We start from the raw sequence: 111,266 nt of genomic DNA, 5'->3' as shown, positions 1-111,266 counted from the left end.
GACTGCTCGCGGCTCCACTGCGAGCCCTCCTTGGCCCACTGCGGGATGTCGGTCTCGGGCGCGCTGCGGCGCTTGTCCTCGGCTTCGGGGGCCGGCGTCTCCGCGGCGTCCCACTGCGGGCGCTCGGTGCGCGGCAGGGTTTCGGACACGTCGGACGACCAATTCGGACGGTCGTCACGCGCGGCCGGCTGCTCCTCCGGCTCCTCGGCCTCCTGTGCCGACTTCTTCTGTGCCGGCTCCTCCGCGTCGTCGGCCTGAGCCGGGGGCTCGGTGCGCGGCTGGGTGTCGGTCGGCCCGGAGTCCTTGGTCTCCTTGACCGGCTCTCGGGCGCTCTCGTCCTCCGCGGCGGGCCTGTCCTGCAGCGGATCCACCCGGACCGTGTCATCGGGCCCGGGCCAGTCGGACGCGGGCGGCCAGGTGCTCTCCTCGGTCTTGCCGGCCGGCTCTGCCGGGGTGAACGGCAGCGCGTACGTGTCGGTGTCGTCCGGCCGCGGCAGCGGCTTGAGCGGCGCGAGGAACGGATCGTCCACGCTCGGCGCGGCGCTCGCCCGCGGCTCGTCGGCCGTGAACCTGGCCGGCCACTCGCCCGAGTCGCTCGCCGGGCGCTCCTCGGTCGTCGCCGGGCCGCCGTACGCGGAGTCGACCGCCGCCCTGAACAGCGGCTGCGGAGGCGTCTCGTGCTGCTGCGGCACGAGCGACCAGGGGTCTTGGGGGTACGGCGACGCGACCGGCTCGTCGACCGGAGCGGCCGGCGCGCTCACGGAGACGGGAGCCTCTTCCGTCTCTTTGATCGCGTCAAGCCAGGCGAGCTGTTCCTCGAGAGATTCTTCTCGATCGTGTCTTGCCACCGTGTTCCCCCTCGGGTGGGTCTAAAGGGGCAGCAAATACATTGCAGGGTAACGCCACCCGCTCGGTCGCAGCCCGGCAACCCACAACTTCTTTGCCCGGCTACCGTGGTTCGCATGCGAGCCATTGAGATCGTCGAGCCGGGCGGACCAGAGGTGCTGGAGTGGCGCGAGGCGCCGGATCCCACCGTCGGGCGCGGAGACGTGCTGATCGATGTGACGGCGTCGGCGGTCAACCGCGCCGACGTGCTGCAGCGACAGGGATTCTACGACCCGCCGCCGGGGTCGTCGCCGTACCCGGGGCTCGAGGTCTCGGGCGTGGTGGCCGAGGTCGGGGCGGACGTCGAGCAGTTCAAGCCGGGTGACGAGGTGTGCGCGCTGCTCACCGGCGGCGGTTACGCCGAGCGCGTAGCCGCTCCCTGGCAGCAGGTCATGCCGGTGCCCTCCCAGGTGTCGCTGCGCGAGGCCGCCGGGCTGCCCGAGGTGGCCTGCACGGTCTGGTCCAACGTGTTCATGGTCGGGCGGCTGCGCAGGGGCGAGACGCTGCTCCTCCACGGCGGGGCCAGCGGCATCGGCACGTTCGCGATCCAGCTCGCCAAGGCGCTCGGCAGCCACGTCGTCACCACCGTCGGCTCGGCCGAGAAGGCCGACCGGGCCAGGGAGCTGGGCGCCGACGAGGTGATCAACTACCGCGAGGAGGACTTCGCCGACAAGGTGCGGGCCGACGTCATCCTCGACATCATGGGCGCGAAATACCTGGACAAGAACGTCCGTTCCCTCAAGACGGGCGGCCGGCTGGTGGTCATCGGCATGCAGGGCGGCACCAAGGCCGAGCTCAACCTGGGCATGCTGCTGGCCAAGCGCGCCTCGGTGCACGCCACGACGCTGCGCTCGCGGCCCGTCGACGAGAAGGGCGCCATCGTGCGCAGCGTGGTCGACAACGTGTGGCCCCTGGTCGGAGCGGGTGCCGTACGCCCGGTCGTGTACGCCGAGGTGCCCATGGCCGACGCCGCCGAAGCTCACCGAATGTTGGATTCGGGGGAGCACGTCGGCAAGATCCTGCTAGTACGGTGAGTGTTATGAATGCTGAGGACAACAACACCCCCCACGTCGTGGTGGTGGGCCCCGATTTCCAAGGTCAGGGCGATAGTGGCGAGGACGACCGCTCGGTCACCAACCTGGTCGAGCAGCCCGCCAAGGTGATGCGTATCGGCAGCATGATCCGTCAGCTCCTCGAGGAGGTGCGCGCGGCTCCCCTCGACGAGGCCAGCCGCAAGCGGCTGAAGGAGATCCACGAGTCCTCCATCAAGGAGCTCGAGGACGGTCTCGCGCCCGAGCTGGTCGATGAGCTGGAGCGGCTCTCGCTTCCGTTCACCGACGACAACGGCACTCCGCCGAGTGACGCCGAGCTGCGCATCGCGCACGCCCAGCTGGTCGGCTGGCTCGAAGGCTTGTTCCACGGCATCCAGACCACGCTGTTCGCGCAGCAGATGGCCGCCCGCGCCCAGTTGGAGCAGATGCGCAGGGCGCTGCCCGGGGTACCGCAGGGTGACGAGGCGCAGCGGCCGCACGGCGGTTCGGGCCCCTACCTGTAGGCCCTTCTCAGGGCCCGCAGGGCTCCGCCGTCAGGCGTAGAGCTTCTCGATCACCTGCGCGACACCGTCGTCGTCGTTGGTCGCGGTCACGTGATCGACCGCCGCCAGCACGCGAGGGTGCGCGTTGGCGACCGCGTACGACGTGCCTGCCCAGCTCAGCATGGGCAGGTCGTTCGGCATGTCGCCGAAGGCCACGGTCTGCGATGGCTTGATCTCCAGCTGCTCCGCGAGCGCCGCCAGGGCGGTGGCCTTCGTCACGCCCTGGGCGCTCATCTCGATCAGCCCTCTGCTGCTGGAGTGGGTGGTGGTCACGAGATGGCCGACCAGTTCGTCCACGGCCGCGTGGAGCTCGTCGGCGTTCATGCGGGGATGCAGGGCGAGCAACTTGGCGCATGGACGGGAAGTGACCGATTCCACACGCGCTGCTCCGAGTGCCCGGTCCAACCCGCCGAGCCGGAAATCTGACTCATGCGCAAAACCGGCTTCATACTCGACCGAAAATACGAGTTCGGGCACGTTCGCTCTTAGCTGAGCGACGACTTCCTCGAGCACCTCGATGCCGATGAGGTGAGATTCCACTATCCGTTCGGTATGGAGATCGTAGATCAGCGCACCGTTCGCGCAGATGGCCAGGCCACGGTGACGTACCGCACTGGCCACCCCGCCCATCCACCGGGGCGGACGCCCGGTCACGAAGGCCAGGACCGCCCCCGATTCCTCGACTTTGCCGAAGGCGGCGACCGTGCGGGGAGACACGGTTCCGTCCGTACGCAACGCGGTGCCGTCGAGGTCGGTGGCCACTAGACGCGGTGCGGGAAGGCTGCGCATAACAGGTTCCAGTTTGCCCGGTGATGCCGCCTGACAGAAATCTTCGTTGGGAGGGGAACACCAACGCTCCAGAATGGTGTTAGATGTGATGGCGTTGTATTAGCTGATCCCGTAGTGAAAACCAGCATGACTTTGTCTGAGCCACCCCGGGTGCTTGCTGTACGACACACCGGGACCCACGAGGTGTGGGTCCCATAGATTCACATCCTGAGGGAGAGCTTTTATGGCTCAGGGAACCGTCAAGTGGTTCAACGCCGAGAAGGGCTTCGGCTTCATCGCCCCGGACGGCGGTGCGCCGGACGTGTTCGTGCACTTCTCCGAGATCGTCGGCAACGGCTACCGCAGCCTTGAAGACGGCCAGCGGGTCGAGTTCGAGATCACGCAGGGCCAGAAGGGGCCGCAGGCCTCTCAGGTCCGAGCCATCTGACCTGTAGCAGCGAGACAGACCGGAGTTCGCTTCCAGCGGGCTCCGGTCTTTTGCTTGCGTCGGGCCTGATGTCAGGTTGGTCACGGGTGTGACTCGACTCACATGACCTTTGAACCGCCCCGTCCCCGCAGCGGTCAACCTGGGTATGAGGTACGCGTGGCTGTGCCACCCCGTGACAGTTGCCGGGGTGCTCGTGCTCTTGGTCAACGACCACCTGCTCAAACCGGCCTTTCCCGGGGTCGTGACGGGCAAGCTCAGCGACGTGGCCGGCCTGCTCGTGGCCCCCGCCCTCGTCGCCCTCCTCCTGACGCGCCCCGCAGCAGCCCTCACGAAACGGCTGCTGAACGGCCTCGACCGACGCCGCCCTGAGCGGCTGCGGCGCTTCGAGCGGCGACTCCCTGAGCGGCTGCGGCGCTTCCTGCGGCGACTCCCCGAGCGGCTGCGGCGCTTCCTGCGGCGACTCCCTGGAGGAGCCCGGTCCTCCAGGAGCGGAGGCTCTGATCGGCGCCCCTCCCACCTCTCCGGAAGCGGCCACCGCCCCTTCTCGGCTGGGCCGCTGCGCCGGCTTTCCCGCTTCGTGCGGTCCGGAGGGCCGTGGGCGGGGAGTGACGGGGTGGCGGTCGTGGTGACCGGGGTGCTCTTCGCGGCCGTGAAAACGACGGAGACGGGCGCTGAGGCGGCCTCCCATGCCTGGACCTTCCTCGCGGGCCCGTCGCGCGTCCTGGCCGATCCCACGGACCTCCTGGCGCTGCCGGCCCTCGCCCTCGCCTGGTGGGTACGCGCTCACAGCCTCCGCCGCCCGCCCGCCGCCCGCTGGCGGTTCGCGGTGACGATGCCTCTGGCCGTGCTCGCGGTGACCGCGACCTCGGCGGCCCCGCCCACCCCGTACGTCGGCTCCGTCACGGTGGACGACCAGGACCGCATCGCCGTCCACACCTGGCCGCACACCGTGTGGACCTCGGAGGACGGCGGCCGCACGTGGTCGGAGAGCACCGCGGACAAGGAGAGGAAGGGCCAGACCGCCCAGTGCGTGCCGAAGCAGGCCACCCGGTGTTACCGCGTGACGGAGGACCGCAAGGGCGTCGAGCAGTCGGACGACGGCGGCAGCACCTGGCGGCCGGCCTGGCGCCTGTCGTCGGACGACGTCGAGCGCCTCAGCAGGCGCTACGACGACCCCTCCGGCTTCCCCACCACCTTGGCCGTGCAGGCCAGGCCCGGCGGCCACATCGTGGTCGTCGCCGGCGGTCCCGACTCGGTCGTGATCCGCGACGTCTCAGGGACGTGGCGTCGCGTCTCCCTGCCCGAGGAGGCCCCTGAGGTCCCGCTGCGCGGCGAACTCGTCTGGGCCTGGGCCCTGGCCGCGTGCGCGCTGTTCGGCTTCATGGGGGCGGGTCTGCGCCGCTACGGGCGTACGTATCTGGGCATCGCCGCCGTCACCTGCGCCGGGTTCGCGGCGGCGCTCACACCCTGGTTCGACCACGCGTCGATGCCGGCGAACCAGGAGGTCTCGCTGCTCATGGGCACGGGCGGACTCTTGGCGGTCGTGCTGGGCGCCCCGGTCTGCCTGGGGCTGGCGGTCGCAGGACGGCCGCGAAAGGTGCCCGTCCTGACCGGCGTGCTCGGGGCTCCGCTGGTCTACGCCGCCGTCTCGCTGCCCTTCAGAGCCTGGGCCGACGGCTCCCTGGCGTCGTACCAGATGGCCGTCGCCCTGGCCGTGCTCCTGACGGCGGCCGTGCTGGCCGTGGGCGCCCTGCTGGTCAGGCGCGACGCCCGCGCCGAGGAGCAGGGCTCCTCGGCCGGGCTCTGACGCCCCAGCGGGGGTTACTTCGGGGGCTCCAGCACGTCGAGCCCCACGTAAGGACGCAGCGCCGCGGGAACCACCACAGAGCCGTCGGCCTGCTGGTGGTTCTCCAGGATGGCCACGATCCAGCGGGTCGTGGCCAGCGTGCCGTTGAGCGTGGCCAGGTGCTGCGGCTTGCCGTCCTTGTCGCGGTAGCGGACGGCGAGCCTGCGGGCCTGGAACTCGGTGCAGTTGGACGTCGAGGTCAGCTCGCGGTAGCGGCCCTGGGTCGGGATCCAGGCCTCGCAGTCGAACTTCCTGGCCGCCGACATGCCGAGGTCGCCGGCCGCCGTGTCGATGATCCGGTAGGGGACCTCGATCTTGGCCAGCATCTCCTTCTCCCAGGCGAGCAGCCGAAGGTGCTCCTCGTGGGCGTCTTCGGGCCGTACGTACGAGAACATCTCGACCTTGTCGAACTGGTGCACCCGGATGATGCCCCTGGTGTCCTTGCCGTACGAGCCCGCCTCGCGGCGGAAGCACGACGACCAGCCCGCGTAGCGCAGCGGCAGCTCGTCGCCGCCGATGATCTCCTGGGCGTGGTAGCCGGCCAGCGCCACCTCGGAGGTGCCGACGAGATAAAGGTCGTCCTCGGGCAGCCGGTAGATCTCCTTGTCGTGGGCCACGTGGAAGCCCGTGCCCTGCATGGTCTCGGGCTTGACGAGCACCGGCGTGATCATCGGCGTGAACCCGGCCTCGATCGCCTGCTGCATCGCCATGTTGAGCAGGCCGAGCTGCAGCCGCGCCCCGACGCCCTTGAGGAAGAAGAACCTGGCGCCCGACACCTTGGCGCCGCGCTCCATGTCGATCGCGTCGAGCGCCTCGCCCAGGGCCAGGTGGTCCTTCGGCTCGAAGTCGAACTGCCGGGGCTCGCCGTGCCTCTCGAGCACGACGTAGTCGTCCTCGCCGCCGGCCGGGGCGCCCTCCTCGACGATGTTGGGCACCGTCTGGAGCACGCCGTCGAGCTCGGCGCCCAGCTTTTCCGCCTCGGCCTCGGCGGCCTTGACCTGGCTCGCGAGGTCTTTGGCCCGCTGGAGCAGCGCGGCCTTCTCCTCGCCCTGCGCCTTGGAGACCGACTTGCCCATGCTCTTCTGCTCTGCGCGCAGCGACTCGAACGAGGTCAGCGCGGATCGGCGGCGCTCGTCGAGGTCGAGCAGCGTGTCGACGACCGAGTCGTCCTCACCGCGGGCACGCTGCGACGCCCGTAGCCGGTCGGGGTCCTCACGAAGGGTACGCAGGTCAATCACAAGGAAAGGCTACCGGCGTACGGACCCCGGCTGCCCCTCGTTATCCCCGACACCCGGAAAACCCGCCGGCGACCTGCACCGCACCCCGCCGGCGGGCCGCACGGCCCCGCCAGGTCAGATCTCGCCCGCGCGCACCTTGGCCAGCCACTCGGCGGCCTCGGCGAAGTCGGAGTCGGAGGTGCCGCGCTTGATCTGCGGCACCTGCCCGTCGGCGCGCGGGTAGCTGCCGAGGAAGCGCACCTCGCCGCAGATGCGGTGCAGGCCGGCGATGGCGTCGCCCACCCGCGCGTCGGCGATGTGGCCCTCGAAGTCGAAGTGGAAGAAGTAGCGGCCGATGCCGTCGCCGGTGGGCCTGGACTCGATGCGGGTCAGGTTGACCCCGCGCACCGAGAACTCGGTCAGCATCTCCAGCAGCGCGCCCGGGTGGTCGTCGGCCAGGAAGACCACCAGCGTGGTGCGGTCGGACCCGGTCGCCGGCGGCAGCGGCCCAGGCCGGGCCACCTTGACGAACCTGGTCACCGTGTCGGACCTGTCGCCGATGCCGGAGGCCAGCTCGACCAGCCCGTAGTGCTCGCCCGCGATGCGGGCGGCGATGGCCGCGTCGTACGGCGACCCTGGCAGCGCCACCTCCTGCGCCGCGGCCGCCGTCGAAGGGGCGGACACCACGACGGCGTCGGGCAGCTCGCGCGCGACGAACGCGCGGCACTGGGTGATGGCCGCGGGATGCGTGTAGACCCGCTTGATGTGGGGGATCTCGGTGCCCGGCCGCGCCAGCAGCGAGAACTGCACCGGCAGCAGCAGCTCGGCGTTGATCACCAGCGGCTCGCCCCACGCGAACTCGTCGAGCGTCGTGGTGATCGCGCCCTCGATCGAGTTTTCCAGCGGCACGACGGCGCCGTCGGCGTCGCCGGAGCGCGCGGCGTTGAGCGCGGCGCTGACGTTGGCGCAGGGCAGCCGGTCTGCCGTGGGATCGAGGAGCCGCAGGGCCTCTTCGGTGAAGGTGCCTTCCGGTCCGAGATAGGCGAGTCTGGGCATGCGTCCAGGGTATCCGCAGGTGGGCGGCCTCGCGGCCGTTTACTCCGACGGCTGGTCTCCGGCGTGGATCACCTGCTAGAACGTCCCCGGCACCGGCCCCGCCACCAGGGGTCCCAACCCGAGCCTGGCCGCGCGCACGGCCTCTTCCTCCTCGGGCGACAGCGGCTCCTGCCCCTTGCCGCCGACCACGGGCCGCACGTACGTGCGGGTCTCGCTGCGCCCGTTGATGGACGTCAGCACGATGCCGTCGCCCAGCCCGTTGATCATCGCCACCGAGAACGACAGCCGCCCCGTCATCTCCGACAGCGCGTCATACCGGCACACGGCGACGTCCCTGATGGCCTTGAGATCGCCGCGGCCCTCGCCGAGCTGCCGGGCGAGCAGCCGCCGGCAGTCTTCGACCGTGGCCCTGGCCTGCCGCAGCGCCGAGTAACCGACCAGCACGCCACTGACGCCTGCCACGGCGCCCACGATCACCCAGATGGTAACGAGCACGACACGAAGGGTAACGGGAAAGTCAAGCGAGCTGCCGCCGTTTCGGCAGCCAATGCACCAGCAACCACACCAGGGCCAGCGCGCCGAGCCCGTACCCGTTCTGGACGATCTTTCCCAGCACCAGGCTGACGCCCGGGATGTCCGCCGCCTTGAGCGACACCCCCCACCACGGCACCGGCACCACGTAGTACAGCCACACCCCGGCCGCCACGCGCAGCCGTACCGGATCGCGGCCGTCGCCCACGATCGCGGCGAGCACCACGACCACCCAGGCGAGGTGGTGGATCCAGGCGACGGGCGACAGCAGCACGGCCATCAGCCCGACCAGCGCGACCGCCGTCACGTGATCACCGTCCCGGTACGCGTCCCGCGCCCCGCGGAAGCCGTACCAGCCCACCGCCGCCACGATCGCCAGCCACAGCACCGAGGTCAGCGCGTCCGGCCAGTAGAGCCTGATCAGCATCCCGCGGATCGACTGGTTGGTGGTGGCCGCGTTCGCGCCGAGGCGTTCAGGGTCGAGCAGCGCGGAGAACCAGAAGTCGGCCGCGTCCTGCGGGATCACCGCGAACGGCAGCAGCGTCAGCACCGCCGCCGCGAAGGAGGCCATGAAGAACGTCCGCCACTGCCTGGTGATCAGCAGGTAGATCAGGAAGACGCCCGGCGTCAGCTTCACCGCCGTCGCCAGCCCGATCAGGAACCCCCTGGGCCACCACGGCCGCCGCGCCACGCAGTCGGCCACGCACAAGGCGACCAGCAGGATGTCCACCTGCCCGAACCTGACCTGGTCCCTGATCGGCATCAAGTACGTGCATAGGACCATGAGCAGCGCGAACACCCACGGCGCGTACTTGCGCAGCGACTCCCTGACCAGCAAGGGCCGGAACGAGAACCCGACCGTCACCGCCAGCGCCACGAAGATCCCGGCCGTCCACACCCACTGCGCCGTCTCCCACGACATCCCGGCCAGCCCCACCGCCAGCATCGCCGCGACCGGCGGGTAGGTGAAGGGCAGCAGTTGCGGGGCGGGCGTGAAGTAGTCGTACACCGGGCGGCCGTCGAGCAGCATCTGCCCGCCGGTACGGTAAACGTCCAGGTCGACCAGGCGTTGGTCGTCGGGGTTGGTGAGCCACTCGTACACCAGCGGCGCCGCGGCCGCCGCGACGAGCAGGGCCGCGATCATCCACGCCCACCACTGCCGCCGTCTCACCCGTACCTCGCCACTTGTCACGGTGTGGCACGTTACCGTGGCTGTTGTTTGGTCGAGGGGCAGACTACTGGGGGTCCGTACATGCCGAACGCCATGGCGTGCCCGGTCCGGCGCGAAAAGCGGCGCCGCCGCCTCCTCCTGACGATCCTCCTGGCCCTGTCCGTCCCGCTCCTCTGGACCGCCCCCGCCACCGAGAATTTTCTGATCGGCAGTGCTCGTCCTGCCGCCCCGGGCGGGCGAGCCACCACCGCGACCGGCGGCACGAGCGCCCCGGCGGCAGCCGCCCCCGCGGCCGGCACCGCGAGCGCCCTCCGGGGCCGAGTGGCTCTGATCGGCGTCCCTGGGCTGGAGTGGAGCGACCTCGACCAGACACGCACCCCCAACCTGTGGCGCCTCATGTCCGAGGGCTCGTCGGCCTCCCTCTCGACGCGGACCGTGCCTCCCCCGGGGCGCGGCATCACCTGCCCCACCGCGGGCTGGCTGACCGTCTCGGCAGGCCAGCGAGCCGGCACGCCGGACGCGGGCTGCCCTGCACCACCCGCCCCTCAGCAGAGCGGCGAGGGCGCCACCATCCCGGGCTGGGACGCCCTGACCGCCCACCAGTCGGAGACCGGGTACAACGCCCGCCTCGGCACCCTGGGTCAGATCGTCGCGGACGGCGGCGGCAAGGTGGCCGCCATAGGTCCGGGCGCCGCGCTGGCCGCCGTCGACAAGTCCGGAAATATCGCCAAATACGCCCCCACTCCTTCCGCCCTGGGCGACCCCACCCCGTACAACCTGATCGTCCTGGAAGCCGCCGACCTGGCAACGGCCTGGTCACGACAGCCTGTGGACGACTACGACATCCCCACCGCCCTCCCCGCGGCGGCCCGCGAGAACGCCGTCGCCGAAGCCGACCGGCGCATCGAAGCCCTGCTCACCCGGCTCCCTCACGACACGACGATCCTGCTGGCCGGCATCTCCGACGTCACCCCGAACGCCCACCTCCACGTAGCCATCGCCACCGGCCCTGCACCGACCGGCCCCGCCTACCCCCACGGCTACTTGACCGCCACCTCCACCCGCCAGGACGCCCTGGTCACGATCAGCGACCTCACCGCGACGGCCATCGACGTCCTGGGCCTGACCCCGCCCCGAGAAGTGGTCGGCCGCCCCTGGCAGCCCGGCGGCCAACCTCCCGCGTCCCCCGCCGACGTGGCGACGGAACTGGCCGACGAAGACCTGGCCAGCCAGGTGTTGCGCGAGGTCCGCGGCCCCTTCTTCACCGTCCTGGTCATAGCCCAGCTCCTCTTCTACGCCTTCGCCGCCCTGACCCTCCGCTACCGCCGCCCCACCCCGAAACCCCGGCGGTCGGGTGCAGAAAGCACACGAACACCCCCCACGCCCCAACCCCAGCCCACTGACCACCGGCCCACCCCCTCAGCCCTCGAAGGAGAAGCACCCCCGGGGACAACCACCACATCCGCACAAGCCGCCCGAACCGACGCCCCCACAGACCAGCCACCGGCCATCAAGCGCCCGGCTGGACAGGCAACCCCAGCTCAGCCCACCCCAGGCGGCGGCGCACCGGCGCACGCGGCCACCCCGAGCCAGTCGGCCCCTGCCCACTCGGCCGGCGAGCTGGCGAGCGGGTCTCTCGTGCTCAAGTCCGTGCAGGTCGTGGCTGTGGTCAGTGGGGCGATCACCGTTTCGACGTTTCTGGCGCAGCTCGTGCCCTGGTGGACGTTGCCGGTGCCGATGGTGTCGGTGATCGCGACGATCGTGGGCATCGGCGGGCTCATCACCGCCGTGGCGTTCGCCGGCCCCTGGCGTGCGCACGTGCTCGGCCCGCTGACCGTCGTCGCCGCCGTCACCTCGCTGGCCCTCCTCCTCGACGTCATGACCGGCTCGACGCTCCAGGTGAACGCCGTCGGCGGGTACGAGCCCGTGACCGGCGGACGGTTCTACGGCTTCAGCAACATCGCCTTCGCCATCTACGCCACCGGCACCATCCTCGCCCTGGCCGGGATCGCCCACTGGCTGCTCGGCAAGGGCGTGCCGAGGGCCGTGGTGGTGACGCTGTGTGCGGTGTACGGGGGGTTCGCGGTGTTCGCGGACGGGTGGCCCGCCTGGGGGGCGGACTTCGGGGGCGTGCCGGCGTTCGTGGTCGGTCTGGCGGTCTTCCTGATCCTCCTCTCCGGCCGGCGGGTGTCGCCGCTGCTGCTGGTGCTGGTCGGGCTGGCGGGGGCGATGCTCGTGGGCGCTCTCTCCGTGGTGGACTGGCTGCGCCCGGAGGCCGAGCGCACCCACCTCGGCACCTTCGTCCAGCAGATCATCGACGGCGAGGCGTGGACGATCATCGGACGCAAGTTCGGCGCGATGATCGGCGTCACCGTGGGCAACTGGTCGCTGACCCTCCTCTCGCTGGTGGCCCTCGCCTTCCTGTTCTTCGTGCTGGCCCGTCCCTCACGCTGGGGCGTGGCCGCGCTCGGCCTCGCGTACGGGCTGACCCCCACGCTCAGAGCGGGCCTGTTCGGTGCGCTCGCCTGCGCCCTCATCGGCTTCCTCATGAACGACTCGGGCATCGCCATCCCCGCTATGGCCCTGACCGTTGCGGTGCCGCTGACGCTTGCCGCCTGCGTTCGCGCCCTGCAGCTCGCCACGCCCACGCCACCAGCGCCACCGTCAGAGCCAGCAGCGCCCAGCCGAGCTGAGGTCTGACCACCGTACGCAGCCACTCGAGGTCGTCGGGCTGCCCCTCGACCCTGGCCGGCAGGTAGGCCAACGACAGCACCAGCAGATGCGCGACCACGAGCCCGTCCAGCGCGGACGCCCCCACCAGCGCCAGCATCCCGAGCGCCAGCCCGTCGTACCAGGGCAGGATGTACGGCGTCGCGAACAGGTAGGCCACCACCAACGCCATGGCGACCACCGGCGCATCCACCCCCCCGGGCGCCGCCGAAGAGGCATGCCAGGAAGGCGCGCCGGGGTGGCCCGAGAGCGCCCCACCACCGCTCGACCACCCGGCACGTGCGGCCAGGCGAAGCAACGACCACGCGACGAGCGCGAGCACCAGCAGCGACCCGACCTGGATGGCCCCCCGGTAAGCGCTCCCCGTCCCCACGATGGCCTGCAGCCAGCCCTGGACGAGCTTCCAGAACGAGGCATGGGAGATCGACTTGCTCGTACGGGTGATCGGCGCGAGGGCGTCGAACCCGACGACGGCGTATCCGACGACCACCACGGCGACCGCGCACCCCGCCATGAGCGCCAGGCGTCCGGGCCGGCGGCGCAACTCCCAGGCGGGGCCGAGGGCGACGAGACCGGCGTTCACCTTGATCGCCACCCCCAGCCCGAGCAGGACCCCCGAGCCCATGGGACGCCCCCTGGCCAGCAGGGCGGCGACCATGCAGGCGATGGCGAGGGTGTCGACGTGCATGCCGGCGACGAGGTGATAGAGAAGCAGCGGATTGGCCGTCCACAGAAGGGCCGCTCTCAGGCGCCTGCGGGGGTCGTGCCGGGTGAAGCGGTCGACGAGCAGCCCCGTCACGATGAACGCGGCGGCGTTGGACAGCGCCAGGACGAACATCGTCAGCCTGAGCGAGTCACCGCCGATCCAGCTCGCCACCGCCTGCACGGCCGTGGCGACCGGCCCGTAGACGCTCGGCTCCTCCCGCCACGGCTCCTCGACGGCGTCGGCGATGGGGTCACCTGGGAGGTCGATCGCACCGTGGGTGTACGGATCGACGCCCAAGGTGACCATGCGCCCGTAAGCGGCGTAGTTGAGGTGGTCTCCGGACCCGGAGGGCGGCAGGAACGCCAGCACGGCAGCGGCCGCACACCCGACGAGCACCAGAGCCCTGGCACTGAGGAGCACTCCTCCGAGCCGGTGCAGCGGGGCGGGATAGGGCCTGCGGAAGGCGGCACCCCCCGAGCCGTGGTCGGGGTCGTCTGGAGTGGCCGTGGGAGTGGCGTCGGGGTCGTCGCGGGTGGTGGCTGGAGGGGAGCCGGGGCGGCTTGTCGCGAAAAGGGCGGCCAGGAGGCCCAGGCCGCCCAGGAGCAGGGTTGCGGTGGCCAGGGCGATGACGAGGTAGGGGCTGGGGTGCGCCGCCAGGGAGTAGGGCGGCTGCCAGGCGGGGCCGGTGAGCGCGGGGACCATCGCGGACGGGCCCAGGAGGCCGATGGTGATGGTCAGCAGGATCGAGACGACGATCGCCACCATGGCCGGCCCGGCCAACCGGCCTCGTCCCTGTTTGCGCCGCGCTTCCGAAGTCACCGGAAGATTCCAGCACACCCGCGGAAGGGATCCGGCCCGCTCAGCCCCTCCTGTGGATAACCGAAGCGAATCGCCCCGGCCTGTGGACAACCCGCCGGCCTCTCCGTCCACCAGCCCACAGGATGCTGCGCGTTCGGGCATTTTCGGGTCCACCGACAAGCCGGAGCCCGGTCAGCCCGCGCCCGGAGCTCAAGCGAACGCGCCGCCGGGCCGTGCCTTGGAGCGCCCTCCAGCCGCCCCGAGCGGAAATCACTCGCCGGTGAGGCCGTCCACCGACTCGCGGATGAGGTCGGCGTGGCCGTTGTGGCGGGAGTACTCCTCGATCATGTGCACGAGGATCCACCGCAGGCTGGGCGCGCGGCCGTCCGGCCACGTGCGCCGGGCCGGCTGGTCGAGGCCGCCGGCTGCCAGGGCCTCGTCCAGGAGGTGGCGGGAACGGGTGACCGCGTCCTGCCACAGCGCGTGCAGGTCCTCCGGGGAGTCGGCGGCCGCCGAGTGCCAGTCCCAGTCCTGGTCCGCCTTCCAGTCGACCGTGGTCCACAGCGGCTGGCCGGGCCGGTCGTGCAGCATGCGGGAGAACCAGTGGTCCTCGACGTACGCCAGATGCTTCAGCATGCCCCCGAGCGTCATCGTCGACGCCCCCACGGTGGCCTTGAGCCCGGCGGCGTCGAGGCCGGCGCACTTCCACGCCAACGTCGCCCGGTGGAACTCCAGGTAGCCCACGAGCGTGCCGAGCTCGTCGGCGGCGAGGGGAGGCTCAGGACGGCCCTGCTCGTCTGTGTCAGTCATGGGCGGTCAGTTTAGGGGGTTAGCCGGTTCAGCGCTTGGGACGGAGTTTGTCCAGATTTTGTACGACCACCGGCTCCCGTACCGCCAGCGCCCGCGCCACGTCCCGGAGCTGACGTGCCCGGTGGAGCTGGGCGCGAAAGTCGGTGCCGGTGGCCCGGTGGGCCATGTCGACCTCGACCTCCTTGACGCGGAACCCTCTGCGCAGCAGGTCGATCGTCAGCGCCGTCTCCACCCCGAACCCGTGCGCCAGCGGACGCGCCGCCTCGAAGGCCGCCCTGGTCAGGCAGCGCTGGCCGTTGAGCGGCTGGGTGGCGTTGAAGCCGGTGGCGCGGCGGATGCCCTCTTTGGACAGGCGGACGACTAACCCGTGGCCGCCCAGCTTCACCCTGGTGGAGAAGACGGCGATGGTCATGTCGGCCTCGCCCGCGCGTACGGGCTCGATGAGAGGCGCGGCGGCCCGGGCGGTGTCACCCAGGTCGGCGTCGAGGAACAGCAGGTGGCGGGGGGCGTCGTCCTCGTCGAGGAGGCGTACGGCCTCGGCCCCCGTCTCCATAGCGGCGGCCTTGCCCCGGTTGCGGCTGTGCCGGACGACCCGCGCGCCGGCCGCGCGGGCGACCCTGCCGGTCTGGTCGTGCGAACCGTCGTCGACGACCACGACGAGATCGACGCCCGGCAGGGCCGCGGCGGCCTTGACGGTGGCGGCGATGCGGTCGGCCTCGTTGGCGGCCGGGATGACGACCGCCGTGTCGGCGCTCATCGAGCCGCACCTCCTTCAAGCGCGGCGCAGCCGCGATCGCGTTGCCTCATGATCCCTCGGTGATGAGGAACTCCTGCGGCACCTCTTCGTGCACGGTGAACACCGAGTCGAGCCCGGTGACCTGCAGAATCTTGCGTACGGCGGGACGTGGCGCGGCGACCTCCAGCGTCCCTCCCTGCTCTTTCATCCGCTTGAGCGCCGAGAGCAGGACGTTCATCCCCGTGGAGTCGCAGAAATCCACGGCGGACATGTCGATGACCACCCGGCTAGGCCCTTCCTGCAGCAGCCGAGTGAACTCGGACTGCAGGTGGGGCGCCGTATAGAGGTCGATTTCCCCGGTGACGGCAACGAGTGCGCACCCGGCATGTGATCGAGTCGAGACCTTGAGCTCCACATGGGCAGGCTAGCGGCGCTGAGGCTTCCGGTCACGTTGTCACGCCGATAGGGGAACCACAGGTTTTTGTCCTCCGTTTGGGCTCCATGAAAACGGAGAGTACGCGAAGCTTGACAGCGTGACACCGGAACCGCCACCGCCTCACGGAGAAGGAAGGGCTGGGGCCCGACCGAAGAGCCCCGGATCGATGAACGCAGACGAACCCGAAGATCCGCAGCGCCAGGGCCTCCGCGAACGCCTGGAGACCATCCTCATCACCACGGAGAAGGCGACGTCATGGCATGAAGAAGCAGGTCACCTGCGCGCCCTGGTGAACCATGAGGGCTACGTCCCCATCCGCACCCGCCTCGCGATCGAGGACCTGGAGTTCCTGGCGGGGGCGCGTACGGAGTTGCTCAGGTTCTCTGAGCTCGGGCTGAGGTTGCTCGATCTCCATCAGCCGCGCGACGCGGGGGGCATCACGAGCGACGCGGCACATCCGATCCTGCGGTGCAGGAGCTGCATGTGGCGCTGGCCCTGCCCGACATTTCGGGCGATGTCGGAGTCGTTCGGCCGGGAGGCCACAGAAGGCCCCTGACGATCCCGTACGCCAGTAATCTCAGCCGACCAGGGGCAGCCGGATCTCGAACCGGCACCCCGGCCCGTCATTGACCACGCCGATCTCCCCGTCGTGCGCCTCCACGATCCCCTGCGCGATGGCCAGCCCCAACCCGGCCCCGCCGTCCGCGCTGGGCGTCCGCGCGGCCTCCCCCCGGAAGGCGACCTCGAACACCCGGGGCAGATCCTCCTCGGGGATCCCTCCGCAGCAGTCGGTGACCGACAGACAGGCCATCCCCTGCTCGACAGCGGCCCTGAGCACCACGGGACGGTCGGACGGCGTGTGCCGGATGGCGTTGACCACGAGGTTGCGCAGCGCCCGCCCCAGAGCCCCCGCGTCGGCCTCCACGGGCACGGCCGCGGCGGCCTCGGCGGTGAGCACCACCCCCTTGGCCCTGGCGAGCGGCTCGGCCCCGGCCAGCGTGTCGGCGACCAGGTCGGCGAGCCCGATCCGCGACCGTGACAGCCGCAGCGCCCCCGCGTGGATGCGCGACAGCTCGAACAGGTCGTCCACCATCGCCGACAGCCGCTCCACCTCCAGCTTGATCTGCCCGTGGTAGCGGGTGACCGTCTCGGGGTCGGTCACCACGCCGTCCTCGAGCGCCTCGGCCATGGCCCGCATGCCGGCGAGCGGCGTACGCAGGTCGTGGCTCACCCACGCCACCAGCTCACGCCGCGCCCCTTCCAGGGCCTGCTCCCGCGCGTACGCCTCCTCCAGGGTGTTGGCGATCGTCTGCAGCTCGGCCGGGAGCCCGGCCGGCGCGACGAACGGCAGGTCGCGTACGGCGGCCACCAACCGCCTGCTCTCCTGGACGACCCGCCTGGCCAGCACGAACGCCACTCCCAACCCCACGAGCCCCCCGACGGCCACCACGCTGAGCACGAAGTCCTTGGTCGGCCCCTCGATGATCATCTTGTTGATGATCGCCACCACGCCCGCCAGCGTGGCCGCCACCGCGACCACCACGACGACGGCCATGGCCACGCCGATCGACCGCGTGCGCAGCCGCCCCATCAGCCAGACGCCCGCCAGCGCGATGAGCAGCCCGAGCCCGGCCGTGACGGCCATGACCATGGGCAGGTCGCCGGGGCGCGGCATCAGAGGCCGTCCAGGGGCTCGTAGCGGTAGCCGACCCCCCACACCGTGACGATCCTGCGCGGTTCTGTCGGGTCGGGCTCGATCTTCTCCCGCAGCCGCCGCACGTGGACGGTCACCGTGGACGAGTCGCCGAACGACCATCCCCAGACCTGGTTGAGCAGCGCGGAGCGGCTGAAGGCCTGGCGCGGGTTGCGCATGAGGTAGGCGAGCAGGTCGAACTCGCGGGCGGTCAGCAGCACCTCCTCGCCGCGCAGGCGCACCTCGTGGGCTCCGACGTCCACCAGCAGGTCGCCGTCGCGCAGCACGCCGGTGCCGCCGGTGACGGAGGCCCCGCGCGCCCGCCGCAGCACCGACTGGACGCGCAGCGCCAGCTCGCGGGGGCTGAACGGCTTGGTGACGTAGTCGTCCGCGCCGGTCTCGAGACCGACGACCCGGTCGATCTCCTCGCCGAGCGCGGTCAGCATGATCACGGGCACCGGCCAGCGCTCCCGCAGCCGCCGGCACACCTGGAGGCCGTCGATCTTGGGCAGCATGAGGTCGAGGACCAGGAGGTCGGGCGGATGGGCCAGGGCCCTGCGCAGCGCCTCGGCGCCGTCGCCGACGCACTCCACCTCGTGCCCGTCGCGCTCCAGATAGCGCGCCACGACCTCGGACACCGTGGGATCGTCGTCCACCACCAGGATGCGCGTGTTCACGTCTTCACGGTACGGCCCGGCCGCCCGGAACCGGCTGGTACGTCATGGCTTCGTAAGGGTCGCGGATCATGCCCCGAGGACGTACCGTGGGCGCATGGGTAAAGTCGTGATGCTCGTTCTGGGGACCTTGCTGGGTCTCTTCGTGCTCTTCACTTTCGTCCTGCCGATGCTGGTGGGTCTGATCAAGCTTGCCTTGATCATCGGTGTGATCGCCCTGGTCGTCTTCGTCGCGGTCACCGTCGTCGGTAAGACGTCCCGCTCCAGCTGATGCAGCTGCTGTTCGACCCGTGGCTGGTGGGGATCACCATGATGGCGATCCTCCTGCTGGCCACGTGGGCGGCCACGCTGCTGCCCGTCCTTCTCGGGGAGCCGGCGGGCTTCCCGCTGTCCTACGCGCGCCGCACGGCCTTCCAGCGGCTGCGCGACCCCGACGCGGCCGGGCGGCCGCGTCCCCGCGCTCCTTAGCGCGCCCCGCTTTCCGGGACGCGGGGCTTCCTTACGAGCCCCCGTCGAAGCGGGGCTCCCTCGGTCATGACGAGCGAGCCCGTCGTCATCACGCCTCTCTAGCAGGGAACAGGGCTCATGATCGATTCTCTCGTCACGTTCGTCATTCACGTCTCCGGCGGCAGTGCAGCCCTCGGCATCGTGCTGTTCACCCTCGCCGTACGCCTTCTGCTGCTGCCGCTGAACGTCCGCCAGGCCCGTACCACGAAGATCCGCGAACGGCTCGCCCCCAAGCTCCGCGAGCTGCGTGAGCGCCACGGCCGCAACCCGGAGCGCCTGAGCAGGGAGCTGAGCGCCCTCTACGCCAAGGAGGGCACGTCACCGTTCGCCGGGATCATGCCGATGCTGGCCCAGTTGCCGTTCCTGTGGCTGATGTACCGGGTGGCCACCCATCCGACCGCGCTCGCGGGGCACACGTTGTTCGGGGCGCCGCTGGGGGAGCAGGCGGCCGGCGTGGTCGCCCATTTCGGTCTGGTCAGCACCCCGGTTTTGGTCTTTGTATTGGTCATCGCCCTGGTCACAGCGGTGGCGTGGCTCTCGGCCCGGCAGATCAAGGTCGTGGAGGAGCAGCCGGAGGCGATGCAGCGGATCATGCGGCTGCTGCCGTACGGCTCGGCACTGGCCGCGCTCGTGCTGCCGCTGGCCGCCGGCCTCTATCTGCTCGTCTCGACGGCGTGGGCCGTGAGCGAGCGCGCCGTGCTGGCTAGCCGGCCTCTCTGAGGGCCGCGACCTGCCCGTTCACACTTTTGCTGGGCGCGGGCAGAATCGCCCACACGGTCGTCGTGTCGCCGTCGTGCCGCACCCCCCAGCTCTCGGCGACATATTCCACGATGCCGAGCCCCCGGCCCCCGAGCGAGGACAGCGTCGGCCGGCCCGCACGGGGCTCGGTCGCGGCGCCCCCGTCGCTGACCGCCACCTCGATGTGATCGTCGCTGCGCAGCCACGCCACGCGCACCATGCCCGACGGCAGCGGATGAGCGTGCCGCAGCGCGTTGCTCAGAAGCTCGCTCACGACGAGCACGGCATCGTCGATGGCCGCGGTGAAGACCCCACTGTCCTGCAGATCAGTGCTCAGACGCTGGCGGGCGACGGCAACGCTGGACGGCGCGTACGGCAGCAGCACCACGCTTGACACACCCACCTCCCCGTTCCCTGTGCCCCCCGCGGGAACACTCCCCGGTACGACCGAAATGCCCCGTTACTCGATCCCAGAAACCGCATCTCGATCACAGCTTGTACACATTGGAAGATAGATCAGCGCAACCGTGACCACCTCGTTACCGCATCGGTGTGTCGGATCCGATAGTGGAAGAGCCCCTCAGCACGAGCCGCATTCTGGTGCCTCCTCCTGGTCGCGGATGAGCGCTGACATCTCCTCCCTGTGCCCTGGCGAGACTGCGGACGATGTAGAGACCGAGCCCCACTCCACCAAACCGTCTCCGGTCGCCGCTGTCCACCTGGACGAAGCGTTCAAAAATCCGCTCACGGTCAGGCGGGGCGATTCCGACTCCCTCGTCGTCCACGACGACGACCACGTTGTCGTCCTCCGGCCAGGCCGCCACGCTGATCAGCCCGCCCTTGGGCGAGTACTTGAACGCGTTCTCCAGCAGCTGCCCGAGCAGGATGTCGGTGGCCAGCGCGTCGCCCAGCACGTACGGCAGCCCCTCGGGCACGTCCACCTCGACCCGGTGCCGGTCGGACAGCTCGGGCAGCCCCAGCGTGGCCGCCACGATGCGCTCCCCCAGGTCGAACTCCTCGATGCGCACCTTGAGCTCGTCGGCGCCGGCCCGCGCGCCCAGCAGCAGGTGGTCCATGAGGACGCCCAGCGACCTCGCACGCTCGGCGATCGTGTGCACGGCCGAGCGGCGCGCGGGGTCGCTCATGTCGTCCCAGCGCGAGTCGAGCGTGCTGGCGAAGCCCCGCACGATGGTGATCGGCGTACGCAGCTCGTGGCTGGTCGTGGCGAGGAACAGGTCCTTGGCCTCCTCCAGTTCCTTGGCCGCGGTGACGTCGCGGAAGTCGACGACCACCTCGCCGGTCTCCTCGATCTGCGCGCTCACCACGTCGAGCCAGCGCCCGTTGTCGAGCTGGAAGGTGCCCTTCTCGCCCGCCTTGGGCAGCGGGAACGGCGGCGGGCCGCCGATCACGGAGTCAGCGGGCAGCGCGGTCAGCTCCTCGGCGGCCGGGTTCCAGCGCACCACGAGGCCGTCCTGGTCAAGCACGGCGATGCCGTCGGCGCTGGCGTCGAACACGGCCCGCTCGTGCGCCCGCTGCCGCACCGCCTCCTGGTAGGCGACCGCGTTGCCGACCGCGATGCCGGCGTGCCCGGCCAGCAGCTCCAGCAGCTCCAGCTCCAGGTGTCCCGGGTTGCGGCGGGCGAACAGGGCATAGAGAGCGCCGTACGGCCGCCCGCCCACCGCGGCGAGCCCCAGCGCGATCGTGTGCAGGCCCTTGAGCTTGGCCCACACCAGGTCGTCGAGCCCGTGGGACTCCAGCATCACGGTCTTGCCGGTGCGTAAGAGCTTGTCCACCAGGCTCGTCCGCAGGTCGGTGGTGGTGTCCCTGATCGCCTCCGGCAGCTCGTACGTGCTGACCAGCCGCAGCCGCTCGCCCTCGATGAGCACGAACCCGCCCGCGTCCGCCCCGGTCAGCTCGGTCAGGCTGGCCGAGATCCGGTCGAGCACGGCCGACAGCTCAAGGTCGGAGTTGATGTCCCCCACGACGTCGGTGAGGCGGGCGACCAGCCGGGCGCGGCGCGCCATGCGGTGCTCGGCCATCTCGTCGGCCCTGGCCGGGTGGTAGGCGCACACGTAACCGGCCACGGCGCTGCCGAGGTGCAGTGCGCTGATGTCCACCCGCAGGTCGAGCACCCGGCCGTCGGCGTGGAGGCGCTTGGTGCGCAGCGACACGGGCTCCCCCGTACGTACGCGCTCCAGTACCGCGTTGTGCTCGGCGCCCAGCTCGTCAGGCACGATCGGCGCCCGGCGGCCGAGCAGCTCATCGGCGCTCCAGCCGAACATGCGCTCGGCGGCGGCGTTCCACACCAGCACGCTCTGGTCGCGGTCGAGCGCCACGATGGCGTTGGGCGAGCTGGCGAGCGCCGCACGAGCGATCTCATCGTCACTACCGGCCCATTCGTCCCCCACTACTCCATAGTGCACGTGGCGCGGTGGGTGCGTCGGGCGATCCGTCCGATACGCTGCGGTCACGGTGATTCCCGGCAGGTGGGAGGGTGAGGGGTATGTCGAGCAACGATCTCGATGCCCTGCTGCGGGTGACCTCCAGCACCTATCGGGGTGAGACACCACCCGACATCGCGTTCGGCACCTACGACGGCGCCGTGGGCAGGATGGTGCTGGCGGTGACCGGCAAAGGCATCGCGGCGTGCAGCTTCGAGGCGGAAAACGACGTGTTCGAGCTGATCACGCGGCACGTGGGGCGGTTCATCGGGCCCGACGCGCGGCGGCTCGACCCGGTGCGCAGAGAGCTCGACGCCTACTTCTCGGGGCGGCTGCGGACGTTCGCCACGCCGGTCGACCTGACGCTGGCGACGCCGTTCGCCCGTACGGTGCTGCAGAAGACCATGGCGGTCCCCTACGGCACCACCACGACGCTGGAGGAGATCGGCCAGAGCATCGGCAGGCCGCGCGCGCTGCGCGCGATCGGCAACGCGCTGGCCTCCAACCCCGTCTGCGTGATCGTGCCCTGCCACCGGGTGCTGCGCGAGGACGGCGGGCTCGGCGACTACGCCGGCGGCGCCGCCGCCAAGCAGCACCTGCTCAACGTCGAGCAGCGCGCGACCGCTGGATGAGCCCGATGAGCAGCGTGACCAGCGCCGCCACCAAGGCGCCGCCGAGCGCGCCGTTCATCCACGGCTGACGCACGAAGCCGAGCGCCTCGCGCACGCCCGTCCAGAGCGCGTCCCACTGCGGGAAGGTCGGCGTCGAGGTGGTCAGCCAGTACGCGGCGAAGCCCAGCGCCCAGGGCACCAGCATCGACCAGCGCGACGGGGCGTCCTCGGCGGTGTTCCAGCCCTCGCCGCGGCGCAGCACGAAGTAGTCGACCGCGAGCACCGCGAACATCGGCACGAACACGGCGCCGATCACGCCGAGGAACACGCCGTAGGAGTTGACGTCCGCGAACAGGGCGATCACGACCGTCACCACGCCGATGGCGGTCGAGAGGATCCGCCGGTCCACCCGCGGCATGAGGTTCTGCAGCGACATCGTGGTCGAGTAGACGTTGGCGAAGGACTGGTCGGTCTCGCGCAGCACCAGGATGCCGAAGAACAGCGCGCCCAGCGGCACCGCGACGAACGGGCCGAACACCGAGGTCTGGTCGGCCAGCACGCCGTCCGCGCCCGCCAGGGCCACCGCGTAGACGCCGAGCCCCAGGCAGGCCACCTGGGCCAGCGTGTAGCCGCCGACCACGCCGGTGAACGCGGCGCGGCCCGACCGCGAGTGGCGGGCGAAGTCGGCCGCCATCGGCACCCACGACACCGACAGCGCGATCACGTAGTCGACGGCGGCGGGGAAGGCCGTCCAGCTCCCGCCCTCGGGTGAGGGGGCGTCGCGCAGGAAGAACACCGTGAACCAGACCATCGCCACGATGACGCCGACGGTGACGTAGCGGCGCAGCAGCCGGATCGAGCCGAGCGGCCAGACGGTCAGCGCCGTCGTCAGCACGCCCGCGACGAGCACCCACACCTGGTACGGCACCGACGGGAAGATGGCGCCGGCCCCCTTGGCGATCACCCACAGCTCGAAGGCGCCCCAGCCGATCATCTGGATGATGTTCAGCACGGTCGGGACGTAGGAGATCCTGGCTCCGAACAGCCCGCGCAGCAGCACCATGGCCGGCTTGCCGGTGCGCGTGCCCGGGATGGCCGACAGGCCCACCATGGCGGTGCCGATCAGGCTGCCCACCACGGTGGCGACCAGCGCCGCCGCGAGGGTGAGCGGCGCATTGCCCAGCGGGTCGAGCAGCAGCAGCGCTCCGGAGAAGCCGAGGAGGCTGACCCCGAGGTTGGCCCAGAGCGCGCCCTGATCGAGCACGCCCAGGGTCTTGGGCGCCTCGCCTTCGAGGGTCAGCGGAACTTCTTCGACGCCGTGCGACATCGCACACTCCCTACGCCGGCATTACCCGGACAGGTTCAGGCGGTCGGCAGCGGATGCATAGCTGCCCTCTCAGCCCGGCGACCCCGAGCTCCCGCGACGATCTGTAGTTTGCGCCCTTATTTTGCCTTAGAGAGGGTCAAATCGCCATAGTGGGCGACTTACGCCACAAAAGGCTCCTGGCCCGTCTCGCTGACCATCGGCTTCCGCGCGGCCTCCCACGACTGCATGCCGCCGCCGACGTTGACCGCCTCGCGTCCGAGCTGGTTGAGCCACGCGGCGACCTGCAGCGACCGCCCGCCCACCCGGCACACGACGTAGACCGTGCGGTCGCCGGGGACCTCCTCCACCCGGCCCTGGATCTGCGTCATGGGGATGTGGACGGCCTGCGGCGCGTGGCCCGCCAGCCATTCGTCCTGCTCGCGGACGTCGAGCAGGTAAGCGTCTGCGGGCACGGCACTGGCCTCGATCTCAGGAACGGTCATGACTCCATCATGGCGTGCCCGGGGCCGTGCACCGGACACGCCCAAGAGAGCACGCCCTACTTGAGCAGGCGGGACAGGCGCCGGTCGGCCAGCGGCTTGCCGCCGGTCTGGCAGGTCGGGCAGTACTGCAGCGAGGAGTCGGCGAACGAGACCTCCCTGATCGTGTCGCCGCACACGTCGCACGGCTGCCCCGCACGGTTGTGCACCCGCAGCCCCGACTTCTTCTCCGCCTTGAGGTCCTTCGCCGCGAGCCCGTGCGCCCGCTCGACGGCGTCGCGCAGCGTGGTCACGATGGCCTCGTGCAGGTCGGCGACCTGCGCGTCGGTCAGCGTCGCGGCGATCTTGAAGGGCGACATCTTGGCCGCGTGCAGCACCTCGTCGGAGTAGGCGTTGCCGATGCCGGCGATCACCTTCTGGTCGCGCAGCAGGCCCTTGATCTGGGTGCGCTTGCCGCCGACGATGCGCTTGAGCGCCTCGACGGTGAACGACTCGGCGAGCGGGTCGGGGCCGAGGGCGGCGATGCCGGGCACCTCGTCCGGATTTTTCGTGACATAGACGGCGAGGCGCTTCTGCGTCCCCGCCTCCGTCAGCTCGAACCCGGGCGCCAGACCCTCGTCGTCGGGCGCCAGCCGCACGCGTACGGCCAGCGGCCCCTTCCCCGGCCGCACCGGCTTGGCCCCCGACAGGTCGTCGCGCCAGCGCAGCCACCCGGCGCGGGCCAGGTGGATGACCAGGTGCAGCCCGTCGCAGTCGAGGTCGAGGAACTTGCCGTGCCTGCTCACGCCGGTGACGGTCAGCCCGCCGAGGGAGGTGACGGGCGGGTCGAACGTCTTGAGCGCCTGGATGGCCACCACGTCGATCCCCGCGATCGCGCGGCCCACGGCCCGCTCGCGCAGGAAGCCGGTGAGCGACTCGACTTCGGGAAGTTCGGGCATGCCCCCAGAGTACGGCCCGCACGGAACTGTCCCCAGAACGGCCGCCGTCGTGGTCACCACCGTGACGTGAGGCCCGTCAGCCGGCGTCCACGACCTCCTTGGGCACCGGCTTGTCCTCCTTCAGCGCGTTGAACAGCGCGAGCGCCTTCGTCCTGTCCCACTTGACCGCGTCACCGCTGGCCACGCGCTCCGTGCCGCCGAACGGCACCACCGTCGTCACCGGGCTGTCGCCCATGGCGAGCCCCAGCGACAGCATGTTGAACGCCCCGGTGCCCGAGTCGACCTCGACCGCGTCGGTCGCGCTCGCGGCCAGCGGGATCGCGGTGAACGGGTTGAGCAGCACCCCGGGGCTCGCGGCCTTCTTCACGACCGCGCTGAGGAACTGCCGCTGCCGCTTGGTCCGCTCGAAGTCGGGCAGCGCGCCGCCCTTGCGGGTGCGTACGTAGCCGAGCGCCTGTGAGCCGGTCAGCACCTGGGTGCCCTTCTTCAGCTTGAGCCCGGCCTTGGGGTCGTTGACGGCGGCCCGTACGTTGATCTCGACCCCGCCGACGGCGTCCACGATGTCCACGAACCCGGCGAAGCCGATCTCCATGTAGTGGTCGATGTGCACGCCGGTGGCGTTCTCGACCGTGCGGACGAGCAGCTTGGGCCCGCCGAAGGCGTAGGCGGAGTTGAGCTTGTCGCGCCCCCTGCCCGGGATGGTGATCGCGGAGTCGCGCGGCAGGCTGACCAGCGTGGGCGCGTCGCTCCCCGCGGGGATGTGCAGCAGCATCATCGAGTCCGTACGCTGCCCCGCGGCCCGCCCGGTGGCGAGCTTTCTCCGCTGGGCGGCGGTCAGACCCTTGCGGCTGTCGGAGCCGACGAGCAGCCAGTTGGTGCCAGGCGTGTCGGCGGGCCGCCCCTCGTACTCGTCGAGCACCCCTTCGATGCCCGTCAGCCGCGAGTTGACCCAGAAGAACAACCCGACCCCGGCGACGAGCAGCAGCACCAGGAACCCGGCGATGATCGACAGGATCGCCTTGCCGGAGATCTTCTTGCGCGGCCCCTTGGGCGGCCGGGGCTCGGCGGGACCGCCGGACCGCGAGCGAAGCGGCCTGACCGGGCTCTCGCCGGCCCGCTCGCGCCCGTAGACCCTGGAGGACCCCCTGCGCGGCGGAGTCTCCGCAGGGCCCTCTGGGGCGGCTGTGGGAAGCTTCTGGGTGGGCGCCCCCGCCCCAGGCACGGGGCCCTGCCCTCCTGGCGGCGTCGGCCCTCCGGGCGGGATCCGGTGCGCGGGTGCGCCTCCAGAGCGCAGGCCGTCACCGGGCCGCGGTGGCAGCGGGCGGCCGTCGCCTGGCGAGCGGTAAGCCCGCGTCCGGTCGTCCTCAGACACTTCGCCTTCTTTCCCTTCGGTTTGCCATAAACGCTACGTCCAACCCTCGCCAGTGAAGACGCTCCGCCAAGGATTTCCTACGGAAAAGTACGCGGAACCAGCGGAGAGTCACTGCGGAAACATAGATGCCACCAGCATCGTTACGGTTATGGACGACCGCTATCGAAAGGAAGATCGTGTCCGATCCGGACCCGTGGAGTCTTCGCCCGTGCTCGGGCACGGGTTCCTCTGAGGGCTCACCGCGGTGAGCGCCTATCTCGGGCTGCTGGCCCTCCTGCTCCTGACCGCGGCGACCGGCTACTTCGTCGCCCAGGAATTCGCCTTCGTCGCCGCCGACCGCAGCCTCCTGCGTGAGCAGGCCGCCGCCGGCGACACCTCCGCAGAAAAGGCACTCCAGGTCACCTCCCGACTGTCCTTCATGCTCTCGGGCGCACAGCTCGGCATCACGGTGACGGCCCTGCTGGTCGGCTTCCTGGCCGAGCCGGCGATCGCCTCCCTCGTACGCCCCTGGCTGACCGACCTGGGCCTGCCCGACGCCATGATCACCGGGATCTCCGTGGCCGCCGGCGTGTTCGTCGCCACCGTCGTGCAGATGGTCTTCGGCGAGCTGGCCCCCAAGAACCTCGGCATCGCGAGGCCCGAGCAGGTGGCCAAGTTCCTGGCCCGCTCGACGCTGGCGTACCTCGCGATCGTCGGCCCGGTGGTCAAGCTCTTCGACTCGGCCGCCACCGGCCTGCTCAGGCGGGTCGGCATCGAGCCCGTGGAGGAGGTGGAGCACGGCGCGACGCCTGAAGAGCTGTCCCGCATCATCGCGGAGTCGACCCAGGCGGGCGAGCTGCCCGCCCGGCTCTCCGACCTCCTGGAGCGGGCTCTGGAGTTCGGCGACCGCACGGCCGAGGAGATCATGGTCCCCCGCCCCCGGGTGGTGGTGCTCCGCGCCTCGCAACCCATCTCCGACCTGCTGGCCGTCATGCAGGACTGCGGCCACTCCCGCTACCCGGTGGTGACGGAGGAGGGCGACGTGGCCGGTGTGACGGGCGTACGCGAGCTGCTGACGACGGGCGTGGAGACCGGCACGATAGCCGCCATCACCCGCCCGGCACTCCTGGTGCCCGACTCACTGCCCCTCCCGGTGGTCCTCGACCGCATGCGCACGGCCCGCGACGACATCGCCTGCGTCATAGACGAGTACGGCGGCCTGGCCGGGGTCATCACGATCGAGGACCTGGCGGAAGAACTGGTCGGCGAACTGGTGGATGAGAACGACCCAGAGCCACAAGGAGCAGTGGAACATCCAGGAGGAGTCTGGGAAGTCCCGGGCCACCTACGCCTGGACGAAGTGGAACGAGCGACAGGTCTGGCACTGCCACAGAGCGACGACTACGACACACTGGCCGGCCTGGTGCTGGCAAAGCTGGGCCGAATGCCCGACCAGGGCGACAAGGTGACGGTCCCGATGACCCAGGAAACCGACCCCTTCGCGGACGACCAGGAAGAAACCCTGGCGGAGCTGACGGTCATGTCCCTCCACCGCCGGGTCCCGGAGTGGGTCCGCCTGACCCCGCTCAAACACGCGGAGGCGACGACCGGATGAGCATGATCGTCCTGAGCATCGCGCTCCTGGCCTTCAACGCGTTGTTCGTAGCAGCGGAGTTCGCCTTCGTCTCGTCAAGACGCCACCGCCTGGAGGAGATAGGCGCGACAGGCAACCGCCTGGTCAGAATGACCGCCCGCTCAGCAGCAGGCGGCAGCAGACAACTCTCCCTGATGCTCGCAGGCGCCCAGCTGGGCATCACCCTCTGCACACTGGGCCTGGGCCAGGTGACAGAGCCGGCGATTGAACACTATTTGGAGCCAGTGTTCGCAGCAGTGGGCATCCCAGAGGCGATGCGCCTGCCGATTGCCCTGACCTTCGCCCTGGCCCTGGTGACGTTCCTGCACATGGTCGTAGGGGAGATGGCCCCGAAGAGCTGGGCCCTGACCCATCCGGAACGAGCGGCCCTGATCCTCACCCTCCCGTTCAGAGCCTTCACGACGGTCATGCGCCCGTTGCTGGCAGCCCTGAACGCCCTGACGAACGCCATCCTCCACCTCTTCGGCGTCCAGCCGAGAGACGAGCTGGCAACGACGAGAACCCCCCGACAGCTGGCCATGCTGGTAGGCGAATCAGGCCGCATGGGCCTCCTGGACAGAGAGGAACACGACCTCCTGACCAGAGCCCTACGCCTGGGCGACGAGGGCATAGAGCCCTTGATGGTCCCCATAGACAAGGCAGTCAAGGTCACGAAGGACGCCACAGCAGCAGAGATCAAGAAGACCGCGGCAGGCAGCGCCCACCTGAGGCTCCTGGTGGAAGGCCCGAACGGCGTAGAAGGGGCGCTACACGTAAGAGACGCCCTGCTGAGACCAGCAAGCAGGGCAAGCGACCTCCTACGCAAGCTCCCGGAGCTACCCTGCACCACCCAGGTCCCAGAGGCAGTGACCGCCCTACAGGAACAACGATCCCATTTGGCCCTGGTTACGAACCAAGACCAAAAAATCATCGGAATGGTGAGCCTCACCGACCTGGTAGGCGAACTTCTGGACACCAGAACAGCAAGTGTGACGTAGAACACAAAGGGCCCGGAGGGGGATGAAAGTACCTTGCAACCACCGGGCCCTACCCTCAACCCGAAAAGAAACCCCAGATCCCCTTGCGCAAACAGCACCCCTTAGACAGGGTGAGCAAGAAAACCAGACACCCAGGGAAGCAAAGCACCAAGGGGAACCCGCGAAACCAAGCGGGGGACCTGGGACGAAGGGCCCCAGGGAGCGACAGCGACCTCTGGGGGTCTAGGGGCGAAACCCTCAGGAGCACCAGCGAAAGACGCTGGGGGGCCTAGGGACGAACCCCTCAGGAGCGCCAGCGAAAGACGCTGGGGGTCTGGGGGCGAAGCCCCCAGGAGCGCCAGCGAAAGACGCTGGGGGTCCGGGGGTTATCCCCCGGGCAGACATGACGAGGGGGACCCGAGGGAGCAAGCCTGAAAGGCTTGCGACCAAGGATCCCCCAGTCACACGAGTGGGCGAGGAGGGATTTGAACCCTCACGTCCTTTCGGACACACGGACCTGAACCGTGCGCGTCTGCCGTTCCGCCACCCGCCCTTGTGGGTGCGGAAAGAACATTAGCACGGAACAGCCACTGGTACTGAACCCGGATACGATCGCATAAGACACGGGAGCGGAGGAGCTGGGCGCGGCTGCCGACGAGCGCCTGTGACACCGTCACGTGGAACGAGCGGAGACCGGGCGCCGATGCGTCTACGGGGCCGCGATCATATGCACGGAGGAAGGGAGGTACCCGGTGGGAGTCCTTCAGCGCTTCGAGCGAAGGCTCGAAGGCCTGGTTGAGGGAGCCTTTGCGCGGGCGTTCAAATCTGACCTTCAGCCGGTCGAGGTCGCCAGCGCGGTTCAGCGGGAGATGGATGAGCGTGCGGCGATCGTCGCTCAAGGTCGCACGCTCGTGCCCAACGACTTCGTGGTCGAGCTGTCCACGACCGACGCCGAACGGCTCGAGGTCTACGCCGACAGCATCAGCCACGAGCTGGCCAACCTCGCCAGGGAGTACGCCAAGGAACAGGGCTACTCCTTTGTGGGACCGGTCCGGGTTCGCTTCGAGACCGCCGGCGATCTGGCTGTGGGCTTGTTCCGCATCCGTTCGGGGGTCATCCGCGGCGCGACGGTGGAGCAGGACGAGATTCGCCAGCCGGCGAGCGACCTGCCTCCGTCGAGGCCTCACGCGTTCGGCGGGCGGCCGCGGCTGCTCGTCAGCACTCAGGACGATCCGCAGGGCGACCGCTCCTACGAGCTCACCACTCCGGTGACCTTGCTCGGCAGGGGCACCGACTGCGATCTTCGTCTCGTCGATCCCGGAGTTTCGCGACATCACGCGGAGCTGCGCGTCGAGGGCCAGAATGTGGTTCTCGTCGATCTGGGTTCGACGAACGGCACTTTTGTCAATGGCCAGCCGGTGCGCAGGATCGAGCTCCAGAACGGCACGCGAGTGACCCTGGGGCGTACGACTCTGGTGTTCCGGCGCGATTAGGGGTAGACAGACGGTCCATGTCCGAGCTCACGCTGCTGCTGATCCGGCTCGCCTTCCTGGCGGTGCTGTGGTTCTTCGTCATTGCCGCAGTCGGCGTGATCCGGACTGACTTGTTCGGTTCACGCACCGCGCCGGCGGGTGGCCGTAAGGCCATGAAGCCCGCCAAACCCGTGGCCAAGCCCAAGAACAAGAAGGGCGAGCCACGCCAGCTCATCGTCACGGGTGGGCCTCTCCAGGGCACCACCATCAACCTCACGGAGCAGCCCATCACCATTGGCCGGGCCAATGACGCCACGCTGGTGGTCACCGACGACTACGCTTCCAGCCGGCACGCCCGGCTCTTTCCTCAGGACGGTCAATGGATCGTGGAAGATCTTGGGTCCACCAACGGCACGTACCTCGACCGTTCAAAAGTCACCCGCCCGACCCCGGTGCCGCTCGGTGTTCCGATCCGCGTCGGCAAGACAGTCATTGAATTGCGCAAATGACCATCGCACTCCGCTACGCCGCCCGCTCGGACGTCGGCCTCCTCCGCGAAGGAAACGAGGACTCGGCGTACGCTAGCGGCCGCCTGCTCGCCGTCGCCGACGGCATGGGCGGGCATGCACACGGCGAGGTGGCGAGTTCTGTCGCCATCGCCGCCATGGCCTCTCTGGAAGAGGCCCAACAGGGGGGTGACCTGCTCAACGCCATCGAGGCAGCGGTACGCGACGCCAACCGCAAGCTGCACGAAATGGTGGGGCGGGATCCCAGCCTCAAAGGCATGGGCACGACGCTCACCGCCATGCTCTGGAACGGCACCCAGGTCGCCCTGGTGCACGTGGGCGACTCGCGCGCCTATCTCCTGAGACGTGGTGAGCTCTACCAGATCACCCACGACCACACGCTGGTGCAACAGCTGGTGGACGACGGGCGCATCACGCCGGAAGAGGCGGCCACCCACCCACAGCGGTCGATCCTGCTGCGCGCGCTCGACGGCAGCGGCGAGGTCGATCCCGATCTCACGCTGCGCGAGGCGCAGGTGGGCGACCGCTACCTGCTGTGTTCCGACGGCCTGTCGGGCGTGGTCAGCGCGGAGACGCTGCATGCCACGCTCACCAACATCGACGACCCTGAAGAGGTCGTCCGCCAGCTCATCGATCTGGCGAACCGGGGCGGCGGGCCCGACAACATCACGTGCGTGCTGGCCGACGTGCTGGAGATCTCCGACGGGCAGCAGCCGCCCGCGGAGGCCGCCATCGTCGGCGCGGCGGGCATGGCCGGCCTTGACGGGAGCCCGCAGGACGTCCCGCCGGGGCGAGCAGGCGCGGTGACCGCACCCCAGCCGGTGCTCTCCGACGACGATTTCGCTGAGCCGGTCGCCGGGACCTCGTCCCGGCGTTCGAGGAAGCGTCGCCGGATGTGGCCCGTGCTGGTCACCGTGCTCGGTGTCGGAGCCGTCGGCGTCTTCGTCGGCGGCTACTTCGGTTACCAGTGGACTCAGGACCAGTTCTTCGTCGGTGCAAGGGGCGGCGAGGTGGTCGTGTTCCAGGGGGTCAAGAAAGAGGTGGGTCCCTTCCAGCTCTTCCATGTCTCCAAGCCCACTGGCCGCCAGCTGTCCCAGCTGTCAGAGGCCGATCAGGCGCTGGTCAGGAGCGGCATCCCCGTCACGAACGTGGACGAGGGCATGACGAAGATCAACAGCCTGTCGTTCGGCGACGAGGACAAGGCCGCGGAAGAGAAGGAACCCGAGACGGAGGCGAGCGCCACTCCCAGCGCCACCGCCTCCGCCACCAAGTCCAAGACGAGACAGCAGTAGATGAGCGAAGTCGACATCACCCCCGTCCCGATGCCGGCCAAGCGGCGCGTGGCGCAGCTGGTCATGCTCGCGCTCGCGGTGGTGATCGTCATGGCCGCCTACGCCAACGTGGGCCTGGCCATGGACGGGCAGATCCCGGCCGGGATGCTGACCTACGGGCTCAGCCTGGGCGGCCTGATGCTGGCCGCCTATCTGGTGCTCGCGAAGTTCGCCCCCTGGGCTGACCCGCTGATCCTGCCGCTGGTCACCGTGGTCAACGGCATCGGCCTGGTGATGATCTACCGGCTGGAGAACGCCCCGATGGACGGCGCCTCCGCCACCAACCAGATCATCATGACCGGCGTCGGGGTCGTGCTGTTCGCCGTGACGCTGGTGGTGCTGCGCGACCATCGCACGCTGCAGCGGCTGACGTACACGGCGGGGCTGATCGGCGTGGTCCTGCTGATCTCGCCGCTGACCCCCGGGCTGGGCCAGGAGCGCAACGGCGCCCGCATCTGGATCGGGTTCGGCGCGGCCACCATCCAGCCGGCCGAGTTCGCGAAGATCGCGCTGGTCATCTTCTTCGCCGGCTACCTGGTCGCCAAGCGTGACGTGCTGGCGCTGGCCGGGCGGCGGCTGCTCTTCATCGACCTGCCGCGGGCCCGTGACCTCGGCCCGGTGCTGATCACCTGGGCCGTCGCCATCGGCGTGCTGGTGCTGCAGAAGGACCTGGGCTCGTCGCTGCTGCTGTTCGGCGGGTTCGTGGTGATGCTCTACATCGCCACGCAGCGTACGTCGTGGGTGCTGATCGGCATCCTGCTGTTCGTCGGCGGCGCGTTCATCGCCGGCCAGATCTTCTCCCACGTCGGCGACCGCTTCGACGTGTGGCTCGACCCGGGCTCCCAGGAGTACTACGACCGGCCTTTCGGCGGCAGCTACCAGATCATGCAGGGCCTGTTCGGGCTGGGCGCGGGCCGCATCCTCGGCACGGGGCTCGGCCAGGGCCACCCCGAGCTGATCCCGCTGGCCTTCTCCGACTTCATCTTCAACGCCACCGGCGAGGAGCTCGGCCTGACCGGGCTGATGGCGATCCTGATGATCTACGCACTGATCGTCGAGCGCGGCCTGCGCACCGCGATCGCGGCCCGCGACCCCTACTCGAAGCTGCTCGCGGGCGGCCTGTCGTTCATCCTCGCCTGGCAGGTGTTCATCATCGTGGGAGGCGTGACCAACCTCATTCCGCTGACCGGCCTGGTCACGCCGTTCATGTCGCAGGGCGGCTCGGCGCTGCTGGCTAACTGGATTCTTATCGCTCTCCTGGTACGAACGTCAGATGCCGCCAGACGCCCCCCACCCCAGGCGATCCAGAACGAGGGACTGACGCAGGTGTTCCAGCGATGAACGGCACCTTGAAGCGAGTGGCGGTGGCCGCGCTGGCCATGTTCGCGCTCCTGATGATCAACGTGAACTGGCTCCAGGCCGTCAAGGCCGAGGAGTACCAATCCGACGCGCGCAACACCCGCAACTTCTTCGACCGCTACGCGATCGAGCGCGGGCGCATCACGGCGGGCGGCAAGGTGATCGCGCAGTCCGTGGACACCGGCGACAACAGGTTCCGCTTCATCCGGAAATATCCGGACGCGAAGCTCTACGCGCACGTCACCGGCTTCTTCTCCCCCGAGAGCGCCGACGCCATCGAGTCGACCCACAACAAGCTGCTCGACGGCTCCAGCGCCGACCTGCTGCTGCGGCGCAGCATCGACCTGTTCACCGGCGAGCCGACCAAGGGCGCCAACGTCGAGCTGACGATCGACCCCAAGGCCCAGAAGGCGGCCTACGACGCGCTGCGGCAGAGCGGCAAGCGCGGCGCCCTGGTGGCGCTCGACCCGAAGACCGGCGGCATCCTCGCCATGGTCTCGCTGCCCACGTACGACCCGACCGAGCTGTCGGGCACCGACAAGGCCAAGGTGTTCAAGCGCTACGACGAGCTGGCCAAGGACAAGAGCCAGCCGCTGCTCAACAGGACCATCGCCCAGACCTACCCGCCCGGCTCGACGTTCAAGGTCGTGACGGCGGCGGCGTACCTCGAGGACGACGAGTCGCGCGGCCCCGACACCACCGTCGAGGCCCCGCAGCGGCTGCCGCTGCCCAACACGAACATCAGCCTGCCCAACTACGGCGGCGCGGCGTGCGGCAGCGGCCAGGTCACGCTGGTCTACGCGCTGGAAAGATCCTGCAACACGCCGTTCGGCTCGATGGGCATGGAGCTGGGCTACGACAAGATGAAGGAGCAGACCGAGAAGTTCGGCATGGGGCAGCAGGTCGCCGTGCCGATGCCGGTCGCGCAGAGCGACTTCGGGCCCAAGGAGGATCAGGCGGCCGTGGCGATGGCCTCGATCGGGCAGCGCAGCAACCGGATGACGCCGCTGCAGATGGCCATGATCGCGGCGGGCATCGCCAATGACGGCACGGTGATGAAGCCGTACCTCGTCGACAAGGTCACCGACTCCAAGGGCGACACCATCGACGAGGCCGACCCGGAAGAGCTCACCACGGCGGTCAGCTCCGGGACGGCGGCCAAGCTGCGCGACATGATGGTGAGCGTCGTCTCCAACGGCACCGCCAACCTCGCGCAGGTGCCGGGCGTCCAAGTAGCGGGCAAGACGGGCACCGCGGAGACCTCCGACGGGCAGCCGCCGCACGCGTGGTTCATCAGCTTCGCGCCGGCGGAGAACCCGAAGGTGGCGCTCGCGGTCATCGTCGAGTCGGGCGCCGCCAACGTCGGGGCGGAGGCGACCGGCGGTCACACCGCCGCGCCCATCGCCAAGGCCGTGCTGGAGGCGGTGCTGAACAAGTGAGTGACGGTAACCTGCTGGGTCATGCGGCTCCGTAACCGCTACCTCCTGGTCTCCCGCATCGCCACGGGCGGTATGGGAGAGGTCTGGCGTGCCCGTGACGAGCTGCTCGGGCGCGAGGTGGCGGTGAAGATCCTGCGCAGCCACATCTACGCCGACCCCACGTTCCGCGAGCGGTTCAGGAACGAGGCGCGGCTCACCGCGGCGCTGGCCGACCCCGGCGTGGCGCAGATCTTCGACTACGGCGAGCAGAGCGACCTCGCCTACCTCGTCATGGAGCTGGTGCACGGCGAGCCGCTGTCGGCCATCCTGGCGCGCAACGGCGCGCTCGGGCCCGAGGTCACCCTCGACGTGGTGCACCAGACCGCCAAGGCGCTGCACGCGGCCCACTCCGCCGGGATCATCCACCGCGACATCAAGCCGGGCAACCTGCTGGTCACCCCCGAGGGGTCGATCAAGGTGACCGACTTCGGCATCGCGCGTGCCCTGGAGGCGGCGCCGGTGACGCAGACCGGCACGGTGCTGGGCACCGCCCAGTACGTCAGTCCCGAGCAGGCGCAGGGTTTCCCGCTGACTCCTTCGACGGACCTCTACTCGCTGGGCGTGGTGGCGTACGAGTGCCTGGCGGGGCGCACGCCGTTCCGTGCCGACAGCCAGGTGGCGATCGCGCTGCTGCACCTCAACGAGCAGCCGCCGCCGCTCGGCGCCGACGTGCCGGCCGCGGTGCGCGAGCTGGTCATGGGGCTGCTGGCCAAGGAGCCCGCGCAGCGGCCCGGGTCGGCGATCGAGGTGGCCGATCGGGCGTACGTGCTGCGCGAGTCGCTGGCGGGGGCGGTGCACGGCGCCGCCGAGCTCAGCATGCTGACCGACCCGGGGGGCTTCCGCGTCCGCGAGCCGGCCCCCGAGGACGAGCTGGCCACCGACAACCTCGACCCGGCCACGCTCCAGGAGGGCCCGCGGAAGAAGCGGCGCAGGGGCGCGCGGACGCTCGCGCTGGTGGCCGCGGCGGGCTGCGTGGCGGCGGTGGGGCTGACGGCCATCACGTTCGCCGATCCGCAGCGGCCGCAGGCGACTCCCGAGGTGGCCGAACCGACACAATCGCCTACCGTGAAGGCCACGCCGACCCGGCAGAAGCCCCGCCCGTCGAAGACGAAGAGCACGCGGCGACCGCCGGTTGTTACGGTGAGGACACCGAGGCCGATACCCTCACGGTCGGCTACGGTAAGCACGTCGGCTACTCCCACCAAGAAGCCGACGCCGACGAAACCGCCCCCGACCACCACCCGGACACCAACCCCCACCCCGACCCCAACGCCCACCACGACACCGACGACACCGACACCCACCGCCACGCCGGATCCGGGTGAGACAAACCCGCCCAAAGAGGAGACGTGATGCGCCATGGGGTCGATGATGGACACCGGCGGCCCCGCGAGCCGGCCGGTACCCAAGATGAACGGTAAGGGACAGTGCAGGAAATGACTCAGCCTCGGCTACTCGGAGGTCGCTACGAGCTCGACGGTGTCGTCGGGCGCGGCGGCATGGCCGAGGTGTATCGCGCCCGAGACATCCGGCTGGACCGCATAGTCGCGATCAAGACCCTCCGGTCCGACCTGGCGCGAGACCACACCTTCCAGGCCCGGTTCCGCCGTGAGGCGCAGTCGGCGGCCTCACTGAACCACCCGGCCGTGGTCGCGGTCTACGACACCGGCGAAGACGTCACCGACGGCACCCCCGTGCCGTACATCGTGATGGAATACGTCGACGGGCGGACGCTGCGCGACCTGCTGCGCCAGGACAGGCGGCTGCTGCCCGAGCGCGCGGTCGAGCTGGTCGACGGCATCCTGCGGGCGCTCGACTACAGCCACCGCGGCGGCATCGTCCACCGCGACATCAAGCCGGCCAACGTGATGATCACCCGCGCCGGCGACGTCAAGGTGATGGACTTCGGCATCGCCCGCGCGATGGCCGACTCCGCGGCCACGATGACGCAGACCGCGCAGGTGATAGGCACCGCCCAATACCTGTCGCCCGAGCAGGCCCGCGGCGAGCGGGTCGACGCGCGCAGCGACATCTACTCCACCGGCTGCGTGCTGTACGAGCTGCTGACCGGCCAGCCGCCGTTCACCGGCGACTCCCCCGTCGCGATCGCCTACCAGCACGTGCGCGAGGAGCCCATCCCGCCGTCGCAGATCGACCGCGAGATCCCGGCGTGGGCCGACGCCATCGTGCTCAAGGCCATGGCGAAGGACCCGGCCCAGCGCTACCAGAGCGCGGGCGAGATGCGGGCCGACATCCAGCGGGCGATGTCCGGCATGCCGACCGACGCCCAGACGATGGCGATGACCGGCACCATGGGTCAGGGCACCCGCATGATGACCGCCACCCATGCGGCCGGCGGCCCGGCCACGCAGCGCACCAACGCGATCCCCGACTACGACTACGACGAGGGCGGCGGCCGCGGCGGCCGGCGCAGGGCTTCGGGTGGCGGCGGCAACAACGCCGTCAAGACCGCCCTGTGGATCGTCATCCCGCTGCTCATCATCGGCGCGTTCATCACGGTGGGCTACGTCGTCTTCAGCGGGAAGGACACCCCGGCCGACACGAAGGTGGCGATCCCGTCGCTGGTGTCGCAGGAGCGCTCCTACGCCGAAGCGGAGCTGAAAAAGCTCGGGCTGGTGCCGGAGGTCGTGCAGAAGGCCAGCTCCGACGTGGAGAAGGGCGCGGTCATCGAGACCGACCCGCCCGCCGACACCACGGTCGAGAAGGGCGCCACGGTCAAGCTGATCGTGTCCAAGGGCCCTGAGAAGATCAAGGTGCCCGACGGCCTCGTCGGCATGAGCTCGGAGGACGCCCAGAAGGTCCTCGAAGAGGTGGGCCTGCGCGGCGTCATCAAGACCCGCAACTCCTCCAAGGAGCAGGGCACGGTCATCGCCACCGATCCCAAGCCCGGCGATGAGCTGGAGAAGGGCGGCTCGGTCACCCTCTTCGTGCCGAAGGAGCTGCGTGAGGTGCCCAGCGTCATCGGGCTCACCCAGCAGGACGCCACGGCTCAGCTGAAGTCCGCGGGCTTCAAGGTCAAGGCCTCCCCGCAGCCGGCGCAGGAGCCCGAGGGCACCGTCGTGCAGCAGAACCCGGGTGAGGGCACCAAGCTGCTGCCGGGCACCACGATCACGATCACGGTGTCCACCGGTCCCCAGGACACCGCGCCGCCGCCGACGGACGACCAGCCGACCGACGACTTCCCGCCGGACGACCAGCCGACCGACGACTTCCCGCCGGACGAGGAGGAGCCGCCGACGGACAACCCGATCGGCGACGAGGGCCTCGGTGGCGGTCTGCACGGTGACGGCTGGCGCAACCGCTGAGACACGCTGAAAGCCGCCTCTCCTGCGCGGAGGGGCGGCTTTCGCGCTGCCGGGCTCGCTGAGGCCCGTGAGCGGCTGCGCGCATGAGAAAGCCCCGCGGTGAGCGGGGCCGGACATGGAAACGCCCCCGCCGCTCGGGGGCAACGGCGGGGACGCTCACTGGTACGTCGCTCTACGCGAGACGTTTGTTACACCATTTTTTGCAGCCAATTCCCCAGCAACCGATGACCGTGCTCGGACAGCACCGATTCCGGGTGGAACTGGATGCCCTCGATGGGCAGCTCGCGGTGCCGCAGCCCCATGACGATCCCGTCGGCGGTGCGGGCCGTCACGTCGAGCACGGCGGGCACGGTCTCGGGCAACACGGCCAGCGAGTGGTAGCGGGTCATGCGCACGGGCGACGGCAGGCGCTCGAACACGCCCCTGCCGTCGTGGCTGATGTCGCTCGTCCTGCCGTGGAACAGCTCGGGAGCGCGTGTCACGGTGGCGCCGAAGGCGACCGCGATGGCCTGGTGGCCGAGGCAGACGCCGAGCAGCGGCCGGCCGGTCTCCGCCGCGTGGCGGACCAGCGGGACGCTCACACCGGCCGCCTCGGGCGTGCCGGGGCCCGGGCTGACGACCACGCCGTCGAAGCCGTCGGCGTCGTGCACGCGGACGCCGTCGCGGGGCCGGACGTCGCACTCGGCGCCCAGCTCCCGCAGGTATTGCACGATGGTGTGCACGAAGCTGTCGTGATTGTCCACGACCAGCACGCGGCTCATTTCCTCACCGTCACCTCATCGAGCGTCACCGCCGGCTCCATCAGCGGGAACACGACGTACCAGAGTAGGGCCACCGCGGCGAGCACCAGCACGGCGGCCGTCAGCAGGCGGGCGGGCGGGCGGCCGGGCAGCTTGCGCCAGAGCCAGGCGTACATGTCACTCCTCGCGCGGTTCGCTGTGCTTCAGGACGCCGTAGACGATGAGCCGCTCGGCGGCGGAGTACTCGGGGTGGCAGGTGGACAGGGTGATGAAGGCGCGGATGGGCCGGATGTCGGGCTTGCCGGGCACCGGGGCCAGCACCTCGACCTCGTCGGGCCGCACGACGTCCTGGGAGGTGACGCGGTAGGTGTGGCGAGCCTCGCGGGTCTCGACGATGATCTCGTCGTCGCGTTCGAGCTGGTCGATCTCGTTGAACGGGGCCGCGTACGTGGTGCGGTGGCCCGAGAGCACGAAGTTGCCCACCTCGCCCGGCATGGCGCTGTCGGGGTAGTGGCCTGGGCCCTTCTTGAGCTGGTCGGCGCCGACGCCCTCGACGATCGCGTACCGGTAGTCGCGGCCCAGCCGCGGGATGCGCAGCAGCGCGAACGCCTGCCCGGCCGTCGGCTCCGGCGGGGCCGTGCGGCTCTTCTCGGCCGCCAGCTCGCGCTGGAGCAGCAGCTGCTGCCGCTGCGTGTACGCGCCGGTGCCCCAGAGCAGGTACGCGCAGAACAGCATGAGGATCAGGCCCGCGGTGATGCTGGTCTCCCCGAGGGCCCGGAACACGGCCCGCATGCGTTCAGGGTATTCGGCGACGATGCGGGGCCCGGGGATCGCCATGCGATGCGCGTGGCGACTATCCTGGGCCTCACTTCAATTACCCTTACCGAAGAGCCTGCGGATGATCCGGAAGCCCAGGCCCTCAGCAGGAGTTACCCAGTGCCCAAGTCGAAGGCTCGCAAGAAGGCGGTCTACACCCCGCCGCAGAGGTCACAGCAGGTCAAGGTCAGCCCCCGCTGGCTGGCTCCCACGATGGTCGCCGCGTGGATCATCGGAATCCTGTGGATCGCCGTCTATTACGTCGCTCCGCAGGCTCCCTTCTTCAGCGACCTCCAGAACTGGAACCTGCTGATCGGGTTTGTTTTCATCATCTTCGGTGTGGTTCTTTCCACCCGCTGGCGTTAGTTCTTTCCACAGTCTTTTCCACAGCCTGGGGAAGCTCAGCCGACCATGCTTGCTATCGCTGGGACGCGTACCAGCACGAGCGCCACGAGGAGCACCAGCGCTCCAGCGATCGCCAGCCACTGCACCAGCGCCCTGTTGGCCTTCGGCGCGTAGGCCAGCGCCAGGGCCAGGAGCGTGCCGGTGACGAGGCCGCCGACGTGGCCGGTCCAGCTGATGCGCAGACCTGAGAACGCGGGCAGCACGAACGTGATGGCCAGGTTGAGCGCGATGATCACGGCGATGCCGCGCACGTCGAGGTTGAGCCGGCGGCCGACCACGAAGACCGCGCCGAACATGCCGAACACCGCGCCCGACGCGCCCAGCGTGAAGGTGTTGAGCGGGTCGACCCAGAAGCCGAGCACCGAGCCGCCCAGAGCGCTGAGCAGGAAGAGGGCGATGAAGCGGGCGTGGCCGAAGGCGCGCTCCAGGTAGGGGCCGATGACCCAGATCGCCCAGCCGTTGAACAGGATGTGGATGAAGTCCTGGTGCAGGAACGCCGCGGTGATCAGGCGGTAGTACTCGCCGAGCACGGCGACACCGGGCGGCCACATCGCCAGCGCGGCGGTGACGACGTCGCCCACGAGCAGCTGGACGCCGAAGACCAGGGCGATGAGCCCCATGATGGCGTAGGTGACGATCGGAGTGCGCACCAGGCCGCCGCCGAACGTGGACTTGGCCTGGCGGATGGCCTTGTTGCCCTCGGCGACGCACTCGGGGCACTGGAAGCCGACCGCGGCGTCGCGCATGCAGTCGGGGCAGATGGGGCGCTCACAACGCTGACAGCGCACCCACGTCTCCCTGTCGGGGTGCCGGTAGCACGTGGGCACGGCCTCAGCGGGCTGCTCGGGCTGTGGGGGCTGGCTCGGCGGCTGGCTGGTCATGACCGAAGCCTATGGCTTGCGGGGGTATGCCGCGTGAGCCCGCGAACCGGCCGTCCCGCACGGGTGACGCGCCCATCGCGGTTCACCTCGCCCCGCCGCCCTGCGCGGCCGGAGCGACCGTGGGAACGGCGCTCCGGCTGCGCAGGCGCGCAAGCGGCCCTGCCCGTCCTATGAGCAGGCCCCGAGTGGGGGCTGGGGACGGGCGGATCGCGTCAGGCCTGGACGCGGTCGATGGTGACCGACTGCAGGACGACGTCCTCGACCGGGCGGTCGCGGCCGTCGGTGCGGGTCTTGGAGATCCCGTCGACGACCTCCTGGCCCTCGATGACCTCACCGAAGATGGTGTGCTTGCCGTTGAGGTGGGGGGTCGGCCCGACCGTGATGAAGAACTGCGAGCCGTTGGTGCCCTTGCCCATGCGGATGCCGGCGTTGGCCATGGCCAGCAGGTAGGGGCGGTCGAAGCGCAGCTCGGGGTGGATCTCGTCGTCGAACTCGTAGCCGGGGCCGCCGATGCCCTGGCCGAGCGGGTCGCCGCCCTGGATCATGAAGCCGGAGATCACCCGGTGGAAGATGGTGCCGTCGTAGTAGCGCGCGGTGCTCTTCTCGCCGGTGCCCGGGTGGGTCCAGGGACGGGAGCCTTCGGCCAGCTCCACGAAGTTGCGCACGGTTTTCGGCGCCTTGGTGGGGAAGAGTTCCACCTTGATATTGCCGTGATTGGTCTGCAGGTTAGCGATCAGCTTCTCAGCCACGAGACAGCTGCCCCCCTCTATGCACAGGGTTGGAATTGTGGTGTTTTGAGGACTATGGCCTTCCGGCCTACCGAGCCATCCTCCCACGGACGGCCATGATTGAGCCGCCTTGTCCAGGGAAGGTCAGGCTCGGGGCCCCAACGACAGGGGAGGTTGTCGTGTCCCTGACACTGAAGAAACGCCGCGTGGTCATAGAAGTGCCCGCCACGTGGATGGGTCAAGTGAAGACCCGGGCCGCTCAGACCGGCCAGCGTCTCGCACCCATGGCCGACCAGGCCAAGGTGGCCGCGGCGCAACGTATCGAAGACGCCCGCTACTGGGCGGCGCCGCGGCTGGAGTCCGCGGCGCACGGGTTCGAGGAGCAGGTCGCTCCCAAGGTCAGCTCGATGCTGACCGCGGCGGCCCGGCGAATCGATCCCACACCGACACGATCGCGGCGCTGGCCGACGCTCGTGCTGCTGACCGGCCTTGCGGTGGGGACGATCGGTTACATGTTCTACCGCCGCAACGCACAGCAGTGGACCGAGCACATGAAGGACTCCGCCTCCGATGCCTCACGTTGGGTCAATGAGAAGGCGGACAGGACTGCGGAGTCCGCTGACCAGATGGCGGCCAAGGTGTCCAGCAAGTCGGACGAGCACAAGATGTCGTGAGTTCGCCCGTCCTGGGAAGCGCGCCTCCGTCACGTGACGGGGGCGCGCTTCGCATGTGGGGGGCTTGCTGACATACGACCAAGCGCTTGTTAAACCCCGGCATGACGCTTGTGCGGGGCGGCCCACGACCGGGACGTCAACGCCGCGCGCGACATCCTCGCCGCCTCCGGCGAGCTCATGCTGATCGTCGGCTTGGGCGCTGGGGCCGCACCCGTCGTTCACCGAGTGAGCGGCGGCTACTGGTCGGCGCGCTTACAGCTGATCGCGATGGCCTCGGCCGGGGCCCCGGGAGGGGCCTCCGCCAAGCGCTCCGCGATCGCCGCGGCCCGCGCGGGCAGGAACTCCACCGTATCGGCGACCCCGGCGGGGACCCCTTCCTTGAGCGCCTCGACCCGCCCGAACGGCTGCGCCTCCGCGGCCTCGGGACTCGCGATCTCACCGGCCGGCATCGCCCTGGCCGGCAGCGCCCTGGCCAGCTCGACGACCTTGCCGTCCGCGGTCGTGCAGGTCACCTTCACGCCCGGCGCGGGCGAGCGGACCGCGTCGGCCGGGTCGGCGCCGTCGGCCAGCGCGGAGCCGCCCAGGCCGGTGACGGCGAGCACGGCCGCCGCGCCCAGCACCGCGAGACGTCGCTTGAACATGGATTCTCCTTGATCGGAATCGGTCGGACGGCTCCGAGAGTGGCCCCACGCACCTGAAGTGATCCTGAAGGCAGCCGAAACGATCTTCAGCTTCGCTTTAGGTGCGCTGAGGCAGGCTGGGTGGCGTGCGAGTCTTATTGGTGGAGGACGAGGAGCGGCTGGCCGACCTGATCAAGGGCGGGCTGTCCGGCGAGGGCTTCGCGGTCGACGTCGCCCACGACGGGCGCGACGGGCTGTGGCTGGCCACCGAGAACGCGTACGACGTGATCGTCCTCGACGTGATGCTGCCCAGGATGAACGGCTACGCCGTGTGCTCCCGGCTGCGCGAGGCCGGCGACTGGACGCCGATCATGATGCTCACCGCCAAGGACGGCGTGTACGACGAGGCCGAGGCGCTGGACAACGGGGCCGACGACTACCTGGCCAAGCCCTTCTCGTACGTGGTGCTCCTGGCCCGGCTGCGCGCGCTGGTGCGGCGGGGCGGGCGGGAGCGGCCGGTCTCCCTCACCGTCGGCGACCTCGTCATCGACCCGGCCGGGCTGCGCTGCCGCAGGGGCGAGGCGGAGATCGCGCTGACGCCCAAGGAGTTCGCCGTGCTGCACGCGCTCGCCCGGCGGGCCGGCGAGGTGGTCTCCAAGAGCGAACTGCTGGCCCAGGCGTGGGACTTCAGCTACGACGGCGATCCGAACATCGTGGAGGTCTACATCAGCGCGCTGCGCCGCAAGATCGACCTGCCGTTCGGGAAGACGACGCTGATGACCGTGCGCGGCGCCGGGTACCGGCTGGAGGCGGCATGAGGCTGTGGCGGCGGATCTCGCCTGGATTGTCCTCGGTGCGGGTACGGGCGACGGCGGCGGCCACGCTCGTCGTGGCGGTCGCCCTGGGCGCGGCGGCCCTGGTGCTGGTGGTGTCGCTGCGCGGCACGCTGGTGAGCAGCGCCGACGCGGAGGCGGCGAGGAAGGCGACGGCGGCGGCCCCGTACGCGCAGACGCTGGAGCTCACGCCCATCGAACCGATGAGGACGAGCGTGCGCGCGGACGCCTCGACGAGCGCCCCGCAGGAGGGCGTGGCGCTGCGCGTCGCCGACCCCGACGTGCTGCTGACCCGGCGGGCGGCGGCCACGGAGTGGGCCAGGCCGAGCGAGTACGCGGTCGCCGCCGTCGAGGTGGCCACCGCGGACGGCCCCGCCACGCTGCTGTCGCGGGTCTCGCTGGAGGGCGTCGAGCAGGCGCTGCGCACGGTCTATGGCGCGCTGCTGCCCGGCGTGCCTGCCCTGCTGGCGGTGGTGGCCGGGGTGACCTGGCTGTCGGTGGGCCGCGCGCTCGGCCCGGTGGCCGCGATCAGGGCGAAGGTGGCCGACATCACGGCCCGCGACCTGCACAGGCGGGTGCCTGTGCCGCGTTCGAAGGACGAGATCGCGGCGCTGGCGACCACCGTGAACGGCACGCTCGACCGGCTGGAGACGGCCGTGGAGCAGCACAAGCGGTTCGTGGCCGACGCCGCGCACGAGCTGCGCAGCCCGATCGCGACCCTGCGGGCCCGGCTGGAGCTGGCCGAGCCGAGCGAGCTGACCGCCGAGGCGCTGGCCGACGTCGAACGCCTCCAGTCGCTGGCCGCCGACCTGCTCATGCTGGCCAGGCTGGACGCGGGCGAGCCGCTGCGCAGCGGCGAGATCGACCTGGGTCAGGTGGCGGCCGAGGCGGCGCTGCGGGCCAGGCGGCGGCCCGATGTGCGGGTGGAGCTGGACGTCGCGCCTGACGTGGTGCTGCCTGGGTCGAGCGGGCATCTCGATCGTCTGGTGACGAACCTGGTGGACAACGCCGTACGGCACGCGAGCGCGACCGTACGGGTGCGGGTGGCCGCCGAGGACGGGGACGCGGTGCTGGTCGTGAGCGACGACGGGCCCGGCATCCCGGAGGATCAGCGGGAGGCGGTGTTCGGCCGGTTCACCCGGCTGGACGAGGCGCGGGCCAGGGACGCGGGCGGCGCGGGGCTGGGCCTGCCCATCGCCAGGGACATCGCGCACCTGCACGGCGGCACGCTCGTCTACGACGACGCGGGCTTCGTCGCGCGCTTCCCCGCTGAACAGACGGCTGATCAGACGGCTCATCGGACGGCTCATCGGACGGCTGATCAAGCGTCTCATCGGACCGCTGGTCAGGCGTCTCATCGGACCGCTGGTCAGGCGTCTCATCGGACGGCTGGTCAGGCGTCTGAGAAGGCGTCGAGCTGCATGAACGCCCGCTCGACCGCCTGACGGGAGATCTCCTCGGGGTAGGGGAAGAGCCTGATCGAGTCGCGCAGCCCCTCCACGTGGGCCTTCTCGGCCAGCTCGGCGACCAGCGCCAGCTCTTCCTGCTGCGCCCGCGCGTACGCCCGGTCCACGACGGCGCCGTGGCCCGGCACGATCACCGGCTCGGGCATCTCGGCCAGCATCGCGGCCAGCGTGACCGGCCAGTCGAGCGGGTAGGAGTCGCTGAACGCCGGCGGCGCCCCCTCCTCCACCAGGTCACCGGCGAACACCACGCCCGCATCCGGCACCTGCGCCACGATGTCGTTGCTGCTGTGGCCGAGCCCGAAGTGCCGCAGGTGCACGATGCGGCCGCCGATGTCGAGGCTCGCGGCGCTGCTGAACGTGTGGTCGGGCGGCACGATCGTGACCTCTTCCCACTCCTCGCGCTGCTCGGGCCTGCTCCTGATCATGCCCTCGCGCTGCTGCTCGCCGTAGAGCTCGATCTCCTCGGCGCACCGGGTGTGGCCCCAGATCTCGGCGGCGGGGCCGAACATCGCGTTGCCGAAGAAGTGGTCGAAGTGGGAGTGGGTGTTGACGATCGTCCAGGGGTAGGGGGTGACGCGCCGGACGGCCTCGGCCAGGTCGGCGCCCTCGCGGTGGGAGCCCCGGGTGTCGAGCACCAGGCAGTGCCCGTCGCCGACGATCAGCCCCGTGTTCAGGTCGTACGACCGGTGGCGTCGTACGTAGACCCGGTCGCCGATCTCCTGCCACTGCTCGTTCATGGCACCAAACCCTACTTAGTCACGACATGAGCCTCCAGGGGAACGATCAGCCCCGCAGGTACGCCAGCACCGCCAGCACCCGCCGATGCCCGTCGGAGGCGGGCGGCAGGTCGAGCTTGGCGAAGATGTTCGCGATGTGCTTGGCCACGGCCGCCTCCGTGACGTGCAGCTCGGCGGCGATCGAGGCGTTCGCGCGGCCCTCGGCGATCAGGCCGAGCACCTCCAGCTCGCGCGGGGTCAGCCGGGACAGCGGGTCGCGCCGCCGGCGCAGCAGCTGGCGCACCACCTCGGGGTCCACGACCGTGCCGCCCGCGGCCACCCGGTCGAGGGCGTCCACGAACTCGCGTACGTCGCCGATGCGGTCCTTGAGCAGGTAGCCGATGCCGGCGCCGCCGCCCGACTCCAGCAGCTCTGCCGCGTACGTCTGCTCGACGTATTGGCTGAGCACCAGCACCGCCAGCTCGGGAAAGCGCCCGCGCAGCTCCAGCGCCGCCCGCAGGCCCTCGTCCGAGAAGCCCGGCGGCATCCGCACGTCGGTCACCACGGCGTCGGGACGATGCTCGGCCACGGCCTCGACCAGGGCGGGCGCGTCGCCGACCGCGGCCGCCACGGTGTGGCCGAACCGGTCGAGCAGCCCGGCGATGCCCTCGCGCAGCAGCACGGCGTCCTCGGCGATCACCACGCGCACAGGTCCTCCTCGATGATCAGCACGGGATCTCCGTCCGGACGAGCGTCGGGCCGCCCGGCGGGCTCGACAGCGACAGTCTGCCGTCCACCACGGCCAGCCGGTCGGCCAGGCCGGTCAGCCCCGTGCCCTTCGCCGGGTCGGCGCCGCCCTCGCCGTCGTCGCGCACCTCGACGACCAGCGTGCCGCGCTCGACCCGGCCGGTGACCGAGCCGCGGGTGGCGCCGCTGTGCCTGGCCAGGTTCGTCAGCGCCTCGCTGACCACGTAGTAGGCGGTCACCTCGACCGGGGCGGGCAGGCGTTCCGGCAGGTCGAAGTCCACCGCGACCGGCACCGGCGAGCGGCCCGCCACGTCGTGCACCGCCGCCGCGAGCCCCCGGTCGGTGAGCACCTGGGAGTGCACGCCCCTGATCAGTTCGCGCAGCTCGGCGAGCGCTCGCTTGGCCTCGTCGTGCGCCTGCGCGATGAGCCGGCCGAGCTCCGTGTCGGGCGCGAGGTCCAGCTTGGCCACGCCCAGCGTCATGGACAGCGCCACCAGCCGCTGCTGGGCGCCGTCGTGCAGGTCCCGCTCGATCCTGCGCCGCTCCATCTCGAACGCGTCCACCAGCCGGGCCCGCGACCGCAGCACCTCGCTCAGCTCGGAGCCCTGCGGCGCCAGCACCGCGCGGACCATCGCGCCGCGCGCCCCGCTCCAGGCCGTGATCGTGTACGCGGCCACCGGCAGCAGCAGCACCCCCATCACGGACCCCGCCGTACCGGCCACGGCGTTGACGTCGGGCTGCACGACCGGCGTGAGGATGAGCAGCACGGGCCCGCCGAGGGTGAAGGCGAGCATGACGAGGTCGATCCACCACAGCGCCAGCACGGTCATGACCGCGAGCCCCGCCTCCCGCCCGCGCCGGTCCGGCGGTTTCGGCACCTCGACCCGGTCCACAAGACGCAGGCGGGCGCGTTCGAAGGCGGCGACGGGCAGGACGCACAGCGCCAGCGCGGCCGGTCCGGTCACGACGGCCAGGTAGGGCGTCACGCCGGCGCCCAGCGTGGTCGCCGCCACCGTGGCCCCCGCCGCCAGGCCGGGCACCACGCTGGCCAGCAGGTACGCGGCGCCGCGCCACGGCCAGGCGGAGGCCAGGAACGGCCCCGGCCGTCGCGTGAGGGCTTCCAGCGCGGTCCTGTTGAGCATTCTGCGACCGTAACCGCTGGTGAGGGGTGGGGTCAGTAGTGCAGGGTCTAGCTTCTGAACGTCAGGCCCGCGAACTCACCAGAGGTGCGCCAGCGGTCGATGTAGGCGAAGTAGGCCATCGCGCCCTGCGGGTGCCCGACGTTCAGCCACGACTTCAGGCCGAGGTCGCGGCCCTCGTTGTTGTAGTAGCCGGGCGTGCAGTCGGGCGAGCCCATGAGCCGGCCCGGGCCCGACAGCAGCAGCTCGATCCAGGCGTCCTCGGCCTCCCGCGTGGCCTCGACCTGCGTGTGTCCGTGCTCGACGGCGTGCCTGACGATCGCGGCGATGGTCCTGCCCGCCTCGGTGAAGTTGTGCGGGATGTTGGAGATCAGGTTGGCGCCCTGGGCCGGCTGGACGATGAAGACGTTGGGGAAGCCGTGCACGTGCATGCCGTGCAGCGTGCGCATGCCGTCCGCCCAGCGCTCCGACAGCCGCACGCCGCCGCGGCCTTTGATGTCGTAGCCGGCGCGGCGGGTGTAGTCGGTGCCGACCTCGAAGCCGGAGGCGTAGATGACGCAGTCCACCTCGTACTCGCGGCCGGCCGCCACCACGCCCCGCTCGGTGATCCGCTCGACGCCCTTGCCGTCGGTGTCGACCAGGTGGGTGCCCGGCTGGTTGAACGCCTGGAGGTATTCGTCGTGGAAGCAGGGCCGCTTGCAGAGCTGGCGGTACCACGCCTTGAGCCGCCGCGCGGTCTCCGGGTCGCGGACGACGGCGTCCACCCGGGCCCTGATCTCCTCCATCTTCTCGAAGTCGGCGTCCTCGAACGCGGCCAGCACGCTCTCCTGCGTCACCTGGCCGGGCGGCAGCGCGCTGATCTTCGCGCGGAAGCGGCGGGCGATGTCGGTCCAGCCGTCCATCACCAGGTCCTCGTCGGCCAGGCCGCCGGTCTGGTTGGCGGTGAAGTTCTCCAGCCAGCGCTGCTGCCAGCCGGGCGTCGCGATCGAGGCGAACCACTCGGGGTCGGTGGGCCGGTTGGCGCGGACGTCGACGGAGGAGGGCGTGCGCTGGAAGACGTACAGCTCGCGGCAGGCCCTGGCCAGGTGCGGCACGCACTGGACGGCCGTCGCGCCGGTGCCGATGAGCGCCACCCGCTTGTCGCCCAGCCGGTCGAGGGGCGCGCCCGAGGGGTCGCCGCCGGTGTAGGCGTAATCCCAGCGGCTGGTGTGGAAGGAATGTCCGGCGAAGTGGTCGATGCCGGGGATGCCGGGCAGTTTAGGGACGTGCAGCGGGCCGATGCCCATGGCGACGAACCGGGCGGTGAACGCGTCACCGCGGTCGGTGCGGATGAGCCAGCGGGAGCGGGCCTCGTCCCACTCCAGGTCCAGGACCTCGGTGTGGAAGAGGGCGTTGTCGTACAGGCCGAAGTGCTTGCCGATGCGGCGGCAGTGCTCCAGGATCTCGGGGGCGTGCGCGTACTTCTCGGTCGGCATGTGGCCGGTCTCTTCGAGCAGCGGCATGTAGACGTACGACGCCGTGTCGCACTGCGCGCCCGGGTAGCGGTTCCAGTACCACGTGCCGCCGAAGTCGCCACCCTTCTCCACGATGCGCACGTCGGTGACGCCGGCCTCCTTGAGCCGGGCGCCGGTGAGCAGCCCGGCGAGACCGCCGCCGATGAACGCGACCGTCACGTGGTCGGTTTTCGGCGGGCGCTCGGTGACGGGGGTGTAGGGGTCTTTGAGGTAGTGGGCGAAGCGGCCGGTCAGGCGGATGTACTGGTCGTTGCCGTCGGGCCTGAGCCGCTTGTCGCGCTCTTCGCGATATCTGCGGCGGAGTGCGTCCTTGTCGAAGGCGGGGCGGTCGGCGACGGTCATGCATCCCCTCCGGCGGCGTGCGGCTGCTCCGGAACCTATTTTCAGAATGGCATTCGGAAATAGCTACCACAAGCACGAAAAAATACGGCATTGACGGCCATATCACGCAAGTGTCAAGATCTTGCCCACCAAGAGTGGCGAGTGGGACTCAGGTTGACGTGCGTGTCCCTCGCCCGCAGTCGTTCGGGGAGTCTCCCCGGCTTGAGATCGAGAGCGAGGAGATGTCGATGAAGAAGAAGAAGCTCGAGGTCAAGATCAGGAAGCTCGAGAAGATCGAGACCACCATCAACCGCGGCGGACAGAGCGGTTGATCTACTGACATACCGGAACCGGTCGGCGTTCGTCCGGCCGGTTCCGCTTTTCAGGGACTGGAAGGAGAAGGTGACGACGTGCGCCTGCCCAGGGTCAAACGCGTGCACCAGCCGTTCCTGCTGCCGGGCAACCGCATCGTCATCGGGCTGTCCCAGTTCGGGGTGGCCTCCGAGATCGCCGACGACGACGAGGGCAGCATCGCCGCGATCGTGACCCTCATGGACGGCACCAGGACGGTCGACCAGATCTGCGCCGACTTCACCGCGACCCGTCCCGACGTGGACGACGACAGCGTACGCGAGGTCATCGACGGCCTGATCGAGGGCGGCTTCATCGAGGACGCCGGAGCGCCCGTACCGGCGAACCTCACCGAACGCGACCTCGCCCGGTACGCATCGGCCCGCCACTTCTTCAGCTGGATCGACACCACGCCACGGACGTCACCGCACGAGATCCAGTCCAGGATCAAGGCGGCCCGGGTGAGCCTGCTCGGCGTGGGCGGCACCGGATCGGCCGTGGCGGCGGGACTGGTCGCGAGCGGCATCGGCGCGCTGCGGATCGCCGACTTCGACCGCGTCGAGGAGTCGAACCTGACCCGCCAGCTCCTGTACACCGAGTCGGACGTGACCAAGCCCAAGGTCGACCAGGCCGTCGCCCGGCTGCGGGCGATGAACGGCGCGGTCGCGGTGACCGGCAGCGACACCAAGGTGAGCGGCCCCGACGACGTCGTGGAGCTGATGAGCGGCCACGACCTGTTCGTCCTGTGCGCCGACGAGCCCCATCCCGAGATCGTCGCGTGGACCAACGAGGCCGCCCTGCGGACCGGAACCCCGTGGTTCATGAGCCTCTACACCGGGCCGATGGTCGTCGTGGGCTCGTTCGTGCCCGGCGAGACCGGCTGCTGGGCCTGCCTGGACCGGCAGGAGGAGGCCCGCAAGGAGAAGGAGCTGGGGCGGCTGCTGCCCGAGTCGCGGCCGAACGCGGTGGTCGCGGCCAGCGCGAACATCAGCGGCCACCTCTGCGCGCTGGAGGTGCTGTACCAGCTCGGCGGCCTGCCGGCGCAGACCCGCGGCCGGGTCTTCCACTGGAACATGGCCGTCTGGGACCACCAGTACTTCATCGACGTCCCGCGCGACGACGACTGCCCGATGTGCGGGCCGGGGGCGGGGTGAGCGTCCCGGCGGCCGCGGTCGGCGCGGGCAGCGTCGTACGCCTGCACCCGCTCGTCGTCCGTCCCGACGACGACGATCCGGAGATGATCGTGGCCGGCCGCCCGGACCTCGGCGAGTTCGTCGAGCTGCCCGCGGTGTGCGGCGAGGTGATCCGGCTGCTCGGCGAGGGACGCCCTGTCGCCGACGTCGAAGCCGTCATCGCCGACGAGCACGACGTCGAGCTGGACGTGGCCGACTTCGTGGAGTCGCTCGCCGACCTCGAGTTCGTGGCCGAGATCGACGGGTCGCCGCTGCCGGGGACCGCGCCGAAGCCCGCCCACTTCCCCGGCATCACCGAGCGGCACGTACGGTGGATCTTCGCCAGGCCCGTCAGGCTGGCCTGGCTCGCCGTCGTCGCGGCCGCGGCGCTGACCGTCGTCGTGCGGCCGGAGCTGTTCCCCCATCACCGTGACTTCTTCTGGAGCGAGTACACCGGGCTCTCCGTGCTGGTCAACACGGCCTTCTTCTCGGCACTCGCGAGCGTGCACGAGATGATGCACCTGCTGGCGGCGCGTTCGCTCGGCGCTCCCGCACGCATCGCGTTCGGCACCCGGCTGCACTACCTCGTCGTGCAGACCGACGTCACCGCCATCTGGGGGGTGCCCCGCAGGCACCGCTACCGCGTGTACCTGGCCGGGATGGCCTCCGACCTCTTCCTCGTCGCCACGATGCTGCTGGCCGTGGCGTACCTGCCGCTGCCGGGCTTCGCCGATGCGCTGCTGCGGGCCTTCATCCTGACCGCGCTGCTGTCCCTGCCCCTCCAGGCCCAGATCTACATGCGCACCGACCTCTACTTCGTGCTGCGCGACCTGCTCCGGTGCAAGGACCTGTTCGGGGACGGGCTCCGCTACGTCCGGTACCTGCTCGCCCGGGCGGTCACCCCGTTGCGGAAGCCCGCATCGCCGGCCGCCGACCCCACCGGTGAGCTGGCCCCGCACGAGCGGCGGGCCGTGCGGATCTACGCCGTCGCCCTCGCCGTGGGCGGTTCCGTCACGCTGACGGTCTTCGCCTTCTACGGCGGCCCGATCATCATCAACGGGCTGGTCCACGCGCTGGCCGCCGTCTGGGCCGGCCTGCACGGCGGGCCCGCGATCGCCGCGATCGACGCCGCGCTGCTCATCCTGGTCGAGGGCGGCATCCAGGTGATGTTCCTGGTGACGTTCTTCCGGACGCGCCGCCCGTGGCTCCGCCGGTCATAACGACCACGAGCGCTGACCGGGATGTCCACTATTGTGTGGTCGCGGGACTCACGAGGAAGCGGATCCGTCTTGGCCCATCGCGCACTGGTCATCGCCCTGTTGCCGGCGATCGGGCTGCGCGTGCTCGCCGTGCTGGGCTTCCCTCCGGCCATCCTGTTCTACGGCGACTCCTTCGCCTTCCTGCGCGAGGAGCTGACCCCCGGCACGACGCGGCCCTCCGGCTACTCCCTGCTGCTCGCGCTGCTGCGGCCGGCCCACAGCCTGACGCTCGTCACGGTCCTGCAGCACCTGCTCGTGCTGGGGCTCGCCGTCGGCCTGTACGCCCTGCTGCGCCGCCGCGGCCTGCCCGGCTGGGGCGCGACGCTGCTGGTCACCCCGCTGCTCTACGACGAGTTCATGCTGCTCCTGGAGCACATGATCATGGCGGACGCGGTCTTCATCGTGCTCGTCGCCGGCGCCGTCGCGCTGATCACCTGGCGGGTCACCCCCACGACCGCGGCCGTCGGCGGGCTGCTGCTCGGCCTGGCCGGCATCACCAGGACCGTGGGGCTGCCGCTGCTCATCCTGACCGCCGCCTATCTGCTGATCCGCCGCTATGGGTGGCGCCCGCTGGTGGCGCTGCTGGCCGCCGGGACGCTTCCGCTGGGTGCGTACGCGGTCTGGATGAAAGCCGAGAAGGGGACGTACGCGCTGACCGAGGCCGACGGGAACTTCCTGTGGTCGCGCACCATGAGCTTCGCCGACTGCGGGGTGATCAAGCCGCCCGATCGGCTGGCGGTGCTCTGCCCGAACATGCCGGTCGAGGAGCGGCCGTACCCGCCCCACTGGCTGTGGGAGGACTTCTCGCCGCTGCCCAAGGTGCCGGGCACGGCCAACCGCAACAAGCTCGCCGGGGAGTTCGCGCGGGCGGCCATCCTCGCCCAGCCGGGCGAGTACCTCGGCGCCGTGGTGACCGACCTGGGGGAGCTGTTCCGCTGGGAGCGGACCTCCGTCGACGAGAAGACGCCGTACAAGCTGCCCTCATCCGAGCGGCCCATCAGCTCGTCGGTGCGGGGAGTGGCCGAGGCGTACGAAGCCGGGCCCGCCGCCACCCGTGTGGTCGAGCCGTTCGCCGGGTGGCTGCGGGCGTACCAGCGGTTCGGGTACGTGCCGTTCCCGCTGCTCACGCTCGTCCTGGTCGGCGTGCTGGTGGCCGCGCCGCTGCGGCGGCGGTGGGACGCGCTGCTGCCCGGGCTGGCCGCGCTCGCGCTGGTCGCCTCGCCGCCGTTCCTCGCCGCCTTCGACGTCCGGTACGTGATCCCGGCCATTCCGCTGATCTGCCTCGCCGTGGGGCTCGCCTTCGGGCCCCCGACGTCGTTCTTGGCCGGACGCCGGGGTGCTACGGTCCCGGTGGAAGGCCGTACACACGCGATGGGAAGCTATGACGGAGGCAGGGCCGACGGGTGACGCCCTGGTCGAGATGCTGGCGGCGCTGGCCAACCCGCTGCGCCTGCGCATCATCGCCGAGCTGAGCGCCGGGCGCGACTACGTCAGCCACCTGGCCCGCGTCATCGGCGTGAGCCGGCCGCTGCTGCACATGCACCTGCGCCGGCTGGAGGCCGCCGGGCTGATCACCGGCACCCTTGAGCTGTCCGACGACGGCAAGGCGATGAAGTATTACGAGGTCACCGACTTCGACCTGCACCTGACCGCGCCGGCGCTGGCCGAGGCCGCCAAGACCCTCACCAGGCCGGACCCCGAGGAGGGCTCCTAGATGGCACTGTCATGGCCCGAGGTGATCTTCTACCTGGGCGTGCTCGTCCTGGTCACGTTCTTGATCAGTGTGGTCGTCGTGGGCTCGTTCGACGCCCGCAAGTCCCGGCACCAGGCCGACCAGGCTGAGGAGCTGCGCCGGCTGGTGCAGCGGTATGAGCAGCTCGCCGAGAAGACCATGGACGCCCAGCAACGCACCGCCGCCGACCTCGCCGAACTCCGCTCCCGCGCGGCCTCGATCGAACAGATCTTACGGACGGTCGAGTGACGGCTCGGGGTTGAAGCGGGCCACGTAGCGGCGCTGCCAGGGGGTCTCCACGGCGTGGCGGTCGTAGTGGGCGCGGACGTAGGCGACCGCCTCGGCGGGTGGGACGCCGTCGAGGACGGCGAGGCAGGCGAGGGCGGTGCCGGTGCGTCCGCGGCCGCCTCCGCAGGCCACCTCGACGCGCTCCGACGCGGCGCGCTCCCACGCCTCGCGCAGGTCGGCGGCGGCCTGCCGGCGGTCGGACGGCAGCCAGAAGTCGGGCCAGCGCACCCACCGGTGCTCCCAGCCGACGGGCGGCGGGGCCTTGCCCAGCAGGTAGAGGGCGAAGGCTGGCTCGGGGCCCGACGGGAGCGGATGCCGCAGGCCCCTGCCGCGCACCAGCCGCCCGGACGGCAGGCGCAGCACCCCTGGCGCCTCAAGATCCCATGTCATGGCGCGAGCGTAACCCGCCCCACGCGCCGACGGCAGCGACACGACGCCCGTTCCGCGCTGGGCGGACACGCGACGGTCAGGGCTTGCCCGTGAGCCAGGTCGTGGTGAGGTCGGTGACCATCGAGGCGGCGCGGTCGGTCAGGTGGATGTGGTCCACCAGCAGCATGCGGCCACCTGACGCCGCGATCTCGTCCCAGCTGCGGCGTAGCAGGTGGTGCTGGGCCGCGACCGTGAGGGCGAGGGGGAAGCTGAAGGCGTAGGGCGTGCGGGGGCCGGCCTGGCTCAGGGTGTCGGCCATGCGCTCGTACAGGGGGAGGTAGTCGGCGCCCGTCGCGGCGGCGACCTCCTTGATGGCGGCGTTGTAGGCGGGCAGCCGGAGGTTGGGCCCGGCGTCGAGGTCCTCGCCGAGCGGGGGCAGCGACATGAGGGCGACGCGGGCACCGGTGGCTTTGCCGCGCTCGACGAGGGTGCGCAGGTCGGCGCGGTAACGCTCGGGCGGGACGTCGTCGCGTACGTCGTTGGTGCCGATGAGCAGCGTGACGGCGGCCGGGCGGCAGGCGACGACGTCGGTCTCGACGCGGGCCAGCAGGTCGGCGACCTTGTTGCCGTTGACGCCGGCGTTGACCACCTCGTACGCGGGATGCCGCGCCCGCACCGCCCCCACCCAGTCGGCGCCCAGCGAGCCCTGCGTCATGCTGGCCCCGGCCGCCACCAGGCGAGGCCGGGTGGGCTCGGCGCCGCAGGCGGCGGACGGCGGGTTGTCGGGCGCCCGCAGGAAGGTCAGCCAGCCGACCACCCCGGCGGTCCCGAGCACGAAGACGAGCAGCGTGCTCAACGTGATGGTCACCGGGCGCACGACGGCACCCCCGAGAAGAGATCCATCTGAAGACTCCTATGGTGAGTAAACGCTCACTAACTTGTCCGGCGATGCTAGTGAGCGTTTACTAACCACGTCAAGCGCCGCCGAATGGGACCGGATGTGACATGGGAACGAGGGATGTCATCCTGGACGCCGCCGCCGCGGTGATGGCCGAGCACGGCCTGGCCAACGCGACGACCAGGCAGATCGCGCGCAAGGCCGGCTTCACCGAGGCCGCCCTCTACAAGCACTTCGCCAACAAGGCCGACCTGCTGGTGGCCGTCCTGCGTGAGCGCTCCCCCGGCTTCGGCGCGCTGGCGGCGGCGCTCCAAGGCGGAGCCGGGCTGGAGAAGGACCTGACCGCCGTGGCCGGAGCGGCGATCGCGTTCTACCGAGCCGGGTTCCCGATGCTCGCCTCGATCTTCGCCGACCCCGGCACACTGTCCGCACACAAGGAGGAGTTGCACCGGCAGGGCGCGGGCCCGCACAAGGCGAACGAGGCCGTGGCCGCCTACCTGCGCCGTGAGCAGGAGGCCGGCCGGGTGTGCGCCGGCGCCGACGTACGGGCGGCGGCGGGCCTGCTGCTGGGCGCCTGCTTCCAGTACGCCTTCCTGGAGCACATGTCGCCATCGGGCCAACGCGACGACGACGAGGCGGCGGCGGGTTTCGTCCGCGCCCTGCTCGACTCGCTGACCCCGTGATCCAAGGAGCGGTCAAAGTTCCTTGAGACGACACTAAGATTGCATTATTCGTTATCTTGTATCGTTCGCGTTTAGGTGATTAGGTTGGGCGCTATGACCGCACCCCAGACGCCGACCGGCGCCGAGGAGCTACGCAGCGTCGGGCTGCGGGTGACCGCCGCCCGGGTCGCGCTGCTCGAGACCGTCCGCGACGGTGACCACCTCGACGTCGAGGCCATCGCCTCCGGGGTGCGCGACCGCGTCGGCCACATCTCGCTGCAAGCCGTGTACGAGGCGCTCAACGCGCTCACGGCCGCTGGCCTCGTCCGCCGCATCGAGCCGGCGGGCAGCCCGGCGAGATACGAGGGCCGGGTCGGCGACAACCACCACCACGTCGTCTGCCGCGTCTGCGGCGCCGTGGCCGACGTCGACTGCGCCGTCGGACACGCGCCGTGCCTGCACGCGTCCGACGACCACGGCTTCACCATCGACGAGGCCGAGGTCATCTACTGGGGCCTGTGCCCCGATTGTTCCACCGCCACCAGCAGCTCTTGAGCACCCTGAGTCACATAGTCCGGAGGGATTCCCATTGTCTGAGAACCACGACGCGATCGTCACAGACGCGAAGACAGAGGATGGAGGCGGCTGCCCGGTAGCCCACCGCGCGCTCCACCCCACCCAGGGCGGCGGCAACCGTCAGTGGTGGCCTGAGCGGCTCAACCTGAAGATCCTGGCGAAGAACCCGGCCGTGGCCAACCCCATGGGCGAGGACTTCGACTACGCCGAGGCGTTCAAGAGCCTCGACCTGCCGGCCGTCAAGCGCGACATCGCCGAGGTGCTGACCACCTCCCAGGACTGGTGGCCGGCCGACTTCGGGCACTACGGGCCGCTCATCATCCGGATGGCCTGGCACAGCGCGGGCACCTACCGCATCAGTGACGGCCGCGGCGGCGCCGGCGCAGGACAGCAGCGCTTCGCCCCGCTCAACAGCTGGCCCGACAACGGCAACCTCGACAAGGCCCGCCGCCTGCTGTGGCCGGTCAAGAAGAAGTACGGCAAGAAGCTGTCCTGGGCCGACCTGCTGATCCTGGCCGGCAACGTGGCGCTGGAGTCGATGGGCTTCAAGACGTTCGGCTTCGCCGGCGGCCGCGAGGACGTGTGGGAGCCGGAGGAGGACGTCTACTGGGGCCCCGAGACCACGTGGCTCGGCGACGAGCGCTACACCGGTGACCGCGAGCTGGAGAACCCGCTCGGCGCCGTCCAGATGGGCCTCATCTACGTCAACCCCGAGGGCCCCAACGGCAACCCCGACCCGCTGGCCGCCGCCCGCGACATCCGCGAGACGTTCCGCCGCATGGCGATGAACGACGAGGAGACGGCCGCGCTGATCGCCGGCGGTCACACGTTCGGCAAGACCCACGGCGCCGGCCCCGCCGAGCACGTCGGTCCCGACCCCGAGGCCGCGCCGCTGGAGGAGCAGGGTCTCGGCTGGCGCAACTCGTACGGCACCGGCAAGGGCGGCGACGCCATCACCAGCGGCCTCGAGGGCATCTGGACCCCCACCCCGATCCAGTGGGACAACAGCTTCCTCGAGACCCTGTACGGCTACGAGTGGGAGCTGTTCAAGAGCCCCGCGGGCGCCTGGCAGTGGCGGCCGAAGGACGGCGCCGGCGACGGCACCGTCCCCGACGCCCACGACCCGGACAAGCGGGTGGCCCCGACCATGCTCACCACCGACCTGTCGCTGCGGGTCGACCCGATCTACGAGCAGATCACCCGGCGCTGGCTCGACCACCCCGACGAGTTCGCCGACGCGTTCGCGCGGGCCTGGTTCAAGCTGACCCACCGCGACATGGGCCCGGTCGTGCGCTACCTCGGCCCCGAGGTGCCCGGCGAGACGCTGATCTGGCAGGACCCGCTGCCCGAGCGGACGTACGAGCTGATCGACGCCGGTGACGTCGCCACCCTCAAGGCCCAGATCCTGGCCTCCGGCCTGTCGGTCTCCGAGCTGGTCTCCACCGCGTGGGCGTCGGCCTCGTCCTTCCGCGGCAGCGACAAGCGCGGCGGCGCCAACGGCGCCCGCATCCGCCTGCAGCCGCAGGCCGGGTGGGAGGTCAACGACCCCGACAGGCTCGCGACCGTGCTCGGCACGCTTGAGGGCATCCAGAAGGCGTTCAACGGCGCGCAGACCGGCGGCAAGCAGGTCTCGCTCGCCGACCTGATCGTGCTGGCCGGCAACGTCGGCGTCGAGAAGGCCGCCAAGGACGCGGGCTTCGAGATCGAGGTGCCGTTCCGTCCCGGTCGTGTGGACGCCACGCAGGAGCAGACGGACGTCGAGTCGTTCGCAGCGCTCGAGCCGACGGCCGACGGCTTCCGCAACTACCTGGGCAAGGGCAACCGGCTGCCGGCCGAATACCTGCTCATCGACCGCGCCAACCTGCTGACGCTCAGCGCGCCCGAGATGACCGTCCTGGTCGGCGGCCTGCGCGTGCTCGGCGCCAACCACCAGCAGTCCCAGCACGGCGTCCTCACCACGACGCCCGGCACGCTGACGAACGACTTCTTCGTCAACCTGCTCGACCTGGGCACCACCTGGACGGCGACGTCCGGCGACAGCAGCACCTTCGAGGGCCGCGACGCCGCCACCGGCGAGGTCAAGTGGACCGGCACCCGCGCCGACCTGGTCTTCGGCTCCAACTCGGAGCTGCGGGCGGTCGCCGAGGTGTACGCCTGCGACGACGCCAAGGAGAAGTTCGTCAAGGACTTCGTGGCCGCGTGGGACAAGGTCATGAACCTCGACCGGTTCGACCTGGCCTGATCGCTCGGTCTCACGGGCCCGTCACCTTCGAGGTGGCGGGCCCGCCCTTTTTGTTCGAGGTGGCGGGCCCGGCCCTTTTTGTACGGCGGGCGTCAGGTGATGGTGATCTTGCCGATGCCGAGCGTGGTCCGGGAGGGCAGGATGCCCGACTCGAACACCGCACCGAGCAGCGGCAGGTTCAGCTGCGCGAGCAGCGCGGCACGCTCCTCGCCGAGCGCCTTCCAGGGACCGGCGGCGAGCTGGTCGGTGTGGCGTTCGACCCGGTTGCGCAGGGCGTGGCCCTCCGGGGTGGCCAGGCCGTCGGCGTCCACGAGCCCCCTGGCGGCCAGCCGCTCACGGGCGGCGCCCCACTCCTCCTCGCTCCACCCGCGTCCGGCGAAGTCGGCGACCGGGGCGGCCCCCACGGCGGCGAACGACACCAGCGCCTCGCACCCGTCGAGCCCCGCGGCCTGCAACGCCGTCAGATGCCCGTCGCCGCGGTGCTCGCGCAGCACCGTGTACGCCTGCCACAACCGCACGTGCGGCTCGTCGGGCCAGGGCAGCGCCAGGTTGGCGGCGGCCAGCGGCCGGTGCGCGACGTCGGCGCTCTCCGCCGCCCTGACCGCCAGCTCCGCCGCCTCGGCCAGCGGCTTCACGTCGTCCACGAGGGCGCGGATCGTCCGGTCCACGGCTCGCAGGCGGGCTTGGAGCACCTGCTCGGGGGAGGCCGTCTCCCAGATCGACGGGACGTACTCGGCGATCATGGCCGGGCTGAAGCTGTAGTAGGTGGCCGCGACCAGGCCGCGCCCCGCGGCGCCGAGCACCGCCGTACGCCAGGCGAAGTAGCTCGGCCAGCGTGGCTCGACGGCGTAGCCGAGCGCGGCGGCCTCCTCGAACGCCTCCTTGCTGAAGTAGAGCGGCGCGTGCACCGGCTCGATCTGGTGCCACATCTGCCGGGCGAGCTGGTCGAAGGTCACGAAGGATCCTCACTGTCTAGATAAGCTATGCCAGTGATGGTAGAAGCCTGGCGAATCACTGGTCAAGCCGAAATAGACAGTTATGTCGGGAGCAGGGTCGAGCTGACCGTCCAGCTGATCAACTCCCTGGCCACGCCGTACGCGCACGGCCGCGCGGTCACGCCCCCTCCGCCGGGAGCCGACCGCCTCGCCGCGGTCGTCGCCGCCCAGGCACACCTGACGGTCCACCCGCCCGCGAGCGCCCTCACCCCGGCCGACGCCGACCGCCTGGCCGAGATCGCCGCCTGCCTGCGCCCGCTGTTCGCCGCCGGCGACCGCCTCCCCGACGCGGCGGCCGGCCTCAACGACCTCCTCGTACGCCACCACGCCGTCCCCAACCTGCACGGCAGCCCCGCGAACCCGCTCGGCCTGTCCTTCCACCGCCCCGACGCCGACCCCGTGGACGCCTGGGCGGCCGACATGGGCACCGCCCTCGCCATGGTGATCGGCGTCGGCCAGTCCGCCCGCCTCGGCGCCTGCCAGGCAGAAAGATGTTCCCTGGTCTTCTACGACACCACGCGGAACGCCTCCCGCCGCTTCTGCGACCTGTCCTGCCAGAACCGCGCCAAGGCCAGCGCCTACCGCGCGAGAAAACGCGGCTGACCCCTGGGGGTTCCCTCAAGAGACTCACGGTATTATGGTCGGTGAGTCTCTTCAAGGAACCCCGAACCGGGAGCGGACCATGCTGAGCCCCGCCGTACGCCGCGTCCTCGACGGCACCCCGATCGCCCACCTCGCCACCGTCCTGCCCGACGGCTCGCCGCACAGCGTCCCGATCTGGATCGGCACCCACGGCGACCACATCGCCTTCCTCACCGGGCCGCAGTCGCGCAAGGCCCGCAACCTGCGGGACGACCCCCGGGTGGCGGTGTCCATGACGCCGGCGGACAACCCGTTCGAGCCGGTCATCGTCCGCGGCAGGGTCGTCGAGTGGCTCGACGGCGACGCGGCCTGGGACGTCATCGACGGAATCGCCCAGAAGTACATCGGGCAGCCGTACTCGCGTGACGAGGACCGCGTGGTCGCCCTCGTCAGCCCCGACCACCAGATCGTCGGGCGCGCCTGACCCACACGGCCGAGCCCGGGTCGTAACCGGCCCACCGCATCAGCACAAGCCCGCAGCCCAGCACGATCACGGCGCACCCGGACACGAAGCCGAGCATGATCGCGTCCTGACCCGTGCGCACACCACCGTGATCGTGTGGTGATCATGTGCAGGGTTTGTGGAGGCGGGGGCGATCGTTGCGGTGAGGCGATCACTCACGCGCCTCGCCGCGGGCTTCCGCGGCAGGCATCCGAAGGGAGAACCCTGTGGTCAAGATGAGCCTGCGCTACGCCAGGTACGCGCTCAGCACCCTGACGACCGCGCTGTTCCAGATCCCCGCCACCTGAGGGAACTGAGCCGGCCGGTCCCTCCAGGGGGCCGGTCGGCCGGGGTCGCTCCGTTCCGATGAAGTGAGGTGTCCTTGCTCGCCACAGCCGCTCGACAGCTTCGTCACGCCGCCACCGTGCTCCGCGGCGGGAAATTCGACGTGGACGCCCTGGGGAAGCTGGTGACCGACCTCCGCGGGATGCTGGCCGAGCTGGGCGAGCCTGGTGAGGGCCCCAACGACCTGCTGCCCGGCGGCGGCGTCGACGATCCGGAGATCAGGCGCTCGATGGCGGACCGCCGGTTGCGGCAGGCGATCAGGCGGGCGGCCGGGCACACCGCGTACTACCGGCTCTGGTTCGAGCAGCACGGCCTCGATCCGGCCGGGATCGGGCTCGACCAGCTCCCCCAGGTGGCCACCACCCCCAAGTCGGCCCTGCGCGGCGCCGGCCCCGCGTTCGTGTCGGACGTGAGCGAGCCGGTCCTGATGGCGCAGACCACCGGCACCACCGGCACGCCGGCCATCGTCTGGTTCTCGCGCTACGAGCTGGAGCTGGCGGCGGTGCTGTCGGCGATCTCGTACCTGATGGTGGGCGACACGCGCGAGCACCACGTCGGGCTGTCGTGCATCAGCTCGCGCGCGACCGTCGGGCTGGTCACGGCGCAGCGGGCACTGACCATGGTGGGCGCCGGCTTCATCGCGCAGGGGCTGGTCGATCCGGGCATCGCGCTCGACCGGCTGGCCGCTCCGCTGCACCTGCCGGGCAAGCTGCCGTACGTCAGCGACCTCTACACCGTCCCCTCCTACCTGGGTGCGCTCGTGCAGCGGGCCGAGCGGGACGGCTGGCAGGCGAAGGACTTCGGGCTGCGCCGGGTGATGACCGGCGCGGAGATCCTCACCGACGCGCTGCGCGAGCGCGTACGCGAGACGCTCGGTGTGCCGGTGTCCGACGTGTACGGCATGACGGAGCTGGTCCCCACCACCGGCATGGTGTGCTCCGAGCAGCACCTGCACCTGGCCGTCGAGCAGGCCCACTTCGAGATACTCGACGTGGACGCCGACACCCCGGTGGCCCCCGGCGAGGTCGGCGAGCTGGTCGCCACCCCCTACACCCCTTACCGCGAGACGACGCTGCTGGTCCGCTACCGGACGGGCGACCTCGTACGCCGCCTGCCCGACGAGCCGTACGGCTGCGAGCTGGCCGCGCTCCCCGCCACGTCCAGGATCGTCGGGCGGGCCTCCCACTACGGCGGCGGCCCGACCGACCGCGACATCCTGGAGGTGCTGCAGGCGGTGCGCGAGGTCCCGCTGCCGACCAGGTACGCGCTGACCGGCGACCCGAAGAAGCCCGACCTGCACGTCGTCGCCCCACGCCGGGGCGGCACGCTGGGCCGCATCGAGGAGCTGGCGACGGAACGCGCGCTCCCCGTCGCCGAGATCGTGCTCGTGGACACCGCCGGCGAGCTGCCCGAGCCGTGCCGGGTGCGCGCCGACCTGTACGAGCACAGCTTCGAGTCATCGCCCTCCGGAGACCCCCGATGATCACCTTGCCGAACCTCGCCCTGCTCGACGTCGTCATCGCCGCGATCGTGCTGGGCGCACTCGGCTACGTGCGGCGCTACTCGCTGCCGCGCCCGCCGATCGGCTACTCGACCACCTCCGACGTGCTCATCATGAGCTGCCTGGTGGTGGTGATGCCCGTCGGCTACCTGGCGCTGCCAGGCCCCGCGGTCTCCACCGTGTTCGGCGTGCTCTTCCTGGCCAGCGTCCAGATGACGCTGGCGCCGGTGATCGGCGGCCGGCGGGCCACGCTCGCCTCGCTGCTGCTCGTCGCCGCCACGGTGGCGGCCGCGGTCGCCGGGCTCGACGGCACGGTGCTGGCGTTCAACGCGCTGCTCATCGCGATCTCCGTGATCGGCGTGACCAGTCTGTGGGCGCAGACCGGCATGTCGGCGGGTCACGTGGCGGCGTTCGCGACGGTGCTGGCGGTGTACGACCTGTTCGCGACCGGGCTCGGCGACCTGACCGACCGGTTCCTCGCCCAGGTGGTGGGCCAGCCGTTCGCGCCGCTCCTGGCGGTGACGGGCGGGACGGCGCCGGTGGCGGCGGGCCTCGGCGACTGCCTGATGCTCGCGCTGTGGCCGATGGTGGCCGCGAAGGCGTACGGCAGGGTGGCCGCCTGGATCGGCGCGGTCGCGGGCGTCGGCCTGATCGTGCTGGTCGAGATCGGGTTCGCGACGGGTGTGCTGCGCTCGGGGATGGCGTTCCTGACCGTGCTCGGTCCCGCGATCCTCATCCAGTACGTGCTGTGGCGCCTGCTTCGCGGGGCCGAGCGGCGTACGTACGCGTGGCTCGGCGTCCCCGCCTCGAGGCTGGACACCTCCGGCCGCGTCGAGCGGCTGACCGGCGCGCTGCGCGCCGCGCAGACGGCCGAGACGCCGTCCGGCACCTGGGTGGCCGTCGACGGCGACGCGGTGATCGCGCACGGCCCGACACCGGGTACGGCGCTGCGTGCCGCTCGCCGCGCCGGTTACGAGGGCACACCGTTCGTCAAGCAGATGTGACCAGCGCGGCGGTCAGCACGCGCTCCTGCGCCCCCGCCGCGCTGACGACCGCGTGCGCCCGCCGCCACGTGCGTCTGGCCGCATCCGCCTGCCCCATGACCTGCCTGGCCTGGCCCAGCAGGATCAGCGTCCTGGCGCGGGCGAGCCGCTGCCCGGTCCTGCGGAAGGCGTCGAGCGCCGCGCCGCAGCTCTCCTCGCAGGCGGCCGGCTCGCCCAGGTCGAGCCGGGCGGCGGCGACGGCGGCGTGCGCCCTGCCCAGCGCCAGGCCGTAGCCGCGCTCCGCCAGGTGGCGCGCCTGCTCGGCGCGGGCCAGCGCCTCGGCGGGCCGCCCCTGGGCGCGGGCCAGCTCCGAGCGGGCCAGCAGCAGCTCCACCTGGTTCGGCTGGTGGCCGGTGTGCCCGCCCGACGACTCGGCGGCGGCGAGGCGCTCACCTGCCTCGGTGAGGTCGCCGCGGCGCAGGTGCACGAGCGCGTGCCCGACCAGCGCGCGTACCTCGACATCGGCGTTCTCGGCGCTCCTCGCCACGGCCGCGGCCTGATCGAAGGCCCGCAGCGCGTCGTCGTAACGGCCGGCGTCGCGATGTACACAGCCGAGCGACTCCAGCGCCATGGCCTCGACGTACGGTGACCCGATCTCGCGCCCGGCCGCCAGCGCCTGGCCGAGCGTGGCCTGGGCGTCCGCCAGCCGGCCCAGCTCCCGCCGCACCACGCCCAGGTTGGTCAGCAGGACGGCTTCGAGCTGGCGCTTGCCGACCTCGGCGGCCGCGGCCAGCGCCTCCAGGGTGCGCTGCTCCGCCTCGCGAAGGAGGCCCAGGTCGAGCGTGAGCGAGGCCAGGTTGCCGAGGCTGGACGTCTCGCCCGCCCGGTTGCCCAGCTCGCGGTCGATCGCGAGGGCCCGGCGGAACTGATCGGCGGCCTGCTCCGCGTCGCCCGCCTGCGCGAGCGCCACCCCGCCGGCCCGCAGCACGGCCGCCTCGCCCGCGAGCCAGCCGGCCCGGCGCAGGTGGGGCAGCGCCTGGCGGTAGGCGTCGATGGCGGCGTCGAGGTCGGTGATGCGCCAGCGCACGTAGCCGATCGACATCAGCATCGCGCCCTGCCCGAGGTCGTCCTGGTCGGCGCGGGCGGCCTTCAGCCCCAGCTCGGCGATGCGCAGGCACTCGGCGACCGGCCGCCGCCAGGGCAGCACGTCGCGCAGCGCGTCGGCCAGCCGCCAGGCCATCGCGTACGGGCCGCACTCGGCGGCGCGGGCGACCAGCGCGGCAACGATGTCCCACTCCCGCTCCAGCCAGCTCTCCGCCTCGGCCCGGTCGGCGAACGTCAGCGGCGTCGCCCCCGTGTCATGGCCGCCCGGCGCCGGCCCGACCACGCGGACGTCCACGTGCTCGCCGGCCGCGACGATCGTGCGCAGGTAGAAGTCGAAGTAGCGGGCGACCGCCAGCTCGCGCTCCTCGGGCGGGTCGTCCGCGAGCGCCTGCTCCGCCGCGTACGTGACCAGCAGGTCGTGGCAGGTGTAGCGGCCTGGCCCGGCGTTCATCAGGTGGACCCGCGCGAGGTCGTCGAGCAGCCCGGCCGTCTCGCCCGCCGGGAGGCAGGACAGCGCGGCCGCGCCGGGCACCGTGACGCCGGTGTTGGGCAGCAGGCCGACCAGCCGGAACAGCCGCCGGCCCGCCGGGGTCAGCGTCTCGTGGGAGCGGCCGACCGCGCCGCGCACCGCCGTGCGCTGGTCGCCCGGCACCTCCAGCTCGGACAGCAGGTCCCGCTCGTCCAGCTCGGCCACGTGGTCGGCGAGCGCGCGGTGCGGGCTCGCTGCCACCTTCGCGCCGGCCACCCGCAGCGCCAGCGGCAGCCGCGCGCACAGCTCGGCCAGCCGGGCCGCGGCCTGCGGCTCCCGCTCGACGCGGTCCTTTCCGACGGCGTCGGCGAGCAGGTCGAGGGCCGCGTCCTGGTCGAGCACGTCCAGCGTGACCGAGGCCGCCGACTCCAGCGCCACCAGGCCGCTCAGCCGGTCGCGGCTGGTGACGAGCATCCGGGAGCCGCTGCCCGGCGGGATCAGCGCTCTGATCAGGTCGGGGTCGGCGGCGTTGTCCAGCATCACGAGGACGCGCTGCTCGGCCAGGATCGTCCGGTAGAGGCCGATCTGTGCCTCCAGATCGACGGGGATGTCCTTCGCCGGCCAGCCGAGCGCCTGGATCAGCCGGGGCAGCGCCTCGGCCGCGCTCATGGGCGGCGCCTGGTCGAAGCCGCGGGCGTCGAGGAAGAGCTGGCCGTCGGGGAAGCGCTCGGCGACGCGGTGGGCCCAGTGGACGGCCAGCGTGGTCTTGCCCACCCCTGCGCCCCCGACCACCAGGGTCACCTTCGCGTGCGGCGTCTCGTCCAGCCTGGCCAGCTCCGCCCGCCGGCCCACCAGGCGGCCCAGCGCGGGCGGGAGCTGGCGGGGGACGATGCGGCGGGCGTTCTCGCGTACGGACGCGTCGTTGCCCAGGATCGCGGCGTGCAGGTCCTGCAGCTCGGGGCCCGGCTCGACGCCCAGCTCCGCCGTGAGGACGGCGCGGACCCGGCCGTACATCTCCAGCGCCTCCGCCCGCCGGCCCGACCGGTGCAGCGCGAGGATGAGCTGCCGCCAGACGCGCTCGTTGATCGAGTTGGCCTCGGCCAGCGCGCGCAGCTCGCCGATCAGCTCCTCGTGCAGGCCCAGACGCAGGCGGAGGTCCGTCCAGTCGCAGCGGGCGGACAGCGCCAGCTCCTCCAGGTCGGCGACGCGCGGCAGGACGGTCGCGGTGAGCTGCGCGTCCTCGGCCGGCCTGCCACGCCACAACGCCAGCGCCGACCGGTACGCCTCATGGGCCTTCACCAAGTCGCCTGCGTCGGCGTGGTGGCGGGCCTCGCTCAGCGTGTCCTCGAAGACGAACAGGTCGAGCTGGTCGCGGTCGAGGGCGAGGAGATAGTGGTGGTCCTGGGTGACGAGGCCGGGGGCGACCGTGCGGCGCAGGCGGGTGACGTAGCTGTGAATGTTGGACACCGCCGAGGCGGGCGGATCCTCCCACAGGCAGTCGATCAGCCGCTCGAGCGAGACCGGCGTGTTGGGGTAGAGCAGCAGGACGCCCAGCATCGACCGCTGCTTTCCCGGGACGTGCACCGGCCCGTCCGCGGAAAGGGCCTGAACAGCACCGAGAATGCGAAACGCGGTCACAGGCGACCTTCCTCGTCGACGATCACGAGTTGTACACCGGCCGCCGCGACCGCGCAAGACGCCTACTTCGAGGCGTCGGCCCTGGCCGGAAGGAGCAGGGCGGTGATCACCACGGCCACCGACAGCACCGCGCCGATGACGAACGCCAGCCGCATGCCGCCGAGGTCGGCGAGCACGTCGCTGACCCCCGACGCCCGCAGCGACGCGCTGCGCGCGCTCATCACCGTGATCACCATCGCCGTGCCGATGGCCGCCGCGACCTGCTGCAAGGTGCTGAGGATCGAGCTGCCGTGCGAGTAGAGCGCGGGCGGGACCGCGCCGAGCCCGAGCGTGAAGACCGGGGTGAACGTGGCCGCCAGGCCGATCGACAGCAGCGCGTGGAGCGCCAGGATCTGCCAGTAGGGCGTCGTCATCGTGATCTGGGTGAACCCGGTGAGCGACAGCATGATCGCCACCGCGCCCGGCACCACCAGCACCCGGCCGCCGAACTTGTCGAACAACCGCCCCACGGCCGGCCCCAGCAGCCCCATCGCCAGGCCGCCCGGCATGACCAGCAGCCCGGTCTCCAGCGGGCTGAACGCCCTGACGTTCTGCAGGTAGAGCGGCAGCAGCACCATCGAGCCGAGCATCGCCATGAAGGCCACCGCCATCATGATCAGCGCGACCGTGTATGTGCGGTGGCGTAGCGTCCGCAGGTCGACCAGCGGCACCCCGCGCCGCTGCAACACGAGCTGCCGGACGACGAACACCGCGATCGTCACCAGCCCGGCCACCACGATGGCCGCCGCCATCCCGGCGTCGCCGCCCTCGAACCGGCTCAGCCCGTAGACCAGCCCGCCGAACCCTGCCGCCGCCGTCACCACGCTGAACCAGTCGATCGTGCCGACCCGCGGCTCGCCGACGTTCTGCAACCGCGCGAGGCCGCGCCACGTGATCAGCGCCGCGATCGGCAGCACCACCGCGAACAACAGCCGCCACGACCCGAAGCTCAGGATCAGCCCGGAGATCGTCGGCCCCATGGCGGGCGCCACCGAGATCGCCAGGCTGACGCTGCCCATCACCCTGCCCCGGTTGTGCTCCGGCACGACGTGCATCAACGTCGTCATCAGCAGCGGCATCATCACGGCCGTGCCCGACGCCTGCACGATGCGGGCCCCGAGCAGCACCTCGAACGACGGCGCCACCGTGGCCAGCGCGGTGCCCAGCAGAAACAGGCCCATCGCGGTGGCGTACGCGCCGCGCGTGGTCACCCGCTGCAGGAACCACCCCGTGATCGGGATCACCGCGGCCATCGTCAGCATGAACGCGGTCGAGAGCCACTGCGCGGTCTGCTCGCCGATGCTCAGGGCGGTCATGAGGCGCGGGATCGCGTTGATCATGATCGTCTCATTGAGGATGACCACGAACGTGGCCAGCACCAGCAGCCGGATCACCGGCGGCGTGCGCCGTGACCCGGCGGCCTCCTCGGCCTTCGGCGGTGCTGCGTCGTGCGTTGAAGTGATCACGGAGCCTCGATCTCGGTCGCCCGTCAACAGGGGATCAGAAGGGGTGTTCTCTGGGACGGTCATCGTCGTCATGCACATACTGACCGGTCCCACCGACAGAACTCATCGGCGGCCCGCACGAGCAGTTCTCGGCGGGGCATTCCGCGGAGGGCGGTTCTGCGGAGGGCGGTTCTGCGGAGGGTCTCTGCGGGGGTCTTACGGTCGTTGGCGCACCCTGGGTAAGCGCCGAGCCGGGCGCTCGTCATTCCCGATTTATGCGGACATTTCGTGATCGGATCTGCTTCCCACGCGTGCGTGACCATTCCGGATGGTCCGATCAGGTCACATACCTGCCCATCCGGGGCCGGATCCGTTAGCGTCACCACCATGTCCCTCGCCCTGATTCCCAGCCCCCCGGAGGGGGTCTGGCATCTCGGGTTCATCCCGATCCGGGCCTACGCGCTGTGCTTCATCGTGGCCATCGCCGTCGGCATCTGGATCAGCGACCGCCGCTGGCGCGCCCGGGGCGGCGAACCGGGCACGATCAGCGACATCGCCATCCCCGGCGTCGTCTTCGGCCTGATCGGCGCCCGCCTCTACCACGTCATCACCGACTGGCAGATCTACTTCGGCCCGCGCGCCATCAAGGAGCCGTACCAGGCGCTGTTCATCTGGGAAGGCGGGATGAGCATCTGGGGCGCGGTCGCGCTGGGCGGCGTGGGGGTGTGGCTCGCCTGCCGCCGCCGCGGCCTGTCGCTCGGGGCCGTCGCCGACACGGTCGCGCCCGGCATCGCCATCGGGCAGGCGATCGCGCGGTGGGGCAACTGGTTCAACCAGGAGCTGTACGGCAGCCCCACCACGCTCCCCTGGGGCCTGGAGATCGACCAGGCCCATGGCGGCGAGCCCGGCGTCCTCTATCACCCGACCTTCCTGTACGAGTCGCTGTGGGACCTCGCGCTCGGTCTCGCCCTGATCGGCATCGGCCGGCGCTTCGACCTCCATCACGGACGGTTGTTCGCCGTCTACGTCGCCGGGTACACGCTGGGCCGCTTCTGGATCGAGGGGCTGCGGATCGACGCGGTGGGCGGGGTGGATCACGCGGTGACGTTCCTGTCCCTGCGGATCAACCAGTGGACGTCGATCGCGCTGTTCGTGGGGGCGCTCGTGTACTTCTGGCTGACCCGTCGCAAGGACGCCGAGGAGGTCGTCGTAGCGGCCAGGTCCTGATGGGCTACAGTCATCCGCCATGGCCGACGAACCCTCCCCCTACCTGACCGCCACCGCCACCGCGTACGACGCCGTCGCCGACCTCTACACCGACCTGGTCCGCGACTCGCTCGACGGCCTGCCCCTTGACCGTGCGATCGTCGCCGCCTTCGCCGACCTCGTACGCGTGGCCGGCCCCCGCCCGGTCGTCGAGGCCGGCTGCGGCCCCGGGTACATGACCGCCCACCTGCGTGACCTCGGCCTCGACGCCTCTGGGGTCGACCTCTCGCCCGCGTTCATCGAGATCGCCCGCCGCGACCACCCCGGCCTGCGCTTCGAGCTCGGCTCGATGGGCGCGCTCGACGTACGGGACGGGTCGCTGGGCGGCCTGCTGTCCTGGTACAGCATCATCCACACCCCGCCGCAGGAACTGCCGCCCTACCTGACGGAGTTCCGCCGCGTGCTGGCCCCAGGGGGCCACCTCCTGATCGGCTTCTTCGAGTCGGAGGGCGAGCCGGTGACGGAGTTCGACCACAAGGTCACCGCGGCCTACCGCTGGCCCATCGACGAGTTGGCCGACCTGCTCCGCAAGGAGGGCTTCACGGAGGTCGCCCGCATGCTCCGCGAACCCCTGGAGGAAGAACGCTTCCGCCGCGGCCACCTCCTGATGCGCGCGGTGTGACCCGCTAGCACTCCCAGATCGATTCGAGCCGCCTAGCGAGTTGGTCCTCCGTACCCCCTCGATTGAGAAAGGCCCTGATCTACTGAGCGTGAGCGATCGTCGGCAGCCGCCCGTCGAGCAGAAAAGGCAGCAACAACCGCCGCGCCACCAGCTCACGCTCAGAGATCCCGTACGGCCTGCGCACCACCGCCACATTGACCCGCAGCCCATGCTCGTTCCCCGGCGGAACACCGGGCCGATCGACCTCGATGGCGACGTACCGAAACCCGTTGGCCAGATCACAAGCCCGGCACCCTGCCGGCCCCCGGCTCAACCTGCCCCCGCACTCCCCACAGGTGAGCCGATCGTAGGCGGCGTCCACGACTCGCCAGAGATGCTTGTCCGGCTCATCGACCACCATGGAGGCGACGTCCCGCTCCTCCTGAGGACCGAGCCCGCCGAACTCCCGAGCAACGAACGCCCGCCACCCGGCCTCGACGACCTCGTCAACGACGGCAGCGCAGGCCCGGCACCCAGGCGCCCCAGCAGGCTCCCACCGCTTACACGAGACGCACCGCCGCACCCAGGAAACGCTATCCCGCACCACCCCGGAACTCACCCGAATATCCCCCGGCGAAGTTGTCGGTGCCGCTGTGTAACGTCCTTCGAATGGACGACACCGCCAGAAGTCGCCAGGCCGCACACGCGTACATAGACAGCGCCGAACGCCGCGACTGGGACACCTTCCGCACCCTGCTGGCCGACGACGTGGTGTACGAGATGCCCCAAACCCGCGAACGCATCCGCGGCAGGAAGGCTTTCCTCCAGTTCAACATGGACTACCCCGGCGACTGGCACATGGAGCCCCGCCGCATCCTCGCCGACGGCCTCCACGCCGCCGCCTGGATCGACGCCCGAGTCGGCGACGAACACCAGGACGCCTGCGTCTGGTTCGACCTCTCACCCGAGGGCCTGATCACCAAGATCACCGACTACTGGCCCGAACCCTACGACCCACCCGCAGGCCGCGCCCACCTTGTGGAACGCTACTGACCACCGAAGGCGGGCAGGCAGGACAGTGGCCGGTTGGATTGCGGGGGGTTACGCGGCGCTTGTCGTGCTTTTCGGGATCTTGGGCCGGCTCACCTCGAAGAGGGGCGTGCCGGATGTCTTCGTCATGGGACAGTCGGTGCTGACCCTGCCCTTGAGTTATCTCGTCTCCCGGACCCGCTTGAGCGGGATCGCCTGGATGATCGCTGTCGACCTGGTCGGTCTCGTACAGGCAGGCATTCTGTGGTCGGCGCTCACAGCCTTTGACGGGTGAATCTCCTCTGGGAAATCACGGTGCAGTAAAAGGAAGGCCGGTTTCTGAGCGGCCTATCAAATCATGGCGGCATGGAAGTTCGTCCAGGGGTGGAAAGATCAGTGCGGCGGAGCCGTGCAGGAAAGGCTCTGCCGTACCCCCCAACCCGAAGGTGGCTCCTCGACATGCCTATGCCTGTGAAGGTCGCCAGGAACCTCATCTGGATCCAGGCGACGATCGCCCTGCTCAACATCGTCCTGCTGTTTCTGGCCCTGTTCATCGACTCGCGGAGCGCCGTCCAAGACCTGCTCTACGCGCCCATCCACCTCCCAGCGCTGCTCACCGGCCTGTTGGCCAACAAGTGGCACACCCGCCAGCCCCGGTTACGCCTCGCCACCATCGCCGTCCAGCTGGTCATCCCCGTGCTCGACGTCATCGAGTTCCTGATCGACGGCACTGTCATCTGGGTCATCAGCGCGCCCTGCACCGCACTCATCGTCACTCTGCTCCTGCTGCCGTCGGCGAAGACGTGGTTCTCCACCGCGCCCTGGCGCGTCGCGGCGCCCGGCTGAGCGCCACTGCTTACTGCGGGGTGGACAGAACCTTGCCCGATCTTGTCCAAATCTGGGTGATCACGACAGAATCGGTTCAGACTTCAACTTCTCAGTTGGAGCGTCACCACATGGATAGGAGAGGCATGAAGCGCACCATCTCCGTTCTTGCCGCCGGCGCCCTCGGCGCCACGCTCGCCGGCACGACTCCCGCGTCCGCTTCCTCCATTGACTGCACCACCGGCGAATACACCCGGGTCGTCAACACCTACGTGCCCACCAACGTCGAGCGCCCTGGGGTGGACAACGCGCTCTACAACATCAACGGGCCGCAGCCGCACACGTACGAGATCTGCCTCGACATCCCCGACGGCGAGACGTTCACCATCAAGCTGAAGAATCTCAACGACGGCTTGAAGACCTTCTTCACCGATGACCGGCCTGGCGACAAAATCCTCCGTTACACCATTCCCGCCAACTTCGCCTGGCAAGTGCACGGCACGTTGACCGGCCCCGGCAGCACTTTCCTCTATTACACCTGGCACGAGAAGCGCACCCCGGCCTGATGCCGCACGCAGGGTGACCGCCAAGGCCACATCCCGGTCACGGGGTGTGGCCTTGATAATCATCACACTATTTGACTTGACATCGCAGGAATTCTTGCCCGCCCTTGTCCGGGAGTGCGCGCGCACGCCAGAATCAGTTCATCCTTCAACTACCCGGTTGGAGACTCACTGCACGGATGAGGAGAGGCATGAAGCGCACCATCTCCCTGCTCGCCGCCGGGGTCCTCGGCGCCACGCTCACCGTCACCAGTCCCGCATCCGCCGCCACCTCGGGCATCGACTGCGCCACCGGGGGTTACACCCGGGTCGTGAACAGCTATGTCCCCTCCAATGTGCAACGCCCCGCGATCGACGGCCGCCAGTACAACATCGGCGGCTCGCGCGCGTACGACTTCGAAATCTGCCTCGACATCCCGGACACCTCGACATTCGCCATCGAGGTACGGATCTGGAACAACGCGAAGCAGACCACGTTCGTGGACGACCGGCCCGGCGACAAAATCTTCCGCTATTCGCTGGAGCCGGACAGCTTCTGGCAGGTCTACGGCACGCTGACCGGCCCCGCCAGCACGATGATTGATTACAGCTGGTACGAGAAGCAACTCCCGTCCTGATCCCCCAAAGGCCACATTCCCATAAAGGCGATGTGGCCTTTTACGTGGGCGGTAGATACAGCACACCATCACGGGCCCCCGCCGACCCCCGCGCCGACGATGACCGCCCGCTTCACGTGAGGGCGGCGAGGCCGGAGACTCCCGAGGCCGCGCGGAGGGCGATCTCGTCGCCGTCCTCGGTACGCAGCCCCACCCCCTGCAGGCCGGGCCCGCCGGAGACGAACCGCAGGGGCAGGGCGTCGAACGTCTCCTTGCCGATGTGCTCCTCGACCTCGGCGGGGTCGTTGCCGAGCTCCAGCCAGGCGACCGCGGCCAGCGGACGTTCGTGCGTCATGGGCGTCGTGCGGGCGGGGTGGCTGCTCATGTCCTCGTGGTAGTACCAGTTCGGCAGCCCGCGCGCCCACGTCTTGCGCGCGTCGCCGGGCGCCATGATCGTCGTCGTGGACGTCCCGTCGGGGTGCAGGGCGCCCTGGGTCTCGATGACCTCGCCGCCGAGCCTGCGGGCGACGTCCTGGAGGTCGGCGCGGCTGCGCGCCCGCAGGTTCCACGTCATCCAGTGGTCGCCCCGCCGGGTGGTCCGCTCGAACCAGTCGCGGAACGCGCCGAATCCCGGGGGCAGCTCGGCGTAGTGGTCGATGACCGACTCGACGTTAACGAAGGCGCCGCCGGGCAGCGGGATGACGCGGTGCGCGGTGGGCATGACCTCCAGCCAGCCGCCTTCGTAACTGCGCAGCCCGGTCTCGCGGCGCAGTCGTTCCGCGCTCTCGTAGAGGTGACGTACGCCGAGCGTGACGTGGTCGAGGTCGTAGACAGGCACGCTGAACCTCCAGGCATCCGATGGGTTTTGACGCAAATCTGATTTGCTAGCAAACCTAATTTGCGGGCAGCGGGGTGTCAACGACGAGGTGTGAAACGGGGGTCAGTCGGACTGGCGGGTGAGCTTCATCGTCTCGCGCTCATAGGTGAGCAGCGCGTCGATGACGAGCTGCCGCTGCGCGGGCTCCAGGGGCTCCAGCGCAGTACGCCAGGCGTCCGCGCCCGCGGCCAGCCAGCCCTCGATGGCCTCGCGGTGCTCATCGGCGATGCTGACGATGGTGCGCCGACGATCGCGTTCGTCCTCGTGGCGGGCCAGGATGCCCTTGCGGCTCAGGTCGTTCACCATGAGGCTGACCGTCGTCGAGGCGACCTGGAGGCGTCCGGCCAGCGTCTTCACCGTGGCGGGGCCGTCGTGCAGCAGCAGGGCGAGCAGCGACAGGTGGCGCGGCGTGAGCGCGAAGTCCCGCAGCTGCTCGGGCACGGGGGTGCGCTTGGCCCGCGCGATGAGCCGCGGCATGAGCAGGATCATCTCTCGTACACCTTGGTCGACGGTCGGCCCGTCCGCTGGCATCGAGTGATCCCCTTCGTGGCTGTTCGGGCACCCAGTATCGAGGAGCGGGCGGCGGGTTGTCCAAATGCCGTCTCGTACCCGCCGCCGGCGAGCGCGCCGCGGCCGCTCCGCCACTTCGTCGGCGACCGTGTGCGGGTCGATGTGCCTGCGGTAGGAGGCTTCGAACGCCACGGGGACGGTGGCGAGCTTCCCCCGTTCGAGACGCACCGGCCTTACTCCCTTCGTCGGTTCACACCCAGTACTTGGTGAGAACCGGCCGGAGGCTTACACGACGTCATACCGACGCGGCCGCGGCGCGCAGGGCCGCGACGACGACGCGCTGCCCTGGAGACGGCTCTGACCTGGTCACGGTCAGGGCGATGCGCCCCGAATAGGCGGGATCATCCACCTCGACGGCGGCGATCTCGGCGGGCAGGCCGGTGACGGCGATCCGGGGCACGGTCGTGATGCCGAGCCCGGCGGCGACGAAGCCGAGCCTGGCGTTCCAGTCGCGGATGCGGTGGACGATGCGGGGCTCCCGCAGCGTCGGCCAGGCGCCGAACTGCGGGTCGCCGCGCGGGCCCGTACCGACGATCCAGGGCTCGCCGGACAGATCCTCGACCGAGACGCGCGACCGTCCGGCGAGACGGTGGTTCTTCGGCACGGCGACGATGCCCATGCCGCCGGCCGTCAGGCGTTCGGTGTGCAGGTCGTGCAGGTCGTAGTCGGGCAGGCTCTGACCGACGGCGATCACGGCGACGTCGACGCCGCCGGCCCGCACCTGGCGCAGGAGCGCGGGACTGGACGCCTCGTGCAGCTCGACGGCCAGCGCGGGGTGCTCGCTGCTGAGCGCCGCCATGGCTTTGGGGATGAGCGACCAGGTCGCGGTCGGGAAGGCGCCGAGCGTGACCTGCTCGGCGAGCGGGTCGGCGAGCGCGGCCAGCTCGCGGCCCAGCGCGTCGAGCTCGGCCAGCACGGCGGCCGCCCGGCGCGCTACCGCCTCGCCTGCTCGGGTCGCCTCCACCCCACGGGCCTTGCGGACGAACAGCGGCGTCCCCGCCGCCGACTCCGCAGCCGCGACCTGCCGGGAGATCGCCGACTGCGTGTATCCGAGCAGCTCAGCGGCTGCCGTGAACGATCCGGTGCCGACGACCGCGTGCACGACCCGCAGCGCAGGAACGGTGAACTCCGCCATGCGATCAACCTAAGCCATGCGTACTACGCATGTCTCATGTGCGGAAGCATCGCTTGTGGAATGGCTCCTACGTACGGATGCTGGAAGGAGGAAGACCTGGAAGGAAATCATGTCCAAGATCTGGTTCATCACCGGCGCCTCGCGCGGCTTCGGCCGCCTGTGGACGGAAGCCGCGCTGCGGCGCGGCGACCGGGTCGTGGCGACGGCCCGCGACGTCACCGCTCTCGACCCGCTCGTAAGCCGCTTCGGCGACGCCGTCCTGCCGCTGCCCCTCGACGTCACCGACAGGAAAGCGGTGTCCGAGGGCGTCGAGCAGGCCGTGGAGCGGTTCGGGCGGCTCGACGTCGTCGTCAACAACGCCGGCTACGGGCTCTTCGGCATGGTCGAGGAGCTCACCGAGGCCGAACTGCGCGCCCAGATGGAGACGAACTTCTTCGGTACGGTCTGGGTCACCCAAGCGGTCCTGCCCGTGCTGCGAGCCCAGCGGTCCGGCCGGATCCTGCAGGTCACGAGCGAGGGCGGCGTGCGCGCGTACCCCGGGATCGGCGCCTACCACGCCTCCAAGTGGGCGGTGGAGGGCCTGTCCGAGGCGCTCGCCCAGGAGGTCGCCGCGTTCGGCGTGTACGTGACCGCGGTCGAGCCCGGCCCGTACGCCACGGACTTCGCCGGCACCACCAGCATGCGCACCACCGACCGTCACCCCGACTACGCCGCCGTCCACGAGGCGACCGCCAAGGAATGGGTGCTCGGCGACCCGGCGGCGACCTCGGAGGCGATCCTCCTGCTCGCCGACGCCGAAAAGCCGCCCCGGCGGCTCGTCCTCGGCAACACGCTCCCCGAGATCGAGGCCATCTACGCCGAGCGGCTGCGCGAGTGGCGGGAGTGGGCGCCGGTCACCGAGGCCGCGTTCGGCTGAGGGGCGCGCTTAGGATCTGGCGGTATGCGCTTGGCTTGGGTGCTGCTCATGTTGTTAGTCGTGTGTGCTCCCCAGACGCCCGGGGTGTCGTGGCGGTTGAGGCACACCTGGGACGGACCCGGCCGGCACATGTGGCACTCGATCGCCGCCCTCCGTACCGGGGAGGTCTGGACGTACGTCGCGGGCGACACGTCGCTGATGATGCGGTGGGACGGGCGCGCCTGGCGTACCGAGGAGCCGCCCGACGACTTCCTCCCGACGGGGTCGGGCTTCGGGTTCGAGACGTCGCCGGCCGGTGACGACCTCTGGCTGGCCTCCGGCGGCGTGTGGCAGCGGGTACGGGACTCGTGGGTGAGACGGCCGAACCTGTCGCGCTTCGACCCCGAACTCACCATCAAGGACACGGCGGTCGCGGCCAAGGGCGAGGCGTGGCTGGCCGAGATCGGCGAGTACGGCGGGTGGGTCCTGAACGTGTGGTCAGGGGGCGCGTGGAGGGAGATGCCGAAACCCTCCGACGAGATGGGGTCGGCGTGGCTGGAGCACATCGCCGCCGCAGGACCGGGACGCGTCTGGGCGATCCACCATGTGGACGGCCTGATTCAGGCGATCCGGTGGGAGGGGTCGGGATGGAGCACAGACCCCATGCCGCAGGTCTCGATCCGGGACCTGGCCGTGTCCGCTCGCGGTGACGCCTGGGCCGTGGGGTCCGAGGAGTCCGGGGGCGTGATCCTGCGGCGGCAGGGCGAGCGGTGGAAGCGGGTGGGTGACCCTCTGCCCGGCACCGCGCTGCCCTTCGTACGGGCGGACGTCCGGGGCGGGGTCTGGATCGCGGCCGATCCGGGGCGGGGCCGGCCGTACGTGCTGCATGTCAAGGACGGGCGGTGGAGCAAGTATCCGCTGCCCGAGAGCCCATTGAAGATCATGGACCTCGCGCCCGCCGCCACCGGGGTGTGGGTGTACGCCCGGCAAGGCAGCGGGGTGTCGAAGGTGTACGAGCTGTCCCTCTCGGCCTGATACGGACCTGATACGACCTGATACCTTGCCACGCAAGGCATCAGGTCGTACCTTGCTCATATGACCGAGGACGGCGACCCGACTCCGGGATCGGCCACCATCGCGCGGCTCCGACGCGAACTCGCACGGGGCACGACGGAGCTGGCCGTGCTGTCCGTGCTCAACGTCCGCCGCCGCTACGGCTACGAGCTGCTGAAGGAGCTGCGCCAGGCGGGCGAGGGCGTCCTCGAGATCAAGGAGGGCACGCTCTACCCGCTGCTGCACCGGCTCGAGGACTCCGGCCACATCGTCGCGACCTGGGAGGCCGAGGGCCGGTCGAGGCCGCGGAAGTACTACGTCATCACCGAGGACGGCCGCGCCTACCTCACCATGCTGCGCGAGGAGTGGAGCGGCCTGGTCGAAGCGATGCGACAGCTACTCACCACTCTTGGCGAGGTACCGGAATGAGCGACGAACGGCGGACCATCGATGACTACACCGACAAGGTCGCCCGCCACCTCATCGGCGCGGAGCGCGACAGGGCCAGGGCGGAGCTGGGCGATCACCTGTCCGAGGCGGCGGAGGCCGGCGAGCTGACCGAGGCGTTAGACCGCCTCGGCCCGCCTGCGGAAGCGGCGGCCGCCTTCGCCGAGTCGCGCACCGCCCAGCCCGCACGCATCGACCTCCGCTTCGTCGCCGTCCTGATCGACAACCTGCCGCTCGTCGCGATCTCTATCGCGCTGTTCGTGCAGGGGGTGCTCAGAACCATCGAGACGGGCGCCGGCTTCACGATGTCGTTCCCGCCCGCCACGTACTTCAGGATCGGCGAAGGCTGCGTCGCCTTCACCCCGCTGAATTGCGGCGCCTACGACGCCTCCGGCCTGATCTACTCTCTGGGTTTCCCCCTGGCCCTCGCCTGGTCGGTCATCGGCCTCGGCCTCCTGGAAGCCCGCACCGGCACGACCCCGGGCAAACGCCTGATGAAGCTCCGCGTCGTCACCGAGACCGGGCTGCGCATCCACCCGCTCACGGGCATCGTCCGCCGGATCAGCCTGCTCCTGGGCCCGTTCGCGTGGGTGGACTGGGTCCCCGCTGTATGGGGCGACCGCCGCCGCATCCTCGACCGCCTGACCACCACCAAGGTCGTACCTGCCGATCGGTGAAGGCTCGAATACTCGCTGCACCATGCCCGTGACCTCGGCCATTCCGGCCGGCTCGTCGGACTCGAGCCCGATCCGGCCGCACTCGATGAGTCGTCCATCAAGCCCAGGCCGGAGCGCGCGTCCGGTCCCTGCCACCAACCTCATCCATCGCCGGCGACGCCCACCTCACTTCTTCGCTTCGCGGACGTCCTTCCCCTGTTCGGCGAACTCCTTGAAGTCCTGCATGTGCTGTTGCGACTGCTTGTGGAAGGCGCCGGGCATGAGCAGCCCCACCAGCCGCATCAGCAGACCACTGAACCGATATTCGCTCTCGCTCTCCCATAGCGTCGTCTCCGGACCGGCTTCGGTCAGCCGATCGCGCACCACGCTCCACATGCCCGCACCGACGATCTCGCGGTCGAAGTGAACGACGATCTCCTCAGGGAGGTCGTGGAGGTCGGCCGGCTCCCGGCGGGTGATCGTTTCGACGCATTCCATCTGCCGCTGCCCCGACTGCATCACCACCCGCGACTTGGTGCCGAGCTGCCCGTGTTCCCCGTTCAACGGCTCGTGCAGCACCAGTCCCCGCAGCCATTTCGGCGCATGGGCCGGGTCGGCGAGCAGCTGGGCCACCCGCTCCCGCGGCAGGGCGATCTCGATCGAGTTGGTGTACTTCACGACGCGCATTCCTTCCAGACCTGGGCCGACATGCTGTTGTGCTGCTCCTCGACGGAGAGGTCCGGCATCCGTCTCGCACCCGCGGTGCGGGCCCCACCGCAGCGGGAAGGTCAGGTCGGGTCGGGTGCGTAGAACCGGGTGGTCGCCTCGATTGCGGCCGCGACGCGCTCCGGTTCGCCCCCGGCGGCCAGGTGGGCCTCGCCCCAGGCCGCGGCGCTGCGCCGGACGAACTCGGGCGACTTCTCGACTGCCTCGTGATCGACGGTCTCGCCCCCGGCCAGCAGCCGGGCCAGAGCGAGCAGGCGCAGGTCCCAGCCGACGCCGCCGGCACCGGGGCCGTAGATCGGGAAGAGCGGCTCCTCGAGGACCACCGCGTGAACCAGCTCGAACTCGGTGTCGCCGGCCGGACCCGAAGCCAGGCGCACTTGCACCTCGCTCGTGCCGGGCCAGGCGTCGGCGTCCGGCCCGTAGAGCCAGGACACCTTCAGCAGCCGCGGCGGCTCACACCGGAGGATGTCGCCGTGCTCACCACCGTCCAGCTCGAACTTCCCGCCGAGCCGCAGGTCCCCAGTGACCGGCTGCAACCAGCGTTGCAGCCGCTCGGGATTGGTCAGGGCGTCCCAGACGTCGTCGATCGGCGCGTCGTACCGACGCCGCAGCTCGATGGTGTACGCGTCACCGGCGGGCACGCTGCCCTTGCCCATTGCCCGCCGCGCGGCGGCCAGTTCGTCCAATACGTCTTTCATGTCGGCTTCCTTCGCTGATGGCCAACTCGGTCTCCAGAGCGTCGAGGCGCTGTCCCCATAACCGGCGAAACCGGCCCAGCCATGCATCGACCTCGATCAGCAGTGCTGGTTCGACGGTGTAGACCCGGCGAGCGCCCTCAGCCCGTACCGACGCGAACCCGCTGTCACGCAGCACGCGCAGATGCTGTGTCGCAGCCGCCTGGGAGAGCCCGAACTCGGCCCGGATCACGTCCGTGATCGCGCCAGAGGTCTGCTCACCGTCGGCGAGCAACTCCAGAATGCGCCGCCGTCGAGGGTCGCCGAGGACGTCGATCGCGTGCACGAGCCGATAGCTTATCAGCTTCCACTTATATAAGCCAGATCTGATGAATTGAGGTCGCGTCCACCGCGTTCGGAAGGCGAACCGGGTGGAAGCGCATGAGGAGCCAGACCCAGCCAGAACGAGTTGACGATGTGGAGATCACCGGGCTCCGGCGATGATCGCGCCGCGAGCGCGTCGGCATAACGCAGCCCCTCGGCCCGCATGCACGCGCTCCAGTCCTTGAAGACCTGGACGACCTTCGCATCTCGCTTGGACTGATCGAAGGTCTGCGAGATGAGCTCGTCGAACAGCGCCGCATCGACCTGCGGCGCCCCCTGCTCGATGCGGTCCCGCGCCTGCCGCAGACAACCGCCGGTCCCGTCGTACGCGACCCGCCGCTCCACGTCCGACAGCCGTGCGGCGCGGGCGTCAACCGCCGCGGCTCGCCGGGCAACGGAGGGCCGATCAGGAGCGACGTGGTACCCGTACAGACGCGCTATATCCGGCTCGACGACACCGTAACGACGCCGATTGGGCGGCTCCAGGTCGCCTTCCGCCACCGGCGGCAGCGTCTCCCCTCTCATGCCCCTGCCGCGCATGCAGTCACGGACGAGGAGGTCCTCGGCGGTGGCGAGGATCGAGAGGCCGGCCGGGGAGAGGTTGTACCGGTCGAAGGGCACGGACAGCTCACGCGCCTCCACCCCGGCTCCGGCACCGGGACGGGCGCCGAAGCTCCCGCCCCGAACAGGCCGTCACCGTGACGAGCAGGACCCCGCCCGCAGACACCTGGCCGAGCACGCTACGGGCTGACCCGCTTCACCGAGCTCGTCTTGTTGTCGAACCCGTTGTTCGTCAGGTCGCTGTCGGACGACCTCGGGGCGGCCGCGTAGCCGTACGAACCCGAGCAGTTGGCGCTGTCGTAGAACTGGATCCGGCCGGCCGACGGGTTCCTCATGGAGCTGGCCTGGTTGTTCAGCGAGGTCACATTGGCGCAGGTGTTGTTGGAGGTGAAGAGGAACTCCTGCTCCGCGCCCGCATAGTCGTCGTGCTCGTACAGGCAGAAACTGGACAGGCAGGAGCTGGCAAGCCGCCGAGCATCGGCCTGAGCCGCGGTGGTGCCCACTCCCATCAGGCTGCTCAGGGCCAACGCCACAGCTCCGACCCTGCGCACCGTCGTTTTCTTCATGGACGACCTCATTCCGGCTGGGGGAATTTCGCCATGATCATGACAGGAAATCCCGGGCCGTACCACAGTTGAGCCGAACGACGGCCACCTTGCCCCGCTCCCACCGCTTCCTTAGGGTTGGCGGATGTCAGACCCGACGTCGCCCCTGCCGCAGATCGGGTCCCGCGAATGGGACCAGGAGCTCCGGAACATCGGGGTGGATCGGCGAGAGGTCGACGCCGAAGTGAACGCCGTGCCGGCGACCACGGACGCCGAGAGCGAGTTCGACCCGCACGAGCTGCTCTTCGCAACCGATGCCGAAGCCGCCGCTGTCTGGGTCATGTTGCACCAGAGGTTCCCTTCCTACGGCATTTTGATGTACCTGCGAATGTGCTGGTCGCACGGTGACCGCGCGGTGCAGGACTGGATGGTGCGGCAATTCGCCGCAATGCTCATGCACGGTCCGGCACCGGTGGCCGATTCGGCCGCGTACGGGCTGTGGGTCGACTACTTCGAATCACCTGAGGCATCGCAGGTCTTCACGACGCTGACCCTCCAGTTGCCGCAGTCCCGCTGGGATCGCCTGCTCGGCGCCGCCGGCCCGGTGCCCTGGGACGCCAAGCACCGCGACTCCGCTCCGGATCCGCGGTGATCGTGGACGCCTCCGATGCGGAGTGCCCGCACCAGGGGAGCTTCCTGCTTCGCGCCGCCGTGGGTGACTCGCGGATGCGCTGGGTGCCGCAGTCCGAGCTGGTGGCCGACGGGCAGGTGTACGGCCGGCTGGCGCACTGGGACTTCCCCTTCGACCCGACGAAGATCGCGCACCGCGTTGTGGCCGCCCCCGAGCCAGAGGGACGGGCCGTACTAGTCCGGGTCGAAGGACCACCTGAGCATGCTGAGCTGCTGGCAGGCCGGGAACTCGAGGCATGGCCGCCCGGCCTGAGGGAGCATCTCGCACCCTGAAGGGCCCGGGCGCTCGAGTATCTACAGCGAAGCGTCCTCGGAGCGTGCGGGCGGCGATGTTGCTGCTGTCGGCCCGGTGGCGCCACGGACCCACCTCGATGTCGGCCCCGGACAGGTCAGTCAAGCCCTCCTCCGCGCCGGCCCCGCCTTCCTCAGCACCGAGGACCCGCTCAAGCAGGTCGCCCTCACCACTGAGCTCTTCTGCTCTTGCCAGCTCACCAGCTGAAATGACGCGTTTACCGAACGTTGACGCCTACATAACAGGCATGTATAACATGCATGTAGATCATCGTGGATCGGCCGGCCGCCGACATGAAGCTCCTTGCGGTCGCCTTGACAGCACCGCTGGCGGTTCGGTCCACACCCCCAGGACCAGGAAGGGAAGCATTCCTGTGCGCAAAATCAAGCAAGGAGCGGCGCTCGCCTTCGCAGCCACGCTCGCGCTTGCCGGATCCTTTGCCTTCAGCACTCCAGCAATGGCGGCATCTACACCGATCGGGGCATGCGGCGGTGGCTCGTACCACGTGATCAACAAGCGCGACCTTGGCCCCGCCGTCATCTACCTGCTCTACAACGGCACGACCAACTGCGTCGTCACCTGGAAGGACAAGCCGGACAACAAGTGGGTCTCGGCCGTAATCAGGACCTATGACATCAACTATCGCACGGACGAGGGCTACTTCTCGACCTACGCCGGCCCTGTGAAGGTCAACGCCGCAGGACAGTGCATCAAATGGGGCGGGGACTACGGCGACAGCCTGGGGTGGACTTCCCCATGGATGCACTGCGGCTGACCGGACCGTCGCGGTCCGCGCCGCACACCCTCCACACGATCTGACGACTCAGTCACTCAAAGAGTCACGCACCCCCGCAGCGATCTCCCGCGGGGGTGCGTTTCACCTGGCGGAGCCTAGGAGATTCGAACTCCTGACTTCCTGCTTGCAAATCGGTTCGATCTTCGAGGCCAACGTACTCGACCTGCACTGAGAACAGTCCGCGAGTGACCGCAATTGACCACCACCACCACCACTGACCACCCTTAATGGCACGCTAATGGCACGACGATCAAGGTTCTGATCTGCTCGTCCAGGGGGTCGAAGGCATGAGTGTCAGAGCACGGCACGCGAGGACTCTTAGGCGCGCCCATGTGGGATGACTCCGTATCCCCTCAAAGCTCCACGGCTCCGGTCCTTCCTCTGTCAGCTCTGCGGTGAGCCGATCGATCTCATCGAGATGCCTGGACAGCTCGTCGCTGATCCACCCGGCCTCCTGTGGCATCCACGAGGCCCCGTACGCGTGTTCGAAATCAAGGGCCAGCTCATCAGGGCGCATCACGGATCCGAGCCAGGTGATCTGATCAGAGGCCGGCCATGCCAAACGTTCCAATGCATCATGCAGTAGCCGCCAAGCTCCTCTTCGCGCCTCGTCCTCGCTCGGCTGTCGCACAGGTTCATTCTGCCGCGCGTGACGCACACGCTCTCCGACTGACGCTCATCGGGGCCAAAGTCGAGCGTGATCGTGCAAGCATCTCCTCATGGTGGATGCCCGCACCCCAGCGCGACTGATCGGCTACTGGTGGAGTCCTGACGCTCCGGAATGGCCTCGGCCGCACGACTGGATCGATCTTGACTGGAATCCCGAAGAGCGCGACCTGCTCGCTCTGTATCTTGAGAGTGGCCAGCGCGCACCCTACGCCGCAGCAGGCCCTTCGCAATGTCGGATCTGTGACAAGCCCAACGGCAACCTTGAGTTCACGGATGGCGTGTTCCTGTGGCCGCAGGGGTTGGCCCACTACGTAAAGGAGCATTCGGTACGCCTTCCCGGCGAGATCGTTAGGCGCGCCCAGCAATGGGCTGAGCCGATGAACTGGGAGGTGGATGTGACGTGGTGGAGGGAGCGGAAGGCCCACGATGAGCAACCATATGGCTCAGTGGACCAGGGCTGAGGAACGAAGCCCTGGACCTTCGATCGCCCCCGACCATGTTCGGTGACCAGCCATGCAGTGGCGATCGTAGGGCTGCATCTGTGCGGCGGCGTGGCAACCCCGGTCGGAGCGTTCGGTTGGTACGGCGGGGCTGGCGTGCGGTGGCCGGCCCGGTGTCCCGCCGCCGTCCGGGACCGGCCCCCAGGCCGCACGCCCGGACGGCGGGCGGGCGGAGGGCCGGGGGTACGGCGGCGCCGTTCTCGATGTGGACGAGCAATCCCTCGGACAGCTTCGGCAAGGGCTACGACACATCCTTGCCTACGGTCGTGCTGACGCCCGCCCTAGGGTTCTGGAGCTGTAGAAGGTTGATGCTGTAGCTGTATTTTGCAGCTGTACAAGATCGACAAGGCCACTTCCCGATCATAGGAAGTGGCCTTCGAAGTGCAGTGGAGCCTAGGAGATTCGAACTCCTGACTTCCTGCTTGCAAAGCAGGCGCTCTGCCAACTGAGCTAAGGCCCCTTACGACGAAGATAGCTTACCGGGCCGAGGAAGCCACCTGCGTCGTCCCGAGGTCATCGCTCAGCACCAACCCCGGGAAGTCCTGGATGGAGTCGAGGATGTGGGTGGCGCCGCCCTTGAGGAGGCGTTCGCGGCTGTGGACGCCGGTCATCACGCCGGCGACGATCGAGGCGCCGGCGCGCGTGCCGCAGAGCATGTCGCTCTCCGAGTCGCCCAGGACCGCGACCTGGCGGACGTCGTCGACGCCCAGCCGGAGCACCGCGTGCAGGACCATGTCGGGCCAGGGGCGGCCGCGGCCGCCGGCGTCTTCTGGGGAGATGGCGAGGTCGATCTTGTCGTGCCAGCCCAGGATGCCGAGGATGCGGCCGAGCGTGGTGCGGCTGAAGCCGGTGATGAGGGCGAGCTTGATGCCGTTGCCGCGGAGCTTGTCGAGGACTTCGAGGACTCCGGGCATGGGTTCGAGACCCGCCCGCTCGATCGCGCCCTCGTAGGAGCGTTCGAACGTCAGATTCGCCGCCTGGGCCTGCGCCTCGTTGCCGGGGAAGATGCCGCGGAACACGTCGATCTTCGGGCAGCCCCGGGACCGGTGTACGTGAACCATGGCTCGCGCGTACGCACCGGTCCCGGGCACTATGCCCTGAGTCGCGATCGCCTCTGCGAAGGCGCGCTCGACCATGGCGATGTCACCGACTGTGGTGCCTGCCAGGTCCAGGCACACCAGCTTGATGGGGACGATGTCACTCATCGCCTCGCCGGTCGGTTAGTTCTCGCTGCCGGTCGCCTCGGTCCAGAGATCGAGCTCTGCGCGGTCGGCCTGCACCTTACGCCAGATCAGCAACCCCCCAAGGGCGATCAGCGCCAGAACGAGCAGCTTCTTCACGGTGTGACCCCACTTCTTCGACGGCCTCACCTGCCGGGGTGAGACCCAACGGTTGACAAGCAGCCTAGCAAGCTATGGCTGCGGTCCCTGTGTTGTGCACGGACCAGATGGGTGAATTGTGCGAAGGACGGGCGTTCAATCCCTGGTGGGACCGCTATACCCGCCCTCCTGTGTACGGCATATCCGCCGAGGGCGTAGCCGGGGACGGCGACCGGGGGCGCTGGGGTGTCACTCCATACGTCCCGTCTGTCGTCGTCATCCCTGTTCTTCCCCCGGAGTCATCCCTGTTCGTCCCCCAAACGGGCAACAGCTCGATCATGCCAAATCGGCGGCCCAGGTGCGCAGCCCGGCGGAGAGTTGACATACCCCCTGGGGGTACATTACGTTCGACCGAGACGCACTGACACGTCCCCAAATGCCCCTCGGGCATACCCTAGGGGGGTACGGTGTTAGACTCGAAGAAGAGCGCGATGCGATACGAAGGAGACCACGCCATGAGCACCGCCACCTACACCGTCAACGGCATGACCTGCGGCCACTGCGTGAGCTCCGTCAAGGAGGAGGTCGGCGAGGTCGCGGGCGTGACGGGCGTCGAGGTCGACCTGGCCACGGGCCTGCTGACGGTCACCAGTGACGAGCCCGTCGGGCGTGACCTGATCGCCTCCGCCGTGAAGGACGCCGGCTACGAGCTGGTGGATCGCTCATGAACACCGCAGCCAAGCTGGGCTCGTACGCGCTGGGGCTGGCCGTCGTCTTCGGCGGCGCCCTGGGCGCGGGCAAGCTGACGGCCCCCGACCCCACGTCGGCCGCCGCGGAAACGGCCGACGATCACAAAAGCGCGGGCCAAAGCCGGACGAGCGGCGAAAGCGCCGGTCATGGGCACGCGTCCGACAAGACCGCCGGACCTGACCGGTTAAACGAAGAGCAAGACCACACCACCCCCCAGCAGCAGACGGCCACCGATACCCCCGGGGGGCTCCAAGTGTCTCAGGACGGCTACACCCTCAACCTCATCGACTCCGTCTCCACCGAGTCCGCCGAGGACTTCAGGTTCACGGTCATCGGCCCCGACGGCTCCCCCGTCAAGGACTATGAGGTGGAGCACGACAAGAAGCTGCACTTCATCGTCGCCTCCCGCGACCTGACGAGCTTCCAGCACCTCCACCCTGAGCTGTCCCCCGACGGCACCTGGTCGGTACGCCTCAAGGCCCCGAAGCCGGGCCCGTACCGCGCGTTCGCCGACTTCGTCCCCACAGGCGGCGAGAAGCTGACGCTGGGCGCGGACCTGATGGCCGGCGGCGACTACCGCCCCGACCCACTGCCTGAGGTGAGCCGTACGGCGGAGGTCGACGGCTACACGGTCAGCCTGGACGGCGATCTGGCGCCGGGCAAGACGACCAAGCTCACGCTGACGGTCAGCAAGGGCGGCAAGCCGGTCGACGACCTGGAGCCCTACCTGGGCGCGTACGGTCATCTGGTGGCGCTGCGCGCGAACGACCTCGCCTACCTCCACGTGCACCCGGAGGAGAGCGACACGGCGGGCCCCGGCATCACGTTCTACGCCGAAGCTCCTAGCCGGGGCGACTACCGTCTGTTCCTGGACTTCAAGCACAAGGGCGAGGTCCGTACGGCCAGCTTCACGGCACAGGCCGACCCCGACGCACACGCCGACGACCACACGCACTGACGGACGCGAGGAAGGAGAGGTGATGATGATGTCTTCCCTCACCGAAGACAAGGCCGTCGAGCTCACGATCGGTGGCATGACGTGCGCGTCCTGCGCCAACCGCATCGAGCGCAAGCTCAACAAGCTGGACGGCGTGACGGCGACGGTCAACTACGCGACGGAGAAGGCGAAGGTCACCTTTCCCACCGGCGTGGACCCGCAGCTGCTGATCGCCGAGGTGGAGAAGGCGGGCTACACGGCCGAGCTGCCGCCCCCGCCCACCCCGGTGCAGGAGGAGAAGCCAGGGAAGAAGGAGCGCGACCCGCTCCGCGACCGGCTGATCACCGCGATCGTGCTCTCCGTCCCGGTGGTCGCGATGGCGATGATCCCGGCGCTGCAGTTCCAGTACTGGCAGTGGTTGTCGCTGACGCTGGCGGCGCCGGTGGTGGTGTACGCGGGCTGGCCGTTCCACAAGGCCGCCTGGACGAACCTGCGCCACGGCGCGGCCACCATGGACACGCTGGTCTCACTCGGCACGCTGGCGGCGCTGGGCTGGTCGGTGTGGGCGCTGTTCTTCGGCACGGCGGGCGTGCCCGGCATGACGCACCCGTTCGAGCTGACGATCGGCCGTACGGACGGCTCAGGCAACATCTACCTGGAGACGGCGGCGGCGGTGACCGCGTTCATCCTGGCCGGCCGCTTCTTCGAGGCGCGCTCGAAGCGGCGGGCGGGCGCCGCGCTGCGGGCGTTGATGGAGCTGGGCGCCAAGGACGTCGAGCTGGTGGACGGGCGTCGCGTGCCGGTCGAGCAGCTGAAGGCCGGCGACACGTTCGTGGTCAGGCCGGGGGAGAAGATCGCGACCGACGGCGTGGTCGAGGAGGGCACGTCGGCCGTGGACGCCTCGATGCTGACGGGCGAGTCGGTGCCGGTCGAGGTCAGGCCGGGCGACCCGGTGACGGGGGCGACGGTCAACGCGGGCGGCCGGCTGGTCGTCAGGGCCACGCGGGTGGGTGCGGACACGCAGCTCGCGCAGATGGCCAAGCTGGTGGAGGAGGCGCAGACCGGCAAGGCGCAGGTGCAGCGGCTGGCCGACCGCATCTCTGGCGTCTTCGTCCCGGTGGTGATCGCGCTCGCGGTCGGCACGCTCGGCTACTGGCTGGGCACGGGTGAGGGCGCTGCGGCGGCGTTCACGGCGGCGGTGGCGGTGCTGATCATCGCCTGCCCCTGCGCGCTGGGGCTGGCCACGCCGACGGCGCTGCTGGTCGGTACGGGTCGCGGCGCCCAGCTGGGCATCCTGATCAAGGGCCCCGAGGTGCTGGAGTCGACGCGCAGGATCGACACGATCGTCCTCGACAAGACCGGCACGGTCACCGAGGGCAGGATGACGCTGACCGCGGTCCACCTGGCCGAGGGCGAGAACCGCGACGAGGTCCTGCGGCTGGCGGGAGCGCTGGAGCACGCCTCGGAGCACCCGATCGCGCGGGCCATCGCCCGCGAGGCCGCCTCCACGGCGGCCGTCGAGGACTTCACGAACGTCGAGGGCCTCGGCGTCCAGGGCGTCGTGGACGGGCACGCCGTCCTGGTGGGCCGGCCGCGACTGCTGGAGGAGTGGTCGCAGCACCTGCCGGAGAGCCTGGTCGAGGCCATGGAGGACGAGCAGGGCAAGGGCCGTACGGCGGTGGCGGTCGGCTGGGACGGCAAGGCCCGCGCGGTGCTGGTCGTGGCCGACGTGATCAAGCCGACGAGCAAGGAGGCCATCGCCCAGCTCAAGGCGCTGGGGCTGACCCCGGTGCTGCTGACCGGCGACAACGAGGCCGTGGCGCGCACGGTGGCGGCCGAGGTGGGCATCGACGAGGTCATCGCCGGCGTGCTGCCCGCGGGCAAGGTGGACGTGGTCAAGCGGCTGCAGTCCGAGGGCAAGGTCGTGGCGATGGCGGGTGACGGCGTCAACGACGCCGCCGCGCTGGCCCAGGCCGACCTGGGGCTGGCCATGGGCACGGGCACGGACGCCGCGATCGAGGCCGGTGACCTGACGCTCGTACGCGGCGACCTGCGGGTGGCGCCCGACGCCATCAGGCTGGCCAGGCGGACGCTAGCGACGATCAAGGGCAACCTGTTCTGGGCCTTCGCCTACAACGTGGCCGCCCTGCCGCTGGCCGCGCTGGGCCTGCTCAACCCGATGATCGCGGGTGCGGCCATGGCGTTCTCCAGCGTCTTCGTGGTCAGCAACAGCCTGCGGCTGCGCCGCTTCTCGTGACAGCGACCATCTGACGGCCGGCGCCATCGCGGCGCCGGCCGTCACGAACGCGGCGCCGACCAGCAGCCAGCCGAGGGTGCCGCCGCCGATCACGAGCGTGGTGAGCACGACGGGCCCGAGCATGCGGGCCACGGCCACGCCGGTGCCGAAGAACGCCTGGTACTGGCCCTGCCGGTCGTCGGGGGCGAGCCCGAAGCCGATCTCCCAGGAGCCGGCCGCCAGCCACAGCTCGGCGACGAGCTGCAGGACGGCCGCCACCAGCAGGAACGCCCACCACGACGGGCTGAGCGCGAACACCGCGCAGGCCGCGAACATCGTCAGCCCCGCCCGCCGCACCGCCCCGGACGCGTCGCGCAGCCCCTTGACCCGGCGGGCCACCCTGACCTGGCAGAGCAGCACGCCGCCGGTGTTGATCAGCAGCAGGACCGAGACGACCCAGGTGGGTGCGTCGGTACGGGCGGCGATCCACAGCGGCACGACCACGCTGAGCAGCGGCATGTAGAAGAGCAGCACGGCGTTGATCAGCGTGACGAGCGCGTAGGGCCGGTCTCTGAGCACGGCCAGGCGGGGGCCGGCCGGGGCGGGCGCGGGGCGTACGGACGGCAGGCGGAGCAGCAGGGCTGCGGCGAGCAGGAAGCTCACGGCGTCGAGCCCGAGAACCACGAGATAGCCCTCGCGAGTGCCGGCGTGCAGGGCGAGGCCGCCGATGGCGGCGCCGAGCGCCAGGCCGCCGTTGAGCGTCGCCTGCAGGGTGGCGCGGACGACGGTCCGGTCGGCGGGCGGGATCAGGGCCGCGAGCAGCGCCTGGCGGGCCGCCGACAGCCCGGTCTGGGCGGTGCCGTACAGGCAGGCGGCCAGCACGAACAGCGGGAACGTGCGTACGAGCAGGAACGACGCGACGGCCACGGCGGTCGCGAAGGCGAGCAGCACGGCGACGCCGCGCGGGCCGCGCCGGTCGGCCAGGTGTCCGAGCGGTACGCCGGCCACCATGCCGACCGCCCAGCCGAGGGTCAGGCCGAGGCCGATCTCGGTGGCCGAGAGCCCGACGACGGTGGAGAAGTAGAACGCCGAGGTGACGAGGTAGACGCCGTCACCGATGGAGTTCGCCAGCTGCGCATGTGCCAGGATCCGCCGAAATTTCATGATGTACGCCCCTCCGAACGATGCCTCCATCTTCGATCCCGACTTGTCCCGAGATAAGCTCCAATTTCCGGCAATCTGATGGGGCCAAGGTGGACGTGCACATCAGCCTCGACGGCCGCCGTGACCTGGCCGCACAGGTCTACCGGCAGCTCCTCGACGCCATACTCGACGGCCGGCTCCGATCCGGCGAACGCCTCCCCCCGACCAGGGAGCTGGCCAGGCGCCTGCAGATCTCCAGGAACACCGTCGCCCTCGCCTACGACCGGCTGGTCGCGGACGGGTTCCTGGTGGGCAGGGCGGGCGCGGGCACGTTCGTGTCGGCGGAGCCGGTCAGGGGGCGGGCCGCCCCCAAGGGCGTCGTACGCCCGCGTACGGTCTGGCAGGACCTGCCGCTCCCCCCGGCCCCGTCTCCCGCCGCCCGCTACGACTTCCGCGTCGGCCTCCCCGACGCCCGCCTGTTCCCCATGGAGACCTGGCGCCGCCTGGTGGCCCGCGAGCTGCGGGTGAGCGCCGCCGGCTACGCCGACCCGGCGGGGCACGAGCCGCTGCGCGCGGCCATCTCCCGGCACATCGGCCTCAGCCGCAGCGTCCACGCGGGCCCCGAGGACGTTCTCGTCACGAACGGCGCCCAGCAGGCACTCGACCTCATCGGCCGGGTCCTCATCGAGCCGGGCACGGTCGTGGCCGTCGAGGAGCCCGGCTACCCGCCGGCCCGCCTGCTGTTCCGCACGCTCGGCGCCAGGGTGACCGGCATCCCCGTGGACGGCGAGGGCATCGACGTCACCGCCCTCCCGCACCAGGCCCGCATCGTCTACGTCACCCCGTCGCACCAGTTCCCGCTCGGCACCCCCATGTCGCTGGCCCGCCGCGCCGCCCTGCTGGCCTGGGCGGAGCGCCGCCGCGCGGTGATCATCGAGGACGACTACGACAGCGAGTTCCGCTTCGGCGACCGCCCGCTCGAACCCCTCCAGAGCCTCGACAGGGCCGGCCGGGTCATCTACGTGGGCTCGTTCTCCAAGACCCTGCTGCCGATGCTCAGGCTCGGCTTCCTCGTCGCGCCCGCCTCGCTCGCGCCGGCACTGCGCGCGGCCCGGCAGCTCACGGACTGGCACGGCGCGCTGCCCACGCAGGCCGCGCTGGCCCGCTTCATCGACGAGGGCCTGCTGTCGCGGCACATCAGGAAGGCCACCCGCGCGTACGCCGCCAGGCACGCCATGATCGCCGAGGCCCTCGATGCGGACGATCGGCTGCTGCCGGTGCCGTCCACCGCGGGGCTGCACCTGTGCGCCCGCCTGGCCCCCGGCGTGACCGTCGAGGACGGGGACGGGCTGGCGGTGGAGTCGCTGGAGGCGTACTGCGGGGAGCGTCCCGCGCAGCGCGGCCTGGTGCTCGGCTACGGCGCGATCAGGACCGACGCCGTGGCCGCCGGCCTGCGGCTGCTCAGGTCACGGATGTCGGCGGGTCCAGCGGCGGTGGCGCTCTCCTGACAGCTCCGGGTCGTCGGGCGGCGCGGGCTGCTGCACGATCACCACCGTCGTCCGCGCGTGACGGGCGCAGTACATGCTGGTCGAGGGCAGAAAGATGCGGCTGAGCAGGCCCCGCCGCCCTCGCCCGAGCACCAGCAGGTCACCCTCGCGGGCCAGGTCGACGAGATGGTAGCCGGGGTCGCCGACCCGTCCGACCGTCGCGATCGTGAGATCGTCCGGCACGCCGCCCGCCACGTCCTCGAACACGGCCGTGATCACCTCGGAGCAGCGCGCCTCCTCACCCTGACGCACCGCGTGCTGCACGGGCAGCGCCTCCGGGAAGGGATGGACGGGCGCGCGGCTGACATGCACGGCCACCAGAGCCATCCGGTGCAGCCTGGCCGCCCCGATGGCCCAGGCCAGAGCCCAACGCGCGGCCGGGGACTCGTCGACTCCCACGATCAGCCGCGCACCGCCGGGCAGTTCCTGTTCCACGGTGCCTCCTGTCGAAGTACGACCATAGTGCGCCTACCCACCGGTTACCGGGAGGTGGCACTTTGAGAACTCTGGAGTCCCCGGTGAAAGCGGGCGTAGCATGCGGGGGTGGAACGAGGGTGGGTACACCCGCGCCCCGCGCTCGACCAGCGGCTCGACGGGGCCCTCACACACCGGCTGACCGCGCTCGTCGCGACCGCGGGCTACGGCAAGTCCACCGCGCTGGCGGGCTGGAGCCAGGCCGTGGGCGCCGTGCTGCACCGGCTCGGTCCGGCCGACCGCGAGCTGCCCGCCCTGGCGGGGGCCGTCGCCGCCGAGGTGTCGCGGCGCGTTCCCGAGCTGCCCGCCGACCTGGTGACCGCGGCGGGCGCCCCGCTCGGCCCCGGAGCGGACGAGACGTCGAGGGCCGCCGCGCTGGCGGGCGCGCTGGCCGAGGCGCTGGCCGGACGGCTGCGGCGGGGGCTGGTGGTGGTGTTCGACGGGGTGGAGGCGATCGCGGGCGCGCCCGGCCCCGTACGGTACGTCGAGACGCTCGTCAGGGCCGCGCCCCGGCACCTGCACCTGGTGATGGCCGCGCGGGCGCCGCTGCCGTTCCCCACCGCGCGGCTGCGGCAGGACCACGAGGTGCTCGACCTCGACGCGACCGACCTGGCGCTGACCCCGGACGAGACCGAGGCGTGGGCGCGGGCGGTGCTGGGGGAGCCGGGCGGGGAGATCGCCGCCGAGCTGCACCGCACCTGCGGCGGCTGGCCGGCCGCCGTGCGGGCCGCGCTCGACGCGCTGGCCAGGACCGACGGCTCCACCTGGCGCTCCACGGTGGCGGGGCTCGCCGCCAACTCCGCCACGCTCGAACGGCTCACTTTGGCCGCGTACGAGGACCTGCCCGCGGCCATGCGCGAGCTGCTGCGGGCCGCGACCGTGCTGCCGATGCTGACCGACGGCCTGGCCGCGACGCTCGGCGCCCCGCCCGACACGCTGGGCGCGCTGGCCGGGCGCGGCCTGTTTCTGGAATCCGCCCGGGACGGTCACCGGCTCACCTCGACCGGCGGCCACGTGCTGGCCAAGCACGCCCCGCTCGACCGGCACGAGGCCCACGACGTGGCCGCCGTGGCCGCCCGCTGGTACGTCGAGCACGACCGTCCCGAGCTGGCCCTGCGCGCCGCCGTCGCGACCGGGCACGCCGAGCTGGCCGCCGCGCTGCTCGACGCGCACGGGCCGCGGCTGGCCGAGCGCGGTGACGTACCGGCCGCACTCGAGCTGCTGCCCGAGTCGGCGCGCGACGCTCCCCCGATGCTCAAGCTGGCCGGCGTCGCCGAGCAGAACCGCGGCCACTGGACGCGCGCCCGCGAGCTGCTCGCGCGGGCCGCCGCGAGCCCCGCGTTCGACGCGCACGTGGCCAGGCGGCTGGCCTTCATCGACCACATGCGCGGCGCGCTCGACTCCGCACTCGCCATGTACGAGCGCGGCCACGCCCACGGCCGCCCACCCGCCGACGCCGCCATGTGCGCCGCCTCCATGGCGTCGGTGCACTGGCTGAAGGGCGACCGCGCGGCCTGCGCCGAGCTCGCGGACAAGGCACTCGAACAGGCCAGGAGCGCCGGCGACGCGGCCGCCCTGGCGATGGCCAACACGGTGCTGGCCATGCTCGCCGCGCTCGACGGCGACCGCCGCGCCAACGACGCCTATTACCTGCGGGCGCTGGCCTACGCCGAGCGGGCCGGCGACGCCGGCGACATGGTGCAGCTCATCCGCATCCACGCCAACCGGGCCTCCCGTCACCTGGACGAGGCATCCTACGCGGAGGCGCTGGCCGAGACGGAGATCGCCGGGCGACTGTCGGACCTGGTGGCCTTCGCCCCCTTCGCCGCCCTCAACGTCTCCAACCGCGCCAAGGCCCTCATCGGCCTCGGCCGCCTGGAGGAGGCCGCCACCGAGGCCGCCGACGCGGTCGCCCGCTGGGAGTCGATGGGCTCGACGCTGACCGGCGCCGGCCTGACCAGGCTCGCCGCCGTGCACGCGCTGCGCGGCGACAGGACCGCGGCGATCGCCCTCTACCGGCGGGTCATCGCGGACTCCGAGCCGTCGGGCGAGGTGCAGGCGCTCTCGCAGGCGCTCAACGGCCTGGCCGAGCTGCTCGCCGACGACGACCCCGACGAGGCCCGCCGGGTGGCCGCGCGGGCGCTGGAACACGCCGACGGCATCGCGGGCGTGCCCGCGCGGATCGCCGCCGCCCGGGTGGCGCTGTCCGGCGGGCGGCGTGAGGAGGCCAGGGCGCTGCTCGACGCGACCGAGCCGATCGCCGTCGAGCGCCGCGACCACGCCGCGCACGCCGCGATCGCCGAGCTGCGCGCCGAGCTGGACGCCGACCTCGCGCAGGCCGAGGTGGCGGTGCTGCGCTGGTCGGCGCTCGGCGACCCCGTCGGCCTGGCCAGGGCCGAGCTGGTCAGGGCCGCCCTCGCCGACCCCGCGACCGGGGCGGAGGTGGCCGTCGCGGTACGCGAGCGCATGCACGCCATCGGCTGCCGGGCACTCGACGACCGCATCGACGCGCTGGTCACCCGCGCCGCTCCCCCGCGCGCCGCCAAGATCGTCATCGAGACGATGGGAACGTTCCGTGTGCTGCGCGGGGCGGCGCCGATCCCGCGCACGGCGTGGCAGTCGCGCAAGGCGCGTGACCTGCTGAAGCTCCTGGTCAGCCGCCGGGGGAGCGGCATCAGCAGGGAGCGGCTGGTCGAGATCCTGTGGCCCGGGCAGGAGGGCGAGGCGGTCGGGCTGCGGCGGCTGAACGTCATGGTGTCCACGCTGCGTTCTGTGCTCGATCCGGGGCGGGAGTGGCCGCCCGACGAGATCGTGGTCTCGGACGAGGGCGCGTTGCGGCTGGAGCTGGCCCACGTCGACGTCGATGTCGAGAAATTTCTGGATCTGGTGGGGGAGGCCGTGCGGCTCGACCAGGCCGGACGTACGAGCGAGGCCCTCGAACGCTGGGCGGCGGCCGAGACCGCGTACGGCGGGGACTTCTGCGAGGAGGACCCCTACGCCGACTGGGCCGTCGGGCTGCGCGAGCAGGCCCGGCTCGCGTACGTGCAGGCCGCCGCCAGGCTGGCCGAGGCGCGCGCCGCCGAGCACCGCCACGACGAGGCCGCCCGCTACTGGCTGCGGCTGCTCGAACGCGACCGCTACGACGAGCGCGCCCACCTCGGCCTGGTCCGCGTCCTCGACCGGGCGGGCCGCCGCGGCGACGCCCGCCGCCGCTACCGCCTCTACGCCGAGCTGATGCGCGAGCTGGAGGTCGAGCCCGCGCCGTACCCGGCCTGACGACCTGAACCAGACCTGAACCTGGCGGCGAGATCGTGCTCGCATGAGAACGGTCATCGTCCGGCTGGTCGAGCCGGAGCAGTCCGGCGGCCAGCTCCGCGGGCTGCTCGAAGAGGTGGGCGGCGAGCCGGTGCCGTTCAGCGGCGCGGACGCGGTCATCGAGCTGCTGATGGGCGCCGCCGGGCTGACCCGCGATCCGGCCTGAACCTGCCGCGAACCTCGATCATCACTATCAGTGGTGAGAGGAGGCACGATGAGCGAGCAGGGGAGCGGATGGCCGTTCGTCGGGCGAGGGGGATCACTGAGGGCCGTACGCGACGCGCTGCGGTCCGGCACGGGGATGATGATCGCCGGCTCGGCCGGGGTCGGCAAGAGCAGGCTGGCCGCACAGGCACTGCACGGACTACGGGGCTACGGGGTCGTGCGCGCGCAGGGCACGGAGACCGCGTCGATGATCCCGTTCGGGGCGTTCGCGCACGTCCTGACCGGGCCCCCGCGCGGCGGCGAGAACCTGCTGCGCTGGGCCGCCCGCCACCTGCGCGACCAGGCAGGACGCGACGGGCTGCTGGTCAGCGTGGACGACGCGCACCGGCTCGACCCGGCGTCGGCGGCGCTGGTGCACTACCTCGCCGGCAGCGGCGAGGCCAGGCTGCTGGTGACCGTCAGGTCGGGGGAGCCGCAGCCCGATCCGGTGACCGCGCTGTGGAAGGACGAGCTGCTCGAACGCATCGAGCTGCCGCCGCTGACGCCGGCCGAGGTCGGGCAGGTGCTCGCCGGGGCTTTGGGCGGCGAGTTGGCGCCGGCGACCGTACGCAGGCTGGCCCGCGTCAGCGAGGGCAACGTGCTCTACCTGCGCGAGCTGGTGCACGCCGGGCGTACGTCCCGCTGCCTGACCGAGCAGGACGGCGAGTGGCGCTGGCAGGGCGAGCTGTCCATGACGCCGCGCCTGCGCGAGCTGGTCGGCGACCGCATCGGCCACCTCGACCAGGACGAGCGCGAGGTCCTCGAACTGGTCGCGTTCGGCGAGCCGCTGGGCCTCGACCTGCTGGCCGGGCTGACCTCGTCCGGCGCGGTCGAACGCGTCGAGGCCCGCGGCCTCATCGTCACCGTGGACGAGGGCAGGCGCGAGCAGCTGCGGCTCGGCCACCCGCTCTACGGCGAGGTGGTCCGCGGCGACTGCGGCACGCTGCGGGCCAGGCGCCGGCTGCGCACGCTGGCCGAGGCGCTGGAGGCCACCGGGCTGCGGCGGCGCGAGGACGAGCTGCGCGCCGCCGTCTGGCGCCTCGACAGCGGCTCGGTCACCGACTCCGGCATGCTCACCTCCGCCGCCCGGCTGGCCTGGGGCCGCCAGGACCCGCGCCTCGCCGAACGCCTGGCCAAAGCCGCCATCGAGGCGGGGGCCGGGGTGGCGGCGGTGGCCGTGCTCGGCGAAGTGCTCATGGTGCTGGGCGAGGCCGGGTCAGCCGTCACCGCGTTACGGCGGGCCGCCCGCGACGCCGTCACCGAGAGCGAGCGCGCCCAGCACGCCCACAGCCTCGGCGTGAGCCTGGCGTGGGCGGGCGCGGACGCCGAGGCGTGCCACGTGCTCGACGTCGCCGCCGCCACCCTGACCGACCCCCGGTGGCGGCAGGAGGCTCACGTCTATCGGGCCGTGGCCGACTGCTTCGCCGGGCGGCTCAGCGCCGCTTCCCGGGCGCTTGACCTGTCCAGGTCGTGCCGGCCCGGCACGGTGCGCGGGCGCGTGCACGGGGTCGCGCTGGAGGCGTGGATCCACGCGTACGCCGGGCGCGGCGAGCAGGCTCTTGTCGTGGCCGGGCCCGCCCTGGAGACGCTCGACGAGTGGCGGGACGAGGCGCCGCACGCGCTGCCCACCCTCCTGGACGCGCTGTGCGCCGCCCAGACGTTCACCGGACGGCCGGCGGAGGTCGACCGCGTCGCATCGGGCGGCATGGAGCTGCCCGCGGTCGAGCTGTCGATGACCGGGTTCGGCGCGTACCGGGCGATGGCCGCCCGGCTGCGCGGCGACGCCGCCGAGGCGCTGCGGCACTGCCGCGAGGACATCGGGCGGCTGCCCGCGCGCGAGCCCTATCTGGGGCGCTGCCTCGCCGAGCAGGCGCACGCGCTGGCCCTGCTCGGGCGGCTCGACGAGGCCGAGCACTCCCTCGCCGAAGCGCAACGCCTGACCGCCCGCTGGGCCTTCACCCGCCAGCACGCGCTGCACGCCGCCGTGTGGGTGGCGGCGGCCGGCGGCGATGTGGCGGAGGCCGTACGCCGCTGCCAGATGGCGGCGGAGCACGCGGAACGCCACGAACTGTACGGCCACCTCCTGTACGCCCACCACGACCTCCTCCGCCTCGGCACCCCCTCGGGCCTCGGCTCCGGCCGTTGTGGGGCGGTCGAGGGGGCGTTGGCGGTGTTGTTCGCGCGGCACGCCCGTGCTCAGGGCGATCCGGACGCGTTGCGCGCGGTCGCGGGTGAGTTCGAGCGGCGGGGCATGCTCCTGTACGCCGCGGAGGCCACCGCGCAGGAGGCCGCCGCCTACCGCGAGTCCGGGCGCGGCACCCTGGCGAGGGGCGCGCAGACCAGGGCGTGCGCGCTGGCCCGCCGCTGCACCGGGGTCTCCACACCGGCGCTGGTGCGGCTCGCCACCCCGGAGCTCACACCCCGGCAGCGCGAGATCGTCCAGCTGGCGGCATCCGGGCTGACCAACCGCCAGATCGCCGACCGCCTCACCCTGTCCACCCGTACGGCGGCGAACCACCTGCAGGCGGCCTACGACAAGCTCGGCGTCAACGACCGCACCGAGGCAGGCCGCCTGCTGACCGCCCTTTAGATGAGCTTGAGGAGGGTTTCGTACAAGGTGTCCCGCTCGCGCTCCGACAACGCACGGTAGATCCGACCGGCGCGCCGGTTCGTGTCCGCCTCGATGCCGGCGCGCAGCGGGCCGTCCATCAGCCCGACGATCTCAGCCGCCGACAGCCCGGCCGCCTGCCAAGCCGCGGCATGCGCGTCGGCGCGGTGATACCGCAGCACCGCCAGCCGGTTGAACAACAGCAACCCCGGTGACGCCCCCTCCGGCTCGTACGGCGGTGACACAAGCTCGAAGGCACCCCCTGGCAGCCGTTCGGCCGCATCGACCACCCGCCCCACCAGCTCGGCCGTCTCCCCCAGGTCGCTGCCCGCCCAGACACGCTCGACAGCGGCGGCATGCACCTCGTAGAGGCCGTGGATGAAGTCCCGCCCACCCTCCGTCAACCGCAGCACACCATCGGGGTCCTCGACCAGCGCGCCCTGCCGCAGATGGTCAAGGAGATCCCCTTCGACATCGCCGTACCGAAACAACACGCCCAGCCCGCGCCGGGTCAGCGGACGCAACGGAAGGCTGAACCGCAGATCCGACAGAAGCCCCGGTGTCAGCCCATATGCCGTGCTGAGGTCGGCGACGGCTCGCGTGGCGGAGGCGTGCACATTGACGTTGGCGGCATTGATGACGGGCGCCATCGCCTCCGCGAACGCCGACAACTCCTGAAATTTCGGCATCGCTCCCGATTATCAACCGCCCCCCACCCCGTCGCATCCCCTCCACCCCAACCAGACCACTCACCGCGCATCGAGAAGGGAGACGGTGGTTTCACGTGAAGCGGGTTCCCCCAGACCGCCCGCATCGGCAGGAAAGATGGTGGCTTCATGTGAAGCGGGATCCACCGGAACGCCCGCATCGGCAGGAAAGATGGTGGTTTCACGTGAAGCGGGATCGGGGTCCGGACCGCCCGCATGGCGTGGAATGCTAGGCGCATGACGCCGTTCCGTCTGGCCCGCACCGCGGTGTTCGCCGCAGTGTGTCTGGGGCTGGGCGCGGCGGCGCACATGCTCGGCGGTGCCACCGTCCCAGCGCAGGCCGGGGTGGGGGCGTTCGCCTTGGCGTTCGCGGCGGCCTACCCGCTGGCCGGACGCGAGCGGTCGCTGGCGGTGATCCTTCCGCTCCTGGCCGGCCTGCAGGTGCTGCTGCACCTGATGTTCTCGCTCTCCCACGCCATCCTCCCACCGGATGGCCCCGCCGCCCCGCACCACCTGGCCGACCACCTGCACTCGGGGCTCGTGCCGAGTCTCGGCATGCTGATCACCCACGGCTGGGCGGTCGCTCTGACCGCGCTGTGGCTGGCGCGCGGTGAGGCCGCCCTTTGGGGGTTGCTGCGCCGGCTGGCCGTGCGGCTGCTGGTCCTGTGGCTGCCGCTGCTCGTCACGCCTTTCTCCACGCCGCCGGCCACGACCGAGCCGCTCATCCCGCGCTCGGCCGTCCTGCGGTACGTCGTCAGCCGAAGGGGCCCGCCGCGCGTCGTCACCGTCTGACCTGCGGGTCGGGCACGACGTACGTCCCCTTCATCTGACGACCCACCACGCCCGGCAGGGTCTGCTTCGGCATGCCGGGCGGAGAAAGGCATTCCCATGTTCTCTCGTCATGCCCTCGTGCTCGCGGCCACCGTCGTGGCGCTGACCGCCTGCGGCTCCCCCACCGCGGAACCGGCCGCTCCGGCCGCCTCACCGGCCACGTCCACGTCCGCGTCCGCCGTCGCCGCGACCGGCGGCCTGAGCATCACCGACCCCTGGGTGAAGACCACCAAGAAAGGGATGACCGCCGCATTCGGGACGCTGGTCAACGGCACCGACCAGCCGATCACCATCGTCTCCGGCACCTCACCCCTCTCCTCGGCGATCGAGCTGCACGAGGTGGTGGAGAACGACGGAAAGATGGTCATGCGTCCCAAGGAGGGCGGGTTCGTGGTGCCCGCCCACGGCACCCACCTCCTCGAGCCAGGCGGCGACCACATCATGCTGATGGACGTCACCAAGGAGGTCCTGCCCGGCGCGCAGATCCCGTTCACGCTGCAGGTGCAGGGCGGGCAGCCGCTGGAGTTCACGGCCGTCGGCAAGGACTTCGCCGGCGGCGAGGAGGACTACCAGCCGGGGCACAAGTGATCAGCCGCCGCGGGCTGCTCACCGGAGGCGCCGTCACAGCGGCCGGCGCCCTGGTGGGCTGCGCCCCCGCCACCGATCAGCCCGGTACGCCCGCCGCCCCGCAGCCCGAACCGGCCGCCGGCACGTCCACCCGCGCGGGCACGGTCGCGACCGGCATCGATCGGGCCGGTACGCCCGCCCAGGGCGTACCGGCCGGGACGAAAGCGTCACGTATCGAGCCCTTCCACGGCCCCCACCAGGCAGGCGTGGCGACGGACCCGCAGGCGCACGCCGTCTTCCTCGGCTTCGACCTGCTGCCGGGCACCCGCAAGGAGGCCCTCGCACGCCTGCTCAAGCTCCTCACCGACGACGCCGCCCGCCTCACCCAGGGACGGCCGGCGCTCGCCGACACCGAACCCGAACTGGCCGCGAACCCAGCCCGCCTGACCTGCACCTTCGGCTTCGGGCCAGGATTGTTCAAGGCCGCGGGGACGGAATCGCCGGTGTCGCCGCTGCCCCGCTTCGCCACCGACCGCCTGGACGAGCGGTGGAACGGGGGAGACCTGCTGGTGCAGGTCTGCGCGGACGACAACGTGACGGCCGCGCACGCCGTACGGATGCTCGTGAAGGACGCACGGTCGTTCGCCCGCGTACGGTGGGCGCAACGCGGCTTCCGTTCCGCAACCCGGCGCAACCTGATGGGTCAGATCGAGGGCACCGGCAACGCCACTGACCTGGACAAAGCCGTCTGGATCAGCCAGGGTCCGCTGACCGGCGGCACCACGCTGGTGCTGCGCAGGATCCGGATGGCGCTGGACACGTGGGACGCCGTCGACCGTACGGCCAGGGAGTTCACCATCGGTCGCAGGCTCGACACCGGCGCCCCGCTCACCGGCACCACCGAACGGGACGAACCCGACTACGCCCGCAAGAACCGGCTCGGCTTCCCGGTCATCTCGGAGTACGCCCACATCAGGCGCGCCCACGTGGCCGACCCGGCGCTGCGGTTGCTGCGACGGCCGTACAACTTCGACGACGGCCTGACCCCTGAGGGCGAGCCGGACTCGGGGCTGCTGTTCGCGTCGTACCAGGCGGACGTCGACCGGCAGTTCGTCCCGATCCAGCGCATGCTGGCCGAGGGCGACCTGCTCAACGAGTGGATCACCACGATCGGGTCGGCGGTCTTCGCCATCCCACCAGGCTGCACCCCCGGCACCTGGATCGGCGAGCCGCTCCTGACCTGACCACCGTGAGGGCCCTCGCCGCAAAGGTGAGGGCCCTCACGTCTCAGGGCGACGCATGTGCTCACATCCTGTGGGCAAACTCGGCTCCCTTCCACCTCACTGTGGACGAATCAGACCCCCTTTCGCCTGGCTCGCGCCCGCAATCACCCGTACCGCCCACCCCCGACCGGCACCAGAGCACCCGCCAAGGCGTCGGCGAGTGGCTCAAGCTCCTCCACATCCAACGTCGAGACAGTGAGCCGCAACGCCGGCGGAGCAGCGATGCGATTACGAGCCCCGGGCGCACAGGCCCACCCCCGAGCAAGCAACCGGGTGATGGCAGTGGACTCGTCGGCGACGGGAATCCACACGTTCAGCCCGCTCCGCCCGTGCGCCGCGATGCCGCGCCGCCCGAGCGCGGCGACCAGCCCGTCCCGCCGCCGCCCATAAGACGCCGCCACCGCCGCAGGATCCACCGCCCGAGTACGCCACAGGTACGCGACCGTACGTTGCAGCAGGTGACTCACCCACCCGGCGGCCAACCGCTGCCGCCCCCGCAACCGCCCCAGCGTGACAGGGTCGCCGGTGACCAGCGCGAGCCGCAGGTCGGGCCCGAACGCCTTGGCCGTGGACCGCAGCAGCACCCACCGAGCCGTGGCCCCGGCCAGCGGATGCAGCGGCACGTCCACGAACCCGGCCCCATGGTCGTCCTCGATCAGCAACACCTCCGGATAAGAGCCCAGCACCGCACGCAACTCCGCCGCCCGCGCGGAGGTCACGGCGGCACCGGTCGGATTCTGCGCCCGAGCAGTGACCACCACTGCCCGCACGCCCGCCCGCAGCGCCCGCCCCAACTCGTCAGGGACGGGCCCATCGTCATCCACCCGCACCGGCACGGGACGCAACCCCAACACGGCGACGAGGTCGAGCAGCGCCGTCCACCCCGGATCCTCGACGGCGATGGCGTCGCCAGGCCGCAGGTGCCCGGCGAGCACGCGTTCGACGGCGTCGAGCGTGCCCGAGGTGACGGCCAGCGGCCCGGAAGGCACCCCATCGGCCCGCAACCCCGCACCCGCCAGTGCCAGCAACTCGTCGTCGTCGCCGGTGCCGTACATGGCGGGCCGCTCCTCGTGCGCCCGCGCGGCGGCGGCCAGGGCGTCGTGCAGCGGCGGCAGCAGGCGGGCATCGGGGTTGCCCTGGGACAGATCGCGCACCCCCGGCGGCACCTCGACCCGGATCTCCTCCCTGAGCATGGTCGCCGGCCGCGCCCTGACCCGCGTGCCGCGCCGCCCTGCCGTCTCGATGACGCCGCGCTCGCGCAGCAGCCGGTACGCGGCCGCCGCCGTGCCAGGGCTGACCCCGGCCATGGCGGCCACCTCGCGCACCGGAGGCAGCGTCGCCCCAGGAGGCAGCCGCCCGTCGGACACCGCCACCTCGACCCCCGCCGCGATCTCGCTGGCCGTCGTACCACCGATCAGGTATGTTTCTGACACAATGCCAATTATGTACTAATACAAAGAGGCGCGCATGTTGATTCACCCCTGGGACGCCGCGAGAACCGACGACGAATGGCGCACCTGGCTCAGCACCCGCGATTTCGGCCAGATCGCCGTCAACGGCGTGGACGGCGCGCCCCCGGTCGTCGTGCCCACCCACTTCCTGTACGACGGCCACGACCACGTGCTGCTCCACCTGGCCCGCCCCAACCCGATCTGGCAGGCATTGGAGGCCAACCCGGCGGCGGTGGTCAGCGTCTATGACGACTACGCCTACATCCCGACCGGCTGGCGCTCCGACTCCCCCGAGACCGGCGTGCCCACCAGCTATTACGCCTCCGTCCAGCTCATCTGCCAGGCAGAGATCGTGGACGACAAGGAGGGCAAGGCCGACATCCTGCGCCGCCAGCTCGCCCACCACCAGCCCGCCGGCGACCACGGGGAGGTCGCACCCGACGCGGGCGCGTACCACAAGCAGTTGTCCGCCGTGCGCGGCCTGCGGCTGCGCGTGACCGGCGTACGCGCGAAGTTCAAATATGACGACCACAAGCCCGCCGACCTCCGCGACCGGGTGGCCGCCGGCCTGGCCGCCCGTGACCTTCCCGGCGATTCCGCCGCCCTCGCTCAGCAACATCGTCGCCGCACCTCCTGACGGGCATCATGGCCGCTGCGCGACGCCGGAAAGCCGCCGACCCACAATCTGTGGATAACCAATGCCCCCTGTGGATAACCTGACCGAGCATCCCCGCCGAGGACGGTTATCCACAACCCACCGAACCCCCGCGCGCGGCCCCCGCCCACAGCCTCCCGAGGAGCCCTCCACAACCCCCGAGCAGCCACCCCGGCGCCGACCAGCGGAGATCCACGTTTCCCCAGGTCAGAGCCACCATCAACCAGCAGGGCCGACCATCGCCCAGCCACCGCCCGGCACCCCGGGACCGGCCATACCACACCGGAAAAGTCACCAGTACATAACGCCGCAAATCACCCCCGGTCCCCACCCCTGGCAGCCGGATCAGGCCGTCATCCACCGCGCCCCTCATCCTGTGGATGAACACCGCCCCGACCACCCCCAGAACCCAAAAGACGGCGGGCAGGTCCCGGCCCCGAGAAGCCGGATCCCACCCGCCGTCCACAGCCCCAGTCACCAGGTCCAGTACGACTTGGCCTCCGACTTCCACTCCTTCGGGAAATACTGGTGGATCTTAAACGCCATCCCCTTACCGCGGGCGATGTACTGATCCCGTTCAAGCTTTCGCGCGATCGGCTTGCCCGGGCTGCCGTTGTTGTCCCACCAGGACTCCCACTGCTTGATGCAGGTCTGATCGCCCAGGTAGCGGTTCGAGCAGGGCGCGGGCGGCGACCAGATCTGGGTGTGCCCGAAGTCGACCACCTTCCCTGACGACTTCTCGGTGATCGTCCCCCACGCCTTCAAGCAGTAGCCCTGGGAGGAGATGCCCCACTTGACGTAGTGCTGAGGCCCGGACGTGGCGAGAGTCCGCAGATTTCCACATTTGGCGTCGCCGATCTGCTCCTTGGTGACGCGCAGGGTGTAATACGTCCCGTTGTCCCGCCACCCGTCCAGCATCAGCCAGTCGCCGCTGTGGACGAACTTCTCCCCGTACGCCGGCGGCCACTTCTTCGGGTCACCCCAGCTGATCTCGGACGTCGTGGACGACAGCGGCTTCCACGCCCACTGCCCCGCGACCTGCCCGTCCGCCCAGTGCTGCCCGGCGCTGCGCTCGCCGAACCGGGAGTACTGCCCATAGTTCTCCGCCGCCTGCGCGGGCGCCGCCATCCCACCGAGCACCACGGCCGCCGCCGCCCCCACGACGGCGACGGACCGCGCGCTTCTCCTCTGTTTCCTCACCGCCGGCACGTTACCCACAGCCCCCACCTGCCGGGATTCAGATCAAAAATCCTAGAACCGTGGTACAAAGCATCAGTGAGCGACCGATTAAGGCCACGCAGCGCCCTGTTACTGGTCCTGGGCCTGCTCATCACCGCGATGAGCGCGTTCGGCTCCACCGCACCGCCCGACACCACCCCGCAGCCGAACACGTGCTGACCGAAAACCGTTTGCGCCCCACCGGCGAGCCCGATAGAAACACGCAGACGACACCGAGAGGAGGGATAAGCCCATGAAGCCCACGTTCATCGCGCTTGTGCCCTCCCGGGGCTCCGACCACCGCTGAGTCCCGGAGCGGCCAGGCGCCTTCCACCGGAGAGTGCCTAGACCGTGCAAGACCTGACCATTCGCCCGATCACCGGCCGGGAAGAGCTCGACCTCTTCAACCGGCAGCCCTACACCCTGAACCACGAGCTGGCCGACGACCTCGCCGCCGGCCGCCGCCATCCGAGCTGGATGTGGATGGCCCTGCGCGGCGACCGCCTGCTCGCCAGGCTCGCCTGGTGGGGCCGCGACAAGGACGACGACCCCTTCCTGCTCGACATCCTCGACCTCGAAGAGGGCGCCGTCGACGTCGCCGTACGCCTGCTGCGCACCGCCATGACCGAGACGCTCCCGGCAGGCGGCAAACCACCGGAATACCTCCGCTTCGTCCCACCCGACTGGCGCGAGACCGACAGACGTGCCGTCGAGGACCGCATGACCGTGCTGGAGAGCACCGGCGCCCGCCTGTTCGTCGAACGCCTGCGCCTCGAATGGCGGTCAGGCACGCCGATCCCCGATCCGTCGGGACGCCTGAGCTTCCGGCCGATCCGTGACGAGAACGAGCTGCTCGATCTGATGACCGAGGTGCTCGACGGTACGCTCGACGCCCACAGCAGGGACGATCTGACCCACATGTCCCCCCGCGAGGCCGCCATCAGGCACTACGAGGACGAGATCGCCCGCTACACCAGCCCCCGAGCGTGGTGGCGGGTCGCGACGCTGCCCGGCGGCGAACCGGTCGGTTTCGTCACCCCCGGCCGCAACGACTACAACGCGATCATCGGCTATATCGCCGTCCTGCCCGCCCACCGCGGCAACGGCTACATCGACGACCTCCTCGCCGAAGGCACCCGCATCCTCGCCGCGGAGGACGTCCCCCGCATCCGCGCCGCCACCGACCTGGGCAACATTCCGATGGCGCAGGCGTTCGCAAGGGCCGGTTACGTCAACTTCGAACGCTCGATCAACATGACCTGGCCCGACTAGGCATCGGGGAAGTCGGCCGACCGGGAGACCTCCTCCTGGGCGCGTACGTCGGCGAGCACCGACTCCAGCTCGCCGACCACCGCGTCGTACCCGGGCCCGCCGAGCACGAGCCGCTGCGGCGCGTCACCGCTCTCGATCGCCGCGACCACGGCCCGCGCGCCCCGCACCGGGTCGCCCGGCTGCCTGCCGTCCTGCTCGATCATGAAGGCTCTGACCTGTTCGAGCATCGGCCGGTAGTCCTCGATGGTCTCGCTGATCGGCTCGTCGGCGAACCCGGCATATGCCCGCGTACGGAACGCTCCAGGCTCCACTGCCAGCACCTTGACGCCGAACGGCGCCACCTCCTCACGCAGCACGCGCGTCATGCCCTCGACGGCGTACTTGGCCGCGCTGTAGAAGCCGAACCCGGTCGTCCCGACCAGGCCGGCGACCGAGGAGACGTTGACGACCCAGCCGCTGCGGCGGGCGCGCATGCCGGGCAGCACCGCGCGGGTGACCGCCAGCACGGAGAAGAAGTTCAGCTCGAACGTACGCCGAACCGCGGCGTCGTCCATTCCCTCCACCGAGCCGTACCATCCGCGCCCGGCGTTGTTGACCAGCACGTCGATGCCGCCGAAGTGCCGCTCGGCGGCATCGACCGCCTGCCGGACCTGCGCCTCGTCGGTGACGTCGAGCCGGAGGACCAGCGCCCGCTCGCCGTGCCGGTCGGCCCAGGCCCGCAGTTCGTCGGGCCGGCGCGCGGTCAGCACGACGCGGTCGCCGTTGTCGAGCGCGGCGTCGGCGAAGGCCATGCCGAACCCGCCGGGCGTTCCTCCGGTGATGAACCAGGTCTTCATATATGCGTTTTTCCCCATGCCGAAGAGAGGTGCCCGCGCACCTCCAGTGACTGCTAAAATCAGAGTAACTTGTGACTTCGATATTAGCAGTAACTGTGGAGGAACGTCCGATGGCGGGTCGCATCAGGCAGGAAGACCGCGAGTGCCCCCTGTCCCGCACGGTGGAGCACGTGGGCGAATGGTGGACTCTGCTCCTGCTGCACGACCTGTTCGATGGCTACACCCGGTTCGACCAGTTCCAGGAGAACCTGGGCATCTCCTCCAGCATGCTCACCGCCCGCCTCAAGACGCTGGTCGCCGACGGCATCCTGGAGCGCCGCCCGTACCAGACGAACCCGGTGCGCCACGAGTACGTGCTGACCGAGCTCGGCCGCTCACTGCGGCCGGTCATCGTCGCGATGGCCGCCTGGGGCAACAGCCGCCTGGCCCCGCACGAACGCAGCATGATCCTGGTGGACGCGGAGACGGGCGAGGAGGTCGAGCCGGTGGTGGTCGACGCGGGCACGGGCCGCCGCCTCGACGACAGCCGCGCCTACGTCTTCACCTCCGGCCCCGCCGCCGGCCCTGAGATGCGCGCCCGCTACCCGAGGTGACCGCTACCCGGCCGGCTCCAACACCCCATCCAGCCGTACGACGCCCGCCCCGTACTTGTCGTCCAGCCGCTCCTGCACGTCCTCGTCGGCCACCCAGACCCCGACGACGACCTGCTCCTTCAGCACATCGACCGAGGACGGCAGGGACACCTGGCCGAGATCCTCGCCGAGGCCCTCCTGGACCTGCCGCAACAACTCCTCGCTGCGCCGGGCCTGGCTGACGCAGAGCGCGCCGCCCCAGCTCTCCCGCACCCACGCCTCCCGGCCGGCCAGGTCGCCGACGAACTTCACGTTCAGGACCAGCCGAGTCGGGTCGTTCGCGTACTTCTCGGACCATTCGCGCTTGCTGTCGTCGTAGCCCGGAATCGACTCCAGGTAGCTCTGGTCCAGCCAAACCCCGCCCACGGCCTCCTCGTTCTGCAGCCGCTGCTGGGTCTTCTCCAGCGCGGCCTGCGTCGCCTTGGCGGGATCGACCGGCCGCCAGCCACCCGCGGGAGCCGGACACGGGCTGTCGAACCGCCGCTCCTCGGCCTTGACCTCGGCCGCCTCCCCGGGCGGTCCCGTCAGGGTCAGCCGGGAGCCGTCCCAGGTGCCGGTCACCTTGTAGCGGCCCCACTTCGTCCCGCCCGCACTCTCGTGCGCCACCTTCCCCCAGTCCCAGCCCACCACGTCCGGCCCCGTGCACTGGGGCGGCAGCGACTCGGCCACCACGTCGCACAGCTGCGGCCCGTGCTCGGGACTCTCCAGCACGGTGACGGACCCGGCCGTGTACGTGGCCGGCTCACTGAAGGCCGTTGTGCTGCCGCAGGCGGTCAGCACGACGAGACCGAGAAGGGCAAGACATCGCATGCCCTTCAGACGTACGAGCCTGCGGCGGGGTTCAGCCGCAGATACATCACATGCAGCCCAACGAGCCCATCATCCGGATGATCGAACGCCTCGGGCACGGTGCCGATGATCTCGAACCCCAGCGACCGATAGAGCTGGACAGCCGCCCCATTACTCTCAACCACCGCATTGAACTGGATGCCACGAAATTTCCGGCTACGGCACCCGTCGATCACATACTCCCCCAGCGCCCGCCCGATCCCCTTGCCCTGATGCGCCGGATCCACGATGAACGACGCCGTGGCCACATGCGACCCCCGCCCGGGCCGGTTGGGCCCCATCTTGGCCGACCCCACGATCACGCCGTCGTCATCGACCGCGACGACGGTCTTGCCGGGCGGCTGCTCCATCCACCACGGCCGCGCCTCTTCGAGGCTCTGCCGCTCAGGAAACGGAAAGGTCCGCCCTTCCGCCATGATCGCCGCATAGAACGGATAGATCCCGTCCCAGTCCTGGCTCACGGCATCCCTGATGACCACCCCGTCAGGCCCCCTTGTCGCGCTGCTCATAGACGGCCAGGGCCAGCGCCCCGACCATGAACCCGATGCCTATCAGAGCACACGCGCTCGCGAACGCCGTCCCCCTGAAGACCACCGCGAGGACGGCCACGGCCAGCGAGATGCCCCCGGTACTACATCCGTAGATCGCGTGGTAACGGGTCGCCTCGTCGGCGGTAGTGGCTGATCAGAGCACGGGTTTGGTGCGTTTGCCGGAATCTGGACCAGGTCAGGACGTG

General features: G+C 70.6%; 116 protein-coding genes, 2 tRNA genes, 1 pseudogene and 1 riboswitch (1 of these 120 running past the window's edge). Of the genes and pseudogenes, 64 read left to right on the top strand and 55 right to left on the bottom strand.

Annotated elements, in window-relative coordinates:
• Positions 1-761: the 5' portion of an AAA family ATPase gene (locus tag AB0K12_RS26015; RefSeq protein ID WP_364566264.1), read on the bottom strand. The gene continues 1,450 nt to the left of window position 1, outside the view; the window shows 761 of its 2,211 coding nt (coding positions 1-761); its start codon is at positions 759-761; its stop codon lies beyond the left edge, outside the window.
• Positions 762-962: 201 nt separating this feature from the next.
• On the opposite strand from AB0K12_RS26015, the gene AB0K12_RS26010 reads away from it, so the two are divergent.
• Together AB0K12_RS26010 and AB0K12_RS26005 are read left to right on the top strand one after the other, a co-directional pair.
• Positions 963-1,919 (top strand): NAD(P)H-quinone oxidoreductase, encoded by a 957-nt coding sequence (locus AB0K12_RS26010; protein WP_364566260.1) that lies wholly within the window; start codon positions 963-965, stop codon positions 1,917-1,919.
• A 5-nt stretch (positions 1,920-1,924) separates the two neighbouring features.
• Positions 1,925-2,440 carry a bacterial proteasome activator family protein gene (locus AB0K12_RS26005; RefSeq protein ID WP_364566257.1) on the top strand — a complete coding sequence of 172 codons (516 nt, stop codon included), beginning with the start codon at positions 1,925-1,927 and terminating at the stop codon, positions 2,438-2,440.
• 30 nt (positions 2,441-2,470) lie between these two features.
• Here the strand turns inward: AB0K12_RS26005 and AB0K12_RS26000 are convergent, their stop codons facing one another.
• Positions 2,471-3,268 carry a Cof-type HAD-IIB family hydrolase gene (locus AB0K12_RS26000; protein WP_364566254.1) on the bottom strand — a complete coding sequence of 266 codons (798 nt, stop codon included), beginning with the start codon at positions 3,266-3,268 and terminating at the stop codon, positions 2,471-2,473.
• Between the two features lie 223 nt (positions 3,269-3,491).
• On the opposite strand from AB0K12_RS26000, the gene AB0K12_RS25995 reads away from it, so the two are divergent.
• Both AB0K12_RS25995 and AB0K12_RS25990 read left to right on the top strand, forming a co-directional pair.
• Entirely contained in the window at positions 3,492-3,695 is a 204-nt protein-coding gene (locus AB0K12_RS25995) for a cold-shock protein (protein WP_043619750.1), read from the top strand.
• A 187-nt stretch (positions 3,696-3,882) separates the two neighbouring features.
• Positions 3,883-5,502, top strand: coding sequence for a hypothetical protein (locus AB0K12_RS25990; RefSeq protein ID WP_364566249.1), 1,620 nt, complete (start codon positions 3,883-3,885; stop codon positions 5,500-5,502).
• A gap of 14 nt (positions 5,503-5,516) precedes the next feature.
• Here the strand turns inward: AB0K12_RS25990 and serS are convergent, their stop codons facing one another.
• From serS to AB0K12_RS25950, 8 genes are all read right to left on the bottom strand, one after another.
• On the bottom strand, positions 5,517-6,779 hold the full coding sequence (gene serS / locus AB0K12_RS25985) for a serine--tRNA ligase (protein ID WP_364566247.1): 1,263 nt from the start codon (positions 6,777-6,779) through the stop codon (positions 5,517-5,519).
• Between the two features lie 114 nt (positions 6,780-6,893).
• Positions 6,894-7,814: a prephenate dehydratase gene (pheA, locus tag AB0K12_RS25980; protein WP_364566243.1), complete on the bottom strand. Its 921-nt coding sequence runs from the start codon at positions 7,812-7,814 to the stop codon at positions 6,894-6,896.
• A gap of 75 nt (positions 7,815-7,889) precedes the next feature.
• Positions 7,890-8,309 carry a DUF4446 family protein gene (locus AB0K12_RS25975; RefSeq protein ID WP_345393520.1) on the bottom strand — a complete coding sequence of 140 codons (420 nt, stop codon included), beginning with the start codon at positions 8,307-8,309 and terminating at the stop codon, positions 7,890-7,892.
• 22 nt (positions 8,310-8,331) lie between these two features.
• Entirely contained in the window at positions 8,332-9,537 is a 1,206-nt protein-coding gene (locus AB0K12_RS25970; RefSeq protein WP_364566240.1) for a glycosyltransferase 87 family protein, read from the bottom strand.
• 2,554 nt (positions 9,538-12,091) lie between these two features.
• Positions 12,092-13,771, bottom strand: coding sequence for a polyprenol phosphomannose-dependent alpha 1,6 mannosyltransferase MptB (gene mptB, locus AB0K12_RS25965; RefSeq protein ID WP_364566237.1), 1,680 nt, complete (start codon positions 13,769-13,771; stop codon positions 12,092-12,094).
• A 249-nt stretch (positions 13,772-14,020) separates the two neighbouring features.
• Complete coding sequence (locus AB0K12_RS25960) at positions 14,021-14,560, bottom strand: DinB family protein (protein ID WP_364566234.1); 540 nt, start codon at positions 14,558-14,560, stop codon at positions 14,021-14,023.
• 28 nt (positions 14,561-14,588) lie between these two features.
• On the bottom strand, positions 14,589-15,317 hold the full coding sequence (locus tag AB0K12_RS25955; RefSeq protein ID WP_364566231.1) for a glycosyltransferase: 729 nt from the start codon (positions 15,315-15,317) through the stop codon (positions 14,589-14,591).
• Between the two features lie 46 nt (positions 15,318-15,363).
• On the bottom strand, positions 15,364-15,711 hold the full coding sequence (locus AB0K12_RS25950) for an STAS domain-containing protein (RefSeq protein ID WP_345393493.1): 348 nt from the start codon (positions 15,709-15,711) through the stop codon (positions 15,364-15,366).
• 187 nt (positions 15,712-15,898) lie between these two features.
• Between AB0K12_RS25950 and AB0K12_RS25945 the strand changes: the two genes are divergently transcribed.
• On the top strand, positions 15,899-16,288 hold the full coding sequence (locus AB0K12_RS25945) for a hypothetical protein (RefSeq protein ID WP_364566228.1): 390 nt from the start codon (positions 15,899-15,901) through the stop codon (positions 16,286-16,288).
• A 21-nt stretch (positions 16,289-16,309) separates the two neighbouring features.
• Here AB0K12_RS25945 and AB0K12_RS25940 read toward each other — a convergent pair whose 3' ends face one another.
• Positions 16,310-17,407 (bottom strand): HAMP domain-containing sensor histidine kinase, encoded by a 1,098-nt coding sequence (locus AB0K12_RS25940; protein WP_364566225.1) that lies wholly within the window; start codon positions 17,405-17,407, stop codon positions 16,310-16,312.
• Positions 17,407-18,102 (bottom strand): response regulator transcription factor, encoded by a 696-nt coding sequence (locus tag AB0K12_RS25935; RefSeq protein ID WP_364566222.1) that lies wholly within the window; start codon positions 18,100-18,102, stop codon positions 17,407-17,409. Before AB0K12_RS25935 ends, AB0K12_RS25940 begins: the two co-directional genes overlap by 1 nt.
• 94 nt (positions 18,103-18,196) lie before the next feature.
• Between AB0K12_RS25935 and AB0K12_RS25930 the strand changes: the two genes are divergently transcribed.
• The 3 genes from AB0K12_RS25930 (at position 18,197) to yidC (ending at position 19,326) form a co-directional block, all read left to right on the top strand.
• Positions 18,197-18,370 (top strand): hypothetical protein, encoded by a 174-nt coding sequence (locus AB0K12_RS25930; RefSeq protein WP_364566219.1) that lies wholly within the window; start codon positions 18,197-18,199, stop codon positions 18,368-18,370.
• Positions 18,370-18,567, top strand: coding sequence for a DUF6412 domain-containing protein (locus AB0K12_RS25925; protein ID WP_364566216.1), 198 nt, complete (start codon positions 18,370-18,372; stop codon positions 18,565-18,567). The genes AB0K12_RS25930 and AB0K12_RS25925 overlap by 1 nt, the downstream gene beginning before the upstream one ends.
• A 117-nt stretch (positions 18,568-18,684) precedes the next feature.
• Positions 18,685-19,326, top strand: coding sequence for a membrane protein insertase YidC (gene yidC, locus AB0K12_RS25920; RefSeq protein WP_364566213.1), 642 nt, complete (start codon positions 18,685-18,687; stop codon positions 19,324-19,326).
• Here yidC and AB0K12_RS25915 read toward each other — a convergent pair.
• Positions 19,310-19,741 carry an ATP-binding protein gene (locus AB0K12_RS25915; RefSeq protein ID WP_364566210.1) on the bottom strand — a complete coding sequence of 144 codons (432 nt, stop codon included), beginning with the start codon at positions 19,739-19,741 and terminating at the stop codon, positions 19,310-19,312. The genes yidC and AB0K12_RS25915 overlap by 17 nt on opposite strands.
• Positions 19,742-19,883: 142 nt before the next feature.
• On the bottom strand, positions 19,884-21,752 hold the full coding sequence (locus AB0K12_RS25910) for a PAS domain S-box protein (RefSeq protein WP_364566207.1): 1,869 nt from the start codon (positions 21,750-21,752) through the stop codon (positions 19,884-19,886).
• A 95-nt stretch (positions 21,753-21,847) separates the two neighbouring features.
• On the opposite strand from AB0K12_RS25910, the gene AB0K12_RS25905 reads away from it, so the two are divergent.
• The gene (locus AB0K12_RS25905) at positions 21,848-22,417 is read left to right on the top strand and encodes a methylated-DNA--[protein]-cysteine S-methyltransferase (RefSeq protein WP_364566204.1); all 570 of its coding nucleotides are present in this window, start codon (positions 21,848-21,850) and stop codon (positions 22,415-22,417) included.
• Here AB0K12_RS25905 and AB0K12_RS25900 read toward each other — a convergent pair.
• The 4 genes from AB0K12_RS25900 to AB0K12_RS25885 form a co-directional block, all read right to left on the bottom strand.
• The gene (locus AB0K12_RS25900) at positions 22,386-23,723 is read right to left on the bottom strand and encodes a cytosine permease (RefSeq protein WP_364566201.1); all 1,338 of its coding nucleotides are present in this window, start codon (positions 23,721-23,723) and stop codon (positions 22,386-22,388) included. The genes AB0K12_RS25905 and AB0K12_RS25900 overlap by 32 nt on opposite strands.
• A riboswitch (TPP riboswitch) is annotated at positions 23,713-23,828 on the bottom strand. It overlaps the preceding gene by 11 nt.
• 53 nt (positions 23,829-23,881) lie before the next feature.
• Positions 23,882-24,205 carry a rhodanese-like domain-containing protein gene (locus AB0K12_RS25895; RefSeq protein ID WP_355416030.1) on the bottom strand — a complete coding sequence of 108 codons (324 nt, stop codon included), beginning with the start codon at positions 24,203-24,205 and terminating at the stop codon, positions 23,882-23,884.
• A gap of 56 nt (positions 24,206-24,261) precedes the next feature.
• Positions 24,262-25,140 (bottom strand): DNA-formamidopyrimidine glycosylase family protein, encoded by an 879-nt coding sequence (locus AB0K12_RS25890; protein WP_364566197.1) that lies wholly within the window; start codon positions 25,138-25,140, stop codon positions 24,262-24,264.
• Positions 25,141-25,216: 76 nt separating this feature from the next.
• The gene (locus AB0K12_RS25885; protein WP_364566194.1) at positions 25,217-26,512 is read right to left on the bottom strand and encodes an LCP family protein; all 1,296 of its coding nucleotides are present in this window, start codon (positions 26,510-26,512) and stop codon (positions 25,217-25,219) included.
• A gap of 244 nt (positions 26,513-26,756) precedes the next feature.
• Here AB0K12_RS25885 and AB0K12_RS25880 point away from each other — a divergent pair, with 244 nt between their 5' ends.
• Positions 26,757-28,106, top strand: a complete 1,350-nt coding sequence (locus AB0K12_RS25880; protein ID WP_364566192.1) for a hemolysin family protein — start codon at positions 26,757-26,759, stop codon at positions 28,104-28,106.
• A complete protein-coding gene (locus tag AB0K12_RS25875; protein ID WP_364566189.1) occupies positions 28,103-29,122 on the top strand; it encodes a hemolysin family protein in 1,020 nt (339 codons plus the stop codon). The genes AB0K12_RS25880 and AB0K12_RS25875 overlap by 4 nt, the downstream gene beginning before the upstream one ends.
• 449 nt (positions 29,123-29,571) lie before the next feature.
• On the opposite strand, the gene AB0K12_RS25870 is transcribed toward AB0K12_RS25875, so the two are convergent.
• A tRNA-Leu gene (locus AB0K12_RS25870) sits at positions 29,572-29,654 on the bottom strand.
• Positions 29,655-29,853: 199 nt separating this feature from the next.
• On the opposite strand from AB0K12_RS25870, the gene AB0K12_RS25865 reads away from it, so the two are divergent.
• From AB0K12_RS25865 to pknB, 7 genes are all read left to right on the top strand, one after another.
• Positions 29,854-30,594, top strand: coding sequence for a DUF3662 and FHA domain-containing protein (locus AB0K12_RS25865; RefSeq protein WP_345393439.1), 741 nt, complete (start codon positions 29,854-29,856; stop codon positions 30,592-30,594).
• Positions 30,595-30,611: 17 nt separating this feature from the next.
• A complete protein-coding gene (locus AB0K12_RS25860; RefSeq protein ID WP_364566186.1) occupies positions 30,612-31,082 on the top strand; it encodes an FHA domain-containing protein in 471 nt (156 codons plus the stop codon).
• On the top strand, positions 31,079-32,392 hold the full coding sequence (locus AB0K12_RS25855; protein WP_364566183.1) for a Stp1/IreP family PP2C-type Ser/Thr phosphatase: 1,314 nt from the start codon (positions 31,079-31,081) through the stop codon (positions 32,390-32,392). The genes AB0K12_RS25860 and AB0K12_RS25855 overlap by 4 nt, the downstream gene beginning before the upstream one ends.
• The gene (locus tag AB0K12_RS25850) at positions 32,393-33,772 is read left to right on the top strand and encodes an FtsW/RodA/SpoVE family cell cycle protein (protein WP_364566180.1); all 1,380 of its coding nucleotides are present in this window, start codon (positions 32,393-32,395) and stop codon (positions 33,770-33,772) included.
• On the top strand, positions 33,769-35,229 hold the full coding sequence (locus AB0K12_RS25845) for a penicillin-binding protein 2 (RefSeq protein WP_364566177.1): 1,461 nt from the start codon (positions 33,769-33,771) through the stop codon (positions 35,227-35,229). Before AB0K12_RS25850 ends, AB0K12_RS25845 begins: the two co-directional genes overlap by 4 nt.
• Positions 35,230-35,250: 21 nt before the next feature.
• Positions 35,251-36,621, top strand: a complete 1,371-nt coding sequence (locus AB0K12_RS25840; RefSeq protein WP_364566174.1) for a protein kinase — start codon at positions 35,251-35,253, stop codon at positions 36,619-36,621.
• A gap of 83 nt (positions 36,622-36,704) precedes the next feature.
• Complete coding sequence (pknB, locus tag AB0K12_RS25835; RefSeq protein ID WP_364566171.1) at positions 36,705-38,594, top strand: Stk1 family PASTA domain-containing Ser/Thr kinase; 1,890 nt, start codon at positions 36,705-36,707, stop codon at positions 38,592-38,594.
• A 188-nt stretch (positions 38,595-38,782) separates the two neighbouring features.
• Here pknB and AB0K12_RS25830 read toward each other — a convergent pair whose 3' ends face one another.
• From AB0K12_RS25830 to AB0K12_RS25820, 3 genes are read right to left on the bottom strand one after another with little or no spacing between them, the layout of a single operon-like run.
• Positions 38,783-39,355 carry a gamma-glutamyl-gamma-aminobutyrate hydrolase family protein gene (locus tag AB0K12_RS25830; protein WP_364566168.1) on the bottom strand — a complete coding sequence of 191 codons (573 nt, stop codon included), beginning with the start codon at positions 39,353-39,355 and terminating at the stop codon, positions 38,783-38,785.
• Positions 39,352-39,510: a hypothetical protein gene (locus tag AB0K12_RS25825; RefSeq protein ID WP_345393424.1), complete on the bottom strand. Its 159-nt coding sequence runs from the start codon at positions 39,508-39,510 to the stop codon at positions 39,352-39,354. Before AB0K12_RS25825 ends, AB0K12_RS25830 begins: the two co-directional genes overlap by 4 nt.
• A 1-nt stretch (position 39,511) precedes the next feature.
• Positions 39,512-40,126, bottom strand: coding sequence for a class E sortase (locus AB0K12_RS25820; RefSeq protein WP_364566164.1), 615 nt, complete (start codon positions 40,124-40,126; stop codon positions 39,512-39,514).
• 144 nt (positions 40,127-40,270) lie between these two features.
• Here AB0K12_RS25820 and AB0K12_RS25815 point away from each other — a divergent pair, with 144 nt between their 5' ends.
• The gene (locus AB0K12_RS25815; RefSeq protein WP_364368533.1) at positions 40,271-40,516 is read left to right on the top strand and encodes a cell division protein CrgA; all 246 of its coding nucleotides are present in this window, start codon (positions 40,271-40,273) and stop codon (positions 40,514-40,516) included.
• A gap of 35 nt (positions 40,517-40,551) precedes the next feature.
• Here the strand turns inward: AB0K12_RS25815 and AB0K12_RS25810 are convergent, their stop codons facing one another.
• The gene (locus AB0K12_RS25810; protein WP_364566159.1) at positions 40,552-41,436 is read right to left on the bottom strand and encodes a rhomboid family intramembrane serine protease; all 885 of its coding nucleotides are present in this window, start codon (positions 41,434-41,436) and stop codon (positions 40,552-40,554) included.
• A gap of 212 nt (positions 41,437-41,648) precedes the next feature.
• Positions 41,649-42,185 (bottom strand): peptidylprolyl isomerase, encoded by a 537-nt coding sequence (locus tag AB0K12_RS25805; protein WP_364566157.1) that lies wholly within the window; start codon positions 42,183-42,185, stop codon positions 41,649-41,651.
• Between the two features lie 158 nt (positions 42,186-42,343).
• On the opposite strand from AB0K12_RS25805, the gene AB0K12_RS25800 reads away from it, so the two are divergent.
• Entirely contained in the window at positions 42,344-42,838 is a 495-nt protein-coding gene (locus AB0K12_RS25800; protein WP_364566155.1) for a YtxH domain-containing protein, read from the top strand.
• A gap of 236 nt (positions 42,839-43,074) precedes the next feature.
• Here AB0K12_RS25800 and AB0K12_RS25795 read toward each other — a convergent pair whose 3' ends face one another.
• A complete protein-coding gene (locus AB0K12_RS25795) occupies positions 43,075-43,479 on the bottom strand; it encodes a hypothetical protein (RefSeq protein WP_364566152.1) in 405 nt (134 codons plus the stop codon).
• Positions 43,480-43,604: 125 nt separating this feature from the next.
• Between AB0K12_RS25795 and AB0K12_RS25790 the strand changes: the two genes are divergently transcribed.
• Both AB0K12_RS25790 and AB0K12_RS25785 read left to right on the top strand, forming a co-directional pair.
• Positions 43,605-44,276 carry a response regulator transcription factor gene (locus tag AB0K12_RS25790; RefSeq protein WP_345393401.1) on the top strand — a complete coding sequence of 224 codons (672 nt, stop codon included), beginning with the start codon at positions 43,605-43,607 and terminating at the stop codon, positions 44,274-44,276.
• Positions 44,273-45,736: an ATP-binding protein gene (locus tag AB0K12_RS25785; RefSeq protein WP_364566149.1), complete on the top strand. Its 1,464-nt coding sequence runs from the start codon at positions 44,273-44,275 to the stop codon at positions 45,734-45,736. Before AB0K12_RS25790 ends, AB0K12_RS25785 begins: the two co-directional genes overlap by 4 nt.
• On the opposite strand, the gene AB0K12_RS25780 is transcribed toward AB0K12_RS25785, so the two are convergent.
• Genes AB0K12_RS25780 through AB0K12_RS25765 form a run of 4 tightly spaced genes read right to left on the bottom strand, consistent with a single transcriptional unit; the run spans position 45,685 to position 50,215 of the window.
• Complete coding sequence (locus AB0K12_RS25780; RefSeq protein WP_364566147.1) at positions 45,685-46,494, bottom strand: MBL fold metallo-hydrolase; 810 nt, start codon at positions 46,492-46,494, stop codon at positions 45,685-45,687. The two genes, AB0K12_RS25785 and AB0K12_RS25780, sit on opposite strands and share 52 nt — an antisense overlap.
• Before the next feature lie 46 nt (positions 46,495-46,540).
• The gene (locus AB0K12_RS25775) at positions 46,541-47,182 is read right to left on the bottom strand and encodes a response regulator transcription factor (RefSeq protein ID WP_364566144.1); all 642 of its coding nucleotides are present in this window, start codon (positions 47,180-47,182) and stop codon (positions 46,541-46,543) included.
• 16 nt (positions 47,183-47,198) lie between these two features.
• Complete coding sequence (locus tag AB0K12_RS25770; RefSeq protein WP_364566142.1) at positions 47,199-48,362, bottom strand: histidine kinase; 1,164 nt, start codon at positions 48,360-48,362, stop codon at positions 47,199-47,201.
• A 47-nt stretch (positions 48,363-48,409) separates the two neighbouring features.
• A complete protein-coding gene (locus AB0K12_RS25765) occupies positions 48,410-50,215 on the bottom strand; it encodes an NAD(P)/FAD-dependent oxidoreductase (RefSeq protein ID WP_364566140.1) in 1,806 nt (601 codons plus the stop codon).
• A gap of 158 nt (positions 50,216-50,373) precedes the next feature.
• Between AB0K12_RS25765 and AB0K12_RS25760 the strand changes: the two genes are divergently transcribed.
• From AB0K12_RS25760 to AB0K12_RS25735, 6 genes are all read left to right on the top strand, one after another.
• Positions 50,374-50,526, top strand: coding sequence for a hypothetical protein (locus AB0K12_RS25760; protein ID WP_364566137.1), 153 nt, complete (start codon positions 50,374-50,376; stop codon positions 50,524-50,526).
• A 78-nt stretch (positions 50,527-50,604) separates the two neighbouring features.
• Positions 50,605-51,699 (top strand): TOMM precursor leader peptide-binding protein, encoded by a 1,095-nt coding sequence (locus AB0K12_RS25755; protein ID WP_364566134.1) that lies wholly within the window; start codon positions 50,605-50,607, stop codon positions 51,697-51,699.
• On the top strand, positions 51,696-52,937 hold the full coding sequence (locus tag AB0K12_RS25750; protein WP_364566131.1) for a hypothetical protein: 1,242 nt from the start codon (positions 51,696-51,698) through the stop codon (positions 52,935-52,937). Before AB0K12_RS25755 ends, AB0K12_RS25750 begins: the two co-directional genes overlap by 4 nt.
• A 69-nt stretch (positions 52,938-53,006) precedes the next feature.
• Complete coding sequence (locus AB0K12_RS25745) at positions 53,007-54,383, top strand: hypothetical protein (protein WP_364566128.1); 1,377 nt, start codon at positions 53,007-53,009, stop codon at positions 54,381-54,383.
• A complete protein-coding gene (locus AB0K12_RS25740; RefSeq protein WP_355415975.1) occupies positions 54,358-54,690 on the top strand; it encodes a winged helix-turn-helix domain-containing protein in 333 nt (110 codons plus the stop codon). Before AB0K12_RS25745 ends, AB0K12_RS25740 begins: the two co-directional genes overlap by 26 nt.
• Positions 54,691-54,957, top strand: coding sequence for a hypothetical protein (locus AB0K12_RS25735; protein ID WP_364566126.1), 267 nt, complete (start codon positions 54,691-54,693; stop codon positions 54,955-54,957).
• On the opposite strand, the gene AB0K12_RS25730 is transcribed toward AB0K12_RS25735, so the two are convergent.
• Both AB0K12_RS25730 and AB0K12_RS25725 read right to left on the bottom strand, forming a co-directional pair.
• On the bottom strand, positions 54,940-55,386 hold the full coding sequence (locus AB0K12_RS25730; RefSeq protein ID WP_364566123.1) for a protein phosphatase: 447 nt from the start codon (positions 55,384-55,386) through the stop codon (positions 54,940-54,942). The genes AB0K12_RS25735 and AB0K12_RS25730 overlap by 18 nt on opposite strands.
• A 76-nt stretch (positions 55,387-55,462) precedes the next feature.
• Positions 55,463-56,233 carry a GDSL-type esterase/lipase family protein gene (locus tag AB0K12_RS25725; protein WP_364566121.1) on the bottom strand — a complete coding sequence of 257 codons (771 nt, stop codon included), beginning with the start codon at positions 56,231-56,233 and terminating at the stop codon, positions 55,463-55,465.
• 137 nt (positions 56,234-56,370) lie between these two features.
• Here AB0K12_RS25725 and AB0K12_RS25720 point away from each other — a divergent pair, with 137 nt between their 5' ends.
• The 3 genes from AB0K12_RS25720 (at position 56,371) to katG (ending at position 59,743) form a co-directional block, all read left to right on the top strand.
• Entirely contained in the window at positions 56,371-56,946 is a 576-nt protein-coding gene (locus AB0K12_RS25720; protein ID WP_364566118.1) for a helix-turn-helix domain-containing protein, read from the top strand.
• 93 nt (positions 56,947-57,039) lie between these two features.
• Positions 57,040-57,480, top strand: a complete 441-nt coding sequence (locus AB0K12_RS25715; RefSeq protein WP_345393356.1) for a Fur family transcriptional regulator — start codon at positions 57,040-57,042, stop codon at positions 57,478-57,480.
• Positions 57,481-57,514: 34 nt separating this feature from the next.
• On the top strand, positions 57,515-59,743 hold the full coding sequence (gene katG / locus AB0K12_RS25710) for a catalase/peroxidase HPI (protein WP_364566114.1): 2,229 nt from the start codon (positions 57,515-57,517) through the stop codon (positions 59,741-59,743).
• A 92-nt stretch (positions 59,744-59,835) separates the two neighbouring features.
• On the opposite strand, the gene AB0K12_RS25705 is transcribed toward katG, so the two are convergent.
• Positions 59,836-60,699: a hypothetical protein gene (locus AB0K12_RS25705; protein WP_364566111.1), complete on the bottom strand. Its 864-nt coding sequence runs from the start codon at positions 60,697-60,699 to the stop codon at positions 59,836-59,838.
• Positions 60,700-60,735: 36 nt separating this feature from the next.
• Here AB0K12_RS25705 and AB0K12_RS25700 point away from each other — a divergent pair, with 36 nt between their 5' ends.
• From AB0K12_RS25700 to AB0K12_RS25685, 4 genes are all read left to right on the top strand, one after another.
• Complete coding sequence (locus AB0K12_RS25700; RefSeq protein ID WP_364566926.1) at positions 60,736-61,341, top strand: CGNR zinc finger domain-containing protein; 606 nt, start codon at positions 60,736-60,738, stop codon at positions 61,339-61,341.
• 79 nt (positions 61,342-61,420) lie between these two features.
• A complete protein-coding gene (locus AB0K12_RS25695) occupies positions 61,421-61,804 on the top strand; it encodes a PPOX class F420-dependent oxidoreductase (RefSeq protein WP_364566108.1) in 384 nt (127 codons plus the stop codon).
• Between the two features lie 466 nt (positions 61,805-62,270).
• Positions 62,271-63,650 (top strand): AMP-binding protein, encoded by a 1,380-nt coding sequence (locus AB0K12_RS25690; protein ID WP_364566105.1) that lies wholly within the window; start codon positions 62,271-62,273, stop codon positions 63,648-63,650.
• Positions 63,647-64,672, top strand: a complete 1,026-nt coding sequence (locus AB0K12_RS25685; protein WP_364566103.1) for a hypothetical protein — start codon at positions 63,647-63,649, stop codon at positions 64,670-64,672. The genes AB0K12_RS25690 and AB0K12_RS25685 overlap by 4 nt, the downstream gene beginning before the upstream one ends.
• On the opposite strand, the gene AB0K12_RS25680 is transcribed toward AB0K12_RS25685, so the two are convergent.
• Positions 64,659-67,781: a BTAD domain-containing putative transcriptional regulator gene (locus tag AB0K12_RS25680; RefSeq protein ID WP_364566100.1), complete on the bottom strand. Its 3,123-nt coding sequence runs from the start codon at positions 67,779-67,781 to the stop codon at positions 64,659-64,661. The two genes, AB0K12_RS25685 and AB0K12_RS25680, sit on opposite strands and share 14 nt — an antisense overlap.
• Before the next feature lie 143 nt (positions 67,782-67,924).
• A complete protein-coding gene (locus AB0K12_RS25675; protein ID WP_364566098.1) occupies positions 67,925-69,367 on the bottom strand; it encodes an MDR family MFS transporter in 1,443 nt (480 codons plus the stop codon).
• 366 nt (positions 69,368-69,733) lie between these two features.
• Between AB0K12_RS25675 and lgt the strand changes: the two genes are divergently transcribed.
• The gene (gene lgt / locus AB0K12_RS25670) at positions 69,734-70,573 is read left to right on the top strand and encodes a prolipoprotein diacylglyceryl transferase (protein WP_364566095.1); all 840 of its coding nucleotides are present in this window, start codon (positions 69,734-69,736) and stop codon (positions 70,571-70,573) included.
• Positions 70,574-70,592: 19 nt separating this feature from the next.
• Positions 70,593-71,234 (top strand): methyltransferase domain-containing protein, encoded by a 642-nt coding sequence (locus AB0K12_RS25665; RefSeq protein WP_364566092.1) that lies wholly within the window; start codon positions 70,593-70,595, stop codon positions 71,232-71,234.
• A 79-nt stretch (positions 71,235-71,313) separates the two neighbouring features.
• Here the strand turns inward: AB0K12_RS25665 and AB0K12_RS25660 are convergent, their stop codons facing one another.
• Positions 71,314-71,796, bottom strand: a complete 483-nt coding sequence (locus AB0K12_RS25660; protein ID WP_364566089.1) for a hypothetical protein — start codon at positions 71,794-71,796, stop codon at positions 71,314-71,316.
• 86 nt (positions 71,797-71,882) lie between these two features.
• Between AB0K12_RS25660 and AB0K12_RS25655 the strand changes: the two genes are divergently transcribed.
• The 5 genes from AB0K12_RS25655 (at position 71,883) to AB0K12_RS25635 (ending at position 74,247) form a co-directional block, all read left to right on the top strand.
• Complete coding sequence (locus tag AB0K12_RS25655; protein WP_364566087.1) at positions 71,883-72,266, top strand: nuclear transport factor 2 family protein; 384 nt, start codon at positions 71,883-71,885, stop codon at positions 72,264-72,266.
• 106 nt (positions 72,267-72,372) lie between these two features.
• Positions 72,373-72,537, top strand: coding sequence for a hypothetical protein (locus AB0K12_RS25650; RefSeq protein WP_364566084.1), 165 nt, complete (start codon positions 72,373-72,375; stop codon positions 72,535-72,537).
• 164 nt (positions 72,538-72,701) lie between these two features.
• The gene (locus tag AB0K12_RS25645) at positions 72,702-73,088 is read left to right on the top strand and encodes a hypothetical protein (protein ID WP_364566082.1); all 387 of its coding nucleotides are present in this window, start codon (positions 72,702-72,704) and stop codon (positions 73,086-73,088) included.
• 125 nt (positions 73,089-73,213) lie between these two features.
• The gene (locus AB0K12_RS25640) at positions 73,214-73,633 is read left to right on the top strand and encodes a hypothetical protein (RefSeq protein WP_364566079.1); all 420 of its coding nucleotides are present in this window, start codon (positions 73,214-73,216) and stop codon (positions 73,631-73,633) included.
• Positions 73,634-73,821: 188 nt separating this feature from the next.
• Positions 73,822-74,247 (top strand): hypothetical protein, encoded by a 426-nt coding sequence (locus AB0K12_RS25635; protein WP_364566076.1) that lies wholly within the window; start codon positions 73,822-73,824, stop codon positions 74,245-74,247.
• 112 nt (positions 74,248-74,359) lie between these two features.
• Here AB0K12_RS25635 and AB0K12_RS25630 read toward each other — a convergent pair whose 3' ends face one another.
• The 3 genes from AB0K12_RS25630 to AB0K12_RS25620 form a co-directional block, all read right to left on the bottom strand.
• Complete coding sequence (locus AB0K12_RS25630; protein ID WP_364566073.1) at positions 74,360-75,064, bottom strand: VOC family protein; 705 nt, start codon at positions 75,062-75,064, stop codon at positions 74,360-74,362.
• Between the two features lie 102 nt (positions 75,065-75,166).
• Positions 75,167-75,592, bottom strand: coding sequence for a MarR family winged helix-turn-helix transcriptional regulator (locus AB0K12_RS25625; protein WP_364566070.1), 426 nt, complete (start codon positions 75,590-75,592; stop codon positions 75,167-75,169).
• A 316-nt stretch (positions 75,593-75,908) separates the two neighbouring features.
• Entirely contained in the window at positions 75,909-76,808 is a 900-nt protein-coding gene (locus AB0K12_RS25620; protein ID WP_364566067.1) for a LysR family transcriptional regulator, read from the bottom strand.
• Positions 76,809-76,917: 109 nt separating this feature from the next.
• Between AB0K12_RS25620 and AB0K12_RS25615 the strand changes: the two genes are divergently transcribed.
• The 4 genes from AB0K12_RS25615 to AB0K12_RS25600 are packed head-to-tail and all read left to right on the top strand — an operon-like array spanning position 76,918 to position 79,880.
• Positions 76,918-77,724 (top strand): SDR family NAD(P)-dependent oxidoreductase, encoded by an 807-nt coding sequence (locus AB0K12_RS25615; protein ID WP_364566064.1) that lies wholly within the window; start codon positions 76,918-76,920, stop codon positions 77,722-77,724.
• 24 nt (positions 77,725-77,748) lie between these two features.
• Positions 77,749-78,738 carry a hypothetical protein gene (locus AB0K12_RS25610; RefSeq protein ID WP_364566061.1) on the top strand — a complete coding sequence of 330 codons (990 nt, stop codon included), beginning with the start codon at positions 77,749-77,751 and terminating at the stop codon, positions 78,736-78,738.
• Positions 78,739-78,798: 60 nt separating this feature from the next.
• Positions 78,799-79,185, top strand: a complete 387-nt coding sequence (locus AB0K12_RS25605) for a PadR family transcriptional regulator (protein ID WP_364566058.1) — start codon at positions 78,799-78,801, stop codon at positions 79,183-79,185.
• Positions 79,182-79,880, top strand: coding sequence for an RDD family protein (locus AB0K12_RS25600; protein WP_364566055.1), 699 nt, complete (start codon positions 79,182-79,184; stop codon positions 79,878-79,880). The genes AB0K12_RS25605 and AB0K12_RS25600 overlap by 4 nt, the downstream gene beginning before the upstream one ends.
• A 165-nt stretch (positions 79,881-80,045) precedes the next feature.
• On the opposite strand, the gene AB0K12_RS25595 is transcribed toward AB0K12_RS25600, so the two are convergent.
• From AB0K12_RS25595 to AB0K12_RS25575, 5 genes are all read right to left on the bottom strand, one after another.
• On the bottom strand, positions 80,046-80,537 hold the full coding sequence (locus AB0K12_RS25595; RefSeq protein ID WP_364566052.1) for an SRPBCC family protein: 492 nt from the start codon (positions 80,535-80,537) through the stop codon (positions 80,046-80,048).
• Positions 80,538-80,647: 110 nt separating this feature from the next.
• Positions 80,648-81,283 (bottom strand): SRPBCC domain-containing protein, encoded by a 636-nt coding sequence (locus AB0K12_RS25590; protein WP_364566049.1) that lies wholly within the window; start codon positions 81,281-81,283, stop codon positions 80,648-80,650.
• Positions 81,213-81,605 carry a metalloregulator ArsR/SmtB family transcription factor gene (locus AB0K12_RS25585; protein ID WP_364566046.1) on the bottom strand — a complete coding sequence of 131 codons (393 nt, stop codon included), beginning with the start codon at positions 81,603-81,605 and terminating at the stop codon, positions 81,213-81,215. The genes AB0K12_RS25590 and AB0K12_RS25585 overlap by 71 nt, the downstream gene beginning before the upstream one ends.
• Before the next feature lie 14 nt (positions 81,606-81,619).
• On the bottom strand, positions 81,620-82,285 hold the full coding sequence (locus AB0K12_RS25580; protein WP_364566043.1) for a hypothetical protein: 666 nt from the start codon (positions 82,283-82,285) through the stop codon (positions 81,620-81,622).
• A 98-nt stretch (positions 82,286-82,383) separates the two neighbouring features.
• On the bottom strand, positions 82,384-82,770 hold the full coding sequence (locus AB0K12_RS25575) for a peptidase inhibitor family I36 protein (RefSeq protein ID WP_364566040.1): 387 nt from the start codon (positions 82,768-82,770) through the stop codon (positions 82,384-82,386).
• Between the two features lie 124 nt (positions 82,771-82,894).
• Here AB0K12_RS25575 and AB0K12_RS25570 point away from each other — a divergent pair, with 124 nt between their 5' ends.
• From AB0K12_RS25570 to AB0K12_RS25555, 4 genes are all read left to right on the top strand, one after another.
• Positions 82,895-83,401: a hypothetical protein gene (locus AB0K12_RS25570; RefSeq protein ID WP_364566037.1), complete on the top strand. Its 507-nt coding sequence runs from the start codon at positions 82,895-82,897 to the stop codon at positions 83,399-83,401.
• Between the two features lie 2 nt (positions 83,402-83,403).
• Positions 83,404-83,712, top strand: coding sequence for a hypothetical protein (locus AB0K12_RS25565; RefSeq protein ID WP_364566034.1), 309 nt, complete (start codon positions 83,404-83,406; stop codon positions 83,710-83,712).
• A 392-nt stretch (positions 83,713-84,104) separates the two neighbouring features.
• Entirely contained in the window at positions 84,105-84,506 is a 402-nt protein-coding gene (locus tag AB0K12_RS25560; protein WP_364566031.1) for a spore-associated protein A, read from the top strand.
• A 740-nt stretch (positions 84,507-85,246) separates the two neighbouring features.
• Positions 85,247-85,657: a hypothetical protein gene (locus AB0K12_RS25555; protein ID WP_364566028.1), complete on the top strand. Its 411-nt coding sequence runs from the start codon at positions 85,247-85,249 to the stop codon at positions 85,655-85,657.
• Between the two features lie 426 nt (positions 85,658-86,083).
• Here AB0K12_RS25555 and AB0K12_RS25550 read toward each other — a convergent pair.
• From AB0K12_RS25550 to AB0K12_RS25540, 3 genes are all read right to left on the bottom strand, one after another.
• A tRNA-Ala gene (locus AB0K12_RS25550) sits at positions 86,084-86,156 on the bottom strand.
• 16 nt (positions 86,157-86,172) lie between these two features.
• Positions 86,173-86,901 (bottom strand): HAD family hydrolase, encoded by a 729-nt coding sequence (locus tag AB0K12_RS25545; RefSeq protein WP_364566025.1) that lies wholly within the window; start codon positions 86,899-86,901, stop codon positions 86,173-86,175.
• Between the two features lie 15 nt (positions 86,902-86,916).
• Positions 86,917-87,036, bottom strand: a complete 120-nt coding sequence (locus AB0K12_RS25540; RefSeq protein WP_020542320.1) for a DLW-39 family protein — start codon at positions 87,034-87,036, stop codon at positions 86,917-86,919.
• A gap of 494 nt (positions 87,037-87,530) precedes the next feature.
• On the opposite strand from AB0K12_RS25540, the gene AB0K12_RS25535 reads away from it, so the two are divergent.
• Genes AB0K12_RS25535 through AB0K12_RS25525 form a run of 3 tightly spaced genes read left to right on the top strand, consistent with a single transcriptional unit; the run spans position 87,531 to position 90,959 of the window.
• Positions 87,531-87,743, top strand: a complete 213-nt coding sequence (locus AB0K12_RS25535; RefSeq protein WP_364566923.1) for a copper ion binding protein — start codon at positions 87,531-87,533, stop codon at positions 87,741-87,743.
• Complete coding sequence (locus tag AB0K12_RS25530; protein WP_364566022.1) at positions 87,740-88,723, top strand: hypothetical protein; 984 nt, start codon at positions 87,740-87,742, stop codon at positions 88,721-88,723. Before AB0K12_RS25535 ends, AB0K12_RS25530 begins: the two co-directional genes overlap by 4 nt.
• 28 nt (positions 88,724-88,751) lie before the next feature.
• Positions 88,752-90,959, top strand: coding sequence for a heavy metal translocating P-type ATPase (locus AB0K12_RS25525; RefSeq protein WP_364566919.1), 2,208 nt, complete (start codon positions 88,752-88,754; stop codon positions 90,957-90,959).
• Between the two features lie 411 nt (positions 90,960-91,370).
• Here the strand turns inward: AB0K12_RS25525 and AB0K12_RS25520 are convergent.
• Positions 91,371-92,102, bottom strand: a pseudogene (locus AB0K12_RS25520) (MFS transporter); the annotation flags it as partial.
• Positions 92,103-92,191: 89 nt separating this feature from the next.
• Between AB0K12_RS25520 and AB0K12_RS25515 the strand changes: the two are divergent.
• Positions 92,192-93,589: a PLP-dependent aminotransferase family protein gene (locus tag AB0K12_RS25515; protein WP_364566019.1), complete on the top strand. Its 1,398-nt coding sequence runs from the start codon at positions 92,192-92,194 to the stop codon at positions 93,587-93,589.
• Here the strand turns inward: AB0K12_RS25515 and AB0K12_RS25510 are convergent.
• Positions 93,548-94,063, bottom strand: coding sequence for a universal stress protein (locus tag AB0K12_RS25510; RefSeq protein ID WP_364566017.1), 516 nt, complete (start codon positions 94,061-94,063; stop codon positions 93,548-93,550). The two genes, AB0K12_RS25515 and AB0K12_RS25510, sit on opposite strands and share 42 nt — an antisense overlap.
• Positions 94,064-94,171: 108 nt before the next feature.
• On the opposite strand from AB0K12_RS25510, the gene AB0K12_RS25505 reads away from it, so the two are divergent.
• From AB0K12_RS25505 to AB0K12_RS25495, 3 genes are read left to right on the top strand one after another with little or no spacing between them, the layout of a single operon-like run.
• Entirely contained in the window at positions 94,172-97,378 is a 3,207-nt protein-coding gene (locus AB0K12_RS25505; protein WP_364566014.1) for a BTAD domain-containing putative transcriptional regulator, read from the top strand.
• A gap of 43 nt (positions 97,379-97,421) precedes the next feature.
• On the top strand, positions 97,422-97,583 hold the full coding sequence (locus AB0K12_RS25500; RefSeq protein ID WP_345393211.1) for a hypothetical protein: 162 nt from the start codon (positions 97,422-97,424) through the stop codon (positions 97,581-97,583).
• Positions 97,584-97,631: 48 nt separating this feature from the next.
• The gene (locus tag AB0K12_RS25495; protein ID WP_364566011.1) at positions 97,632-100,211 is read left to right on the top strand and encodes a LuxR C-terminal-related transcriptional regulator; all 2,580 of its coding nucleotides are present in this window, start codon (positions 97,632-97,634) and stop codon (positions 100,209-100,211) included.
• Here AB0K12_RS25495 and AB0K12_RS25490 read toward each other — a convergent pair.
• The gene (locus AB0K12_RS25490; protein WP_364566008.1) at positions 100,208-100,918 is read right to left on the bottom strand and encodes a hypothetical protein; all 711 of its coding nucleotides are present in this window, start codon (positions 100,916-100,918) and stop codon (positions 100,208-100,210) included. The genes AB0K12_RS25495 and AB0K12_RS25490 overlap by 4 nt on opposite strands.
• Positions 100,919-101,173: 255 nt before the next feature.
• On the opposite strand from AB0K12_RS25490, the gene AB0K12_RS25485 reads away from it, so the two are divergent.
• The 3 genes from AB0K12_RS25485 to AB0K12_RS25475 all read left to right on the top strand — a co-directional run bounded on the left by AB0K12_RS25485 (position 101,174) and on the right by AB0K12_RS25475 (position 103,578).
• Positions 101,174-101,728, top strand: a complete 555-nt coding sequence (locus tag AB0K12_RS25485; RefSeq protein WP_364566006.1) for an MFS transporter — start codon at positions 101,174-101,176, stop codon at positions 101,726-101,728.
• A 96-nt stretch (positions 101,729-101,824) separates the two neighbouring features.
• Positions 101,825-102,355 (top strand): copper chaperone PCu(A)C, encoded by a 531-nt coding sequence (locus AB0K12_RS25480; protein WP_364566004.1) that lies wholly within the window; start codon positions 101,825-101,827, stop codon positions 102,353-102,355.
• Positions 102,352-103,578 carry a Dyp-type peroxidase gene (locus tag AB0K12_RS25475; RefSeq protein ID WP_364566000.1) on the top strand — a complete coding sequence of 409 codons (1,227 nt, stop codon included), beginning with the start codon at positions 102,352-102,354 and terminating at the stop codon, positions 103,576-103,578. Before AB0K12_RS25480 ends, AB0K12_RS25475 begins: the two co-directional genes overlap by 4 nt.
• Positions 103,579-103,721: 143 nt before the next feature.
• Here the strand turns inward: AB0K12_RS25475 and AB0K12_RS25470 are convergent, their stop codons facing one another.
• Positions 103,722-105,050 carry an aminotransferase class I/II-fold pyridoxal phosphate-dependent enzyme gene (locus AB0K12_RS25470; protein ID WP_364565998.1) on the bottom strand — a complete coding sequence of 443 codons (1,329 nt, stop codon included), beginning with the start codon at positions 105,048-105,050 and terminating at the stop codon, positions 103,722-103,724.
• A 34-nt stretch (positions 105,051-105,084) separates the two neighbouring features.
• Here AB0K12_RS25470 and AB0K12_RS25465 point away from each other — a divergent pair, with 34 nt between their 5' ends.
• Entirely contained in the window at positions 105,085-105,705 is a 621-nt protein-coding gene (locus tag AB0K12_RS25465) for an FMN-binding negative transcriptional regulator (RefSeq protein WP_364565995.1), read from the top strand.
• A gap of 492 nt (positions 105,706-106,197) precedes the next feature.
• Here AB0K12_RS25465 and AB0K12_RS25460 read toward each other — a convergent pair whose 3' ends face one another.
• Positions 106,198-106,923 (bottom strand): hypothetical protein, encoded by a 726-nt coding sequence (locus AB0K12_RS25460; protein WP_364565992.1) that lies wholly within the window; start codon positions 106,921-106,923, stop codon positions 106,198-106,200.
• A gap of 75 nt (positions 106,924-106,998) precedes the next feature.
• Here AB0K12_RS25460 and AB0K12_RS25455 point away from each other — a divergent pair, with 75 nt between their 5' ends.
• Both AB0K12_RS25455 and AB0K12_RS25450 read left to right on the top strand, forming a co-directional pair.
• Positions 106,999-107,121, top strand: coding sequence for a hypothetical protein (locus tag AB0K12_RS25455; protein WP_364565989.1), 123 nt, complete (start codon positions 106,999-107,001; stop codon positions 107,119-107,121).
• Positions 107,122-107,292: 171 nt separating this feature from the next.
• The gene (locus tag AB0K12_RS25450) at positions 107,293-108,213 is read left to right on the top strand and encodes a GNAT family N-acetyltransferase (protein ID WP_364565986.1); all 921 of its coding nucleotides are present in this window, start codon (positions 107,293-107,295) and stop codon (positions 108,211-108,213) included.
• On the opposite strand, the gene AB0K12_RS25445 is transcribed toward AB0K12_RS25450, so the two are convergent.
• Positions 108,210-109,049, bottom strand: coding sequence for an oxidoreductase (locus AB0K12_RS25445; protein WP_364565983.1), 840 nt, complete (start codon positions 109,047-109,049; stop codon positions 108,210-108,212). The genes AB0K12_RS25450 and AB0K12_RS25445 overlap by 4 nt on opposite strands.
• A 110-nt stretch (positions 109,050-109,159) precedes the next feature.
• On the opposite strand from AB0K12_RS25445, the gene AB0K12_RS25440 reads away from it, so the two are divergent.
• Positions 109,160-109,642, top strand: a complete 483-nt coding sequence (locus AB0K12_RS25440) for a helix-turn-helix domain-containing protein (RefSeq protein ID WP_364565980.1) — start codon at positions 109,160-109,162, stop codon at positions 109,640-109,642.
• A 3-nt stretch (positions 109,643-109,645) separates the two neighbouring features.
• Here AB0K12_RS25440 and AB0K12_RS25435 read toward each other — a convergent pair whose 3' ends face one another.
• Genes AB0K12_RS25435 through AB0K12_RS25425 form a run of 3 tightly spaced genes read right to left on the bottom strand, consistent with a single transcriptional unit; the run spans position 109,646 to position 111,139 of the window.
• The gene (locus AB0K12_RS25435) at positions 109,646-110,491 is read right to left on the bottom strand and encodes a hypothetical protein (protein ID WP_364565977.1); all 846 of its coding nucleotides are present in this window, start codon (positions 110,489-110,491) and stop codon (positions 109,646-109,648) included.
• Positions 110,492-110,496: 5 nt separating this feature from the next.
• Positions 110,497-110,991 (bottom strand): GNAT family N-acetyltransferase, encoded by a 495-nt coding sequence (locus tag AB0K12_RS25430; RefSeq protein ID WP_364565974.1) that lies wholly within the window; start codon positions 110,989-110,991, stop codon positions 110,497-110,499.
• A 22-nt stretch (positions 110,992-111,013) separates the two neighbouring features.
• The gene (locus AB0K12_RS25425; protein ID WP_364565971.1) at positions 111,014-111,139 is read right to left on the bottom strand and encodes a hypothetical protein; all 126 of its coding nucleotides are present in this window, start codon (positions 111,137-111,139) and stop codon (positions 111,014-111,016) included.
• Positions 111,140-111,266: the final 127 nt, after the last annotated feature.

The organism is Nonomuraea sp. NPDC049419 (assembly GCF_040676995.1).
Classification (GTDB): domain Bacteria; phylum Actinomycetota; class Actinomycetes; order Streptosporangiales; family Streptosporangiaceae; genus Nonomuraea; species Nonomuraea salmonea.
This window is presented reverse-complemented; position numbering and strand designations above follow the sequence as displayed.

Excerpts from the sequence above, each read along its gene's own strand:
- AB0K12_RS26010 (WP_364566260.1), top strand. The coding sequence starts at position 963 with ATGCGAGCCATTGAGATCGTCGAGCCGGGCGGACCAGAGGTGCTGGAG.
- AB0K12_RS26005 (WP_364566257.1), top strand. The coding sequence starts at position 1,925 with ATGAATGCTGAGGACAACAACACCCCCCACGTCGTGGTGGTGGGCCCC.
- AB0K12_RS26000 (WP_364566254.1), bottom strand. The coding sequence starts at position 3,268 with ATGCGCAGCCTTCCCGCACCGCGTCTAGTGGCCACCGACCTCGACGGC.
- AB0K12_RS25995 (WP_043619750.1), top strand. The coding sequence starts at position 3,492 with ATGGCTCAGGGAACCGTCAAGTGGTTCAACGCCGAGAAGGGCTTCGGC.
- pheA (WP_364566243.1), bottom strand. The coding sequence starts at position 7,814 with ATGCCCAGACTCGCCTATCTCGGACCGGAAGGCACCTTCACCGAAGAG.
- AB0K12_RS25960 (WP_364566234.1), bottom strand. The coding sequence starts at position 14,560 with ATGACTGACACAGACGAGCAGGGCCGTCCTGAGCCTCCCCTCGCCGCC.
- AB0K12_RS25955 (WP_364566231.1), bottom strand. The coding sequence starts at position 15,317 with ATGAGCGCCGACACGGCGGTCGTCATCCCGGCCGCCAACGAGGCCGAC.
- AB0K12_RS25945 (WP_364566228.1), top strand. The coding sequence starts at position 15,899 with ATGAACGCAGACGAACCCGAAGATCCGCAGCGCCAGGGCCTCCGCGAA.
- AB0K12_RS25940 (WP_364566225.1), bottom strand. The coding sequence starts at position 17,407 with ATGCCGCGCCCCGGCGACCTGCCCATGGTCATGGCCGTCACGGCCGGG.
- AB0K12_RS25930 (WP_364566219.1), top strand. The coding sequence starts at position 18,197 with ATGGGTAAAGTCGTGATGCTCGTTCTGGGGACCTTGCTGGGTCTCTTC.
- AB0K12_RS25925 (WP_364566216.1), top strand. The coding sequence starts at position 18,370 with ATGCAGCTGCTGTTCGACCCGTGGCTGGTGGGGATCACCATGATGGCG.
- yidC (WP_364566213.1), top strand. The coding sequence starts at position 18,685 with ATGATCGATTCTCTCGTCACGTTCGTCATTCACGTCTCCGGCGGCAGT.
- AB0K12_RS25905 (WP_364566204.1), top strand. The coding sequence starts at position 21,848 with ATGTCGAGCAACGATCTCGATGCCCTGCTGCGGGTGACCTCCAGCACC.
- AB0K12_RS25900 (WP_364566201.1), bottom strand. The coding sequence starts at position 23,723 with ATGTCGCACGGCGTCGAAGAAGTTCCGCTGACCCTCGAAGGCGAGGCG.
- AB0K12_RS25895 (WP_355416030.1), bottom strand. The coding sequence starts at position 24,205 with ATGACCGTTCCTGAGATCGAGGCCAGTGCCGTGCCCGCAGACGCTTAC.
- AB0K12_RS25890 (WP_364566197.1), bottom strand. The coding sequence starts at position 25,140 with ATGCCCGAACTTCCCGAAGTCGAGTCGCTCACCGGCTTCCTGCGCGAG.
- AB0K12_RS25875 (WP_364566189.1), top strand. The coding sequence starts at position 28,103 with ATGAGCATGATCGTCCTGAGCATCGCGCTCCTGGCCTTCAACGCGTTG.
- AB0K12_RS25860 (WP_364566186.1), top strand. The coding sequence starts at position 30,612 with ATGTCCGAGCTCACGCTGCTGCTGATCCGGCTCGCCTTCCTGGCGGTG.
- AB0K12_RS25855 (WP_364566183.1), top strand. The coding sequence starts at position 31,079 with ATGACCATCGCACTCCGCTACGCCGCCCGCTCGGACGTCGGCCTCCTC.
- AB0K12_RS25850 (WP_364566180.1), top strand. The coding sequence starts at position 32,393 with ATGAGCGAAGTCGACATCACCCCCGTCCCGATGCCGGCCAAGCGGCGC.
- AB0K12_RS25845 (WP_364566177.1), top strand. The coding sequence starts at position 33,769 with ATGAACGGCACCTTGAAGCGAGTGGCGGTGGCCGCGCTGGCCATGTTC.
- AB0K12_RS25840 (WP_364566174.1), top strand. The coding sequence starts at position 35,251 with ATGCGGCTCCGTAACCGCTACCTCCTGGTCTCCCGCATCGCCACGGGC.
- pknB (WP_364566171.1), top strand. The coding sequence starts at position 36,705 with ATGACTCAGCCTCGGCTACTCGGAGGTCGCTACGAGCTCGACGGTGTC.
- AB0K12_RS25830 (WP_364566168.1), bottom strand. The coding sequence starts at position 39,355 with ATGAGCCGCGTGCTGGTCGTGGACAATCACGACAGCTTCGTGCACACC.
- AB0K12_RS25825 (WP_345393424.1), bottom strand. The coding sequence starts at position 39,510 with ATGTACGCCTGGCTCTGGCGCAAGCTGCCCGGCCGCCCGCCCGCCCGC.
- AB0K12_RS25820 (WP_364566164.1), bottom strand. The coding sequence starts at position 40,126 with ATGCGGGCCGTGTTCCGGGCCCTCGGGGAGACCAGCATCACCGCGGGC.
- AB0K12_RS25810 (WP_364566159.1), bottom strand. The coding sequence starts at position 41,436 with ATGACCAGCCAGCCGCCGAGCCAGCCCCCACAGCCCGAGCAGCCCGCT.
- AB0K12_RS25795 (WP_364566152.1), bottom strand. The coding sequence starts at position 43,479 with ATGTTCAAGCGACGTCTCGCGGTGCTGGGCGCGGCGGCCGTGCTCGCC.
- AB0K12_RS25785 (WP_364566149.1), top strand. The coding sequence starts at position 44,273 with ATGAGGCTGTGGCGGCGGATCTCGCCTGGATTGTCCTCGGTGCGGGTA.
- AB0K12_RS25780 (WP_364566147.1), bottom strand. The coding sequence starts at position 46,494 with ATGAACGAGCAGTGGCAGGAGATCGGCGACCGGGTCTACGTACGACGC.
- AB0K12_RS25770 (WP_364566142.1), bottom strand. The coding sequence starts at position 48,362 with ATGCTCAACAGGACCGCGCTGGAAGCCCTCACGCGACGGCCGGGGCCG.
- AB0K12_RS25765 (WP_364566140.1), bottom strand. The coding sequence starts at position 50,215 with ATGACCGTCGCCGACCGCCCCGCCTTCGACAAGGACGCACTCCGCCGC.
- AB0K12_RS25740 (WP_355415975.1), top strand. The coding sequence starts at position 54,358 with ATGACGGAGGCAGGGCCGACGGGTGACGCCCTGGTCGAGATGCTGGCG.
- AB0K12_RS25735 (WP_364566126.1), top strand. The coding sequence starts at position 54,691 with ATGGCACTGTCATGGCCCGAGGTGATCTTCTACCTGGGCGTGCTCGTC.
- AB0K12_RS25730 (WP_364566123.1), bottom strand. The coding sequence starts at position 55,386 with ATGACATGGGATCTTGAGGCGCCAGGGGTGCTGCGCCTGCCGTCCGGG.
- AB0K12_RS25720 (WP_364566118.1), top strand. The coding sequence starts at position 56,371 with ATGGGAACGAGGGATGTCATCCTGGACGCCGCCGCCGCGGTGATGGCC.
- AB0K12_RS25715 (WP_345393356.1), top strand. The coding sequence starts at position 57,040 with ATGACCGCACCCCAGACGCCGACCGGCGCCGAGGAGCTACGCAGCGTC.
- AB0K12_RS25700 (WP_364566926.1), top strand. The coding sequence starts at position 60,736 with ATGGTAGAAGCCTGGCGAATCACTGGTCAAGCCGAAATAGACAGTTAT.
- AB0K12_RS25695 (WP_364566108.1), top strand. The coding sequence starts at position 61,421 with ATGCTGAGCCCCGCCGTACGCCGCGTCCTCGACGGCACCCCGATCGCC.
- AB0K12_RS25685 (WP_364566103.1), top strand. The coding sequence starts at position 63,647 with ATGATCACCTTGCCGAACCTCGCCCTGCTCGACGTCGTCATCGCCGCG.
- AB0K12_RS25680 (WP_364566100.1), bottom strand. The coding sequence starts at position 67,781 with ATGCTGGGCGTCCTGCTGCTCTACCCCAACACGCCGGTCTCGCTCGAG.
- lgt (WP_364566095.1), top strand. The coding sequence starts at position 69,734 with ATGTCCCTCGCCCTGATTCCCAGCCCCCCGGAGGGGGTCTGGCATCTC.
- AB0K12_RS25665 (WP_364566092.1), top strand. The coding sequence starts at position 70,593 with ATGGCCGACGAACCCTCCCCCTACCTGACCGCCACCGCCACCGCGTAC.
- AB0K12_RS25655 (WP_364566087.1), top strand. The coding sequence starts at position 71,883 with ATGGACGACACCGCCAGAAGTCGCCAGGCCGCACACGCGTACATAGAC.
- AB0K12_RS25645 (WP_364566082.1), top strand. The coding sequence starts at position 72,702 with ATGCCTATGCCTGTGAAGGTCGCCAGGAACCTCATCTGGATCCAGGCG.
- AB0K12_RS25640 (WP_364566079.1), top strand. The coding sequence starts at position 73,214 with ATGAAGCGCACCATCTCCGTTCTTGCCGCCGGCGCCCTCGGCGCCACG.
- AB0K12_RS25635 (WP_364566076.1), top strand. The coding sequence starts at position 73,822 with ATGAAGCGCACCATCTCCCTGCTCGCCGCCGGGGTCCTCGGCGCCACG.
- AB0K12_RS25625 (WP_364566070.1), bottom strand. The coding sequence starts at position 75,592 with ATGATCCTGCTCATGCCGCGGCTCATCGCGCGGGCCAAGCGCACCCCC.
- AB0K12_RS25620 (WP_364566067.1), bottom strand. The coding sequence starts at position 76,808 with ATGGCGGAGTTCACCGTTCCTGCGCTGCGGGTCGTGCACGCGGTCGTC.
- AB0K12_RS25615 (WP_364566064.1), top strand. The coding sequence starts at position 76,918 with ATGTCCAAGATCTGGTTCATCACCGGCGCCTCGCGCGGCTTCGGCCGC.
- AB0K12_RS25610 (WP_364566061.1), top strand. The coding sequence starts at position 77,749 with ATGCGCTTGGCTTGGGTGCTGCTCATGTTGTTAGTCGTGTGTGCTCCC.
- AB0K12_RS25605 (WP_364566058.1), top strand. The coding sequence starts at position 78,799 with ATGACCGAGGACGGCGACCCGACTCCGGGATCGGCCACCATCGCGCGG.
- AB0K12_RS25600 (WP_364566055.1), top strand. The coding sequence starts at position 79,182 with ATGAGCGACGAACGGCGGACCATCGATGACTACACCGACAAGGTCGCC.
- AB0K12_RS25590 (WP_364566049.1), bottom strand. The coding sequence starts at position 81,283 with ATGAAAGACGTATTGGACGAACTGGCCGCCGCGCGGCGGGCAATGGGC.
- AB0K12_RS25575 (WP_364566040.1), bottom strand. The coding sequence starts at position 82,770 with ATGAAGAAAACGACGGTGCGCAGGGTCGGAGCTGTGGCGTTGGCCCTG.
- AB0K12_RS25570 (WP_364566037.1), top strand. The coding sequence starts at position 82,895 with ATGTCAGACCCGACGTCGCCCCTGCCGCAGATCGGGTCCCGCGAATGG.
- AB0K12_RS25555 (WP_364566028.1), top strand. The coding sequence starts at position 85,247 with ATGGTGGATGCCCGCACCCCAGCGCGACTGATCGGCTACTGGTGGAGT.
- AB0K12_RS25545 (WP_364566025.1), bottom strand. The coding sequence starts at position 86,901 with ATGAGTGACATCGTCCCCATCAAGCTGGTGTGCCTGGACCTGGCAGGC.
- AB0K12_RS25535 (WP_364566923.1), top strand. The coding sequence starts at position 87,531 with ATGAGCACCGCCACCTACACCGTCAACGGCATGACCTGCGGCCACTGC.
- AB0K12_RS25530 (WP_364566022.1), top strand. The coding sequence starts at position 87,740 with ATGAACACCGCAGCCAAGCTGGGCTCGTACGCGCTGGGGCTGGCCGTC.
- AB0K12_RS25525 (WP_364566919.1), top strand. The coding sequence starts at position 88,752 with ATGTCTTCCCTCACCGAAGACAAGGCCGTCGAGCTCACGATCGGTGGC.
- AB0K12_RS25500 (WP_345393211.1), top strand. The coding sequence starts at position 97,422 with ATGAGAACGGTCATCGTCCGGCTGGTCGAGCCGGAGCAGTCCGGCGGC.
- AB0K12_RS25495 (WP_364566011.1), top strand. The coding sequence starts at position 97,632 with ATGAGCGAGCAGGGGAGCGGATGGCCGTTCGTCGGGCGAGGGGGATCA.
- AB0K12_RS25490 (WP_364566008.1), bottom strand. The coding sequence starts at position 100,918 with ATGCCGAAATTTCAGGAGTTGTCGGCGTTCGCGGAGGCGATGGCGCCC.
- AB0K12_RS25485 (WP_364566006.1), top strand. The coding sequence starts at position 101,174 with ATGACGCCGTTCCGTCTGGCCCGCACCGCGGTGTTCGCCGCAGTGTGT.
- AB0K12_RS25480 (WP_364566004.1), top strand. The coding sequence starts at position 101,825 with ATGTTCTCTCGTCATGCCCTCGTGCTCGCGGCCACCGTCGTGGCGCTG.
- AB0K12_RS25465 (WP_364565995.1), top strand. The coding sequence starts at position 105,085 with ATGTTGATTCACCCCTGGGACGCCGCGAGAACCGACGACGAATGGCGC.
- AB0K12_RS25445 (WP_364565983.1), bottom strand. The coding sequence starts at position 109,049 with ATGAAGACCTGGTTCATCACCGGAGGAACGCCCGGCGGGTTCGGCATG.
- AB0K12_RS25440 (WP_364565980.1), top strand. The coding sequence starts at position 109,160 with ATGGCGGGTCGCATCAGGCAGGAAGACCGCGAGTGCCCCCTGTCCCGC.
- AB0K12_RS25435 (WP_364565977.1), bottom strand. The coding sequence starts at position 110,491 with ATGCGATGTCTTGCCCTTCTCGGTCTCGTCGTGCTGACCGCCTGCGGC.